Below are 101781 nucleotides of genomic sequence, written 5' to 3' on the forward strand. Positions count from 1 at the left end.
CAAGGACTGGCGACGCGTCGCAACTCGATACGACAGGTGCCCGAAGGTGTTTCTGTCAGCCATCGCACTCGCCGCCACCGTGATCTATTGGCTGTGAGTCCTGACCCTAAATATGGTCGCGGCGGTTCAAAAATAGCAAAGAAAGAACTGTTTGACGAATTTGGCGTTACTCCCAATCAAATAAAGCATTGGGTCACTTGGTCAAACGGAAGACAGAAGCGTTAGGTCCCAACAAGATTGTAATTGGGACTGAACACCTTTTGAAAGCACGCGAAATTTGGTGATGTTGATGGGCATGGCAATCGAAAGGATGCACCATGCAAACCGCAACTCAGAAGCAAACCGAATTCCTCACAGGGCCGCAGGTCCAAGCGCGCTACCAGAAATCACACGTCACGATCTGGCGGTGGGTGCGCGACGCTGAACTGAACTTTCCGCAGCCGATCCAGATCAACCGCCTGAACTACTGGCGCTTGTCCGATCTGGAAGCGTGGGAAGCAAGCCGCGAGGTGGCGGCATGAACCTCAACCTGTCTGACCTTCCCGACGAGGCCGTCGAAAAGCTGAAATCGCTTTCGCGTCGTGAATTCGAGTTTCTTTCTATCGACGCAGCGCAGATGCGCGAGAACGAGGCTAAAGCCAAGTTGCCGAGCGATCCGATGGAAGCGGCAAAGGGTGCCAATGCGTGCCTGATCCGTAGCGATACCATGATCGACGTTGACGACGCTGCGGGCTTTGTCGAATCCGTTTTGGAGATTGCCAGCACCGCGTTGGCGAACCCCGACTTTGACAATACGGACGCAACGAACCTGCACCGGATCATGCGGGCAGCGGTGGATGCGCAGCGCGCCAGTATGAGCAACACACGCGAGGCAAACGAACGCCTGCGCGCGGCGCTGCAACCCGCCAATCTGCCCGAGATCGATAACCCGTCAAAATAAAAAACCCGCCCGCAGGGGCGCGGACGGGGCAGTTACAGGATTCACAAGAAGGGTTCTTGGGTCCTTAGCTTTAGCACCGCCCGCCACCTTCGGCAATATCCCGAGGTTAAGGCATGAAGAAAACAACTAGACAGGCCCGCCGAGCATGGGCCGCAGAACGCCGCAAATTCATCAAGCGCGGACATATCTATCACGTCGAATTCCAGCATGACGACTGGTGCGCGATCTACACAGCCGAGCGACTTTGCAACTGCGACCCCGACCGCGTTCTAAAGGACGACCGAGGCCGCGTGCTGGCCCGCGTCGAGGGGGCGGGGTTTTACGACCCGCTCGAACTGGTGGAGGGCGCGCGATGAGGCAACTTCAAATCAGAATGTTGATGCGCGTTCACGGGCTGACCGAGGCCCAGGCATCCGCGCTTTGCGCCCTGATCTGGGGGTAGGCCAATGAATGTGCAAGACACCTTTCCGACTACCGCCGCCGCTGCACTGGAATGCGCCGCCGCTGCACTGGAATGCGCCGCGCGTGGCTGGCATGTGTTTCCCGCCCGGATCAAGGACGGCAGCAAGCGCTCATACGTTGCAGGCAAAGCCAACGGCGGCGCGCGCTGGGGGGCGACAACCGACCCTGAAACGATCCGCTCTTACTGGCAGCAATTTCCCGAGGCGCTGCTGGGTATCGCCACCGGCACGGATAGTAGGTTTTTCGTGATCGACGCAGACACGCCCGAAGGCCACGACAAGGATGGCGTGGGCACGCTGCGCGGCTGGATCGAGGAACATGGTGCCCTGCCGCACACAATTGAGGCCACGACGCCGAGCGGCGGCTGGCACATCTATTTCCGCTGGCCCGATGATCTGGATATCCGCAACAGCGAAAGCAAACTGGCATCCGGTATCGACGTGCGGGGCGATGGCGGAATGGTGCTGGCACCGCCAACGATCAAGCCGGGCACCGGCAAAGCCTATAGCTGGAAAAATCCCCCCGGTTTTTTCGAATTGGCCGATTGCCCGGAGTGGCTTTTGAGCCGGATACGCCAAGCCCAGATGCCGAAGTTATCAGAGCGGGCCAGTCCCGCGCGCGTTCAGATCGACACCGGCGGCGCGACCGCATGGGCCGACAAGGCACTGCAAGGAGAACTTGCAAAGCTGCTGGCAGCGCCAGAAGGCGCGCGCAATGCAGCGCTGAATCGCTGCGCCTTCAATCTGGGGCAGATCGTGGCCGGGGGCGGCTTATCCGCAGATATGGTAAAGGGACGCATGAGCGCTGCCGCAGCGGGCATCGGGCTGGAAGCGGGCGAGAGTGCCGCAACTATTGAAAGCGGCTTTCAGGCGGGCGCAGCGACGCCGCGCGGACCAAAAGAGCGAAGCACGGGCGCAGGGGCGGCGACAGCGGACCAAAAGCCGCGTCCGAACGCGCCCGACGACATCGACCTGAGCCAAGACGCATTGGCGAGCGATCTGGGCGCGCGTAGTTTCGACCGCGACGCCCGGCACGTCGCAAGCTGGGGCAAGTGGCTTTTCTGGGATGGCACCCGATGGCAGATTGACGACAAGTTGGACCACCTGACCCGAACGCGCGCCTTCCTGCGCGAGCGGGCTGTTGATCTGACAGATTGGGCCGAACGCAAGGCCGCTAAGATCGACGACACGGAAGGCGAGGACAAAGGCGACAAGCTGCGCCGATGGGCCAAGGATCAATCCCGGACCATGCGCAGTAAGAACACTGTTGCAGCCGTCGAAAGCCTAACCAGATCGAACCCGGCAAGCGTGGTGCACCCCGACGCCTTCGACGCGAACCGTCTGCTATTGGGAACGCCCGGTGGCACCGTGGATCTGCGCACGGGTAATCTGCGCCAAGCCGAACGCGGGGACATGATAACCAAGCTGACCGCTTGCCGACCTGCTGAACCCGGAACGAGCCCGGAACGGTGGCTGACCTTCCTTCACGAGATTTTTGACGGTGACGCCGAACTTGTAGAATTCATGCAGCGCGTGGCGGGCTATGCGCTGACCGGGCTGACGACGGAACACAAGCTGCTGTTTCTCTATGGCACGGGCCGCAACGGCAAGTCGGTATTCCTGAACACCCTGACCCACATATGGGCCGACTACGCCCGCAGGGCCGCTGCTGAGACGTTCCTAAACACGCAAGGCGACAAGCACGCCACCGGCTTGGCGGGGCTACAGGGCGCGCGGCTGGTGGCGGGGAGTGAATTGCCAGTTGGCAAGACTTGGGACGAATCCGTCATCAAGGACTTAACCGGCGGGGATCGCATGACCGCCCGTTTCATGCGCGGGGACTTCTTCGACTTCGACCCGCAACTGACCCTGATGATTGCAGGAAACAATCAACCGTCTTTCCGTGGCGTTGATGAGGCTATTCGCGCTCGCGTCGTGCTCGTGCCTTTCCTTGTCACCATACCGCCTGAGAAGCGAGACAGGGGCTTAGCTGACAAGTTGAAGGCGGAAGGGCCGGAAATTCTGCGATGGGCCATAGAGGGGGCACTGCATTGGCTCGAAAAGGGGCTGGATGTGCCCGCCAAGGTTGCGGCGGCATCGACCGAATACATGGATGACGAGGACACGTTGGGGCAATTCCTGATCGACGCGACGATGACCGATCCGGCTGGCTTTGTGACGACAACGGACCTGCACGAACAATTCAAATTCTGGTGCGAGAAACAAGGGCTTCACGCTTGGACGCTGCACACGTTGCGTAAGGAACTCAAATCAAGAGGTTTTCAGGACCACCGACGCCCACACGGACGGGGATTTATCGGGCTGAAAATTCGGTGAATGACACTTATGACGCTTTCGTCCTTATTGACCGTATAGGGAATTTTCAAACTTATTTCTCTATACGGTAGATATGGGGCCAAGCGTCATAAGCGTCATATGCACCGCTTGACGGGTTCGCATTGGACTTAATGGAAAATTCAGCCCAACTTCACGGTTTTTTCTACTGAACTGGGTTCGGTTCCCAATATGAACGCCGAATTAACGTGATGAATCAATGATTACAAAGCGTTGATGTGCAATACTTCTGTAAACCGCCCTACAATCTGCCCTTAAGGCGTAACAAAGGCCGCAAGTAGCATGGCAAAAGCACCACCACCGCCAGAGTTTAGAACGCGCCGGGGAACTGGTGCGGTTGTCTTGGCTGGCGTTGATGGCCGTTCGATGATGGCGCGCCGCTTTCGTGAAATCACAACCGGGATTGAAACCGACCTTGGCGGCGATCTGACCGAGGCGCAGCGGCAACTATTGGCACGGGCTGCAACGCTGGCGTGCTGGTGCGAGGAGCGCGAGACGGAACTTGCAAGCGGTGCAGAATTCGATGCAGCGGAATACGCGACCATCTCGAACGCACTGCGCCGCCTGCTGGCCGATCTGGGGCTTGATCGTCTTGCGCGGGACGTGACGCCACACCTTGCTGACTACATCAACCGAGGGGCAGGCCATGCGGATGGATGAAAAAGCGGCCAAGGAACGCCGCGCCGCACGCGTGGAAAAGCGAAAGTCTTTAGCTGAGGCGGATAAGCAGCGCGCTAAGGCAGAGCAGATTGCCAAGCTGGAAACGGCGCGCCGCATCAACGCAAGGGTCGAGGCAACCCCGCGCATAATCGAGGGCGGTCGATGACAGCCACCATTATCGACGCAATGACCGACCGGAAGCTATTTGGCGACACGTTCGGCGGTGACAGTTTCGAAGGATGGCGCGCGCTCTTGGCGGGCTTCTATGGGCTGGAACTGGACGACACCGGGGCAGACACCTTCAAGACGCTGACAGGCCGCACAGGAGCGCCCACGGGGCCGCATGATGAACTATGGCTGGCCGTAGGGCGCAGGGGCGGCAAGAGCCACGTTGCGGGGCTTCTGGCAATCTATGAGGCTTGCTTCACGGATCACCGGGACAAGTTGGCACCGGGCGAGGTTGCAACTTGCATGGTCATTGCCAGCGACCGGCGACAGGCGCGGGCCGTGATGCGCTACATCTCAGGGCTGGTGAATGAAAACCCGATGTTGCGCCGCTTGGTGTTGCGCGAGAACTCCGAAGCAATCGAATTCACCAACCGCGCGGCAATCGAGGTTCACACGGCATCGCACCGGGCGGTGCGGGGCTACACCTTGTCGGCTGCGATACTGGACGAAATCGCGTTCTGGCACATTGAAGGTGCAAACCCAGATGTTGAGATCGTCGCGGCGCTGCGCCCTGCACTGGCGACGCTTGGCGGTAAGCTGGTGGCGTTGTCATCGCCCTACGCGCGGCGGGGCGTGTTGTGGAACGCATACAAGCGGCACTTTGGGCATGACAGCCCGGTGCTGGTGGCGCAGGCACCAAGCCGAACCATGAACCCGCTCTTGCCGCAACGTGTCATCGACGACGCGATGAAAGACGACGCCGCACGGGCATCGGCGGAATACCTTGCGCAATTCCGGTCAGACATTGCGAGCCTGATCAACCCGGATTTGATCGAACAAGCCACCCGGCCCAAGCCCAAGGAGCTGCCGTTTGCGAGTGGCACCCGATACGTGGCGTTCACCGACCCGGCGGGCGGCGGTGCGGATGAATTCACCGTTGCAATAGGCCACCGGGATGGCGACGCGGTTGTTGTCGACGCGGTGCGTGGCCTGCACGGTTCACCGGCTGAGATTGCGAAGGAATACGCGGGCTTTCTGAAAAGCTACGGCATTCGGCGGGTGACAGGCGACCGATACGCGGGCCGATGGCCGCGCGATGAATTTGAAAAGCACGGGATCACCTATGTCGTGTCCGAACTGGACCGGAACGGGCTTTATATCGAATTGCTGGCCGCGATGAATTCGGGGTCATTGGAATTGCCACCCGATCAGAAGCTGGCCCGACAGTTGGCAGGGCTGGAGCGCCGCACGGGGCGCAGCGGTCGAGACATGATCGACCACCCACCCGGTGGACATGACGACTTGGCAAACGCGGTTGCGGGGCTGGTGACGGTGGCACAGTCGCGGCGCGGAACCCTCAAAGTAACCCCACTACCATTTTAGAAAGAAAGGAAAGACCATGAAGTATTCGAGGCCAATCAAAGCAATCCTGGAGCGCGAAATTGCCCGTCTTGAGGGGCGCAACTACGATGGCCCAACGCGGGTCATCGGGGAAATCGGGCGGCTGCACAGTGCCGTCCAATCGCTGGAAGGCGTGGCGTTGAACCGCAACCCTGCCGACAATGACGCATTGCACATGAAAAAGACGCATGACGCGGGGGTGAAGCTGCAAAAGGCGGTGGAAGCGACACGGCAGCGGGCCAATGACATCTTGAACGGCCATACTGCTCGACTGAGCGAAACGCTCTTGGAGCGCGCCGGCTTGAAGCCACCGGAAAGCTTGCCTGACATCATGCGGCAATCGGAGTTTCGCGCGGTAGTGCGTTCGATGGACGCTGAGGACCGGCGCGAGGTCATGCGCGTTGCAGTGAAGGAAAAGAAAAGCGAAATTCTAAGCGCGTTCTTCAACGCCGACCCGCTGGTGACGGGGATGGATCCGAAATTCATGCGCGAGATGCGGACATCTTACGAGCACGCCGTTGCACCTGACGTTGTGGGGGAGTTGGAAACGCTTATAGAGACTGACAGCGCGCTGAACGCCGTGGCACGATCTGCCGAGAAGGTAGCGAAGGATTCGCAGGACGAAAGGGCCGTTGAAGCATTCATTCGGGCGCAAGAAGCAGCCGAACAGGCTAATCAGTCTTTTTCGTCAGCGATTCAGGAGTAGGGCCGCATATTACGACAAATCAGGGAGCCACCGCTGCCAAGAGCAGCGACTGATCACCTGATTTGCCTGTAAGCCTTAACAGTTTTTCCGCACCTTCTCACGCTCGATGGATTGAATGTGACCTTTGGTGACAGCTATCTTGGTTTCATTGTCTGCGCCCGACATGCTGGAAATTGGCAGGCCTAAAAGAAACACCCCCCAAGCATCGCCACTGGCTGCCCTGTTCTGGCTAGCACTCAAGTTTGTCAGAGCTTGAGTATATCGAAGCTCTGCGTCTGAAAGTTGTGCGCAGGAATATCCCCGGTATTCATTGCTACCTACTTCGACAGCAGCGATTTGATCTGGCCGCGGTGCGCATGCCGCTACGGTGACTAAAGTAGCGGCTGCAATTGCAATTCGTATTTTCATAATTTCCCCAGTGTTCAGAGAAACATACGCTCACAAAAGGATTGCTGCGAGTCAATCAAGAGACGCCATGCGAGAGCGGCTAGCCGTCTTTTTTGTTGCTAAAATGTCTAATTCATTAAGGGCAGATTGAAGGGCAGCTTTGTTCGCAAGCGCTCAACAAAATTTATAAAAAACAGTATCTTATGAGCTTATCTGGAGCGGGTAACGGGAATCGAACCCGTAACTAAAGCTTGGGAAGCTGCCGTGATACCTTTTCACCATACCCGCCGTGCCTAAGGTGGTAGCACCTGGGCTGGCAGGTATTCAAGGTCAAAACGCGGCGACGCAAGGCACTGCGGGCCGGGGCTTATCCGCCCCAGCTGCGCACTGCGCCGCAGTCCATGTGAACGAAGTTCGAGCGCGAGTATTTGCCAACTCCGCCGGCGCGGCAGGCAATCGCCGCCTTGCCCACTTGCCCGACCGAGCGCGACCCGAGGCGCAGATCGGCGGCCTGACCTTGGAGGTGAAGCGAATTCTTGGCGACCCCGCCAGAACGGCTGCGCAGCATGGCGTTCGTCTTGGGGCTGCGGTAGCCGGACAGCAATGTGTAGGGCTCGGACGTGTTCAGCAGATTGTGCGAGGCGACCATGATGTCGACGGTGCGAATGTCGATCGCCTTGACGTCGTTGGTGCGCCAGTCCCGCATGAAGGCTGAAATCTCGTTCACGGCCTCGCGGATGTATTCGCCTTCGATCCAGTAGATCGTATCGATACGCTCGCCCGTGCGGGGCGAGACCATGCGCAAGCGGCGAATATCGCCCGCCCCGCGCAAGAACCCGAATGCGTTTGCATTGGATGGAGCCGCAACAAGTGCGGTTGCCGCGAATGCGCCCAAGAGCGCACGCCGCGACAGGCTGGTCGTCGTTGATTCAGTCATTGATTTGCCTGTCCGTCGCTTCAATTTCTACCCCCGCTTAACGCGGGCGTTCATCTTCCCCCAGATGAGAATTTAGCTATGACACATTAAGATTCGCTAACCAAGCAAAGGGTTCCCAATTTTCTTTTAGGCAATGGTTTTCGGCGCAAATCCGCGCAATTGCCAGTCATCGTGGCCCTCATGCCATGGTCTTGCCGCAAAGATGCCGTCGAGGATGTATCTGACCGTGCCGCTCCTGGGCGCCGCCGCCGGGGTGATGCGTTTTGGTCTCAGACGCAACCAGAGGCGGCATATCACGCAAAAGTTTATGGACAATCGCGCATGCAGGCTGCTGAGTGGTAAGGCTGCACACTTACGACCAAGGTTTTCGACCGCCGGGGGATATCATGACCATTGCCGCTTTTTTCCAGACCAAGCCAAAAGCGCGCGCTGCGTTCTTTACCGCTATCGCCGCGCTGATGATCCTGGGCGCGCCACACCCCGCAGTGGCGGGCGTCACCGCGTTCAAACAGGCGGTCGCAGAGGGCGCCGCGCGTGATGACGGGCTGGCGGCGCATTATCGGGCGAATGGGTTTGACGCCATCTGGACCGCACAGGACGAGGTGGGACGCGCCCGCCGCCAGGCACTGATGCAGGCGATCGACGATGCTCCGGCGCATGGTCTGCCTGCCAGCCGCTATGATGCGCCGCGCCTCATGGCGATGATGCGCGCCGCGCGCACGCCGCGGGATCTGGGCGCGGTTGAAGTCGAGATGTCGCGCATCTTTCTGCGGCTTGCCCACGACTTGCACACCGGGATGCTGACGCCCTCCCGCATCGATGCGAGCATCGTGCGCAAGGTGCCCCTGCGCAGCGATGAAGACCTGTTGACCAGCTTTGCGTCGAGCGATGGCCCGCCCGCCGGTTTCTTTCGCGCATTGACGCCAAAGTCCGGGGAATATGCCCGCCTCATGCGAGAGAAGACGCGCCTTGAAGAGGCGCTGGCGACCGGGGGCTGGGGCGCGCAAGTGCCCGCCGCTTCGTTGGCACCCGGCGAGTCGGGGCCTGCGGTGATCGCGCTGCGCGACCGTCTCATGCGCATGGGCTATCTGGAACGAACGGCATCCGGCACATACGACATCGCCATGCAGCAAGCAGTGCAACAATTTCAGTCGGCGCATGGTCTGGTCGCCGATGGCACCGCCGGGGCCTCGACCATGAACGAGATCAACGCGCCGATTTCGGCCCGCCTGCCGATGATCCATGTCGCGATGGAGCGCGAGCGCTGGCTGAACAAGCCACTGGGCGAGCGTCACATCCTCGTCAACCTCGCCGACTTCAGCGCCCGCATCATGGATGACGACAGCCTGACCTTCGAGACGCGTGCCGTTATCGGCAAGGATACTTCGGGCCAGCGCAGCCCCGAGTTTTCCGACGAGATGGAGTATATGGAGATCAATCCCGTCTGGCACGTCCCGCGCTCGATCACGGTCAAGGAATACCTGCCGCAGATGCAGCGCAATCGCGGCGCGGTCAGCCATCTGAAACTCTACAATTCACGCGGCCAGCAGGTCAGCCGGGCGAATGTGAATTTCAACGCCTACTCGGCTCGCACCTTTCCCTTTGCTCTGAAACAGCCGCCCTCGAACCGCAATGCGCTGGGTCTGGTCAAGTTCATGTTTCCCAACAAATACAACATCTATCTGCACGACACCCCGTCCAAGGACCTTTTCAACCGGAATGTGCGCGCGTTCAGCCACGGCTGCATCCGCCTTCAACGCCCCTTCGATTTCGCCTATGAGATCCTGTCCAGACAGGAAAGCGATCCCAAGACGTATTTCGACACGATCCTGAATTCAGGTCGCCAGACCCAAGTGCGCCTCGATCAGCACATCCCGGTGCATATCATTTACCGCACCGCGACCGTCCCGGCCAAGGGCCCGGCGCAATACCGCCCTGACATCTATGGTCGGGACGGCCGGATCTGGGAAGCGCTGCAACAGGCAGGGGTTTCGCTGCCTGCCGTTCAGGGATAGATATCGCCCCCGAAAGGCTGTCGCCAAGCTGAGGGGTGCGTCCATGTCCTATACGATCGCAGAAATCGCCAAGGCGCTTGGCGCAACGGCCCTGGGGGCCACGGATATTCGCGTGGACGCCTTGGCCGAGCCTGCGGATGCGGGCCCGGCCGACATGGCGCTGGCGACCAAGCCAGAGTATGCTGCGGCCCTCCCACAAGGCCGCGCGCGCGCCGCGCTGATCTGGGAGGGCGCCGATTGGCATGCGCTGGGGTTGGAAGCGGCCATCGTCGCGCCGCGCCCACGCTTTGCGATGTCGGGCCTCACGCGGATGATGGACCTCGGCGAGGGCTGGGGGGATGGCATCCACCCGTCTTCGGTCATTCATGAAAGCGCCGTATTGGGCGAGGATGTGCATGTTGGGCCGCTATGCGTGATCGGCGCCGGCGCGCAGATCGGTGCAGGCTGCCGGATCGGACCACAGGTCACGATCGGTGCGGATGCGCGCATCGGTGAGGGCGGATTGATCCGCGAGGGAGTGCGCATTGCCGCGCGGGTGCGCGTCGGCGCGCGTGTCATCATGCATCCCGGCGCGGTGTTGGGCGGCGATGGCTTCAGCTTTGTCACGCCTGAAAAATCCGGCGCCGAGGCCGTCCGCGAGACGCTGGGCGATCAAGGTGGCGCCACCGCACAGAGCTATGTGCGCATCCATAGCCTTGGCTCGGTCCGACTTGGCGATGATGTCGAAATCGGCGCAAACACCGCGATAGATCGGGGCACCGTGCGCGATACAGTCATCGGCGACCGGACCAAGATCGATACGCTGGTGATGATCGCGCATAATGTCGTCGTTGGCACCGATACCTTGCTGTGCGGGCATGTCGGTATCGCGGGATCGTCGCGCATCGGCAACAACGTGGTGCTTGCCGGGCAGGTGGGCGTCGGTGACAACCTTTTTGTCGGCGACAACGTCATTGCGGGAGGCGGGACCAAGATCCTGTCGAACGTGCCTTCAGGCCGCGTCATTCTGGGCTATCCGGCTATGAAGATGGACGCCCATATCGAGATGTACAAACAGATGCGCCGCCTCGGACGGCTCGTCTCGGACGTCGCAACCCTCAAGAAATCGGTTTTCAAGTCCGGCCAGAGTGACTAGATGAAGCGAGCCCCGAAGTCGGGCTCGGGCGTCCAAGGAGACCTTGCATGAGTATTCCTGATCGCGTGATCACCATCATCGCCGAGCAGGCCATGTTGGAGCCGTCGGATGTGGCGCTGGACAGCACGCTGGAGGATCTGGGCGTCGACAGTCTGGGTCTCGTCGAAAGTATCTTTGCCATCGAGGAAGAGTTCGACATCACCGTGCCTTTCAACGCGAACGAGCCGACGGCAGGCGATTTTGACATCTCGACCGTCGGCGCCATCGTCGCAGGGGTTCAGCGGTTGGTGGCCGAGCAGTCGTGAAGCGCGTCGTCATCACCGGCGCGGGCACCATCAATGCGCTGGGGCAGGATGTGCCGTCGACGCTGGCCGCCATGCGCGAGGGGCAATGCGGCATCAGCGATCTGGAGTTCCGCGATGTCGAGCGGCTTGCCATTCGCATCGGCGGGCAGGTCAAGGGATATGATCCCGACACTGCCTTCAGCCGCCAGCAACTGGCGCTTTATGACAGGTTCACCCAGTTTACTTTGATTGCCGCCCGCGAGGCGGTCGAGCAGTCGGGCCTTGAATTCACCGACGAGCTGGCGCTGAAAGCGGGCGTCGTTCTGGGCAATTCCGGTGGCGGCATGACGACGCTGGATGAGAATTACCGCACCGTCTATGAGGACGGCAAGAACCGGGTTCATCCCTTTGTCGTGCCCAAACTGATGAACAATGCCGCAGCAAGCCATGTGTCCATGGCCTGGGGGCTGCGCGGGCCCAGCTTTACCGTGTCGACGGCTTGCGCATCGTCCAACCATGCGATGGCGCAGGCGTTCCAGATGGTCCACGGCGGGCTGTGCCCGGTGATGCTAGCCGGGGGATCGGAGTCGATGCTGTGCTTTGGCGGGGTCAAGGCGTGGGAAGGCTTGCGCGTCATGTCCCGCGATGGCTGCCGGCCGTTTTCGGCCAATCGCAACGGCATGGTTCAGGGCGAAGGCGCGGGCATTTTCGTCTTCGAGGAATACGAACACGCGCGCGCGCGCGGCGCCGTGATACTCGCCGAGGTGGCCGGATACGCCATGACATCGGATGCATCGGACATCGTGATGCCCTCCAAGGAGGGCGCAGCGCGCGCCATTTCAGGCGCCTTGCGCNAGGTGGCCGGATACGCCATGACATCGGATGCATCGGACATCGTGATGCCCTCCAAGGAGGGCGCAGCGCGCGCCATTTCAGGCGCCTTGCGCGATGCGCGCATCGCGGCCGAAGAGGTGGGATACATCAACGCTCACGGCACCGGGACCGCTGCCAATGACAAGACCGAATGCGCCGCCGTCGCTGACGTGTTTGGCCGCCACGCGGACAAGCTGATGATATCCTCGACCAAATCAATGCATGGCCACCTTATCGGCGGCACCGGCGCGGTCGAGCTTCTTGCCTGCATCATGGCACTGCGGGACGGTGTCATCGCGCCCACCATCGGCTATGATGAGCCGGACCCCGAATGTGCGCTCGACGTCGTGCCCAATGAGGCGCGCGAGGCACATGTCGATGTCGCGCTCAGCAATGCGTTTGCCTTTGGCGGGCTGAACGCGGTGCTGGCGCTGCGCCGGGCGGGGTAGGGCGCGCAGCTGGCGCCTTAGCCTGCTGACCGCTTCAAGCGCCGGGAATGAGCACGATCTTTCCGATATGCTGCTTTAGCTGAAACGATTTCTGCGCGTCAGCAATCCGATCCAGCGGGTAGGTTTCCGCCAGAAGGGGCCGGATCTCGCCCCTTTCGATGTAGGAGATGAGGTTGGCAAAGATTGGCTCGTCCCATGCGGTGCAGCCAATCAGCGTGATGTCCTTGAGATACATGTCGCGCATATCAAGGCTGACCACGGGCCCGGCAATCGCGCCAGACGAGGCATAGCGCCCACCCCGCCGCAACAGCTTGAGCATGGTGGCAAACTCCGGCCCGGCCACGTTGTCGATTACAACGTCGACGCATTCGGCGCCCAGCACCTCCAGCGGATCATCGCCGCGCGTCAGGACGCGGTCGGCCCCGATCCGGGATATGGCATCCCGCTTGCCGGCGCTGGTGATGGCGATGACCTCGGCCCCCCGGCGTTTTGCCAATTGGACAACGGCCGATCCCACGCCGCCCGATGCGCCGGGCACCAGAACGCGCATCCCAGCCTGCACGCCCGCACGATGAACCATGTTTTCCGCTGTCCCATAGGCGCAAGGGATCGTGGCAAGCTCGGCATCGCTCCAGTCGCAATCGATCGCAAAGACCTCGCCCTGCGGAACCTTGACGTATTGCGCAAAAGCGCCGTCAAAGTCGGACCCCATCCAGAGAGTGTCCATCCGGGCAAAGCCCGCAGCGCGCATGCAGGGTCTGACAAGGACGCGCGCGCCGATCCAGCTTGCGTCGCCGCCAGCGCCGACCGCGACCACCTCTGCGCAGCAATCGGTGCCTTGGATAAAGGGAAAGGGGGTGGCGTCGTTCCAGCCGCCATCCTGTCGGTCCTGAGTGTCGCTGGTGCCCTCGGTGCCGTCGGTGACAGATGACGAATACCAGCCAAGCCGGGTGTTGATCTCGGTATTGTTCACGCCAGCGGCAAGCACCTTCAAGAGCATGTCACCGGGTTCGGGGGTGGGGATGGGCACACGCCTGAATTCAAGCTTGTCGTATCCCCCGGTTCCGGTCGTGACCACTGCATCCATGTCGCCCTGCGGCACGGCCCCTACGGCCTGCATCTTCGGCCCTCCTATCTGAACAGTCAGGCCTGAAGTCATACGCGAGGTCGCGTGTTTTGTCGCCGCTCAATCCTGTTTCGTCGCAAAGTTCTGCCTCACGCGGTCACGTGGGTGCTGCGCAATGCAAAAGGGGCGCGCCATTTGGCACGCCCCTTTTCTCATGACAGTGTGCCAGATTCACTCGGTGAATTCGCCGACCGCCTCGTAGCCTGCGGTAAAGCCGCTCAGCGACACGTCGATGCGCACCACCTGGTCGGGCGCCTGCGCCGGCACCAGCCTGAGTTGTGCAGTTGCGCCGCGCTTGAACGTGTCGACATCTTCCTGGGTCAGCCCCATCTGTGCAACGCAGCCCGCGTCGGTGCAGACACGGTAAGGATAGCTCTTGGCGGTGCCGCCATCGACCGACATCTTCAGCTCTTCGGTCAGCAGGGTGACAAGCGGCACGATCGCGGTAGCGCCCGCCACGGCAGGATCCTGGCCCTCTATGCGAAAGACGCTGAATTCGGCCACAGGATTGCCACCCGACTCGCGCAGGAGTTGATAGAGCTGGCAGGGATCCTCGCCCTCGTCATTGCGAAAGCACCGCAGGCTCCAATCGCCGAATTTTTCACGAACGTAGACGGCAGGCTCCTCGTCCTCAACCTGCGAGCCGGTCGAAAAGGCGTTGCCCGCATCCGATGCGTCCTCGGAGGTTTCCTCTGTGGTTTCTTCCGTGGACTCTTCTGCGGTGTCAGGCGCAGTGGTCTGCTCGGTGTCGGTTGCGGCGTCGGCGGAGTCAGCCTCGGACTGCGCGGTTGTATCCTGAGCCATGGCGGCGCCAGCGAGGCCGAGAACGGCAGCGAGGGACAGGACAGAGAGCGATTTGGGCATGGTTTCCCCTTCATTCATTGAATATTTCCTAGTGCGTTTATCATGGTGTTCCGGCGCTGTCAGGAGCAAATATGCGCGCCCCTCGACGGGTAGGGCGGATTCTTGCACGCGTGACAGCGCGCCAGCGAAAGCCATCCGGCAGCGCCCCTGACGAGAGAGACGCGGGGGAAAAAATCATGGGCCATAGAAAAAGGGGCCGTTGGGCCCCTCTTTCCAGTATCTCCCTGCCGGACTTGGCCGACTTAATCATTAGATCGAACGCTACGATACCTCCGAATACCCGTCAACAGTCAAAATGAGGCTGCATTTGCAGCAAGAAACAAGGCTCCGGCGCAACGATGAAAAAGGGCCGCACCCGAAGGCGCGGCCAGTCTGACAGGGAGGAAGTCATTCCTGCGCCGAGAGGACATATGCGCTGGAATGAAATTGATACTGGCACGAATAGGTTAAGATTGTATGGTCTCGCGGCACGCCGCAAAGGCGTCGGCACCACGCGGAGGATCTTGAGGCATGAGCGACGGCATATTCATCGGCGGCGGTGGGCCGGATTATTCGGACGCGCAGAAACTGAGCCTGAAATACGCCAACCGGCATGGCCTGATCGCGGGCGCGACGGGCACGGGCAAGACGGTGACGCTCCAGATCCTTGCCGAAGGTTTCTCGGCGGCGGGTGTTCCGGTGTTCCTGTCGGACGTGAAGGGCGATCTGTCCGGTCTGGCAGAGGCGGGCAGTGAGACGTTCAAGCTGCACGGCGCATTCAGCAGCCGGGCGGCCACGATCGGTCTGACAGATTACGCCTATACCGCCTTTCCCGTGACGTTCTGGGATCTCTTTGGCCAGGACGGCCATCCAGTGCGCACCACGCTGGCCGAGATGGGCCCGCTGTTGCTGAGCCGCCTGATGGAACTGAGCGAGGCGCAGGAGGGCATCATGAACATCGCCTTTCGCGTTGCGGACGAAGAGGGCATGCCGCTGCTCGATCTCAAGGATCTGCAGGCGCTGCTGGTCTGGGTCGGCGAGAACCGCGAGGCGCTGTCCTTGCGTTATGGCAATGTCGCGCCCCAATCCGTCGGGGCCATCCAGCGCCAGTTGATGGTGTTGGAAAATCAGGGCGGCGCGCAGCTGTTCGGCGAGCCTGCTCTGGACCTTGCTGATCTGATGCATGTCGGTGCGGACGGGCGCGGCCAGATCAACATTCTCGAGGCGAGCAAATTGATGGGGTCGCCGCGCCTCTATGCCACCTTCCTGCTCTGGCTGCTGAGCGAGCTTTTCGAGACGCTGCCCGAGGTCGGAGACCCCGATAGACCCAAGCTGGTGTTCTTCTTCGACGAGGCGCATCTGCTCTTTGATGACGCGCCCAAGGCGCTGGTCGACAAGGTAGAGCAGGTGGCACGCCTCATCCGATCCAAGGGGGTTGGGGTCTATTTCATCACGCAAAATCCCGATGACGTGCCCGAGGATATCCTCGGGCAGCTTGGCAATCGCTTTCAGCACGCGCTGCGTGCCTTCACTGCGCGCGATCGCAAGGCGCTGAAACGCGCGGCCGAGACATACCGCCCTAATGAGCGGTTTTTGACTGTGGACGCCATCCGCGACGTGGGCGTGGGCGAAGCCGTCACATCCATGCTTCAGGACAAGGGCGTTCCCGGCATCGTCGAGCGCACGCTGATCCGGCCGCCCTCATCCAGGCTGGGGCCGATCGACGCCGATGCGCGCCGCGCCGCGCTTGCCGCATCGCCGGTCGCAGGCAAGTACGAAACCCTCGTTGACCGCCGATCAGCCTACGAGATCCTGAAGGACCGCGCCGCGCACGCTGCTGCCGAAGCCGCCCATGCCGAAGAGGTCGCCGAAGAGCAATCGGTGGCCGAGCGAGAGTTCAATGCTGGCCGGCGGTATTCGGGCAAGCGAGTCGAGCGTTCGACTGCGCAGCGCCGGGGGGGCAGTACAGCGGGCAGCTTTGGCGAGGCGATCACGGGGGCGGTTCTGAAGGAATTGAACGGCACCACGGGGCGGCGGCTTGTGCGCGGCATCCTCGGGGGGCTTTTCAAGGGCCGCTGATAGCGCTTTGAACGGAAAGCTGGCACGAGTTCGGAATTCTAGGTATTCTGTCGCTGAGCAGGAAACAATAACATGCGCTACACGCGCAAAAAAACAAAGGGGGCAGCCCGCATGGCCAGCCGCAAATCAACAGGTAACAAAACCAGAGCCAGCCGCGCGAACGCGGTGCCGCCCAAGGCATCTGCAGCGCGCCCCGTGGCGGGCGGCGCAACGACTCTGGTGCCCAAACCGCCATTTGCGGGCGGAGCGCAGGCCAAGGCGGCGCCACCCGAGCACTTCAAGAATACCGCTTTGGGTGTTGAAAATAAAAAAGATAAGCCAACCAAGCCTGCTGTTTCAAATCGTGGAACCAGCACAGAAGTCATGGATGGCGGCGACCCTCTGAAGAAGCAGGAGTTGATTGCCCAGGTTGTCGAACGCTCGGACATCGCGAAAAAATACGCCAAACCAGTAATCGAGGCGATGCTGTCCGTTCTCGGCGACGCGCTCGCCGAGGGCCGCGAGGTGAACTTGCAACCCATGGGCAAGATCAAGCCCAAGCGGATCAAGGACGGGTCCAAAGTGCGTGTCATTATTGCCAACATCCGCCAGCCGAAGTCCGCCGGGACGGCAGGCGCCACAGCCGCGCCATTGGCCGGTAGCACGCCGGCAGCCGGATCGACCAACCTGACTGGCACTTTGCGGGGCGGTAAACCCGGCCCTGGTGGCCCGGCTTCTCCATCGGCTCCGCCGGCGCGCCACCCCCTCAAAGAAGCGGTTGCAGAGGGCGACGACTGACGCTAGAAAACCGCGCAAGGGTGATTAGCTCAGTGGTAGAGCGCTTCGTTCACATCGAAGATGTCAGGAGTTCAAATCTCTTATCACCCACCATTTCCTCCTTATGGAAGCTCATCTGCCTCACGAGGTCAGCGATACTGTCCTTTGCCGTAACGGTTTCAGCGAGGATCCTCGTAACATGATTTCGATTTGCCGAGCTTGGATCGGCTCCGGTCGGGCTTATCAGGGACAACAAGCCGCTTGTACCGGGGCGCTGAATGACCTGTGACACCCCTCCGAACTGGCCCGAAATCTGGTTTTTACGTCATGGCCAGACCGAGTGGAACTTGGCCGGGCGCATTCAAGGGCGGCTCGATTCGCCTTTGACCAATCTGGGTCGAGCGCAGGCGGCGCAGCAGGCTGCTATCATCGCGGAATTCGCGGCGCAGGTCGCGGGCGGGCGAGGGGGCATCTACGTCTCGCCCTTGGGCCGCGCGCGCCAGACTGCCGCGTTGGCACTGCCGCTGCACGATCCGGTGATTGATGCACGCCTTGCCGAAATTGACACCGGCGCATGGGAAGGACTCCAAAAATCCGAACTGCAAAAGTCCGGGCTACCGGGCGGCGATACTGATCTGGCCCTCTACGCCGCCGCGCCCGGCGGTGAGGGACTGGACGCGCTGATCGCCCGCGTTCGGGCTTTCGGCGGTGATCTGGCCGGCCCCAGCATCGTGGTGGCGCATGGTCTTCTGGGGCAGGTGCTGCGCGGCTTGGCGACCGGGATCCCGGCCAGCCAAATGGGCGCGCAGGACAATATGCAGGGCTGCGTCTATCACCTCGCGCGCGGGCGCGAGACACGGCTGGATGCCCCGCCGCTTTGAGCCGGGCCAATGCGCAGCCACCGCCGTAGTCAAGATTACCGCGCAGACCCACTTGCCAGAGCGCCCAGATGGCGCTAATCCCTGCGGCGCGGGTGGTTAGCTCAGTTGGTAGAGCGTTTCGTTTACACCGAAAATGTCGGGGGTTCGAGCCCCTCACCACCCACCATTTCCCTTTTCATATCAAACCCTTGTCCGTCAATTCTGATGCGCGAGGCAGGGCCGCGCAGACGGCGATGACGCGCCAATCGACAAAATCTTCATTTTACCCCTTTCCGGACGCGGTCCGCTGCGCTAGGCAGATGATACTTCGGTCCGGGCCTTTCAGGCCATGGATAATAGGGAACGCGGTCCGGTGCAGTGCGCCAAATCCGCGACTGCCCCCGCAACTGTAGGCGGTGAGCGAAGCCGGATTTACGTCACTGCCGCAGACCTGCGGTGGGAAGACCCGGCCAAGCGTTGACCCGCAAGTCAGGAGACCTGCCGAGGTGTTCACCCTGTCCGGACGCGGGGCGCGTCATGGGCAACGGATCCTTCCGTTGTGGTGGCATTCTCGCCGCCTGCGGGAGCGCCGGAAAACGCTTCTCCGCATGCAAACCCTGGTTCTGCATCGTCCCAAGAGGGCGCTTCCGGAGACACATCCTATGAAACACTTCCTTTCCACATCCACGATTCTGTCCTGCGCCGTCGGGGTCACCGCCGCCACCGGCGCATTCGCGCAGCAGACCTATGATCTGGGCACGATCGTCCTGTCGTCCAGCCTGACCCCGACCGAACTGGGCCGCACGGGCGCCAGTGTCGAAGTGCTGGAGGGCGAGGATATCGGCGACCGCGATGGTGCCGTGATCGACCGGCTGACACGCCTTCCCGGCGTGAATGCCACCTCGAACGGATCACTTGGCGCGCAGAGCGGCATCGCAATCCGCGGCCTGCCAGCGCGCTATGTGGGAACGCGCATCAATGGCATTGACGTTGGCGATCTATCGGGCACGCAGAGTCAATTCAACTATGGCGGGTTGACGCCTTCGGGCATCGGCCGGATCGAAGTGCTGAAGGGATCGCAGTCGGCGCTCTACGGCTCCGAGGCGATCGCGGGCGTGGTCAACATCACGACCTTTCGCCCCGAAAAGCTAGGCTTTTCCGGACGCTATGGCGTCGAGGCGGGCAGCTTTGACACCTACTCCGGCACTCTCTCGATGGGATACAAATCCGAACGCGGCGAGATTGCGCTGAGCTATGGGCGCGTCACGACGGATGGTATCTCGACACAGAGCGGCAATGTCGAGGATGACGGCTTTGACCAGAGCACGGTCGATCTGACCGGGGAGTTCGCCGCGACCGAAGCGCTGACGCTGGGCGGCGCGCTTCATTATCGCGACGGCGATGTGGACATCGACCGCAGCGCCACGGATCCCTCTGGCAACATCGCCTCCAAAGAGCGCGGCGCGCGCGTCTTTGCCGAGCTTGATGCCGGGAATTTCACCCATACGCTGAGCTACTCCTACTTCGATATCGCGCGCCGCGATCCGACCGGCTTCACCACCCGCTTCGATGGCGAACGGCAAGAGCTGGCTTACTTGGGCAGCGCCCGGTTGAGCGGCGCGGCGGTGCTGAACTTCGGGGTCGACCACACCGAGGAATCCTTCAGCACCAGCACCGATCGTGGCGATGAGGATAACACCTCGATCAAGGGCGAGCTTTTGGTGAGCCCGATCTCGACGGTCGATCTGTCGGCGGCCCTACGGTACGATGAGAACTCCGACTTCGGCGGCAAAACCACCGGGCGCGTCTCGGCGCTGTGGCGCGCGATGGATGATCTGGCCTTTCGCGCCGTCATCGGCACCGGCTTTCGCACACCATCGCTCTACGAGCGGTTCAGCGTGTATGGCGATTCTGGCCTCCAACCCGAAGAGTCGGTCAGCTATGAGTTGGGTGTCGAGCGCACTTTTGATGCGGGTTTCGTCAAGGCGACCCTATTCTACACCGATATCGACGATCTGATCCAATTCGATGGCGCATCCACGGCCTGCGCCAGTGGCTTTGGCTGCTACAATCAGGTGCCGGGCACGACAACGTCCAAGGGGATCGAACTGTCGGGCGAATATGCCGTCAGCAGCGCGGTCACTCTTTTCGGGGCCTATACCTATACGGACGCCGAAACCGATGGAGCGCGCCTGACCCGCACGCCCAAACATGATACGCTTTTCGGGGTGGACCTTGCTTTGGGCAACCGCTTCAGTGCCTATGCCGATGTGCGTCATGTGGCCGATGTCGTTCCCAGTGCTTTTGCGCCTGCGAACCACAAGGTCGGCGATTATACATTGGTCGGGGCTGGGATCAGCTATGATATCACCGACACGGCCGAGCTGTACGTGCGGGCCGAAAACATATTTGACGAAGACTATGAGACGGCCGGCGGTTTCAACCAGCCGGGCCGCGCGGCCTATGTCGGGCTTCGTGCGTCGTTCTGATCGCCTGAGAATGCTGGTCGCGTCCGCCTGTCTGGCGGGCGCGGCGCAGCTTTGCGCTGGGGGCGCGAGTGCCGAGCCGGAGCGTGAGGAGCCTGAGCGTGCCGGGCCTGAGCGTGCCGGGCCTGAACGTGTCGTCTCCATCAACCTTTGCACAGACCAACTGGCCATGCTGCTTGCGCGCGAGGATCAACTGATCTCGGTCAGCCGCATTGCGCTGGACCGGCGCGTGTCGCCCATGGCTGATGAGGCAGAGCACTACACCATCAATTCGGGCCGCGCCGAGGAGGTGCATGTCTTGCAGCCCGATCTGGTTGTCGCGGGCATCTATACGTCGCGCGAGACCGTGGCCATGCTGCGCCGCCTCGGGATCGAGGTCGTTCAATTCGATATCGTTCATTCACTTGCCGATGTGCGCGACCGGATGCGCGAGATGGGCGCGGCGCTGGGGCGGCAGGACGCGGCCGAGGCGATGGTGGCGCGTTTTGACGCCGATCTTGCCGCGCTGCGCTCGGCACCGGACGGGCAAGGCGGTCCGGAAGGGCCAGCGCCCCGCGCGGCGCTATACTACGCCAATGGCTATACGTCGGGCACCAATTCACTGGCCAATGACATCCTCGCCGCAGCCGGTCTGCGCAATGCGCCCGCCGAAGCGGGCTATGACTGGGGCAAGCTGCCGCTCGAAATGCTGGCCATGATCGACCCCGATCTGGTCATCACGGCGCGCCGGTATCCCGGCGGCAGCCGCGCCGAAGAAGTCATGGATCATCCGGTCGTCAACGGTCTGCGCGGGCAGGGCGCAGGGATGACCGATCAGGACTGGGTCTGCGGCACGCCCTTCGTGCTGCGCGCCATCGCGGATATGGCCGAGGCGCGCCGCATGGTTCGGGGCCGCGAATGAGCCGCGTGATGATCCCTCTGGTGCTGGCGGGGCTGCTGCTCTTTGCGGGATCGCTCTTGGTCGGACCTGCGGCGCTTGGAGTGGGCGACAGCCTCGTCGCGCTTTGGCGGGGCGGCGATGATCCGGCAGCGATGGTCATGCGCCAGATCCGCCTGCCGCGCGCCATCCTCGCGGCCATGATCGGGGGCAGTCTGGGCCTTGCGGGGGCGGCGATGCAGGGCTACCTGCGCAACCCGCTGGCCGAGCCGGGGCTGATCGGTGTGTCCGGCTCTGCCGCCCTCGGCGCGGTGCTGGCGATCCAGACCGGGCTGGCGGGCGCCTTTGCGCTTGGCCTGCCGCTGGCGGCGCTTGCCGGGGCGCTTGGCGGTGTCGTTCTGGTCATGGGCCTCGCGGGGCCGAGGGGCGGCGCGCTGACGCTGATCCTTGCAGGCATCGCCATTTCGGCACTTGCGGGCGCGCTTACCTCACTGGTGCTCAATCTTTCGCCCAACCCCTTTGCCGCGAATGAGATCGTGTTCTGGATGATGGGCTCGCTCTCGGATCGCTCGATGGTGCATGTCTGGCTGGCGCTGCCGTTCATGGCGGTCGGCACGCTGCTGCTTGCGACGCTGGGCCGGGGCCTGGATGCGCTGACATTGGGCGAGGATGCGGCGGGCGCGATGGGCATCAGCCTGACCTGGATGCGCCTTGTTCTGGTGATCGGCACGGCCTGTGTCGTCGGCGCTGGGACGGCGGTGGCGGGGGCCATCGGCTTTGTCGGCCTTGTGGTGCCGCACGTCTTGCGCCCGTTTGTGGGCGCACGCCCGTCGCGGCTGCTCTGGGCCTCGGCGCTTGGTGGCGCGATCATGCTCCTGGCCGCCGACATCGCGGTGCGCCTGATCCTGCCGTCCCAAGATCTCAAGCTGGGCGTTCTGACGGCCATCGTCGGTGCGCCGGTCTTCTTGCACCTTATCTTCAAGACGCGAAAGGACGGGATATGAGCCTGCTCGCGCTGGATAGCCTTGGCGTCTGCCTGCGAGGGCGCACCATCCTCGAGGACATCAGTCTGACCATCGAGCCGGGCGAATTCGTCGGTCTCATCGGGCCGAATGGCGCGGGCAAGACGACGCTGATGCGCGCGGCGCTTGGCCTGATCCCCTGCACCGGGCGCAGCAGCCTTGCGGGCATGCCCCCCCGAGCGCGCGCCAAATGCGCGGCATGGATGCCGCAGGCGCGCGAGATCGCGTGGCCCGTCAGCGTCGAGACGTTGGTGATGCTGGGGCGGGTGCCGCACCTTGGCGCAGGCCAGCGCGCCGCGCCGGAGGATATCGCGGCGACCGAGGCCGCGATCACGCAGATGGACCTCGAAGCCTTGCGTCACCGCGCCGCCACGCGCCTGTCGGGCGGCGAGGCGGCGCGCGCGCTGATCGCCCGCGCACTGGCACAGCAGACGCCACTTCTGATGGCCGATGAGCCGACCGCCGGCCTTGATCCCGCGCATCAGATCTCGACGATGGAAACCTTTGCCGGGCTGGCCGCGGCGGGCAAATCCTGCCTCGTGTCGCTGCACGATCTGGGCCTCGCGGTGCGTCACTGCACGCGGCTCGTGCTGCTGTCACCGGAGGGATGCCTCGTGGCCGACGGCGCGCCCGCAGAAGTGCTGACACCCGAGAGGCTGGACGTCGTATTCGGCATCTCGGCGGCGTTTCGGACGGGCGAGGATGGCCCGCTCTTTCAGCCGCTGCGCGTGACGCGGTGAGCCGGGTCCGCCTGGAGGCGCCATGGCTCGAGTTTGATCTGGGCGGCGAGATGCGCGTGCTGAGCTGGGCGGTCAACAGGCCCGGATTTGTCAGTGCGCGGCGCATCCTCTGGCGCGAAGTGCGCAACGCTGACCTGCCGGCTGATCTGGACGTGACTAATTGGCTGGAGCATGCGCTGAAGGCGCGTCATGCGCTCGATGCGGTCACATTCCTCACCTCTCGCGATATCAGACATCATCACGTCTCGGAGGTTCACGTTGAGGATGCCATCGCCACTGCCATGGCCACGGTAGGTTTGTCGAATGCCGAGCGCATCGGAACCCGCCTCGACCTCAGCGGGCATGACTGGGGCACGATCAATATCGCGCTGCGGCTGGATGCAGGGCAGGGGCGCGGCGTGCAGAATGGTCTGACCGACGCCGGACTTGCCGAGGCGCTCAGCATTGCGGCCTCAGCTCGCACGGCGGCGGTGATGGAGGCGGGGCTGGACCTGCCGACTGGGCGCGCGACGGGCACTGGCACCGACTGCATTGCCGTGGCGGCGGCGCCCGGCGATATCAACTACGCTGGCCTGCATACCGCCCTCGGCGAGGCGGCTGGCCGCGCTGTCCATCAAGCGGTTGCAGCAGGTGCAGACGAGTGGATGCGCACCGTTCGGCGCAAACTCTGAGGGCCTGCGCACAGCACTCCAAGATCGAAGCGTTCCCACAAAAAGCTGGCTCACAGCCCTTGGCGGTGTGCCGTCCTCAATGCCGACCGAGATGCGCCTCGCCTGAGGCGGATGCCTCAGCTTAGCGGCTTGACGATTTAGGCGAAACTGCCGCTTGACGCCTCCGGTCCCGACGACTAAAGACATCCCATCGCGACCGAGGCAACGGCCCGGGGAGCGCTTGCAGTGGGCGGTTGTAGCTCAGTTGGTTAGAGTACCGGCCTGTCACGCCGGGGGTCGCGGGTTCGAGCCCCGTCAACCGCGCCACCGCTGCTTTTCTCTTGATATTGATGGAATTAGAGGCCATCGGGCCGCGCCAGACCTCGCGCTTTGTGGTGCGGTGCCAGCGCTTGGGTCATACATCAGAAAAACATTGCGCCATTTGAAAATCCCGGCTTTTCGGCATTGACGGGCCAAGCTGCCTGGATTATCCGACACAGCACGCGCGGTTGTAGCTCAGTTGGTTAGAGTACCGGCCTGTCACGCCGGGGGTCGCGGGTTCGAGCCCCGTCAACCGCGCCATTTTTCCCTTCTGCCGCCGTTCATGGCTTGTAGCCTCGGTGAATGGCCTTGTCCGGCGTCAGTGCCTCGGGCCAGCCGTATATGCGCTCGACCGCATAAAGGGCGATACACACCCCGATGATCGCAAGGACGAATTTCACGCGCCCTGCACTGGGTGGGTTCTGCGCCCAGCGTGTCATGCGCAAAAGCCATCTGGTATTCATGAGACGTCCGTTCCTTCGATTGATGATCGACGCACAAGGGATGCAACCGCCCTTGGACGCAGCGCGTTGGGATGCTATCGGTGTTTTGGTCGCGGCCAGTTTCCCTTGCCATTTCAGCCTCAGTCTATGACATAAGGCGCCACTGTTACACGAAATTACCCCGGAGACGGCCTTGCCCACCCATTCCGAAACCCGAGAGCTGCCCTATTCCGCACAGCAGATGTATGATCTGGTCGCGGATGTCGGCAACTACCCGAAATTCCTGCCTTGGACGGCGGCTGCGCGCGTGCGCAGCACGGCCCAGCAGCCAGACGGATCGGAAGTGATGGAGGCTGATCTGGTCATCAGCTTCAAGGTTTTTCGAGAGAAATTCGCAAGCCGTGTCGTGCTCTATCCCGAGGCGAAAAAGATCGACACCAAGTATCTTGATGGTCCGTTCAAGCATATGATCTCGAATTGGGAATTCACCGACACGGAGGAGGGGTGCAAAGTCGATTTTCACGTCGATTTCGAGTTTCGCAACCGAATCCTGCAATCGGCGGCGGGCCTCTTTTTCTACGAGGCGATGCAGCGCATTGTGCGCGCGTTTGAGCGCCGGGCGCGCGAACTCTACGGCTGATCCAGCGCCTGCGCCATCAGCACTAGGGCGTGATCGCGCGCTGCGCGCCGCACCTCGGCCCGGCCGAGCGCCCCGAACTCTTGCACATCGGTCACCACTGCATGGCCCTCGCGCATAACGCCGAAACAGACTCGCCCCTCGGGCTTGTGCTCGGACCCACCAGGACCGGCGATGCCGGTGATCGAGACAGCCAATTGCGCGTCTGAGGCGGCCAGAGCGCCGCTGGCCATCTCGGCGGCCACCTCGACGCTGACCGCCCCATGTGCCTCCAGCGTTTCCCGCCTGACACCCAAAAGCTGTATTTTCGCATTATTCGAATAGGTTACAAAGCCACGCTCAACCACATCCGAGCTGCCGGGCACTTCGGTCAGCGCGGCCATGACCATGCCGCCAGTGCAGCTTTCGGCGGCGGCGATCATCACGCCCCGTGCGCGGGCCAGCGCCAGAAGATCGGCGGCGATCATGCGCCCATCAGCCCATGGGCCAACGCGGCGAGCGCGATGACGCCAATCGCGGCAAAGACCCCTGCGATCACATCGTCCAGCATGACGCCAAGGGGCGTGTGGCGCCGGTCGGCCCAGCCTATGGGGCCGGGCTTGAAAATGTCGAAGAGCCGAAAGAGCACAAAGGCCGCGATCCAGCCCGGCCAGAGATCGAAGACGGAGACACCGGCATGCCACGCGCCAAAGGACAACGGCAGAAGCGCGACCCACTGGCCGACGACCTCGTCGATCACCACATAGGAGGGATCGTGATCGTCCCCCCAACGGGTAACCGCCGTCGTCGCCCATAGCCCCTCGAAGAACGCGGCAACAATGCCGATCACCAGAAGCCATGGCCCGCCGATCAGATGCAAGAGCGCCGCCAAGGGCAGCGCCGCGGCAGAGCCCCATGTTCCGGGTGCGGGCCGCAGGTAGCCGACGCCTCCCACCGTCGCAACGATCTGCGCGATCGTCATGGTGCCACCAGAAGGACGCTGGCCATGGCCGCGATGCCTTCTTCGCGGCCGGTGAAACCAAGCCGCTCGGAGGTGGTCGCCTTGACCGATATGCGGTCTTGCGCGAGGCCGGTCATCTCGGACAAGGCGGCTTGCATGGCGCTGGCATGGGGCCCGATCTTGGGCTGCTCGCAAACAAGTGTGATGTCCATGTTGCTGATATCATACCCTTTCTCCTTTGCGAGTGCGACGGCATGGCGCAAGAAGATATGGCTCTCGGCGCCTTTCCATTCGGCCTCGCTGGGCGGAAAATGGTGTCCGATATCACCCTCGGCCAGTGCGCCGTAGATTGCATCGCAAATCGCGTGCAGGCCGACATCCGCGTCGGAATGCCCCTGAAGCGCGCGTCCATGCGGCACGGCCACGCCGCAGAGCATTGCGTGATCTCCGGGGCCAAAGCGGTGGACATCATAGCCGCTGCCGATGCGAATATCCATTCTGCCTCTCAGCCGGGCCTCTGCCCGCGCAAAATCAGGGGGGTAGGTGATCTTGAGGTTATCCTCATCGCCCGGCACGATCACCACGTCAAGCCCGGCGGCCCGCGCGACGGCCACATCATCCGCCGCATCGCCTGCATGGCTTCGATGGGCAGATAGGATGGCAGCGAAATCAAAGCCTTGCGGGGTCTGGGCGCGGAAGAGACCGGCGCGCTCCTGCGTGCCGGTCACGCAGCCGTTTGCCCCCGTCCAGAGTGCATCGGTCACCGGCAGCGCAGGCGCGGCGGCGATCGCGCCACCCTCAAGCGCCGCCAGCACGCGGCGTATCAACGCGGGCGTGGCGCAAGGCCGGGCGACATCATGGATCAGAACACGGCTGCACCCCATCCCTTCCAACGCCTCCAGCCCGGCCCGCACCGAAGCGGCGCGCGTGGCGCCGCCCTTGGTTGCATGCACGCCGGGGGGCGCAGAATAACCTTCGATATCATCAGGATGAAGCGCAATCATGATGTGATCCACCTCGCTCATCTGCTGAAACGCGCGTATGGTCCAGTCGATGACGCGCGCGCCTGCAAGCGGCTGCCACTGCTTGGGCAGATCCGTGCCCGCGCGGGTGCCGCGCCCGGCGGCGACGATGAGAATGGCCAATGTCATGCACGTTACGCTAGCGTGCCGCGTTGCAGCGTGCAATTCATTGCAGAGCCTCTTCGCGCCCGATAGAGATAGCTATGGTACACAGGGATCAACACGCATGCTGCCCAAAGACAGTCTGACCCTCGCTGACACACCTCTGGCCTCGCCGGTCCTTTTGGCGCCCCTGGCTGGTATCACGGACCTGCCGTTTCGCACGCTCGTCGCCAGCTTTGGCGCGGGACTGGTCGTCAGCGAGATGATCGCCAGTCAGGAAATGGTGCAGGCAAAACCATCGGCGCGCGGCAAGGCGGAGCTGGGGCTTGGGCAGGCGGCCACCGCTGTGCAGATCGCCGGATGCGAGGCGCACTGGATGGCCGAGGCGGCCCGCATCGCCGAGGCAGGCGGCGCGCGCGTCATCGACATCAACATGGGCTGCCCCGCAAAGAAGGTGACGCGCGCCGCCGGGGCGGGGGCCGCGGGATCGGCGCTGATGCGGGAGCCGGACCATGCGCGCGCCTTGATCGAGGCGGTAGTGCACGCGGTGGATGTGCCCGTAACGCTCAAGATGCGGCTTGGCTGGGATGATGCCACGCGCAATGCGCCGCTGCTGGCACGCATGGCCGAGGCGGCGGGCATCGCGATGGTCACCGTTCATGGCCGCACGCGGTGCCAATTCTACAAGGGCAGCGCCGATTGGGCCGCTATCCGCGCCGTACGGGATGCGGTGTCGATCCCGGTGGTGGCGAATGGCGACATCACCGATGCCGCATCGGCGCGCAGGGCGCTGGCGGCGTCGGGCGCGCAAGGCGTGATGGTGGGACGCGGGGCGCAGGGGCGCCCATGGGCCTTGGCCGAGATTGCCCATCAGATCGCCGGGCTGCCCGCGCCAAACATCCCTTCAGGTGGCGCGCTCTCTGACATGATTTCAATGCACTACGAGGCGATGCTCATGTTTTACGGATCGGAATTGGGCGGGCGCGTCGCGCGCAAGCATCTGGGCTGGTATCTGGAGAACGCAGACCCGCAGCTACGCCGCGCGCTTCTGACGGCGCAGGATCCGGAAGCGGTGCTGCGCCTGATCCCGGCGGCTGCCGCGTCGCTGCCATCCCCCACCTTGCAGGTGGCTGCGTGAGCGCGGGGGGCGATACACTCTGGGCGGCGCTGCCAGTGCCTGCCTTGTTGCTGGATGGCGCCAACCGGGCGCTTCGGGCCAATCCGGCAGCAGAGCATTTTCTGAACACCTCCACGCGCGGGATCGTGGGCCAGATGCTCTGGACGCTGATGCTGCTCGACACGCCGATCGAGGCGGCACTGGCGCGCGCGCGCAGCGACGGCGCGCCGCTTTTCGTCGCGGATGTGGCGATCAATGCGGGCGGCCACCCGCCTGTCCAATGCAGTGTGCATGTGTCTCCCTATGGCGCTCCAGAGGACACAGAGCCGCTGAACGGCGGCGATGGCACGATGTTGATGCTGATCACCCCGCGCGAGCTGTCCGGGCACATGATGCTCGACCCGCGGGCGCGGCCGGCGGCTCGCTCGGCCATCGGCATGGCCGAGATGCTGTCGCATGAGATCAAGAACCCGCTGGCCGGTATCACTGGCGCGGCGCAACTTCTGTCGATGGGTCTGAGCCCCGAGGACCGCGAGCTGACCGATCTTATCGTCAGCGAAAGCCGCCGGATCGTGGCCCTGCTGGGCCAGGTCGAAAGCTATGGCAACCTGCCTCAGCCACGCCTGGGGCGCATCAATGTCCATGATGTCCTGCGGCGTGCGCGGCGCAGCGCGCTCCTTGGGTTTGCGTCTGAAATGCGAATCAATGAGGTCTATGACCCCTCCTTACCCGATGCGCTTGCCGATCCGGACATGCTGCTTCAGGTGCTGCAAAACCTGCTCAAGAACGCCGCAGAGGCGGCAGGAGCAGAGGGCGGCACGATCACCTTGCGCAGTTACTTCGAACAAGGCACGCGGCGGCGCGGCGAAGATGGCGCCTCCGCGCCCTTGCCCCTGCAGATCGAGGTGGCAGACGATGGGCCGGGCGTGCCGCCCGACATGACGGCCAGCCTCTTTGAGCCCTTCGTATCGGGCCGCGAGAATGGTACGGGCCTTGGCCTCGCGCTGGCTGCGCGGATCATCTCGGCGCATGGGGGCTGGATCACGGCCACGTCGCGGCCCGGCCATACTGTCTTTCGCATATCGCTGCCGATGGCGGCCTCTGGCACGGAGCAGATCTGATGGATGGCACAGTCCTGATCGCGGATGACGACCGCACCATTCGCACTGTCTTGTCGCAGGCGCTCACGCGGGCCGGCTGCAAGGTGCATGCGACTTCCAGCCTTACGACGCTGATGCGGTGGATCGGCGAGGGGATGGGGGATGCGGTGATTTCGGACGTCGTCATGCCCGATGGCAACGGGCTTGAGATGCTGCCCAAGATCGCGGCCGAGCGTCCCGGTCTGCCGGTCATCATCATCTCGGCCCAGAATACCGTCATGACGGCCATTCGCGCGGCCGAGGCCGAGGCGTGGGATTATCTGCCCAAGCCTTTTGATCTGCCTGACCTCATGGCGCGCACCGCGCGCGCGCTGGACAGCCGCCGCGCCGCGCGCGCGCCGGCCCTCGAAAAGCCGCCCGAGGAATTGCCGATCGTCGGGCAAAGCGCGCCGATGCAGGCGCTCTTTCGCGTGCTGGCGCGGGTCATGAATACCGATCTGCCGGTCTGGATCGCGGGCGAATCGGGGACGGGCAAATCGCTTATCGCAAAGGTCATCCACGATGTTTCAAGCCGCCGCTCCCATCCCTTCATCACCGTCGGGCCGGGCGATCTGGGCGACGAGGGCGCGCCTGCGCGCCTTGTTGCGCGGGTCGGGGGCGGCACCCTGGTGCTGGACGGGCTGCATGATTTCGGCGCGGATGCGCAACTGCGCGCCCTCATGCTGATCGACCTTGCGGGGCGCGCCGAGGTGCCGCCGCGCCTGATCGGAACGGCGCAGGCCAGCGACAAGTTGCGCGGTGACCTTTATTACCGCCTTGCGGGTGCGGTGATCGAGGTGCCGCCGCTGCGCGCGCGGCGCGATGACATCGCTTTGCTGGCCACGCATTTTCTCTATCTGGCCGAAGAGGGCGGCGCCCCCGCGCGGCGCCTTGCCCCCGATGCGCTGGACGCGATGCGCGCGCATGACTGGCCCGGCAACCTGCGCGAGTTGGACCATGCTGCGCGGCGCCTTGCGCTGGCGGCCCGCGCGCCGGTCATTCCGCGCGCCGAGGTGGATGCGCTGCTGGCGATGGGTCCGGCTGCGCCCACGTCCGCGCCCGCCACGATTGCCGATACGCTGCCGGACGCGGTGGCGGCCCATGTGCAGCGGTACTTTGATCTGCATGGCGATGACTTGCCGCCCGCGGGGCTCTACGCGCGGGTACTGCGCGAGATCGAGGCACCGCTGCTGCGAATCGCGCTGGATGCGGTCGGGGGAAATCAGGCCAGATGCGCCGAGCTTTTGGGCATTAACCGTAATACGCTGCGCAAAAAGATGACCGAACTGGATATTGAGGTGACACGCCGCCGCAAGTTGATGTAAAAGAGCAACAGACCTGTGGCGTAAATGGAGTTTGCTCCTCGCGTGCCACAAGATATTGTAGGCACCGCCCTTGCGGTGTCGATGCGCTGGGGGGTGCGAGTGGCCGCAAGGACACGCAAGATGGGCTGGGAGCGGATTTCGCGTCTGCGCCGTGCCAAGCGTTTTCAGACGGCCGCCACTTTTGGGCTCGTGGTTCTGGGGCCTGTTCTTGCGCTGGCGACTTTCCTCGCCATGGGGCCGCTGGATCAGGACGCGCAGTCCAATGTCCTGCGCATCGTCCTCCTGGCCGATCTGGTTTACGTCATCGCCGTCGCCGCCCTCGTGATGCAGCGCGTGGTTCAGATGGTCTCGGCACGGCGCTCGCAATCGGCTGGCTCGCGGCTGCATCTGCGGCTGACCGGCGTGTTTGCCATCATGGCGCTCTTGCCGACTGTGACGGTCGCCGTTTTTGCGACCCTTTCGGTCAACATGGGGCTTGAGGCGTGGTTTTCCGACCGCGTGGGCCGTGTTGTCAGCAATTCGGTCGCCGCCGCCGAAGCCTATGAGGAAGAGCATCGCCGCGATCTGATCATCGACGCGCAGGTGGTTGCCCAATTCCTAGAAGACGTGAAGCGGCGCAGTGTCTTTCTGGATGACGGCGATATCCGTCAGATCCTGTCCGAGGGCCAGCGCGAGATCCAGCGCGGGCTGCGCGAGGCCTTTGTCATCGACGGCACCGGCGAGATCCGCGCGCGCGGCGAAAGCTCCTATCTGTTTGACTACGAAGAGCCGGGCGCGGCCGCTCTCGCAGAAGCGCGCGAAGACGGTCTGCTGATCATTCAGGACTGGGACAACAACGAATTCCGCGCGCTGATGCCGCTGGAGGGGTTTGCCGACCGGTATCTCTATGTCAGCCGGAATGTGGATGGCGACATCCTGAACCTTCTGGACGAGACCAAGGAAACCGCGAATTTCTATCAACAGCGCGAGAGTGAGCGGGGCCGCGTCCTCTTTGAATTCGGCCTGCTTTATCTTGGCTTTGCCGTCATTCTGATCCTTGCCGCGGTCTGGCTGGGCCTGTGGTTTGCCGAGCGTCTGGCGCGCCCCGTGGGCCGTCTGACCAGCGCCGCGCAGCGCATCGGGGCAGGGGATCTGGACGTGCAGGTGCGCGAGGAGGAGGGCGATGACGAGATCGCCCAGCTCAGCACGTTCTTCAACCAGATGACCCGGCAGCTCAAGGGCCAGCGCGCCGCGCTTTTGTCCAATACCGATCAGATTGAGCGGCGCCGCCGTCTGTTTGATTCGGTTTTGGGGTCGGTGTCTTCGGGCGTCGTCGGCCTTGATGCCAAGGGGCGCATCACCTTCGTCAATCGGGCTGCGGAGAAGCTTCTGGACTGGCAGGAGGACCGCCAGTCCGTGGACCTCTGCGTGGCGGTCCCCGAGTTCGCCGAGCTGTTCAAACGCCTGCGCAAAAGCACGGGCGGCTTTGTGCAGGACGAGATCCGCGTGACGCGGGGCGGCTCGCAAGAGAGCCTGCTGGTGCGCATGTCGACCCGCCGCGAGGACAGCGGCAAGCGCGAGGGCTATGTGGTTGCCTTCGACGATGTGACTGATCTGGTCAGTGCACAGCGCATGGCCGCCTGGGGCGATGTGGCGCGCCGCATCGCGCATGAGATCAAGAACCCGCTGACGCCCATCAAGCTGAGCGCCGAGCGCACCAAGCGCAAGTTCACCAAGCTGCTGAGCGAGGAGGACGCCGCGTCCTTGGGCCAGTTGACGGATGTGATTGTGCGCCAGACCGATGATCTGCGCCGAATTGTGGATGAATTCAGCAAGTTTGCCCGGATGCCCGAGCCCGACCGCAAGCCCGAGAGCCTGACGCGCCTGCTGCGCGAGGCAATCCTCTTGCAGGAGGCGGGACAGCCGGATGTGCGCATCGAGACCGATCTGGAGGATGCGCCGCTCTGGGCCGATGTGGATGCGACAATGATCAGTCAGGCGCTGACGAACCTGATAAAGAACGCAGGCGAAGCCACTGAAACCATGATTGAAAAGGGCATCGCACCAGAAGGCTATCAGCCGACGATCCGCGTGCGCAGCACCTTTGACGGCGGGCGCGCCGAGCTGAGCATATCGGACAATGGCACCGGTCTGCCCGAGGATCGGTCGCGCCTGTTCGAGCCTTATGTGACGACGCGCGCCAAGGGCACGGGCCTTGGCCTGCCGATCGTCAAGAAGATCATCGAAGAGCACGGCGGCACGCTGACATTGTTTGATGCCGCGCCCTTCGAGGAGGGCGCACATCCGGGCGCCTTGGCCGTGATCCGGCTGGATTTGACTGAAGTGATTGATGACGACAAGAACGCCGATGCGGCGGTGGGAGCATGACAAGCATGAGCGACATTCTGATCGTGGACGATGAGCGGGACATCCGCGAACTGATTTCCGATATCTTGCAAGACGAAGGGTATGCCACGCGGCTCGCCGGGAATTCCGACGACGCGATGGCCGCCATCGCCGCCGAGCAGCCGGGCCTTCTGGTGCTCGATATCTGGCTGAAAGACAGCAACATGGATGGCATCGACATCCTCAAGGCGGTCAAGCGCGACTATCCCGAGGTGCCCGTCGTCATCATTTCGGGACATGGCAACATCGAGATCGCCGTCGCCGCGATCAAACAGGGCGCCTATGATTTCATCGAGAAGCCGTTCAACATCGACCAGTTGATGGTCGTCATCCGCCGCGGTATGGAGACCAGCCGCCTGCGCCGCGAAAACTCCAGCCTCAAGCGGCGCGAGACGACACCTGCCGACATGCTGGGGGAGAGCACGGTCTTTCGGAGCCTCATCGGCCAGCTCGACAAGGTGACGCGCTCGAACGGGCGGGTGATGCTGTCGGGGCCGGCAGGATCGGGCAAGGAACTCGCCGCGCGCTATATCCATGTGAACTCGGGGCGCTCTTCCGCGCCGTTCGTCAGCGTTGGCTGCGCCTCGATCGAGGCCGAGCGCATGGAAGAGGTGCTTTTTGGCCGCGAGAGCGAGGAAAAGGGGATCGAGCCGGGTCTGCTGGAGGAAGCCAACGGCGGCGTCATCTATTTCGACGAGGTCGCCGACATGCCGCAGGGCACCCAAGGCAAGATCCTGCGCGTTCTGGTCGATCAGCAATTCCTGCGCGTCGGCGGCTCGGACAAGGTGCAGGTGGATCTGCGCGTCATCTCCTCCACCTCGCGCGATCTTGAGCACGAGATCGCCGAGGGCCGTTTTCGCCGCGAGCTGTTTCACCGGCTGAACGTGGTGCCCATCGAAGTTCCCTCGCTGGAAGAGCGGCGCGACGATATTCCCGTTCTGGCTGAGTATTTCATCGAGATGCTGAACAAGACCCAAGGCTTGCCGCTGCGTAGAATCAGCAGCGAGGCGCGCGCGCAGCTTCAGACGATGAGCTGGCCGGGCAATGTGCGCCAGCTGCGCAACATGATCGAGCGCGTGCTGATCCTGGGCGATGGCACGGACGAGATCCAGTCGCGCGAATTGCCGGGCGAGGCCGAAGCCGCACCCAGTGACGGGCGCGTCGTTCTGTCGGGGGCGCTGTCGACCATGCCGCTGCGCGAGGCGCGCGAGGCATTCGAACGCGAGTATCTGCTGACCCAGATCAACCGCTATAACGGCAATATCAGCCGCACCGCCGAATTCGTCGGGATGGAGCGCAGCGCCTTGCACCGCAAGCTGAAATCGCTGGGTGTCATGACCTCTTCCAAGGCGGGCGCGCGCACCGGCTAAGGCGGGCGCAGGCGGGTTCTGTCCGCGCCGAAACCGGGATCATTTGACCACCGGGCGATTGTCAGGCAAACCCGGCAATGCAGCTTTGAAAGGCATGGCATGAAGGTCATCATTTGCGGCGCGGGCCAGGTCGGCTGGCAAATCGCGCGCCACCTCTCGGGCGAGAACAACGACGTGACGGTCGTGGACAGCAATGCAGATCTGGTGCGCCGCGCCACGGACACGCTGGACGTGCAGGGCCTGCACGGGTTCGCCAGCTACCCGGACGTTCTGGACCGCGCGGGTGCGCGCGATGCGGATATGATCATTGCCGCAACGCATTCGGACGAGGTGAACATGGTGACCTGCCAGGTCGCCCATTCGGTTTTTGCCATCAGGCGCAAGATTGCGCGCCTGCGCAGCAAATCCTACCTCGATGCGATCTACTCGGCGCTCTACCGCCGCGATCACATGCCGATCGACGTCGTGATCAGCCCCGAAAAGGAGGTTGCCGATGCGGCGCTGCTGCGCCTTGGCGCACCCGCCGCCTTTGATACCGAGAAATTCATGGGGGACAAGGCGCAGTTGATGGGCCTGCGCCTTGATGAGGATTGCCCGGTCGTCAACACGCCCCTGCGCCAGCTCAGCGATCTGTTCTCGACCCTGCGGGTGGTGGTTCTGGCCGTGCGGCGCGACGGCAGGCTCTTTGCGCCCGAGGCGGCAGATCAGCTCTTTGTGGGCGATGAGTGCTATGTCTTTGCCCCGAACGAGGATATTCCCCGCACGCTTGAAGTGTTTGGCAAGAAGGCCCACAAGCAGGAGCGCGTGGTCATTCTGGGCGGCGGCAACGTGGGCCTTGCGGTGGCAAGCGCACTCGAGGCCAAGGGCCGCGGCATCCGGGCCAAGATGGTCGAGCGCGACCGCCGCAACGCCGAGCGCGCGGCTGACGCGTTGGAGCGAACCATTGTGCTGAACGGCGACGCGCTTGATCGCTCGATTCTGGTTGAGGCGGGCATCGGCAAGGCCGACGCGGTCCTTTGCGTCACCGACGATGACAAGACGAACCTCTTGGCCGCCGTGCGCGCCAAGTCAGAAGGGTGTCCCTTTGCCATCGCTCTCATCAACGATCCGACACTGATCCCGCTTCTGGAGCCGATCGGCGTCGACGCCTATATCAACCCGCGTGCCACGACCGTCAGCAGCATCCTGCGCCACATCCGGCATGGCCGCGTGCGCGGCGTCTATTCCATCGGTGATGCCGAGGCCGAGGTGATCGAGGCGCAGGTGATGTCGACATCCTCCATCGCGGGCAGCATGATCCGCGACATTGATTTCCCCGAAGGCGTGCTGGTCGGCGCGGTCAAGAAGGGCGAGAAGATCCTCAAGCCGACCGGCGCGATGCGGATCGACGAGGGCGATGTGATCGTGATCTTTGCCATGGCGGCGGATGTCGAGCGGGTGGAGCAGCTGCTTCAGGTCTCGATCGACTTTTTCTGACCGATGGACGCGCGCGCACGCTTCTTGCGGCAATCGCCGCTGACCCGGATGCCGCTGATCCTGCTGTTTGCGGCGATTGCGTCTGCGGCGATGTTCGTGCCCGCGCTCCATGCGCTTTTTCAGGGCGAGCATACGGTATCGCGCAGCTTCGGATACTCGGGGGCGCTGGGGCTGGTGGTCATCGGGCTGATTGCGTTGGCGATGGGCGGCAATCCGCGGCGCGAGGTCAGCGATCTGGACAATCTGATGTCGCTCAGCCTTGCCTTCATCGCGCTGCCGGTCTTTCTGGCCATCCCCTTTTACGAGGGGCTGCGCACGACCACCTTTCTCAACGCCTATTTCGAAATGGTGTCGTCGATCACGACCACCGGTGCGACACTTTTCGACAAACCGGGGCGGCTGGTCGACACTCTGCACCTGTGGCGCGGCATGGTCGGCTGGATGGGCGGCCTTCTGATGTGGATCGCGGCGTCCGCCATCCTTGCGCCGCTCAACCTCGGGGGCTTCGAGTTGACGGCGACGGCCGAGCCGGGGCAGGGAGATGACCAACAGGGGCGCTTTCAGCGTGCAAGCTCAGGTCGGCGCGTGTGGCAGGTGACATCGGCTTTGGCGCCCATCTACATTGGCCTGACCGGCGCGCTCTGGCTCTTTCTTGCGATCGGGGGCGACCGGCCATTGGTGGCGCTGATCCATGCGATGTCGACCATGGCAACCAGTGGCATCTCGCCCATCGGCGGGGTCGAGCGCGCAGGGTCAGGGATCGGCGGCGAGCTGGTGATCTTCTTTTTCATGATGTTCGGCTTGTCACGCATGACGTTCTCGTCGGACACGATCACCTCCGCGCGCCCCGGACTGCACAATGATCCCGAGTTCCGTCTGGGCATGGTGATCGTGCTTGGCGTGCCTCTTCTGCTGTTTTCGCGCCATTGGATCGCGGCAGTGGGCGTCGATCAGGTCGAGGATATGCCATCAGCGATGAGCGCGCTGTGGGGCGGATTGTTCAGCGTGGCGTCTTTCCTGTCCACCACCGGCTTTGAAAGCGCGCATTGGGACATCGCGCGCCAGTGGTCGGGCCTAGGCACGCCCGGTCTCATCCTGATGGGCGCCGCCCTTGTGGGGGGCGGCGTCGCTACGACAGCGGGGGGGGTCAAGCTGCTGCGCGTCTATGCGCTCTACCTCAATGGACAGCGCGAGATGGAGCGTCTGGTCCATCCCAATTCCGTGGGCCGTGCCGGCGCGCGCAGCCGCCGGATGCGCAGGCAGGGCGCGTTCGTGGCTTGGATTTTCTTCATGCTTTTCGCCATGACACTGGCGCTTGTGACCGTGGTTCTGGCGGCATTCGGTGTGGAGTTCGAACAGGCGATCATCCTTGCCATCGCCGCGCTTTCGACCACCGGGCCGCTGACACAGGTCGCAGGCGAGGTGCCCATCGCGCTGAACCTGATGGCACCGGGGGCCAAGCTGGTGGTCTGCGCCGCGATGGTTCTCGGGCGGCTCGAGACGTTGGCGATCATCGCCCTGATCAGCCCCAGCCTCTGGCGCGATTGACACGCAGGGCACGGCTGCGCCCAAGGCGCAGGTTACGTTGCGGAAGGCGATGCCTTGGGGTGAATTGCAGCAACACTGGCAAACCATCGCAGTCATTTGATTTTAGGGCTGGAAACTCCTACACTCGCGCTTCATATTGGGCGCGACAATTTAACGACACCCGAATGCCGATCCGCGGCATATAGCAAGAATAATGGATCTGGGGACCAACATGGCATCTGACCGTCAAAACCTGCAGGACGCATTTCTCAATCAGGTGCGCAAGACCAAGACACCCGTGACGGTGTTCCTCATTAACGGGGTCAAGTTGCAGGGTGTCATCACGTGGTTCGACAATTTCTGCATCCTCTTGCGTCGGGACGGCCAGTCGCAACTGGTCTACAAACACGCCGTGTCGACGATCATGCCGTCGCAGCCCATCAGTCTTTATGACGGTGATGATGCGGCCTGATCGGCGCGGCCCGAAAGCCAATACATGACTGAAGAAGACGATTTCGACTTCGATGCCCTGCGCGGCGGCGCGCAGGACACAAGAGTGCGCGACACGCGCGCCTGGGTTCTGCATCCCGACATCTGGAAATCTGGTGGCAACGCCCGCAAGCCCGATCTCGCGCTCGAGGAGGCCGAGGCGTTGGGTCATGCACTTCCGGGGCTGGAGGTGCTGGGCGGCACCGTGGTGCGCCTGCCCAAGGTTCATCCCGGCAAGCTTTTCGGCAAGGGCAAGATTGCCGAGTTGAAGGCACAGTTTGCCGGCAGCGATATCGAACTGGTGCTCATCGACGGCCCGGTCAGCCCAGTGCAGCAGCGCAATCTGGAGAAGGAATGGGGGGTCAAGATCCTTGACCGGACCGGCTTGATCCTTGAGATTTTCAGCGATCGCGCCGCGACCCGTGAGGGTGTGTTGCAGGTCGAAATGGCCGCGCTCAGCTATCAGCGCACCCGCCTTGTGCGCGCCTGGACCCACCTTGAGCGTCAAAGGGGCGGTCTTGGGTTTGTCGGCGGACCGGGCGAGACGCAGATCGAGGCGGACCGCCGCGCCATCGACACGCAGCTGGTGCGCCTGCGCCGGCAGCTGGAGAAGGTGGCCAAGACGCGCACCCTGCACCGCGCCGCGCGCGCCAAGGTGCCTTTTCCCATTGTGGCGCTGGTCGGCTATACCAACGCCGGGAAATCAACGCTTTTCAATACGCTCACCGGGGCTGAGGTGATGGCCAAGGACATGCTCTTTGCCACGCTCGATCCGACGATGCGGCGCATCGCGCTGCCCGGCGGCGGGCCCGAGGTCATTCTGAGTGATACGGTCGGGTTCATATCCGATCTGCCGACCGAGCTTGTCGCCGCCTTTCGCGCAACGCTGGAAGAGGTGCTGAGCGCCGATGTGATCTGCCATGTCCGCGACATCTCGCATCCCGAGACCGAGGCGCAGAAGGCCGATGTCGAGGCCATTCTCGACAGTCTCAAGGTCGGCGCGGATGTGCCGCGTATCGAGATCTGGAACAAGATCGACCTGATGGACCCCGAAGAGCGTGCGGCGCTGATCACCCGCGCCGAGCGCACCGAAGATGTTTATGCCCTGTCGGCCATCACGGGCGAGGGGATGCAGGCGCTGGTGGACAGGCTTGGCGAGATGCTGACCGGAGATGCCCGCGTCGAGCAGATCGATCTGCCCTATGCCGAGGGGCGCAAGCGCGCATGGCTGCACGAGCACGGGCTGATCGAGAACGAGGACAAGGGCGAGGAAGGCTATCGCCTGACATTGCGCTGGACGGCCCGCCAGCGCGCCGAGTTCGACGCGCTGACATAATTGCCGCTACCGAAAGCCTACTCTGCCCCCGGCGTCAGCACCGTGACGCCGACTGCTCCTGCGCGTGCAAGGTCAGGGTCCAGTGACATCGGGATATACTCACCCCGGCGCCACAGTTGCGCCAGATCGTCATAGTGACGACTGAGGAAATGGCCCGACTGCCCGGTCGAGACGATAAAGACACTGCTGCCGGGATCGGCAAAATCATAGACGCCGCGATAGCCTGCCGCATGCACATTGGCGAAGGGGTTTTCGCCCGTCCCCGACGTGCGCCCACGTTGCAGCGTATGATCGCCGCCGCCGGTGGATTGGCGGATGTTCACGAAATAGCCGAGGCCCGGAATATCGCCCAGCACAGGATGATCATGCGCCGCCTGATGTGCATCGCCCCAGCGCAGGGATTCCAGCGCAGTGCCATAGCGCTCCGTGATCCAGACCAGCGCATCGTCCAGCGCGAGGCGCGCGATATCCGTGCAGGTCTCGATCGGCCCTGACTGTTTGACATCGCACCAGGCCGATGCGCCATCCACATCGCGAAAGACCCGCTCGACAAAGACGGGATCGGTATGGGTGAACTCATCGGCGAGCGGCCCCAAATCGTCACGCACCAAACGCTCTCCAAGGGCGCGCAGCCAGGCGGCGTAGATCAGCGGCTCGGGGCGATGCTCGTTCATCTCGCCATTCCACTCGGCCAGAAGCTCCAGCGCGCGCTGGCGCAGCCGCTGCGGCGTGCCCTCGGGCGCGCTTTCGCCCGTAAACCACAGATCGGCACCGATGAGCGGCAAGAGTGAGCGCGCAGTAAAGCTGACCGTGTCGAGCTGCGCCTCTACAAAGCTGTCGCGGGTATGCACCTCGCGCCCCTGCATCAGACGCTGCCAGCGGTGGATGCGCTGCGTATCGCCCCAAAGGTGGCTGACATGCGAGGGAAAGGGGCGATCGACGATCTTGTTGTTGGTATTGCCAAGGATCCCGCCGGGCGGGTCGATGAATTCGGGGTTGGCGGAATAACGATAGCGCCCCTGCCAACGGTTCTGGGGTAGCCAGCCCCGGCTGGGCAAACGCCCCTCGGTATCGTGGTCTGCGCTGCGCCGCGGCATGGCGCCGACCAGCTTCATCGCGATTTTCTGCTCATCCGCGACGGTCAGAATCTGCGCGGGCGCGACAAAATCCTCGCCCGCCGCCAGCGCCTCGTCGATGGTGGCGGCGCGCATCAGGGCGATGCCCGCGCTCATCGTGGTGTCGCGCGGGCTGAGCGCGGTCCAGGAGATGCTGGCGACATGGCCGGGTGGCGTGATCGCGCCAAGGCCAAATTGCGAGCCGGGCAGAACCGGGCCGTTCTCGGTCTCTCGCAGGGTCAGTGTGACGGGCGCCTCATCCTTGATGCGGATGATGGTGCGGCGCGTCGTGAACTCGGCAAAGCCGTCCGGTGTGCGGTATTCGTTGGGCCTCTCAGGATTCAGCTCTTCGATATGCACGTCGAGATCGTCCAGATAGGCCGAAGTGATTCCCCATCCCAGCTTGTCGCTGCGCCCCGACAGGACCAGCGGCACACCGGGAATAGTTGCGCCGATGACGCCGCCCGAGGCCAGCTCGAGCCGGGCCAGATACCAGATCGAGGGGGCCGTCAGGCCCAGATGCGGATCATTGGCCAAGAGCGTGCCACCCGACGCCGAGCGCGCAGGCGCTGCGGCAAAAGCGTTCGAGGCACCCGCGAGATTGGCTGGCGCGATGGGCGACAGAGGATCTTGGGGCGTCTGCACCGCTTCGGCAAAGCGCGGCAATGCGCCGGGCTCGAAAAACGAGGCGTATTTCGGCAGGGCGGCGATCCCGCCGCCCGGCGCATCGGGCATGATGTCCTGCAACCGGGCCGGATCCTCCAGGGCCAGTGACGTGCGCGCGCGCAAAACCTCGTTTTGCAGATGCGGCGAGAGTTGCACGGCCATCAGCTTGATGATGGCGATGGAATCGGCGGGCACCCACGGCGCCATGGGCGCGTTGAAGAGAAACATTTCGGGTGCGCCGCGCCCGAGGGCGCTGTCGTTGATTTCGGTCATGCGGGCGTTGACGCCGCGCGCATAGGCATCGAGCGCCGCGCGCGTCGCGCGGTCCTGCCATTGGAGCGACCGGCGCGCGGCGCCGTAGATGTCAAAGCGTCGCATCAGACGGTCCGTGGCCAGGCTGCGCGCGCCAAAGACCTCGGACAGTCGCCCCTGCGCCGTGCGCCGGAGGATCGTCATCTGCCAGAGGCGATCCTGCGCGTGGGCATATCCCAACGCCTCGAACACATCTTCTTCGGACTGACCAAAGATGTGCGGCACATTGGCATTGTCGCGCACGACCTCGACCGGCGCCGAGAGCGAAGGCACGACCAGCGTCTTGTCATATTCGGGCAAGGACCGCGACAGCAGGAAATAGAGGCCGAGCGCCGCCAGCAGCGCCAGCGCGATCAGCCCGCCTGCGATCCGCATCAGCCATTTGAACACCAGTGCCATGCCGCGCTGCCCTGCCTTCCCAGTCTTGCCCTTTCACGAGGGGATAGTCAGAAAGGGAATGAAGGACAATGGCCGCAAGCGGCAATGTGATCAGAGGAGAGACGAATGGCGAAGCTGGCATTTCTGGGTCTGGGGGTCATGGGATATCCTATGGCCGGGCATCTGGCCAAGACTGGTCACGAGGTGTGCGTCTATAACCGCACCGCCGCCAAGGCGGACGCCTGGGTGGCCGAGCATGGCGGCACATCGGTGCCGACCCCGCGCGGCGCAGCCGAGGGCGCCGATTTCGTGATGGCCTGCGTCGGCAACGACGACGACCTGCGCAGCGTTTGCCTGGGCGATGACGGTGCTTTTGCGGGAATGACCGCAGGCGCGACCTTTGTCGATCACACCACGGTGTCGGCGGCGGTGACTGCCGAGCTTTTTGCCATCGCAGCCGAGCGGGGCATTGCCCTTGTCGATGCGCCCGTCTCGGGCGGGCAGGCAGGGGCCGAGAATGGACAGCTGTCGATCATGTGCGGCGGCGACGCAGAGCCCTATGCCGCCGCTGAGCCGATCTTGCAGGTCTACTCCAAGCTTTGCCGCCGCATCGGCGGATCAGGCGCGGGCCAGATGACCAAGATGTGCAATCAGATTGCCATCGCCGGCCTTGTTCAGGGGCTGAGCGAGGCGCTGCATTTTGCCGAAAAGGCTGGGCTGGACGGCGCATCCGTCGTCGAGGTCATCAGTCAGGGCGCGGCAGGCAGTTGGCAGATGGCCAACCGCTCGACCACGATGCTGGAGGGGCATTTCGAGCACGGCTTTGCGGTCGATTGGATGCGCAAGGATCTGGGCATCTGCCTTGAGGCCGCGGACGAGAACGGCGCCTCGCTTCCGGTCACGGCGCTGGTCGATCAGTTTTACAAGGATGTGCAAAAGCAGGGTGGCGGCCGCTGGGACACGTCGAGCTTGATCGAGCGGCTGCGCAAGATGGGCTGACGGCGCGCATGGGCGGCCACGCCGGGCAATGAGTATTTTTGGAACAATGAAAATGGGGCGCGCGGCAACGAACCGCGCGCCTTTCTATTCTACTCGGTCAGATACGGGACCGGATCGAGGCTGTCGAAGCCATTGCGCACCTCGAAATGGACCGCCGCCGCGCCGGTCGAGGGGATCTTGGCCAAGGTCTGCCCGCGGCTGACGCTGTCGCCTGTGGCGACTGCCACGTTGTCGACGTTGGAATAGACGGTAAGCAGATTGTTCGCGTGCTTGACCACGATGATCGGCGTGCCCTTGGTATCCTTCGTGATCGCCGCGACCGTGCCGCTATCGGCGGCCTTGACCGCAGTGCCGGGGCTGGCGGCAATGTCGATGCCGTCGTTCTTTCCCTTTGAAAAGGGACGCACGATATCGCCGCGCACCGGATAGCTCATCCGGGCCTTGGGCGCGGAAGCGGTTGTCTGCTCGGCGCTCAGATCCGGTGCTTCCTTGGGGGCGGCCTGCGCCTCGGCGGCCGGAACGGTGTCTTCCTCGGGCAGGGGGCGCGCCGCGCTCGGCGGCTCGGGGGTGGGCGATCCTGTTCCCGGTGCCTCGGTCTCGGGCCGGTCATCGGCATCGAATGGGGCCGTCTGCTCGCCCGGCAGGGCAACGGGAATGATCAGATACTGCCCCTCGCGAACCGCGAAATCCGAGCCGAGGCCGTTCCATTCTGCCAGGCTACGGATCGACACATTGTAGAGCCGCGCGATGGTATAGGCTGTCTCGCCGCGCGTCACCTGGTGGCGCACCGGCTCGGCCCCGCTTGGCTGGGCACCGCTGGACCGGTTTGCAGGCTCCAGGCTGCTGGTCTGGATCTCGCTGGCTGACGCGCTGTCGATGGCCGCGCCGGCGATCTGCGTGATGTCGCTGCCGCCGGGCTGGATCGGGCCGCCCGCAGGCTCGGCCACGCGGCCGGGCAGGGCGATCACCTCGCCCGCGCGCAAGGGATCATCGGTCTGGATGCCGTTATATCGCGCCAAGGCATTCGGATCGGTGCCGACGCGTTCTGCAAGGCTGGCCAGCGTGTCACCGCGCTCTGCCACAGCGACCTGATAGCCAGGATAGGAAATGATGCCGCGGGAGTCCGGTTCTGGCCTGTCTGCGGTGGCGGTCCGCGCCGCAGCCGCAGTGTCGAGCCCGCCGATGGGGCCACGCAGGTCGAAATCCATCGTGACGCCGCAAGCCGAGAGCGCCAGCGCGCATGTGCCTGCCATCAGGGACATCAGACGGGGGCGCCGAAGGGGGCGGAAATGCTGGCGCGAAGTGCTGCTCATGTCGGTCTCGTCCTCATGTTCTGCCCCGTTTGATCGAGGCATTTGCGTGTCATTGGGCCCCCAGTTTCAGGCCCAGCGTCAGGCCGTATCGCGCCCCAGACCCTCGATCAGTGGGACAAAGCGCACCGGGCGCAACTCGTCATAGTCAAAACCTGACTGGTGCCGCGTCACGCGGATCAGGCGCTGCACGGTGTCGGACTGCCCGACCGGTACCACCATGATACCGCCGATTTTAAGCTGGGCCAAGAGCGGTCCGGGCGGATCCTCGGCCGCAGCCGTGACGAGAATGCGGTCGAACGGGGCCTGCTCGGGCAGGCCGAAACTGCCATCGGCCGTCAGAGCGGTGATATTCGTCAGATCGAGCGCGCGAAAGATCTCACTGGCCTCCTGCACGAGGCGGCGATGACGGTCGACCGTATAGACACGGCGCGACAGCAGGCTGAGGATCGCCGCCTGATAACCGCTGCCGGTGCCCACCTCGAGCACCTTGTCGCGCGCGCTGAGCTTCAGTGCCTGCGTCATCAGTCCGACGACCGAGGGCTGGCTGATCGTCTGGCCGCAGGCGATGGGCAGGGGCATGTCCTCGTAGGCGCGATCGGCAAAGTAGCCGCGAATGAACGGCCCGCGATCGATCCGCTCCATTGCCGTCAGCACGCGGCTATCGGTGATCCCCTTCGATCGCAGGGCGAAGAGGAACTGCATCTTGCGTTCTGCCTGATCGTCCTCTGGCTCGGTCATTCGATGGCTCTCAACGGCTCCAGAATATCATGGGCCGTGAGATCGGCGCGCATGGGCGTGACCGAGATATAACCCTCGAGGTTGACGGCCGCGTCCGAGCCGGGCGAGGTCGGCTCTTGCTGCGGGGCGCCGGTGACCCACAAGAAGCGGCGACCCGAGGGCGCGATATGGGGCTGAACGCCAAAGCCGATGTCACGGCGAAAGCCCTGCGGCGCAGCGCGCAGACCCTTGACGTCGCGGGCCGGGATCGGCGGGAAATTCACGTTGTAGAAGATACCGTAGTCGTCATTCGTCCAGACGCCCTTGTCCAGCAGGCGCTGGACGGTGGACAGCCCATGCTGGCGCGCGGCCTCGAAGGTGTCGTCCAGATCCTTGTTGGCAGGCCCGTAGAATTGGCTGAGCGCGATGGCGCGCACGCCTTGCAAGGCGGCCTCCATCGCGGCGCCGAGCGTGCCGGAATAGACCGCGTTCTCGGCGGCGTTGTTGCCCCGGTTCACGCCCGAGAGGACCAGATCGGGGGGTGATCCATTGAGGATGTCATGCAGGCCCGCGAGAACGCAATCGGCTGGGCTGCCCTGAACGGCATAACGGCGCGGGGCCATTTCACTGACCATCATGGGCTGCGTATAGGAGATGGCATGTCCGACGCCCGATTGCTCAAAGGCGGGCGCCACGCACCAGACCTCGCCCGAGGGGCCGGCCAGCTCATGCGCGATCTCGGTCAGCACGGCAAGGCCGGGCGCGTTGATACCGTCGTCATTGGTGATGAGTATGCGCATTATCGCCTCGTGCCTGTGCCTCGTTGCACCCTCTCTACCGGGCGCGCCCGAGACGGGCAAGCGCCGTAGCCGGATCAGGCAGGCAGTGTTGAGCCAGCGCCACTGTGGGAAGGAGGCGCGAGGGCAATCTGCAAGGTTAGGAAGTGTGCGGCTGGCGCGAGAATGGTCCCGCGACCGGCCGCTATCCCAGCAGCGCGAGGAGGCGGCGCGCCTCGGTCTGCGGATCGCTGAGGGCCGCGCGGTCCTCACCGGGGTAGAAGCGCGCGCGCGTCGCGGTGGCCATTGGTCCGGGGCTGACGATATGCACTTTGGGGCCGTGTTTGGCACTCTCGGCTTGCCACGAGCGGGCAAGGGCGATCTGTGCGGCCTTGGTTGCGCCATAGGCGCCGGCGAATTTCTCGCCCGCCTTGAAGTCTTCAAAGAACATGGCTTGGCCGTCCGCGCCCAGAAGCGGCGCGATGAAGGGAATGAGATGCCCCGTGGCCGCCGCATTCGTCGCAACCGATTTGTCCCAGTCGCGCATATCGAGGTGATCGGCCGGCGTCAGGGGCGCGGCATGGATCGCGGTATGCGCCCAGATATCAATCCCCCCCCAGCGATCATGGATGCTGCGGCAAAGCTGGCGCATTGCATCGATATTGGTGATGTCCATGGGCGCCAGCGTGGCCGAATGGCCCGCCGCCTGAATGCGGTCATCAAGCTCTTCGAGCGCGCCGGTGGTGCGCGCGACGGCCACGACATGATGTGTGGCGGCCAATTCAAGGGCGATGGCCGCGCCAAGGCCGCGCGAGGCGCCGGTGATGAGTGCGATCTGGGTCATGCGCGCGGTGTGCACCCCGGACACGGCGCCGTCAAGAGGATCCGCCCCAACGGGTATCTCCAAGCTCCAGTAAGTTGGGCGATGGGGAGTGGCCCGATGCGGGTGCGCAAACCTGATTTGCACCAAGATGATCCGTCCGGCGTCGATAAAATCAAATGAGCGCTTGTGTTATGCCGCAGATGGGATCATACGGAGGGCGCGGCTCTACGTTTTTCGACATCACTGCTCCTACCGGACTAGTTATGCGATCTTGCGCTGACTTGCCCGATCTGCTGCACCCTGCAGGCAGTTATTTTATAGGAGTACGGACGATGGCTACTGGTACCGTCAAATGGTTCAACACAACTAAAGGCTTCGGCTTTATCGCGCCCGATGGCGGCTCTAAGGACGTGTTCGTGCACATCTCTGCCGTCGAGCAGGCTGGCCTGACCGGTCTGAACGACGATCAGAAAGTGACTTTCGACATCGAATCCGGCCGTGATGGCCGCGAGTCGGCATCGAACCTCGCACTGGCGTGAAACCATCTCGCTAGCGAGGTGGTGTTTTAGATAGTTGGAAAGGCGCACCTTGATGGTGCGCCTTTTTTTATGCGCGCCGCGCGGCATGCTCCGGCGGTTTTTCCAAGTTTTACAGCCTGCATCCGTCGTTCTGGCAGAGGGCTGGAACGCCGCAAGGCAAAATGCGCGCCATCAAAGATGACGCGCATGCACAGACGCAACCGTTTTCAGGTTTTCGCCCTTACTCCGCCGCCTTCAGCTCGAATCCTTGCTCGATCTGGTCAGTCGGGCGCACCGGATACTCGCCCGAGAAGCACGCATCGCAGTATTGCGGGCAGGATGCATCGCGCCCGTTTTCCTCGCCTACGGCGCGATACAGACCATCGAGCGAGATGAAGTTGAGGCTGTCCACCGCCAGATGCTGGCGCATTTCTTCCGCGCTCATCGTCGCGGCCAGCAGCTTGTCGCGCTGGGGCGTATCGACACCGTAAAAGCACGGCCAAGCCGTGGGCGGGGACGCAATGCGGAAGTGCACCTCGGCGGCGCCCGCATCCAGGATCATCTCGCGAATCTTGCGGCTGGTGGTACCGCGCACGAGGCTGTCATCGACGAGAATCACGCGTTTGCCTGCGATCAGCGCGCGGTTGACGTTCAGCTTGAGGCGCACACCCATGTTGCGGATCTGCTCGGTCGGCTCGATGAAGGTGCGGCCCATGTATTGATTGCGGATGATTCCCATCGCGTATGGAATGCCCGATTCCTGACTGTATCCGATCGCCGCAGGCACGCCGGAGTCCGGCACAGGGCAGACCAGATCGGCCTCGACAGGGCTTTCCTTGGCCAGTTCGACCCCGATCTGGCGACGCGTTTCGTAAACGCTGCGGTCGCCAATGATGCTGTCGGGACGGCTGAAGTAGACATGCTCAAAGATACAGAAACGCGATTTCTGCTTGCGGAACGGATAGTGACTCTCGACACCGCTGTTGGTGATGACGACCAGCTCGCCCGGGGCGATTTCGCGGATATACTTGGCGCCGATGATGTCCAGCGCGCAGGTTTCGCTGCTAAGCACCCAGCCATCCGCGACTTGGCCCAGAACCAGCGGGCGCACGCCCAAGGGGTCGCGCACGCCGATCAGCTTGGTCCGGGTCATGGCAACGATGGAAAACGCCCCCTCGACGCGGCGCAACGCATCTTCCATCCGCTCGGGGATGGTGCGTTGAAGGCTGCGCGCCATCAGGTGGATGATGCATTCGCTGTCGGAATTGGACTGAAAGATGCTGCCACGCTCGATCAGTTCCTTGCGCAGGGCGATGGCGTTGGTGATGTTGCCGTTGTGGGCAATCGCTGCCCCGCCCATGGAAAACTCGCCAAAGAAGGGCTGCACATCGCGGATCACCGGCATCTTGCCGCCCGACGTCGAATAGCGCACATGGCCGATGGCCAGATCACCGGGCAGCGTCTCCATCAGGCTCTGTTTGGTGAAATTGTCGCGCACATAGCCGAAGCGGCGCGCGCTATTGAAGCCTGCGCTGGCGTCGTAGCTGACTATACCGCCAGCCTCCTGGCCGCGATGTTGCAGGGCATGGAGGCCGAGGGCGGTGAAATTGGCCGCATCGGGAACCCCGATCACGCCAAAGACGCCGCATTCTTCCTTGAGCTTGTCGCCGTCATCCGCGTCGTTGAGGTAAGATGTATCGAAGGGATGGGCGGGAGGCATGATTTTGGTCAATGGGGCGCTCCGAATCCGGTTTTCACAGATGTGTCACACATAGGGGCTGTCGGCGCCGGTGTCACTGCATGATCTCGGGGAAGTGACTTACCACCGCGACAGGATCACACTAGCCGCCACCAGCGCCGCCGATAGGACGCGCGTGATATTGATGCTGTGCTGCGCTACGCCGAAGGCGCCGTAGTGATCCAAAAGCAGCGCCGCGCCCATCTGGCCAAAGATCATCAGCGAGGCAGTGGTGACCACGCCGAGCAGCGGAACACTCCAGAGCGAGGCAAAGACAAACACCGCACCCATCGCGCCGCCGACCAGTAAAAGGGGCGGGGCACTGGCCGCGCGCAGCAGGCTGGCGCCGTCGCCAATGGCAATGGTCGCGATCAGCAGCACCGCAAATCCGACGGCAAAGGACACGGTGGCTGCGCCCACAGGGCTGCCGATGGTGCGGCCAAGCGCAGCGTTGATCGGTGCCTGGCTGGCGATCAACGCACCCGTGATCGCCATGAGGATGGTCGCGATGAGGATCTGGTTGGTCACTCAGATATCACTCGGCGGGTGCGGCAGGCTCTTCTGCCGGGGCTGGTGGGTTGATTGCATCGTCGGCTGGCGTGCTCGGCCCGTCACAGGCCCCGACCAGCGCCTCATATTGTGCGGTGATCCATCCCAGCGCCTGTTCGGGGTTTCCATCCTCGATCTTGCTCGTCATCTGCCCGAACACGCGGGCCGAGCGGCTATCGTCGATCATCTGGATATCCTGAGCGGTGACGATGGTGTCATAGACGAAATAGGCAATCGCGACGAGCAGAACACCGCGCGCCACACCAAAGACAAAGCCGAGACCCTGGTCGAGACCGCCAAGTGCAGAGCGTTGGACCAGCGACGAAAAGAGCGGTGTAATGAACGACGCAACGATCAACGCCACCGCAAAGACGACCGCAAAAGCACCGATCATGCTCAGCTCGCAGCTGTCGGCGATGAAATCACCGACCATGGGGATTTCCTTGACCAGCGGCTCGACCTGCGGCGCAAAGAGAAAGGCGAGCATGCCCGCCACGACCCAGCCCGCAATCGCAAGCGCTTCGCGGACGAAGCCGCGACTATAGGCCAAGAGCGCCGACAGAACGATAATCAGCGCCACCGCGCCGTCGATAATGGTAAATCCGTCCATGTCGCCCCGATCCTGAAGCGCGGGTTATCCCGCGCCGAAAATATCACCTACGAAACCGGTCAAGTCCGCCGCACGCGTCAGTCTCAGACCACTCTTCCCGCCAGACTTGCCGCCCTCGGGAAGTATTGCCGCCGTGAAACCAAGTTTTTCGGCTTCTTTCAACCTGTTTTCGGTCTGGCCCACCGGCCTTAGCGCACCAGAGAGGCTTATTTCCCCGAAAACAACCGTATCGCCGGGCAGGGCGGCATCTTCTCGCGCAGACATCAGCGCGGCGGCGACGGCCAGATCGGCGGCAGGTTCGGTGATCTTCATGCCTCCCGCGACGTTCAGATAGACGTCGAGTCCGGCAAACGGGATGCCGACGCGCGATTCGAGCACGGCGAGGATCATGGACAGGCGCGCCCCGTCCCAGCCGACGACGGCGCGGCGCGGCTGGCTGTGCGGCGAGGGCGCGACAAGGGCCTGAAGCTCGCACAGGACGGGCCGCGTGCCTTCGATCCCGGAAAAGACAACCGATCCGGGCGAGGGGGAGCCGCGCTCGGACAAGAACAGTGCCGAGGGGTTGCTGACCTGCGAAAGGCCTGCGCCCGTCATCTCGAAAACGCCGATCTCGTCGGCGGGGCCAAAGCGATTCTTGACGGCGCGCAGAATCCGGAACTGGTGCCCGCGCTCGCCCTCGAAATAGAGCACGGTATCGACCATATGCTCGACCACGCGGGGGCCTGCGATCTGCCCGTCCTTGGTGACATGGCCGACAAGAACGACGCTGACGCCGCGCCGCTTGGCGAAACTGGTCAATTCATGGGCGGCGGCGCGCACCTGGCTGACGCTGCCGGGCGCACTGCCGATGGTATCGAGCCACATGGTCTGTATCGAATCGATGATGACCAACTGAGGCTTCTCGGCTTCGATCGTGGTGAGAATGTCGCGCAGGTTCGTCTCGGCCGCCAGTTGCACGTTGGCACCCGAAAGGCCCAGCCGGTCGGCCCGCATGCGGACCTGCGCACTGGCCTCCTCGCCCGAGACGTAGATCGTCTTGAGGCCCTGGGCCGCGAAACTCGCAGCCGCCTGCAGCAAAAGCGTTGATTTGCCGATGCCAGGATCGCCGCCAACCAGGATGGCAGAGGCGGGCACCAGACCGCCGCCCAGCACGCGGTCAAGCTCATCGAGGCCAGAGGAAGTGCGCGGCGGCGGCGCCTCCTTGGCCGAAAGATCGCTAAGGACCATGCCGGAGCCGCGCCTTGTGCCGAGCGAATTCGCGGCAGGGCCAGAGCTGAGGCCCTCATCCTCCTGGATGGTGTTCCACGCGCCGCAGGCGTCGCAACGCCCTGACCATTTGGTGTGGACCGCGCCGCAAGCCGTGCAAGTGAATGTCTGTTGCTTTTTCGCCATCCACTGCTCATGCCCCATGCGGGCAGGGCAGTCAAACGCCTCTGCCTGCCATCGTCCCTATTCCGCAGCCGTCTTGGTCACGTCCACGAGGCCGCGTGGCCCGCGCGGGGCGCCCGCGTCGAGTTCGGGCAGGATGGTCTTGAGGTCATCCTTGAGCCGGCCCAGCTGGCTTCGCGCGACACTTTCGTCCATGTCCACGCGGGTGGACCAATGCTTGAGCTCCTGGCAGACCAGCTTGGCCTTTTCCAGACGCGTCTCAAAACTTTCGATTTCCTGCTGGCGCTGGATCAGAAAGGCGCGGGCGCGTTCGATCTTTTCATCGGAATAGGTCTCGGCCAACTCGCGGCTGAGGTAGGACATCTGGGCCGCAACTTCCAGCATTGCAGGCTCTAGCGTGCCAAGGTCGGGATGCTCATTCAGATGGGCCAGCCGCGCGCGAACGGCGTCGAACTCGGAATGGACGCCAAAAGTGCCCGCGCGGTCGGCGGCATGGGCGGCGGCATAGGCCCGCGCCACATCTTCCATGTTGATCGAAAAACGCCGGTGCGAATTTTCCAGCCGCATGATGCGCGCATTGGACGGCAGGAAAAAGCAGAGCATCACGAAGAGCGCAGTAAGGCCGATCTGAAATATCTGACCCGCATTGGCATACTCCGCGCCATTGAAACGCGCGGTAAACTCCAGCCAGGGCAGCGCGCCGATGGATGCCATCAGCGTCGCGGCAAGTAATGAAATCGTGGCGGCGACAATCGCGGCGAACGCGACCCGCTGCATCATTGCCTGCGCCAATGTGAGCGCGGCTTTAGTATGACCTTGCATCATAACCCCCAGACAGAGCGCCCCCTCCGACTATCGGCAATTATACGCCGATACTGGCCCTATCGAGAAGATAATTATTAAAATGGGCACAGAAGAGCGTCAGGGCGTGGCCCATTTACCCAAGCTTCCATGCAACTGTTTCCCGCAGCTCAACAATTCACCAAGGCGTAACGGATTTAAATCGCGATCAGCGCACAGCCTCGATCGGGCCGGTTGCGCGGCCGTGGATGAACTGGTCCAGATAAGGATCGCCCGATGTCTCAAGCTCGCCGACCGGGCCAGTCCACTGAATCACGCCATCATGCAGCATCGCGACGGTGTCGGCGATGGCGCGAACGGAGGTCATGTCATGGGTGATGGTCATCGCGGTTGCGCCCATTTCGGTCACGATCTCGCGGATAAGATCGTTGATGACGCCCGACATGATGGGGTCGAGGCCCGTGGTCGGCTCGTCGAAAAAGATGATCTCGGGCTCGGCTGCGATGGCGCGGGCAAGGCCCACGCGCTTTTGCATGCCGCCCGACAGCTCGGCGGGGTATTTATCGGCCTGCTCGGGGGTCAGCCCAACGCGCCGCAGCTTCTCGATCGCGATTTCGCGCGCCTCAGCGGCAGGTCGCTTGGCCTTGCCGCGCTGAAGGCGAAAGGCCACGTTTTGCCAGACGGGCAGCGAATCAAATAGGGCACCGCCCTGAAAGAGCATGCCGAAACGCGCCAGAAACGCGTCCCGGTCGCCCCGCGTCACATCCTTTCCGTCCAGCGTGATCGTCCCGCTATCGGGCCGCACGAGGCCCAGCACCGATTTGAGGAGCACGGATTTTCCGGTGCCCGACCCGCCGATAATGACCATTGACGTGCCGCTCTCGATGGTCAGATCGACGCCCTGCAGAACAGGGGTGGTGCCAAAGCTCTTGTGAACGTCCGAAAGCGTGATCATGCCGAGAAAAACACCTCTGTCAGGACATAATTGCTGGCGAGGATCAGCACCGAGGAGGCAACGACAGCCGATTTGGTCGCCCGGCCCACACCTTGTGCGCCGCGGCCCGAGTTGATGCCGTAGTAGCATCCCATCAGCGCGACGATAAAGCCGAAGGCCGCGCCCTTGATCATCCCGCTCAGCACATCCCAGACCTCAAGGAAGTTGAGCGTGTTGTGCAGGTAGGTCGCGGCGTTGAAATCCAGCCGCCCGATGGCGACCAGAAATCCCCCCATGATGCCGATCACATCGCCCACGCCCACCAGCAGCGGCACCGCGAGGGTCGCGGCCAGAACGCGGGGCAGGGTGAGGTATTTCATCGGATTGGTGCTGAGCGTGGTCAGCGCGTCGATCTGCTCGGTCACCTTCATGGTGCCGATTTCGGCAGCGATCGAGGAGGCGACGCGCGCGGCCACCATGAGGCCGCCCAGAACGGGACCAAGCTCGCGCGTCAGTCCGATGGCCACGATCGAGGGCACGATCGTCTCGGCGTTGAAGCGCGCGCCGCCGGCGTAGATCTGAAGCGCCAAGGCGCCCCCGGTAAAGAGCGCCGTAAGGCCCACGACCGGCAGCGACAGCCAGCCGATCTGCATCAAGGCATGGGCGAACTCGCGCCCGTAAAAGGGTGGCCGCACGAGGTGCGACACAGTCTGTCCAGTAAAGATCGCGACGCGCCCGGCCCCTGCAAGCGCACCAAGTGCGCTGCGCCCAAGCGCCGCCAGAAGCCGCAAGATCATGTTCATCCGCCCAAATACCGCCTTGTATAGCGCGCACCCAGCGCGGTGAGGATCTCGTAGCCGATGGTGCCGGCGGCGTCCGCCACATCGTCGATGCCCTGATCCGGGCCAAGCAGCGAGACCGTCTTGGGATCGCCCGGCGCATCGGTAATGTCCACCCCGACCAGATCCATCGAGACGCGCCCGGCAAGCGGGCAGCGCACCTCGTCCACCCAGACCGCCGCGTGTCCGGACAGGGCCCGAAATATCCCGTCGGCATAGCCTGCGCCGATCGTGGCGATCCGGCTGGGCCGCTGCGCCGTCCATGTGCCGTTGTAGCCGACCGTCTCGCCCGGTGCCACGTCGCGGCATTGGATGACCGGGATATCCAGCGACGCAACCGGGCGCGCATCGGCAAAGGGGCGCCCGCCATAAAGGCCGATACCGGGCCGCGTCACGTCGAAATGATACGCCTTGTCCAGCAGGACACCTCCCGTATTCGCAAGGCTCAGCGGACAGTCCAGACCCGCCGTCATCTGCCGAAAGAGCGTAAGCTGGTGCCTGTTCATCTCGTCGTCCGGAACCTCGGCGGCGACCAGATGGCTCATGATCAGCTGCGGACCTTGCGCCACGGCAATGTCGCGCACCGCCGACCACTCGCTCGGCTCCATGCCCAGCCGGTTCATTCCAGTATCGAGTTGCAGGCCAAAGGGATGGCCCGGCAACGCCTCGAGGTGGCGGATCATCTGATCGAGCGAATTGAGGATCGGCGTCAGGTCCATATCGCCCAGCATGTCCGCGTCACCCGGCATGTGGCCCGACAGAACGTAAATCATCGGACCGGGGCCAAGGGCGGTGCGCAGTGCCGCACCCTCTTCGGCGACGGCGACAAAGAATGTGCGCGCGCCCGCACGGGCCAGAGCACGGCCCACGCGCGCAGCCCCAAGGCCGTAGGCGTCAGCCTTGATGACCGCGCCGGTTTCGGCACGGCTCATCGCGGCAAGGACCTGCCAGTTGGCAACGAGGGCGTTCAGATCGACTGTAAGGGTAGGTGTGCTCATGATGGGCGTTTTGACATGGGCGCGGGCCGCGTCAAGACCAAAGCGCGCCGCCGCGCAGACGTGGCCGCCACGTCAAAACTCCTGATCGCCGCCGCCGCCGCCATTTTGCCAAGGCTGCACGAGGTTGCCAAAGCGGGTGAACCGGCCCTCGAAGCTGAGCTCGATCGTGCCGATGGGGCCGTGACGCTGCTTGCCGATGATGACCTCGGCCTTGCCGTGCAAACGCTCCATACGCTCTTGCCAGGCGGCCATTTCTTCCAGCTTCTCGTCGGACGGCTTTTCGCGCTCGGCGTAATACTCTTCGCGGAAGACGAACATGACGACGTCGGCGTCCTGCTCGATCGAGCCCGACTCGCGCAAGTCGGACAACTGCGGGCGCTTGTCTTCGCGGCTTTCGACCTGGCGGGAAAGCTGGCTGAGAGCGATGACGGGGATGTCGAGCTCCTTGGCGATCGCCTTGAGGCCCATGGTGATTTCGGAAATCTCGTTGACGCGGTTCTCGCTGCGCCCGGTGCCGCGCACCAGCTGAAGGTAGTCGACGATCAGCACGTCAAGGCCATGGGTCCGCTTGAGCCGCCGCGCGCGGGCCGCCAACTGGCTGATCGGCAGGGCGGGCGTGTCGTCGATGTAAAGCGGGCAGGACTCCAGCTGCTTGGCCGCATCGACAAAGCGGCGGAACTCGCCCTCGGTCATGTCGCCGCGCCGGATCTGCTCGCTCGGCACTTCGGACGCCTCCGACAGGACACGCGCGGCCAGCTGCTCGGCGCTCATCTCCAGCGAGTAAAATCCCACAACACCGCCCTCGATGGACCCTTCGGTGCCATCAGGGCGCGTGCCGCGCCGATACGCCTTGGCAATGTTGAACGCGAGGTTCGTCGCCAGCGACGTCTTGCCCATCGAGGGACGCCCGGCAAGGATCAAAAGGTCGGACTTGTGCAGACCGCCCAGTTTCTTGTCCATGTCGATGAGGCCGGTCGAGACGCCGGCAAGGCCACCCTCGCGCTGATAAGCGGCATTAGCAACATTAACAGCATCCGATACAGCCTTGAGAAAGCTTTGGAAACCGCTTTCGGTCTGACCCTGCTCGCTGAGCTTGTAGAGCATCTGCTCGGCTTCGACGATCTGGTCCTTCGGCTCGCTGTCGACATTCATGCGCGCGGCCTTGCCGGCGATGTCGTGGCCAAGGCTGATCAATTCGCGCCGGATCGCCAGATCATAGATCATCTGGGCGTAATCGCGCACCGCGTAGGTGCTGATCGCGGCACCGGCGAGATTGACCAGATAGGCGGGGCCGCCAAGCTCCTTGAGGCCCTCATCCTCTTCCATGAACGCCTTGAGCGTCACCGGCGAGGCAAGATTGTTCTTGGCGATGCGCGCCGATGCGGTCTCGAAGATGCGGGCATGGACCGGATCATAGAAATGCTGCGGGCCGATGATGCTTGCGATGCGGTCGAAGACATCGTTGTTGGTCAGAATCGCGCCGAGGAGCTGCTGCTCGGCCTCGATCGAATGGGGCATCGTGTCGGCGGCCTGAACTTCTGCGCCTGCGGCGCCTCCGGTGGCATTGAAAGTTGCGATTTCGTTCATCTTTGATCCCCGGCTGCTCGGCCTTGCTCTTACAGGCAGGGCGGGCTACGGGGCAAATTGTATATCTTTGTGGATAAATCGCGCCCCGCCTTGACTGGCCTCATGTTGCGGCGACGACGCCATGTATGTCAATATATGGTGTGATGCTGCGCCATGTGCCGCGAAAAAACGCGCAATGACCTGTCTGCTATGCCCGATCTGCGGCGCTCAGGCGCGCGCGTCCTGCCATGCCCGCGGGGCCTTCAGGAACGCCTCGACCTCGCGCAGAGTGGCCTCGTTGAAGGTGCCTTGCTCGCGCGCCTCGGCCAGAACGTCCCACCACGTGCAAAGATGGTGAAGCGCGACGCCGTGATCGCCCAGCGTTTTGACCGTATCCGGAAATATCCCGTAATAGAAGATGACAGCCGTATGCGCGCATGTGGCCCCGGTCTCGCGGATGGCATCGACAAAACCGATCTTGGAGCCGCCATCTGTCGTCAGATCCTCGACCAGAAGCACGCGCTGGCCCTCGGTCATCGTACCCTCGATACGCGCCCCGCGCCCGTGGCCCTTGGGTTTCTTGCGCACATAGGTCATCGGCAGGGCCATACGCTCGGCCATCAGCGCGGCAAAGGGAATGCCCGCCGTCTCGCCGCCCGCGACGTTGTCGAACGCCTCAAAGCCCGCATTGCGCATCACGGTAATGGCCAGAAAATCCATCAACGTGCTGCGGATCCGAGGGTAGGAGATCAACTTGCGGCAATCGATGTAGGTCGGGCCGGGCAGGCCGGATGAATAGATATAGGGCTTGTCCGCGTTGAAATGGACAGCGCCGATTTCCAGCAGCATGCGCGCTGTCAGGCGAGCGATCTCATCGGCGGGGGGGTAAGTGCTGGGGATCATGGGTGCGGTCCTTGTATCGGCGTTCAGATTTCGCCTGCGGCGAGGATATTTTCAGCAAGAAGAACGGGAAGAGATGTGCCAGCCGGGTGCGAAGCCTGGATCGAAGACTGTGACGGGGCCGTCCTCGGTCTCGATCTGGGCGGGCAGGTCGGGCGCGCCACGGCTGAGCGTGACCGTGCCCTCGTTCGGCGGCAGGCCGTAGAAGGCGGGGCCGTTCAGCGAGGTAAAGGCCTCGAGCCGGGCCAGCGCACCTTCCTCTTCGAATACATGAGCGAGGATGGGCAGAGTATTGGGTGCGGTAAAGCAGCCCGCGCAGCCGCAAGGCTGAAGTTTTGCGGAGTCCGTATGCGGCGCGCTGTCGGTGCCCAGAAAAAAGCGCGCATCCCCAGATGTCGCGGCGGCGCGCAGGGCAAGGCGATGCTCCTCGCGCTTGGCGACGGGCAGGCAGTAGTAATGCGGCCGGATGCCACCAGCCAGAATGTGGTTGCGGTTGATGACCAGATGGTGCGTCGTGATCGTCGCGCAGAGGCCTGCGTCATGTGATTTGACGTAGTCGACCCCTTGCGATGTTGTGATATGCTCCATCACCAATTTCAGGCTGGGCACGCGGCGGCGCAGCGGATCGAGGACGCGGTCGATAAAGACCGCCTCGCGGTCAAAGATGTCCACCGCCGGATCCGTCACCTCGCCATGCACGCACAGCGGCAGGCCGATCTCGGCCATCCGCTCCAGCACGCCCTGCACACGGCTGAAATCCGCAACACCGCTGGCCGAATTCGTCGTGGCGCCGGCCGGATAAAGTTTGACCGCCGTGATGAGGCCCGAGGCATGGGCCGCAGCGACGTCATCCGCGTCAGTATCCTCGGTCAGATAAAGCGTCATCAGGGGCGTGAAATCCATGCCCTCCGGCCGTGCGGCAAGGATACGCGCCCGGTAGGCGGCGGCATCTGCGGAGGTTACCACGGGGGGCACCAGATTGGGCATGATGATGGCGCGGGCGAAATGCGCGGCGGTCCACGGCAGGACGGCGCGCATCATCGCACCGTCACGCAAGTGCAGGTGCCAGTCGTCAGGTGTGCGCAGGATCAGCTGTTCGGTCATATCTGTCATGGCGCTGGCAATACACGGGCCGCCCGCGCCGCACCAGACCCAGCTGCGACAAAGATCGCCTTCAGGTGCCGTCTGCCTCGGCCGGCGCGGGCGGAGGGAGGCGCGTGCCATCCTCTTCGGCGGATTTCATCGCCGCCTCCAGCGCCTTGCGGAAGGGGCGGGCATTGCGCTGCTCCAGCACCTTGCGGGCAAGCAGCACGATCAGATAGCGCCGCTGGCCGGACTTGAGCCGTTCCAGCAGGCTGAACTGATAACCGCCATCATGGCGGCGGGCGCGAAACAGCCTCGCCAGCGCCGTGCGGTCCAGCTTGCCCGCGCTGACCTGTGCGAGGATGCGAAACAGGATCTGAAGGCGCATCAACGCTTTCTCAAGCTCGGGCCCCATGAAGCGCATGCGAAAAAGCGTCACGTTCTTGCGCGCGAAAAGCGCGGCATGCATCGCGTCCAGATGATCTTCGGGGTCATAGATCACGAAGGCCTCGGCGGCGGCATCCAGCATGTCGGGTGCATACCCATAACGGTCAGTGAAGGAGGTGCGCCGCATCCCGCGATAGCGGTCGTCCCATTCGGCCATGCGCGGATCCAGCGTCGCCTGCGGTGACAAGGCGACCACCTGCGCGCCCGGCGCCGCCACCGAAAAGGCAGCCGCCGCATACCCGCAAGGGCCCGCGCCGTAAAAGATCACCTGATCGAAATCCTCGAAAAAGCCGTCGTCGACCAATCGGTCGAAGTAGCCATAAACCGCCTTGTCCCGAAACCATGTGTCGCCGTCCGAGACGAGGCACAGATGCGACCAGCCCAGCGCCTTGACCATGTCCCAGCCCAGGGGTTGCAGGTCGCGCGACAGATCGGCGATGCCTTGATGGGTCTCGAACGTCACTAGAAGCGTCTTCTTGTCCTCAATGAATATGGCGGCGTGGCGCGCGCCCAGACGCTCGACATAGCCGTCCTCGGATGCGATCTCGGCAACCTTGTCCAGCCACGCCTCGCGCCCGCCCAGCCCGGAGAGTGGCATATGAAACGTATTGGGCGCGTCTTGCATTGGGGGAAACCTCGTCTTTCGGGCACTCGCGGGACAGCGGGCGCATTTTTCGGACCTATCCTGCAATTCAGGCAAAATTTTGAAAAATCCGTGTGGTTTGCTGGACACCGTGCCCGGCGCGCGCCACCATAAGCGGGGCGGCGCAGATCGCCAGCGCAGATGAGGGGCAGGGCAGAATGCAGAATGTAAAGTCGATCGAGGACGTGCAGGCTTTGCTCGCCGATGAGGGCTACGTCTGCGGGCGTGCCCTTGCCACCGCCCTGTTCTTGTCCCTGAAGCTTGGGCGCCCGCTCTTTCTTGAGGGCGAGCCAGGCACCGGCAAGACCGAGATCGCCAAGACCATCGCCGCCGCGCTTGGCCGGCGCCTGATTCGCCTGCAATGCTACGAGGGGCTCGATGCGTCCAGCGCCGTGGCAGAGTGGAATTTTGCCGCGCAGATGATTGCCCTGCGCGCGGCCGAGGCGGGCAAGGAGGCAAGCGGCGCCGCACTCAAGGATCAGCTCTTCACCGAAGAGTTCCTGATCGAGCGGCCCCTCCTGCAAGCGATGCGCCCCCAGCCGGGCGGCGCGCCTGTGCTTTTGATCGACGAAATGGACCGCACCGATGCGCCCTTCGAGGCATTTCTTCTGGAGGCGCTCAGCGACTATCAGGTCACTATCCCCGAACTCGGCACGATCAAGGCGCCCGAGCCGCCCATCGTCATCCTGACGTCCAACCGCACGCGCGAGGTGCATGACGCGCTCAAGCGCCGCTGCCTCTATGCGTGGGTGGATTACCCCGATTTCGAGCGAGAGGCCCAGATCCTTGCCGCGCGCGCCCCCGAGTTGCCGGACCAGCTCAGCCGCGAAGTCGTCGCCTTCGTGCAAGCCCTGCGCACCGAGGATCTCTTCAAGAAACCCGGCGTTGCGGAAACCATCGACTGGGCCAAATGCCTTCTGGCGCTCGATGCTGTGGCGCTCAGCCCGCAGGTCATCGCCGATACGCTCGGCGCGCTTCTGAAATACCAGGACGACATCGCCAAGCTGAGCAACAGCGAGGCCACTCGCATCCTGGAAGAGGCGCGCGCCGCGATCGCGCCCACATGATACCATCCCCCTGCATCTTTCATTGTTCCGCAAATACTCCGGGGGTTCGGGGGTAGACCCCCGGTTCGCGCCCATGCCCGAATATCCCGACCTCGATCTCCCCGAAAACCCCAAGCTGGCGCTCAATATCGTGCATTTCGCACGCGCGCTGCGCCGTGCCGGGATGCCGGTGGGCACCGGGCGCATCCTGGATGCCGTGCGCGCGGTGGCGGCGGCCGGCTTTACCTCGCGGCGCGATTTCTACTGGACCCTCCATGCGGTCTGCGTGACCCGGCCCGAGCACCGCGCGGTCTTTGGCCAGATATTCCGGCTTTACTGGCGCGATCCGCGCTTTCTGGAGCATATGATGGGTCTGCTCATCCCCACGATGCGCGGGCTCAGCGAGGATCGCGCCGCCGAGGCAGCCGAGAAGCGCGCGGCCGAGGCGCTCCTGGATGGCGCAGAGGCGCCCGAGCGCGACATCCCCGAGCCCAAGGAAGAGGACGCGCTGCTCGAGATCGACGCGAGCGCGACGCAATCTGAGCAGGAGCGGCTGCGTACTCTTGACTTCGAGCAGATGGGCGCCGCCGAGATTGCCGAGGCGCAGCGCATGCTGGCCGCGCTGCGCCTGCCGGTGCCGCCGCTACCCTCGCGCCGGATGGGCGCGGATGCGCGGGGCCGCGTGCTGGACGCCGGGCGCACGATGCGGCTGGCCATGCGCCAGGGCGGCGAAATCACCCAGATCGCCCGCCGCACCCCCCGGCCAAAGCCCCCCGATCTTGTGGTGCTTTGCGATATCTCGGGCTCGATGAGCCAATATAGCCGGATGGTGCTGCATTTCGTGCATGCCGTCGCCAATATGCGCAGCGCGGGCGCAGCGGGCTCTGGCGGTTGGGGCCGCGTTCATGCCTTTACCTTCGGCACAAGGCTCAGCAACGTCACCCGCCATCTGGCGACGCGCGACGTAGATGCGGCGCTGGCGGCGGCGGGGCGCGAGGTGCAGGATTGGGAGGGCGGCACGCGCATTGGCGACTGCCTCACGAGCTTCAATCGCGACTGGTCGCGCCGGGTGCTGGGGCAGGGCGCGCTGGTCTTGCTCATCACCGATGGGCTGGACCGGGGCGCGCCGGATGCGCTGGCCGCGCAAGTTCAAAGGCTCCGCCTGACGGCGCGGCGGCTGGTCTGGCTGAATCCGCTGCTGCGGTGGGACGGTTTCGCGCCCAAGGCCCAAGGCATTGCCGCGATGCTGCCGCATGTCGATGCGGTGCTGCCGTGCCATTCGGTCGCGACGCTGGGTGATCTGGCGTTGACGCTATCGCATCCGGCGGCGGATGGCGAAAAGGCGCGGCTGATGCGCCTGCGCTGAGCCCGAGGCTTGCTGCGGAACGATTGTGCGACAACGTGCGTTACACTCATCGAATGCCCGTCCGGCGCAATGCGCCGTGTGAGCCACCGTAATCATTTACAGGAGTGCCAACATGCAACGCCACTGGCTGACATCGACCACCGCCCTCGCACTGGTTCTCAACGCCGCAGCACCTCTTCCGTCCTCGGCATTTCAAGTTTCGGAGCCAAGCGTGACAGAGCCGCGGATCGCTACCGGCACGCGCGTTGCCGAAAACGAAGCAAGTACTGCTTCGCAAGACCTGATGGAGAGCGTTATCGGTGATGCTGACGCCACAGGCTCCACCGAGAATGATAGTACCGCCGAACAGGTCGCTGCCGAGGTAGAGGCAGCAGAAGAGGCAGCAGAAGCGGAAGCCGAAGCCGCCGCGGAGGCCGAGGCCGAAGCACAGGCCGCCGCCGAGGCAGAGGAAGCTGCCGAAGCCGAAGCGCAGGCTGCACAGGCCGCAGAGGATCAGGCCGCAGAACAAGAAGCTGCGGAGGCTCAGGCTGCTGAAGAAGAAGCCGCTGAAGCCGCAGAAGCGGAGGCAACCGCAGAACAGGAAGCTGAGGCAACTGCCGAAGCTGAGGCCGAGGCCGAGGCAGCACGCGCGGCCAAAGCCGCCGAAACAGATGCCGCCGAGCAGCACGCAGAAGAAGAGGCCGCCGCTGCAGAAGCCGAAGCGCAGGCCGACGCCGAGCTTCAGGCCGCAGAGGACTCAGCAGCCGAACAAGACGATCAAACGCAGTCGATGGAATCCGGAGAAAACGCAACGCCGAATATTGCCGAGACTGAGCAAAGAGAGTCGGGCGAGAACGACACGACCGACCTGCTTCCCGAAGTCAGCGCCGAAGACCAGGCCCGCGCCGCAGAGGCAGCGGATGAAAGTTCCGCCGCTGCAGCCGCCGCATCCGAAGAAAGTGAGGTCGTCGGGACCGAGGACGTGACCGTTACCGAAGAGGGCTCGCGCGCTTCGAACGAGGAGTTCACGACATCAGCCAGCGGGCAGGAGGCCCCGGAAGCGCAGGCCGACGAAACGCAGGCCCCGGCAGCCCAGGCACCCGCGGTCGATGCGGATGATGACGACAACGAACTGCTAAAGAACCTCGGTATCGCCGCGGCAGCCGGTCTTGGCGCCTATGCCATCGGCCGTATGCTGGATGGTGGGGGACAGGTCGTCTCCAACACCGGCGACCGCGTTGTGGTCCAAGAGCCGTCGGGCAGCTACCGTGTCATCAAGGATGACGACACGCTTCTGCGCCGCCCAGGCAGTGATGTGCAGACGCAAACCTACTCCGATGGCTCGACCCGCAGCGTTGTGGTCGGGGCCGACGGCAGCGAGACCGTGACCATCCGCGCCGCAGATGGCCGCGTCCTGCGCCGCACGCGGATCCTGCCCGATGGGCGGGAAATCATGCTCTTTGATGACACGCAAACCTATGAGCGCGTCGATGTGACCGAGTTGGAACGCGCCCAATCAAACCGCACCTTCACCGACTACGATTACAGCACACGCAATGCGGACGAGTTGCGCATGGCGCTCAACAGCGCCAACGGAGCGCTGACGGACCGCACCTATTCGCTCAACCAGATCCGCAGCATTGATGCGGTGCGTCATCTGGTGCCGGTGATTGCCCTTGATGGAATCACTTTCAGGACCGGTTCGGCGGTGATCGACTCCGCCGAAGCGCAGGATCTGGCAGAGCTGGGCAATGCCATGGTTGCCGCGATCAACGAGGATCCCAGTCAGGTGTTCCTGATCGAGGGGCATACCGATACCGTGGGTGATGCCAGCTATAATCTGGCACTGTCGGACCGCCGCGCCGAATCTGTTGCGCTGGCCCTGACCGAATATTTCGACGTGCCGCCCTCCAACATGATCGTCCAAGGATATGGCGAATCGGATCTGCGCGTGCGCCAGCAGGGCGACATCCGTGCCAACCGGCGCGGCGCGGTGCGCAACATCACGCCGCTTCTGAGGGGCGGGCGCTAAGCCGCACCATCATGCCTTAGGGACGCGAGTTCCGATTGAGTGTCATGGCCCTTCGCCCCATATTGGGGGCGGAGGGTTTTTTTTCATGAATGATCTGGGTGACATTCCGCGCATCGCGCTCGATTGGCACAGGGCCGGCACCGGCGCCGCGCTGGCCACAGTGGTGCAGACTTGGGGCAGCGCGCCGCGCCGCATTGGCGCGATGCTGGCCGTATCCGGCGCAGGGGATATGGCGGGCTCTGTCTCGGGTGGCTGCGTCGAGGGCGCCGTGGTGGCCGAGGCCATCGAGGCCATCGCCGAGGGTACCGCACGCATGCTGGAATACGGCGTGGCCGATGGCGATGCCTTTGCGGTCGGTCTTGCCTGCGGCGGCACGATCCGCGTGCTGGTGCAGCCTGTAGGGTCGGCACTGCCCGAGGAGATCCTGGCCGATCTGGTCGACGCGCGCGCCGCGCGGCAGCCCGCCGCGCTGGTCAGCCGCATGGACGACGCGCCGCGCCTCGTGACGGAAGGCCATGCCGAGCGTTTTCGCATGGATCGCTCGGGCTTTGAGGAGGATGGCGAGACGTTTGTGGCCATCCACAACCCGCCCCTGCGCCTGATCGTCGTCGGCGCGGTGCATATCGCGCAGGCCCTCGTGCCCATGGCCAAGACCATCGGCTATGATGCGATCGTGATAGATCCGCGCACCGCCTTTGCCAGCGACGCGCGGTTTCCGGGCGTTACGCTCATGGACGAATGGCCTGATGACGGCGTGCGCAGCCTCGGCCTTGATGCGCGCACGGCCTTGGTGCTGCTCACCCATGATCCCAAGCTGGATGATCCGGCCCTGACCGAGGCCCTGCGATCGGATGTCTTCTATATCGGCGCGCTGGGATCGAAACGCACCCATGCCGCGCGGCAGGAGCGGATGCAGATCGCGGGCTTTTCAATCGGCGAGCTGGGGCGCATCCATGGCCCTGTCGGCCTTGATATCGGGGCGGCAGGCCCGGCCGAAATCGCGCTCAGCATCCTTGCCGAAATGACGCGCGTGTTGAGGCGCGGAGCGTGAAATTCGGGGATCTGCCGCTCGAGGATGCGTTGGGCGCAATCCTTGCCCACTCCGAGGTGGTGCCGGGCGGGCGCCTGCGAAAGGGGCTGCTGCTGGAGCCGGAGCACATCGACCAGCTGCGCGCGGCGGGCCTTGCCAGCGTCACGGCGGCAGAGCTGGAGCCAGGTGACATGGGCGAGGATGTGGCCGCGCAGACCCTTGCCGAAGCGCTGGCCAAGGACGCACCCGGCATCCGGCTGAGCGCGCCGGGCACGGGCCGCGTCAATCTGATCGCCGAGGGGCCGGGGGTTGTCCAGCTGGACGTCGCCGCCATCCACGCGGCCAATGCGGTGAACCCGATGATCACCATCGCGACCATGCCGGACCTCGCGCAGATGCGCCGTGGCGCGATGATCGCCACGGTCAAGATCATCTCCTATGCTGTTCCCAGCGCTGACGTGGCGCGGGCCTGCGACATATCGCGCGCCGCCGTGCGCCTTTCTGCACCGCAGCTAGGCACAGCCGCGCTCATCGTGACCGAAACGGCGGCGGGCGCAGGCGACAAGGGCAGGGACGCCATCGCCGCGCGCCTCACGGCGCTGGACATGTCGCTGAGCGAAGTGGTCAGCGTGCCGCACGAGACGGCGCCGCTGGCGGCGGCGCTGGGGCAGGTTTCCTCCGATCTCATCTTGATCCTCACCGCTTCGGCCACGTCCGACAGCCACGACACTGGCCCCGCAGCGCTAAGGGCGGCGGGCGGGCGAATCACGCGCTTTGGCATGCCCGTCGATCCGGGCAATCTGCTTTTTCTCGGCTGGCTGGGCACCCGGCCGGTGATCGGCCTGCCGGGCTGCGCCCGCTCGCCCGCTCTTAACGGGGCCGACTGGGTGCTGAGCCGGATTGCCTGCGGGATCGAGGTCACGCCGCAGGACATCGCCGCGATGGGCGTGGGCGGCCTGCTGAAGGAAATTCCGAGCCGTCCGATGCCGCGCCGCGGCAAGAAATCGGTGTAGAAACAGTCTTCTCAAGTGTCATGGGCCGTGCTTAACTCCTCCCAATAACAAAGATAGCTCAAAGGGAGGGCGCCCATGTCACAGGTCACAATGACCGTGAATGGCAAGACGGCGAACGGCACAATCGAGGGCCGCACGCTTCTTGTCGATTTTCTGCGCGAAACGCTGGGATTGACCGGCACACATGTGGGCTGCGACACCAGCCAATGTGGTGCCTGCGTCGTTCATGTGGACGGCAAGGCGGTCAAGGCCTGCACGATGTTTGCCGCCGAGGCGGAGGGTGCCGAGGTCGATACCATCGAGGGGCAGGCGGCGCCCGACGGCACGCTCAACGTGATCCAGCAGGCGTTTCAGGACTATCATGGCCTGCAATGCGGGTTCTGCACCCCCGGTATGGTGATGAGCGCGGCGGCCCTGCTCAAGGAAAACCCCAAGCCGACCGAGGCCGAGGTGCGCAGCTATCTGACCGGCAACATCTGCCGCTGCACTGGATATCACAACATCGTCAAATCCATTCTCGCCGCAAGCGGTCAGGATGTGAGCGATATCGCGGGCGGCATTGCCGCCGAGTGATGCGCCAAAGGACAACCCAGGGAGAGATTTATGCCCAAGGACAATGCACACGATCACGGCGGAATCGGCGCCAGCCCAAAGCGGCGCGAGGACGTCAGGTTTCTCTCGGGGACCGGCAACTACACGGATGACATCAACCTGCGCGGTCAGGCCTATGTGCATTTCCTGCGCTCGGACGTGGCCCACGGCAAGCTGAACGGGCTGGACCTGAGCGAGGCGGAAAAGATGCCGGGCGTTCTGCGCATCTTTACCGGCGAGGATTTCAAGACGGCGGGCAGCATCCCCTGCGGCTGGCAGGTCACCGACCGGTTCGGCAATCCGATGCAGGAGCCGCGCCATCCGGTTCTGGCCGAAACCCATGTGCGCCATGTCGGCGATCCCATCGCCGCCATCGTGGCCGAAACGCGCGATCAGGCGCGCGACGCCGCCGAGGCCATCATCCCCGATATCGAAGAGCTTCCAGCGGTGATCGACATGGTCAAGGCGCTTGAGGATGGCGCGCCGAAAGTGCATGAAGATCTGACCAGTAACCTTTGTTTTGATTGGGGTTTTGTCGAAGACAACAAGCAGGCCGTCGATGACGCCATCAAGAATGCCGCGCATGTCACAACGGTCGAGCTGATCAACAACCGTCTTGTTCCCAACGCGATGGAGCCGCGCGTTGCCATTGGCGATTTCAATCGGGGCACCGGCGAATCCACCCTCTACACCACCAGCCAGAATCCCCATGTGATCCGCCTGCTGATGGGCGCCTTTGTCCTCAATATCCCGGAGCACAAGCTGCGCGTCGTGGCGCCCGATGTAGGGGGCGGTTTCGGGTCGAAGATCTACCACTACGCCGAGGAAGCGTTTTGCACATTTGCCGCCAAGGCATTGAACAGGCCGGTGAAATGGACCTGCACCCGGTCCGAGGCCTTCCTGAGCGACGCGCAGGCGCGCGACCATGTGACCAAGATCGAACTCGCGCTGGACAAGGACAACAACTTCACCGCTGTGCGCACCGATACGTTGGCCAACATGGGCGCGTATCTGTCGACCTTCGCGCCGTCGATCCCGACGTGGCTGCACGGCACACTGATGGCGGGCAACTACAAGACGCCGCTGGTCTATGTGAACGTGCGCGCGGTCTTTACCAACACTGTTCCGGTGGATGCCTACCGCGGCGCGGGCCGCCCCGAGGCGACCTATCAGCTGGAGCGTGTCATCGACAAGGCGGCACGGGAGTTGGGTGTCGATCCCATCGCGCTGCGCAAGCAGAATTTCATCACCGAATTTCCCTATCAAACACCGGTGGCGGTTGAGTACGACTCGGGCGATTTCAACAGGTTGGTAAGCAAACTTGAAGCGCAGGCCGATCTGGACGGGTTCGAGGCGCGCCGCAAGGAAAGCGAAAAGAACGGCAAACTGCGCGGCCTTGGCGTCAACTGCTTTATCGAGGCGTGCGGCATCGCGCCCTCGAACCTCGTCGGGCAACTCGGCGCACGTGCGGGCCTTTACGAGAGCGCGACCGTGCGCGTGAATGCCACCGGCGGCATCACCGTGATGACCGGCAGCCACAGCCACGGGCAGGGACATGAGACAGTGTTTCCGCAGGTGGTGGCCGACATGATCGGCATCGATGCCAGCATGATCGAGATCGAGCATGGCGACACCGCCAACACGCCGATGGGCATGGGCACCTATGGCTCGCGCTCGATCGCCGTGGGCGGCAGCGCCATGGTGCGCGCCACCGAAAAGATCATCGCCAAGGCCAAGAAGATCGCGGCCCATATCATGGAAGCCTCTGACGGCGACATCGAACTCAAGGACGGCATGTTCACCGTCGCGGGCACCGACAAGTCGCTGGCGTGGGGGGATGTGACGCTGGCAGCTTACGTGCCCCATAACTACCCCCTCGACGAGGTGGAGCCGGGGCTGGAGGAGACGGCCTTTTATGATCCCAACAACTTCACCTATCCAGCGGGCGCCTATGCTTGCGAGGTGGAGGTCGACCCTGAAACCGGCAAGGTCACGATCGAGATGTTCACCACGGCGGATGACTTCGGCAACGTCGTAAACCCGATGATCGTGGACGGGCAGGTACACGGCGGCCTGACGCAAGGGATCGGCCAGGCGCTGATGGAAAATTGCACCTATGACGCGGACGGACAGCTCTTGTCGGCGAGTTACATGGATTATTGCATGCCGCGCGCCGATGACGTGCCTTTCTTCAAGATCGACCATTCGAATGGCACGCCCTGCACCCACAATCCCTTGGGGGTGAAAGGCTGCGGCGAGGCGGGGGCCATCGGATCAACGCCGACAGTGGTCAACGCGGTTGTCGATGCGCTGCAGTCGGGCGGATACAAGGTGGACCATGTCGATATGCCCGTGACGCCGAGCCGCGTTTGGGCAGCGATGCAACAAGGCTGATACAGCGGGGGTTTTCGGGGCTCTGCCCCGGACCCCGGGATATTTCGGGCAAGAAGAAGCCCATGCGGGAGTAAGACGATGTATGCATTCGAGATTGAACGGCCCAGCAATATCGCAGAGGCGGTCAAGGCACTTGGCACGGAGGAGGCGCAGCCGCTGGGCGGGGGGCAGACCCTGATCCCGACCCTCAAGCAGCGCCTGGCGATGCCATCCGTTCTGGTCAGCCTGTCGGGTATCCCCGAAATGAAGGGCATCTGCCTCGACGATATGGGACGTTTGTGCGTGGGGGCGAGCACCGTTCACGCGGATGTCGCGGCGGGCGCGGGCGATTTTGCGGGCTTGAGCGCGCTGGCCGCGCTTATCGGTGATCCTGCGGTGCGCAATCGCGGCACCATCGGCGGGAGCCTTGCGAACAATGACCCGTCAGCGTGCTATCCCGCAGCAGCCCTTGCCGCGGGTGCAACGATCAAGACCGACAAGCGCGAGATCCCGGCAGATGATTATTTTCAAGGGATGTTCGACACGGCGCTCGACGAAGGTGAGATCATCACGGAGGTGAGGTTCCCGATCCCCGAGGCGTCAGCCTATGCCAAGTTCGAGCAGCCCGCCTCGCGCTTTGCTCTGGTCGGTGTCTTTGTGGCCAAATTCGCGGAGGGTGTGCGCGTCGCTGTTACGGGCGCCTCCGAGGGCGGTGTCTTTCGCTGGTCCGAGGCGGAAGAGGCGCTATCCAAATCATTTGCGCCCGAGGCGATCGAGGGGTTGAGCGTCTCTGCGGAGGGGATGATGGGCGATATGCATGGAACGCCTGAATATCGCGCGCATCTGGTTGGGGTTATGACCCGACGGGCGGTCAAGGCGGCCCGCTGAGGCGTTTCGCGAAAAAAACTGAGTTACAGAGTTTCGCGAAACGCTTTAAGCTGCATGGAAAATGGCCCGGATTGCAGTCCGGGCCACATCTTTCAAAGCGGCAATGTCTTTGGTGGCAGAAACTCTTAGCGTGAAATCGGCCCGATGATCATGATCATCTGGCGGCCTTCCATCTTGGGCATATTCTCAACCTTTCCGGTGCCTTCGACATCAGCTGCCACCCGTTGGAGAAGCTCGCGGCCCAGATCCTGGTGCGCCATCTCGCGGCCACGAAACCGCAGCGTGATCTTGACCTTGTCGCCATTTTCCAAGAACTTGAAGACGTTGCGCATCTTGACATCATAGTCGTGCACATCGGTGTTGGGCCGGAATTTGACCTCTTTCACCTCAATGATCTTCTGCTTTTTCCGCGCTTCGGCTTCGCGTTTCTGCGTCTCGTACTTGTATTTGCCAAAATCCATGATCTTGCAGACAGGTGGATTGGCATTTGGCGAAATCTCGACCAGGTCCAGTCCCGCTTCTTCGGCCATTTCGAGGGCGCGTGCGCCCGAAACGACACCGACATTGTCACCATCGGCCCCGATCAATCTGATTTCTGCGTCACGGATACGTTCGTTGACACGGGGGCCTGTGTCGCGCGTTGGCGGCGCGTTATGCGGTCTGCGGGCTATGGCTTTGATCCTTCGATGGTTGGTAGGGTATTTGGACTGGCAAGTTAGCTATCGCATAGCCGGGTTTCAAGCCGCTAAATAGGCTGCTGCGCTCCAAATGCGCGCGAAACACACTTGCGTATTGCCGATACGGCGGGCATCACATGAGGTGTCAAGGCGTGGCCTGCTTGAATTTTACCAGACGTGCGCGCCTATTTCGAGATAGGGGATGTTGAAATGAAGAACCTTCTTTGGATCGTGCTTGCCGCGGTCGTGCTGGTAGGGGGATATGTGCTGGTCACCGGCAAGTCACCCACCGAAGCCATCGAGACGACGCGCGAAGAGATTGACCCGCCCACCGAGTTGGAAGAAACGGCAGATGAAGCGTCGACCGCGGCAGGCGAGACCGCAGCCGAGATCGAGGCCACGACTGAAGAGGCTGCGACCGACGTCGACGAAACGATGGATGAAGCGGGTGAAAACCTGGACGAGACCGCCGATGGCGCGATGAATGCTGTCGAAAATGCCGCCGAGGATGCCGCCGCCACCGCAAGCGATGCCGCAGACGCCGCCGTCGAGGGGGTGCAGGACGCCGTGGATACCATGTCGGAAGAAGGCAGCGATGCGGTCGACGCCGCAGATAGCGCCGTCGATGAAGGCAGCGATGCAGCCGACGAGGCCGCAGATGCAGCGGCAGATACCGCGGATGAAGCTGCTGACGCAGCCGCAGATACGGCAAGTGAGGCCGTCGATGCCGCGGCGGATACGGCCGACGAGGCGACGGAGGAGGCATCGGAAGCAACTAATGCGGCAGACGAGGGCACGGATGTAACCACGGAGGCAGGTGAAGGCGCTGCGGATGCGGCGACCGAGGAGGCAAGCGATGTTGCCACCGAAGGCAGCGACGCGGCGACGGATTCAGCCGAGGGCGCAGACCCACTGAGCTCAGAGAATTTCGACATGGAGGCCGCAGCGCAGATGATCGAAGAGTCGGACATCTCGGAGACACAGAAATCGCTGCTGACAACGACCCTGAGAGAGGCGCAGGACAACCCTGAATTGCTGGAAGCTGCGCTCGAGCAAGCGCGCGCCGCATTGGGTATGTAGCATGCCGGCCTGAACCAAAGAAAAAGCCCGCGCCAGAGATCCTGGCGCGGGCTTTTTCATGTCTGGTGTCCGACTCGTTTGGCTTTCGGCTGGATTGGCTTCCAGCCCTCCTCGGCGCCGGAGATCAGTCCAGGAACGCCTTTTCCACCACGTATTCGCGCGGCGCTGAGTTGGCACCCTCGCTCAGGCCGTATTCCTCGAAGAGCGCCTTGAGTTCGAGGTTGAAGGCCATGTTGCCGCAGATCATCGCGCGGTCCGTCTCGGGGCTGAGGGGCGGCACGCCCAGATCGGCGTAGACCTCGCCCGAGCGCATGAGATCGGTGATGCGGCCCATCTTGGGGCTCTCTTCGCGCGTGGTGGTGGGATAGTAGCGCAGCTTGGCGGCGAAATCCGTTCCGATCAGCTCTTCGAGCATCTCGTTTCCGCGAATATCCTCGATCAGCTGTGCGCCATACGTCAGCTCGCCCACCGTGCGGCAGGTATGGGTGACGATGACCTCCTCGTAGTCCTCGTAGGTTTGCGGATCGCGCAAGAGCGAGGCAAAGGGCGCAAACCCGGTGCCTGTGGCAAAGAGCCAGAGGCGCTTGCCTGGCAACAGCGCATCATGCACCAGCGTGCCGACGGGCTTGGGGCGCAGGATGATCTCGTCGCCGGGCTGGATATGTTGCAGCCGCGAGGTCAACGGGCCGTCCTCGACCTTGATCGAGTAAAACTCCAGTTCGTCATCCCACGACGGCGAAGCGATGGAATAGGCCCGCAACAGGGGCTTTTGCTTGCCCGTCACGGGATCGGGATCGCCCATCAGGCCGATCATCACGAACTCACCCGAGCGAAAGCGCAAGGAGACGGGCCGCGTGACACGGAAGGAAAACAGCCGGTCCGTCCAATGGGTGACCTGCGTGACGGTCTGCGCATCGGGCAGGGTGGGCGCGGCGCGCTGCGGGGTCTCTTGGGCGGTATCAGGCACGTGGGACATCTCGTTCATTATGCATTCTTCATCGGTGATTTGTACCGATGCCTTTCCTATAGTCCTTGAGGCGGATCAATTAAAGGCGGCGTTCAGCCGCGCAACCTGGCCTGGTAATCATGCGCACGCCAATCGGCGCGGAACATCCATTGGTCCTCGGGTTGGCGGGCGGCCAGCGCGTCGTCGATCTCGACCTCGTCAAAACCGCAGCGGCGCGCCATCGCATATTGATCGGCCAAGACATGCCCGCGCGCGCGCAGACGCCCGGTGTAGCCCATGAGGCGCAATTGACGCGCGATGGAAAAGCCACGCCCATCAGCCGAGCTGGGAAAATCGACGCGGATCAGCGCGATCTCGGGCAGGCGTCCGGCCAGTTCTGCCGGATCGAAGGAGGAGGCCAGATCAATGCCATATCCTGCCCTTGCATCCTCGAGCGCCGAGATGGGCAGGGTCCAGTCGTCGGGGCCAAAGCCCGCGTCGGTCACGATAACGCTCATGCGTTTTCTCCTTGTCTCACGATTTTTCCGTCCACGATGTGGATGCCGCATTCCGTCTTGTCCTGGCCCTTCCAGCGGCCCGCGCGCTCGTCCTCGCCTGCGGCGACGGGCGAGGTGCAGGGCATGCAGCCGATGGACGGGTATCCTTGCGCCACCAGCGGATGGCGCGGCAGGCGGTTTTCCTCGATGTAGGTGCGCGCATCGCCGGGCTGCCAATGGGCCAGCGGATTGACCTTGAGGCGGCCCTGATGCGTGCTGTTGGCCTCCTCGACCTCGAAGAACTCCAGATCCGCGCGCGCCGCGCCCTGATAGCGCTTGCGCCCGGTGATCCACCCGTCAAATCCGCTGAGCGCCCGGGCCAGAGGCACGGTCTTGCGCAGGGCGCAGCAGGCATCGGGATTGCTTTGGTGCAGCATCGCGGCCGGATCCTCGGCCTTGAGCTCGGCGGCGTCGGGGCGAATGACGCGCATGTCCTTCAGGCCCAGACGCTCGGCCAGCTCTTGCTGATAGACCAGCGTTTCGGGAAAAAGCATGCCGGTTTCGAGAAAGATCACCGGCGTCTCGCGGCGCGCCAGAGCGACCATATGCAAAAGCACGACCGATTCCGCGCCAAAGGACGACACCAGCGCCAGTTGCCCCACATCCGGGTCATGCAGCGCGCGCGCCAGCACGGCAATCGCCGAATGGTGGCGATAGGCCGCGTTCAGCGCATCCGCCCGCGCCTGCAGGTCGCTCATGGGCGTCTCATGCCGTGACATCGGCCTCGGCCTTTCTGCGGGGGCGGGCGGCCTCTGCCTCGCCGTAGAGCGCGGCTTTGAAGGGCGCCATGCCAAGGCGGCGATACGTGGCAAGGAACGTCTCGGAGGCATCATTGCGGTGCTCCAGATAGGCCAGCATGATCGTCTCGATCGCAGGCACGATGTCATCTGCCGAAAAACCCGGCCCGGTGCGGTCGCCCAACTGCGCATCCGTGCCGCCGTCGCCGCCGATGGTGATCTGGTAATTCTCGACGCCCGCCCGGTCGAGGCCGAGGATGCCGATATGTCCCACATGGTGATGCCCGCAAGCATTGATGCAGCCCGAGATCTTGATCTTCATCTCGCCAATTTCATGCTCGAGCTTGAGCGCGTCAAAGCGCGTGGCAATCTCCTGCGCGATGGGGATTGAACGGGCCGTCGCCAGCGCGCAGTAATCCATGCCGGGGCAGGCGATGATGTCGCTGATGAGGCCGATGTTGGCCGTCGCCAGCCGCGCCTCGCGCAGCGCCGCATGAAGGGCGGGCAGGTCCGACTGGTGAACATGCGGCAGGATCACGTTCTGCTCGTGGCTGATGCGCAGCTCGTCATGGCCATAGCGCTCGGCGAGGTCCGCCATGACGCGCATCTGGTCCGCACTGGCATCGCCCGGCGTCTCGCCATGCGCCTTGAGGCTGATGGACACGATGGCATAGCCGGGCGCGTGGTGCGCGGCCAGATTGGTGTCGGCCCAAGCGCGAAAGACGGGATCTTCTTCGCGCGCGGACGTATAGCCGTCGACCGGCGCATCGCGGAACTGTGGCGGCGCAAAATCGTCGCGGATGCTGCCCAAAAGCTGCTGATCGACGCCCGTGAACTGCGGGCGAATAAGCGCATAACGCGCGTCCACGCGGGCGCGAATGTCCTCGATCCCGTGCTCGTGCACGGTGATCTTGATGCGGGCCTTGTATTTGTTGTCGCGCCTCCCGATCGTGTTCCAGACGCTGACGATGGCCTCGATATAAGGCAGCAGGTCTTCTTCGGGCAGAAACTCGTGCAGCACCTTGCCGATCATCGGCGTGCGGCCAAGACCGCCACCGACCAGCACCTGATAGCCGATTTCCTCGCCGCGCCGGACGATGCGCAGGCCAATGTCATGGGCCAGCGTCACGGCGCGGTCCATCGGGCTGCCGGTGACGGCGACCTTGAACTTGCGTGGCAGGAACTGAAACTCGGGATGGTCGGTCGACCATTGGCGGATCAGCTCGGCGATGGGGCGCGGATCGGCGACCTCATCAGCGGCGGCGCCGGCAAAATGGTCGGCCGTCACGTTGCGGATCGTGTTGCCGCTGGTCTGGATCGCGTGCATCTGCACCTCGCCAAGCGCGTCGAGGATATCGGGCACATCGGCCAGCTTGGGCCAGTTGAACTGGATGTTCTGGCGCGTGGTGAAATGGCCATAGCCCTTGTCCCAACGCTCGGCGATCATGGCGAGCTGGCGCATTTGCGCACTGCTCAGCGTGCCGTAAGGGATCGCGACGCGCAGCATGTAGGCGTGCAGCTGAAGGTAGAGTCCGTTCATCAGGCGCAGCGGCTTGAACTCGTCCTCGGTCAGCGAGCCGTCGATACGCCGCGCGACCTGCGCGCGGAACTGGCGGTTGCGCTCGGCCACGAAGGCGGCGTCGAATTCTGAATAGGTATACATCTAGTGGGTCTCTGCCTGCTTGCCGTGGAAATAGTTCGAGGGGCCCGTGCGGCGAAACTCTTCGCGAAAGTGCGTGGGCTCCGGGCCGGTCTCGCCGGGGGCGACATCGGCCAGATAGACCCCGACGACCTCATCGACGCGGCCTTGGGCGGCGCGCAGGCGCAGATCTGCGCCCGCCTCATCGGTCAGCACCTCGGCCTCGGACAGGTGGCGCGTCCATGCGTCCGTTTCGGTCAGATAGACCACATCGCCCTCCATGAGGGCATTGGCGGTAACGACCTTGGGGGTGAATTCGCGGGGCATCAGGCGGTCTCCTCAAGCGGGAAAAGGGATGGTGCGGGCGCAATGCCCGGAATGATCTGGGGCGCGGTGCCTGCGGTATGGCAGTCCTTGATAAGGCGCGCATCGGGCGCCGCCTCGGTCAGGCAGATGGCATGCGTGCCTTGCGCGGCGGCCTCGGCCAGCGGCGCGGCGGTCTCGGGCAGGGGGCCAAAGATGGCCTCTCGGCGGGCCAGCTCCAGAATTTCGGGGGCGATGGACGCACCATGCAGCACCAGATCGGCCTCATGCAGGACGCGGCGCGTCTTCATCGGCAAAAGCTCAGGGTCGGCGCTGTTGATGATGGCGAAGGTGATGCGCCCCGCGCCAGCCTGCTGTGCCAGATGCTGAGCCAGCTGGGCCTCAAGCACCGCACCCAGATCAGCCTCGCCGCGCTCCAGCGCCTCGGGGCCGCTGCGAAAGAAGAACGCGCTCCAGAAGGCGCGGCGCGCACGGCCCATGGGCAGCACCTCGGCCATGCCGCGAAAGGCGCGCGCGGCCCGCGCAAGCGGCCCGAGCGTGGCAGGCAGCATCGCCTCGATATCGGCCTTGATGGCGCGCGCCAGCACGGGTGCGGTGCCTTCGGTGCCGATGGCGATGGTCACGGGATCGCGGTCGACCATGGCGGGCGTGATGAATTGACTGCCCTCCAGATTGTCCACGATATTGGTCAGCGCACCGTCGCGGCGCGCCAGCGCGGTGGTGCGCGCATCCTCTGCCGCATCCTCGTCCGCCGCGTAGAACAGCGCAGCGCACAGCGCGTCACCCGGCGCCATGCGGCGGCGGATCAAGGCAAGGCGGCCTTGGGCGGCCCACTCCACGATCTCGGGCGCGGGGACCGCAGCAAAGACCGTCAGGTGGGCCTGCGTCTTCATCAGCAGGCGCAACTTGGACAGCGCGGCGTCGCCGCCGCCCGACAACACGATGCGGCGCCCCTCTACGGCGATGAAGATCGGAAAATGTCGCAAGCTTTGTCCATTCCGTTTGACTTACCCTGATATATAGAAAATATTCCCACTATTGCGCCATGGGGGCGGACCAATAAGGACGTTTGTTCCATATCGGGTTCGGGTCCACGGCAATATTCCAAGGAACGGAGAAAACCGGAATGGCTGTTCGTCTCGATGAACTGGATCGGAAGATCCTTGGCGAGTTGCAGGCCGATGGCGGCCAATCGCTCGACGATATTGCCAAGTCGGTTGGCAGTTCCAAGACGCCGGTCTGGAACCGAATCCGCAAGATGCGCGAGGCGGGCGTGATCCGCCATCAGACCTATCTGCTGGATGCTGAGGCGCTGGGTTTCGAGGCCTGCTTTTTCGTTCTCATCCGCACGTCCGAACATGACGCTGAATGGCAGAAACTGTTTCTCAAAACCCTTCAGGGCCGGCCCGAGGTGCAGGAGGCGCACAGGCTGGCGGGCGACATCGACTACATTCTCAAGGTGCGCGTCGCCAACGCCCGCGCCTACGACACGTTCTATCAGGCGCTGATTTCAGAGGTGAAGGTGCATAACGTCACGGCGCTCTTGTCGATGGAAGAAATCAAATCGACCACCATCCTGCCACTATGACGCTTTAGCTTCGTCCGCCAAGGCGTTGATGATCGGAGAGAAATCATCAGCCTTGAGGCTGGCGCCGCCGACCAGCGCGCCATCCACGTTGGACACGGCAAAGATCTCGGCCGCGTTCGCGCCCTTGACCGAACCGCCGTAAAGCAGCCGGATCGAGCGGCCCCCCCCCGCGCCAAAGCGCCGCTCCAGCCGGGCACGGATGAAATCATGCACGTCGCCGATCTGCTCACTCGTGGGCGTGAGGCCGGTGCCGATGGCCCAGCACGGCTCGTAGGCGACGACGGTGTTCTCGCCGGTCGCCGTGTCGGGGATCGAGGCGGACAGCTGCCCGCCGATGATATCGAGCGTGTTCTGTGCCTCGCGCTGCTCCAGGCTTTCGCCGACGCATATGATGGCAACAAGGCCCGCCGCATGGGCGGCCTGAGCCTTGGCACGAACCAGATCCGACGTCTCGCCATGGTCTGCGCGCCGCTCGGAATGGCCCAGAATGACTGCGCTGGCGCCCGCATCGGCCAGCATGGGGGCCGAGGTGTCGCCGGTATGTGCGCCTGCATCCTCCGGGTGGCAATCCTGGGCGCCGATGGCCACGGCGCTGCCCGCGCAGGCCTCGGCCGCAGCGGCGACAAGGGGCAGGGGCGGACAGATCAACAGATCGACGGCGCACCCCTCATGGGCGGCCCGCAGCGTCTCCAGCATTGCCAGATCGGCGCGCAGCCCGTTCATCTTCCAATTGCCTGCCGCCAGTTTCCGCCGCATCTCACAGTCCTTCTAAAGCGCTTTACCGTTAACCTGAGGCATCAGCCAAAGGCGAAACGCGCGCAACGCCTATATATGGCTCTGCATTTCGCGAAACTCTGTGACTCAGGTTTTTCGCGAAACGCTTTAACGATGCCCATTCAGAGCATACCGCGCCCAATCGCAAGCGGTATCCGACTCGTCAAGGGTGTGTTCGGGTGGGGTATTGTCCGGATATCATGGGAAAAGTGCAAACCTAGCGCATCAGAGCGCGATTTATGACCTGCGGTATTAGGCGCAATCCCCATGCATAAGAGAGCGCGGGCAAGGACTCTGCTTGACTGTGAGAGTTTCACCCGTTCTGGCTGAGTGCGTCGTCGAACTTGATCGACTCGCCGCAGCCGCATGCCTCGGTCACATTGGGGTTATTGAACCGAAAGCCCGCTTCGAGCAAGTTGATCTCATAGTCGATTTCGGTGCCGAAGAGGAACATCTGCGCCATCGGCGCGATCATCACGCGCGCGCCGTTTTCCTCGACCACCTCGTCGTGGGGATCAACCTCGGTCACGTAGTCCATGGTGTATTCCATGCCTGCACAGCCGCCTTTCTTGACGCCGATGCGCAGGCCCTGATGGCCGTCCTTGGCCATGAGCCGGGCGATTTGCGTCGCCGCGCGGTCTGTAATCGTGACGGCCTGCTTGCCGGGAATTCCGAACATGGGTGACATCCTTTGCCTTGCAGCTTCAATCTAGGGGTTAAGGGCGAAAATCTCAAGCGGTGGCAAATAGGCGAGGGCGCGGCGCGTCGCCTCGGCGGTCAGAATGGCCCAGCCAAAGGAGGCGAGCGTGCCGATGATGACATATTCCGCCGTGCGCTGATCCCGCGTCGCGGTGCCAAAGCGCAGGATTGACTTGGCCGCGATCAGAAATCCCACGCCCAGCGGCTGACCCATAAGGATGAGCGCAAAGATCAAGCCCCGCTCCAGCAGGCCGATCTGGCGGCCCCCATCGCTCAAGCCGTTGTTTCGTATACGGTTGCCGTGCGGGCGCATCAGCAGTGCCACGGCATATTGGCCCGCGTTCAGCACAACGACAAGGCCCGACGCCAGCGCCATCAGCGGCAAGAGACCGGGCAGATCGGCCCATGCGCCAGTCGCCCAAAGGCCGGGTGCCAAGGCAGCGACGACAATCAGGGTCACCATATGCGCGGCCTGATCGGCGAGAAATCCGCGCAGATGATGAAACCCGCCCCGGATCTTGGCCATGTCGATCAGAACATGCGCCGCCGTAAGGCCAAGGAGCCAAGGGCTGGCCCATTGCCCCGTTGCGACCTGCGCCGCGAGCAGAACCAGCGCCCCATGCAGGAGCATCGCCCCAGCGCGGTGCTTTTGCGCGTTGATCCATGCGGTCTGCAAGACGAAATCCGCAAGAACATGGGCAAAGAAGAGCGCGGTGAAGGTCTCGATCATTCCGCATCCTCTATCAGACGCAGCGCCGCGTCCAGCGCCGGATATCCCGCCGCCCAAAGCGCTTGATTGACGGCTTGCCGGGTGATGCCAAGGCGCTTGGCCGCGTCGGCCCGGATCGGAGCGTCACGGGGCAGCATCACGGCCATCGTGCGGGCCTGTGCCGGGGTCCAGGCCGCGCTGACATGATCGGCCAGCCGCGTGACCGCATCCAGCGCGCCACCGGCTGCATGGGCCATGCCAGCGCCGCTTGGGAGCGCCTCGAGAAGGCGGCCGGACGCTGTGAAGGCCGGACCGTGAGCGGCGTTGGGATCACCCTCTGCGGGCAGCGTGCCCGGGCCGTTGGCTATGGCGATGCGGGTGGCATAAGCCTTGCCCAATGTGCGCAGGGCAGCGCGCAGCGTCAGCGCGTGGCGCAGCTCGTGGCCGTTATGACCCTCGCGCGCTTCGCCGATGGAGAGTGTGGGGATCGCGACCTGCCATCCGTCGCCCCCGCGCCGGGCAAACGCAGCCCCGCCGATGGTATCCGCAGAGGATGCGAGGGCCGATATGGCGGCGTCAAGCGCATCCGGCGCCAAGTCATCAGAGCCGATCAGATCGCCCGTCAGGACGGCATAGTTTTGCGCCATAGGTCACCTGCATCCAAATGACGCAAGCATATTAGCTTTCTATACGGAAAAGCAAGCTAATTCGCTTGCCTACATGAAGCCGAGTTCCAGCCGTGCCTCATCGCTCATCATGTCCATGCCCCAAGGCGGCTCCCAGACGAGCGAGACGTCGACTTGCTTGATCCCATCGAGCGGTTCGACCGCATCGGCGACCCATCCGGGCATCTCGCCCGCGACAGGGCATCCGGGGGCGGTCAGCGTCATGGTGATCTTGACCGCGTTCTCATCGTCGATGTCGATGGTGTAAATCAGGCCAAGGTCATAGATATTCACCGGAATTTCCGGGTCGAACACACTGCGGCACGCCTCGACGACGGCCTCATACTGCGGGTGCCCGGTAGAGGAGGGCGCGATCAGCGGGATGCCCTCGAAGGGCTGGGGATTCTCGGTCATGTCATATCCTGCAGCTTTGCCTGAGTGAATATATAGGGATTAGGCCGGGCCGCGTAAAGTGGCGCCTTGCCTCGCGGTGTCCAACGCGGCTCAGCTTCCCTTGCGCTTGCGAATGGGCGTCGGGCGCACACGCGCCTCGATCGTCTCGTAGAGTTTGCCGACGATATTCTTGGCTGTGGAGTTCTCGATGCCCTCGAAACCGGGGGAGGAGTTGACCTCAAGCACCTTGGGGCCTTTTTCGGCGCGCAGAAGATCAACTCCTGCCAGGTTGAGATCGAAGGCCCGCGCGGCGCGCAGGGCGGTGTCGCGCTCTTCCTTGGTGATCCGTACTGATTGGGCGCTGCCGCCCCGATGAAGGTTCGAGCGGAAATCACCATCGGCGCCCGTGCGCTTCATCGAGGCGACAACCTTGCCGCCGATCACGAGACAACGGATATCCTCGCCCGCGGCCTCCTTGACGAAATCCTGCACGAGGAAATTGGCCTTGAGCCCGCGAAAGGCGTCGATGACGCTCTCGGCAGCCTTTTTCGTCTCGGCCAGCACGACGCCCTTGCCTTGGGTCGACTCCAGAAGCTTGACGATCAGGGGCGCGGTGCCGACGAGGCCGATGATGTTGTCCGTGTCGCGCGGGCTGGCAGCGAAGGCGGTGTTGGGCATTCCGATCTTGGCGCGGGCCATGATCTGATGCGCGTGCAGCTTGTCACGGCTGGCGACGATGCCGGCGCTGCCATTGACGCAATAGGTGCCAATCGTCTCGAACTGGCGCAGGATGGCGGCGCCATAGGGCGTGATCGAGGCGCCGATGCGCGGAATCACGGCATCGAAACGGGGCAGGCGCTTGCCATCGTAGTGCACCTCGGGGGCCATCGCATTGATGGCCATGTAGCAGCGCGTGGTATCGACGACCTCGACGGTATGGCCACGCTTTTCGCCTTCTTCGACCAGGCGGCGGGTGCTGTAATTGTCCTCGCGGCTCAGCACGGCGATGCGCAGGGCGCGTTCGGGGGCCTCGCTGCGCATCTTGGCAGTCGTGTAGACGTCGTAGCTCAGCTCGGGTTGCAGAAAACGGTCGGTCGCCACGATCGAGATGTGATCCTTGAGCGCTTGGCGCCCCAGGAGCATGCGGCTCGCCATGCCGCCCCGATTGGTCAGGGTGATCTCTATGGGCCAGTCGTCGCCGCCAACGGCCAGCGGCGTCTCGATCACGAAGCGCGATTCGCTTTCTCCGTTGGAGGACGTCACCTCGCGGCGATCCACGATGACCGCCGAGCATGGGATGACCAGATCGTCACGTCCCGGAATCGGGTGCAGGGTAAAGCGCACCTTGGGCCGCGCGGCGGGGCCGAACGTCTCGATGTCGAAGGCATGAAGCGCTGAGGTGCGTGCGCCGGTGTCCACCTTGGCCCGCAGCGCGGGCACCCCCAGCTTGGGCAATCCGACCCATTCCTCCCATCCGAATTGCAGCGGTTCTGGCGGCTCGGAAGGGGACATACAGGGGAATCCTTTGATGGCTCAGCGTTATGCTGGCTCTAGATATCGCGATTCGCCGGAAGGTAAACCGTTTGCCGCAGACCCGTAACCCTTGGGCCCGCGATCGTGCATTTCCGCACCGCACCTTGGAACCCAATGCATCGGTGTCCCATTGCAGTCAGGGAATGGCGTTATCGGCCCTGATGACCTTTCCAAAGGCGCACGCCAATGGCTTTTGCAAAGCCGCTTGATGCGGTTTATGCAGCGCAAAACTTGCAGAGAGGCCACAGCCGATGACACAGCGGATCGCATTTCAGTTGGCGGCCACCGAGGGGCGCGCACGCACAGGCGTCATCCGCACACCGCGGGGGGACATCCGCACGCCTGCCTTCATGCCGGTGGGCACGGCGGCGACCGTCAAGGCGATGATGCCCGAAAGCGTGGCTGCGACGGGCGCGGATGTTCTGCTTGGCAACACCTATCATCTCATGCTGCGTCCCACGGCCGAGCGGATCGCGCGCCTCGGCGGGCTTCACGATTTCATGAACTGGCAGGGGCCGATCCTGACCGACAGTGGCGGCTTTCAGGTGATGAGCCTTGCGGACCTGCGCAAGCTGACCGAGGAGGGCGTCGCCTTTCGCAGCCACATTGACGGGTCGAAACACATGCTCAGCCCCGAGCGGTCGATGGAGATACAGGCGCTCTTGGGGAGCGATATCGTGATGTGCTTTGACGAATGTCCCGCGCTGCCCGCGACCGACAAGGCCGTGGCCCAGAGCATGGAGTTGTCGATGCGGTGGGCCAAACGCTCCAAGGAGGCGTTCGGCGACCGCCCCGGCCATGCGCTGTTCGGCATCCAGCAAGGCGGCGTGACCGAGGAGCTTCGCGGTATAAGCGCCGAGAAACTCGTGGAAATCGGATTTGACGGCTATGCCATTGGCGGCCTTGCCGTGGGCGAGGGGCAGGAGGCGATGTTCGGAGTGCTGGATTACGCGCCGGACATGCTGCCCAAGGACAAGCCGCGCTACCTGATGGGGGTGGGCAAGCCAGACGACATCGTCGGCGCGGTCGCGCGCGGCGTCGACATGATGGACTGCGTGCTGCCCTCGCGCTCTGGCCGGACCGGGCAGGCGTGGACGCGGCGCGGGCAGGTCAACATCAAGAACGCCCGCCACGCGGACGACCCGCGCCCCCTGGACGAGGCGTGCGGCTGCCCCGCCTGCCGCAACTACTCCCGCGCCTACCTGCACCATGTGTTTCGCGCGCAGGAGATGATTAGTGGGATGCTTCTGACATGGCACAATCTGCACTATTACCAGCAGATCATGGCCGGGATGCGCGAGGCCATCGCGGAAGGCACCTTTGGCGCATGGCAAGCCGAGTTCCACGCACTCCGCGCCGAGGGCGACATCGAGCCGCTTTAGCACCTCCAGTTGACGGCTAGATCAGCAGCCAAACACGGCAGCGCCTGACAATTCAGCTCAATTATCCACAATCACTGCGTAAACCGACCTGCGCCTGCCCAATTTTAGCACAAATTATCACGCCGAAGTCCTTGCCGACCGGGCGGCGCAGCGTCATTCTTGCGCGCAAGGTTGAAAGCAGCAGCAGACTGCCCCAAGTTAATTTAACAGACGGAGAGGGCATGGTCGCCGCCGGGCGGGGCCGGACCCTCTTGCCAAGAAAGGGCCGAATAGAAATTCGGACCGATGCATAAGGAAAGAGCATGAAAGAGCCCCTCAACTCCTCCTACCCGGTGCTGCCGCTGCGCGACATCGTCGTGTTTCCACACATGATCGTGCCGCTGTTCGTGGGTCGCGATAAATCCGTGCGCGCGTTGGAAGAGGTCATGTCGGACGACAAGCAGATCCTGCTGTCGAGCCAGATCGACCCCAGCGTCGATGACCCGGACGCCAAGGGAATTTACAAGGCGGGCGTTCTCGCGAATGTCCTGCAACTGCTGAAACTGCCCGATGGCACCGTCAAGGTGCTGGTCGAGGGCGTCGCGCGGGTGCGGATCACCGAATACATCGACAACGAAGATTTCTTCGAGGCGCGCGCCGAGTATCTGACCGAGATGCCGGGCGATGCCACGACGATCGAAGCGTTGCTGCGCAGTGTCACCACGGAATTCGAGCGCTACGCCAAGGTCAAGAAGAACGTCCCCGAAGAGGCCGTAACCGCCGTATCCGAGGCGGGCGACGCCGCCCGGCTGGCCGATCTGGTCTCTGGGCACCTGGGCATCGAAGTCGAGCAGAAGCAGGAGCTTCTGGAGACGCTCAGCGTCAGCGAGCGGCTGGAGAAGGTCTATGGCCTGATGCAGGGCGAAATGAGCGTCTTGCAGGTCGAGAAAAAGATCAAGACCCGCGTCAAATCCCAGATGGAGCGCACCCAGCGCGAATATTACCTGAATGAGCAGATGAAGGCTATTCAGAAGGAGCTGGGCGACGGCGAGGACGGCGAAGGCGAAGTCGCCGAACTGGAAAAACGCATCGAAGAGACCAAGCTGAGCAAGGAGGCCCGCGACAAGGCGGATGCCGAGTTGAAGAAGCTGAAGAACATGAGCCCGATGAGCGCCGAGGCGACCGTCGTGCGCAATTATCTCGACTGGATGCTGTCGATCCCGTGGGGCGTGAAAAGCCGCGTCAAAAAGGATCTGAGCCGGGCCGAAAAGGTACTGGACGACGATCACTATGGCCTCGAGAAGGTCAAGGAACGCATCGTCGAATATCTGGCAGTGCAACAACGCTCGAAAAAGCTGAAGGGGCCGATCATGTGCCTCGTCGGCCCTCCGGGCGTGGGCAAGACGTCGCTGGGTAAATCCGTGGCGCGGGCAACGGGACGCGAGTTCATCCGCATCTCGCTTGGCGGCGTGCGTGACGAAAGCGAGATTCGCGGTCACCGCCGGACCTACATCGGCTCCATGCCAGGCAAGATCATCCAGGCGCTGAAAAAGGCCAAGACGACCAACCCGCTGATCCTGCTTGATGAAATCGACAAGATGGGTCAGGATTTCCGGGGTGATCCCGCGTCGGCGATGCTTGAGGTGCTCGACCCGGAACAGAACGGCACGTTTGTCGATCACTATCTGGAGGTCGAATATGACCTTTCGAACGTGATGTTTCTGACCACGTCGAACAGCTACAACATGCCCGGCCCGCTCATGGACCGGATGGAGATCATCCCGCTGGCCGGCTATACCGAGGACGAAAAGCGCGAGATCGCCAAGCAGCATCTGCTGTCGAAACAGGTCAAGAACCATGGCCTGAAAAAGGGCGAGTTCGAGCTGACCGATGCGGCGCTGACCGACATCATCCGCTACTACACCCGCGAAGCGGGCGTGCGGAACCTTGAGCGCGAGATTGCCAAGGTGGCGCGCAAGGCGGTGACGCGGATCATCAAGAAGGAGTTCACATCGGTCACGGTGACGCCGGAAAATCTCAGTGAGTATCTGGGCGTGCGCAAGCACAAGTTCGGCCTTGCCGAAGATGCCGATCAGGTGGGTGTCGTCACAGGGCTGGCCTATACTTCGGTCGGTGGCGAGCTGTTGAACATCGAGGCGCTCCGCCTGCCGGGCAAGGGCCGGATGAAGACCACCGGCACGCTGGGCGATGTGATGAAGGAGTCGATCGACGCCGCGAATTCTTATGTTCGCTCGGTCGCACCCGCCATTGGCATCAAGCCGCCGCGGCTTGAGAAATGGGACATCCACGTCCACGTCCCCGAGGGCGCAACGCCCAAGGACGGGCCAAGTGCGGGCCTTGCGATGGTGACATCCATCGTGTCGGTTCTGACGGGCATTCCGGTGCGCAAGGACATCGCCATGACCGGCGAGGTGACGCTGCGCGGCAACGCGCTGCCGATCGGCGGGCTCAAGGAGAAACTGCTGGCGGCACTGCGCGGCGGGATAAAGACCGTGCTGATCCCGGCCGAGAACGAAAAGGATCTGACCGAGATCCCCGACAACGTCAAGGAAGGGCTGGAGATCGTGCCCGTGACCCATGTGCGTGACGTTCTGCGCCTTGCCCTGACACGCGCGCCTGAGCCCATCGAATGGGACGAGGCCGCCGAAGAGGCCGCAGCCGCCGAGGCCGCGCTCAAATCGGGGCCGGACGGGACCGGCGCGACCGCGCATTAGAGCGCAGGACGGCCGTAAAATCGAATTGGGGCGCCCGATCAGGGCGCCCCTTTTTCATTTATATCAATATATTAACAGTGCATCTCGCAGCACCAACCCTATCAGTTGGCGCTGATGAGAGCGGTGATGAAGACCAAAGCGGTCAAGCTGAGCGCTATGATTTCGGCCTGATTTTTGGATGAACTGGCCGTCTCGGCCTCGATCACCGCAGGCTCCATAACCGGCTCGCTGATGTTTCCGGCCGCAGCAGGCGCGGCCGCCATGGCCGCAATCAGAAAGGCCGCAAGGTGGATCTTTTTCATTTTTGTTCCCCCAAGTAATAATTATGCGCCGCGTGCCGTGACGCTTTGATATCCCGCGCGGGCCTCTGCTAAAGGGCCGCAAAAGCACAAGATTAATTTTCGCAGCATCCTGCCCCTGCGTCAAGTGCGGGGTTCAATGCGCTGATCCGGCTTCGACCAATGCCGCATCAGCCCGCCTTCTTGGCAGCGAGCCGTTCAATCAGACGCGCGTCCAGCGCCAGTCTTCTTCAGGTCTTGCAGGAGGGCGTGATAGGTCTTCTCGGCGCGCCGGATGCGAGCGGGGGGCAGCGCCGTGGTCTCGACCCGGATCAATGCCTCAAAGGCGAGGAAGAAGGGCAGGGCGCAGGTGCGCTCTGTAGTGTCCATCTCGAACGCGCGGGCAAAGGCGGCAAGGCACCCCGCATCGACGCCATACTGCGTGCGCCCCGATAGGCGCAGACGGCGGCGCCCCATATGCATGGCAAAGCGCGCGATATCCTTGGCCACGGGCATGCGCCGCGAGCCGCCGAGGTCAATTCCCGTCAGGCGCGCGCCATCTGCGATCAGATTGTTGGGATGATAATCGCCATGGCAAATCGCCGTGCGCCAGGGCGCGGCCTCGATTTCCGGGGCCAGACGCTCCATCTGCGTCAATATCTGACTTTCCAGTCGCTGCAATTGCTCAAAGGGTTGCTGGGCCGAGGCGCTGGCCGCGCGGGCGATCCACCGCTGCGGCCGCGCAGGCTCCCAAGCCTCGCTCAGCTTGGTTGTGGTGCGCAGCCATGCCGCCGCCGGGGGCAGGTAGGCGGCCCTTTCGGTCTCTTTCAGCTCATAGAGCAGCGTCATCAGCGGCGTGCCCCGCACCTCTTCCTGCACGATCACGCCGGATGCAGGTGCGGCGCAAATCGGCTCGGGGATGCGCAGATCGCCTTGCGACATATGCGGCCAAAGGCGCTGCATCTCGTCCCATTCGCGCTGCGCATCGCCTCTTTCGGCGTCCAGATGAACGCGAAAGATGGCGCTGCGCCCGTCGATCTGGCCCCGCAAAATGGCGCGCTTGCCTTTGACGTGGCGGATGAGGTCGCTTGGCACAGCGCCTGCAAGGCGCGGCTCTTCGCGCGCGGCCGTGGCCAAACGGGCCATGATCTGCTGCATGACGTCGAGATCGGGAAGGAGGGGCTGGCGGGCGCTCATCGCATCACTCAATCGCAGGGGCCGCCTGCGGTCAATCCGTCAATCACGCGCCTGCCGATTGAACCCCCCCGGCGGCGCGTCTATGGTGCAAAGACGCATCCCATGTGCACCCAAGTCCAGATCGAAAGGCCCCCTTATGAGCGATACACCCGTTGCCGACATGACGTTCGAACAGGCCATGGCCGAGCTGGAGCAGGTGGTGGGCCGCCTTGAGCGCGGCGATGTAGCGCTGGACGAATCCATTACCCTTTACGAGCGTGGGGCCGCGTTGAAAAAACGCTGCGATTCCAAGCTGAAAGAAGCCGAAGAGAAGGTTGCGGCAATCACCCTCGATGCCGAGGGCGAGCCGTCGGGGCTCAAGCCGGTCGAGGGGCTCTGATCCAGGTGGAGGCCGAAATCCGCCGCGCGCAAGAGCTTGTCGAAGCGCATCTGGAGCAGGTGCTGGCGCCCTTTGGCACGGGCGATGTTGCCGAGGCGATGCGCCATGCCACGCGCGGTGGCAAACGGCTGCGCGCCTGTCTTGTGCTGGCGTCCGCACGTCTTCACGGCATTGCCGAGACGGCGGCGATCTGGCCTGCGACGGCGATCGAGGCGATGCACGCCTACAGCCTCGTGCATGACGATCTGCCCTGCATGGATGACGATGACGCGCGCCGGGGCCAGCCCACAGTGCATGTCAAATGGGATGAGATGACCGCCGTTCTGACCGGCGACGCGCTGCAGGCGCTCGCGTTTGAACTGGCGGCGCATCCCAGTGTGGGCAGCGCCACTGTGCGCGCGGATCTGGCGCTGAGCCTTGCGCGCGCGGCAGGTGCGCAAGGCATGGTGCTGGGCCAGGCGCTCGACATGGCGGCCGAGCGTCCGGGCGCGGCGCTGGATCTTGCGCAGATCGGCGCGCTACAGGCCGGCAAGACCGGCGCGCTCTTCGAGTGGAGCGCGGCAGCAGGCGCGCGCATGGCAGGCGCGGACCCCGCGCCGCTGATCCGCTATGCCGCGGCAATGGGGCAGGCGTTTCAGATCCATGACGACGTGATCGACGTGACGGGCGACGCCGCTGCCGCAGGCAAGGCGGTGGGCAAGGATGCCGCCGCGGGCAAGGCGACCTTCGTATCGCTACTGGGTCTTCCCGGCGCGCGTGCGCGCGCGGCGGCGCTGGTTGACGATGCCGAGGACGCGCTATCTGTATATGCAGACGCGGCCGATCCCTTGCGGCGGATCGCCCGCTTCGCTATCTCGCGTGAAAGCTGACCTGAGGCCCCGGGGAGGGGCAGTGCCATGACGACCGATCCCGCCACCAATGCACCCAAGACGCCGCTTCTGGACGGCGTCAGCAGCCCATCCGACATGAAGCGGATGAGCAACGCAGAGCTTGGGCAGCTGGCGGATGAGCTGCGCGCCGAGACTATCCACTCGGTCTCGCAAACGGGCGGACACTTGGGCGCCGGGCTGGGCGTGGTGGAACTGACCGTTGCGCTCCATGCGGTGTTTGACGCGCCGCGAGACAAGATCATCTGGGATGTCAGCCACCAAAGCTATCCGCACAAGATCCTGACAGGGCGCCGCGACCGGATGAAGACGCTGCGCCAGAAGGATGGCATCAGCGGCTTTACCAAGCGCAGCGAGTCGCCCTATGATCCCTTTGGCGCGGCCCATTCCAGCACGTCGATCAGTGCCGCGCTCGGCTTTGCCGTGGCGCGCGATCTGGGCGGCGCCTGCGACACCGGGCATGGCGACGCGGTCGCCATCATCGGCGACGGCGCGATGAGTGCGGGCATGGCCTTTGAGGCGATGAACAACGCGGGCGCCCTGGGCAAGCGGATGTTCGTCATCCTCAACGACAACGAGATGTCCATTGCGCCGCCCGTTGGTGCGCTGTCGTCCTATCTGTCGCGCCTCTATGCCGAGCAGCCCTTTCAGGAGCTGAAGGCAGCCGCCAAGGGTGCCGTCTCGCTCTTGCCCGGCCCGTTTCAGCAGGGCGCGCGGCGAGCCAAGGAAATGCTCAAGGGGCTGGCCGTGGGCGGCACCCTCTTTGAAGAGCTTGGGTTCTCCTACCTTGGCCCGATCGACGGGCATGACATGGAGCAGCTCTTGCCGATCCTGCGCACCGTGCGACAGCGCGCAACGGGGCCGATGCTGATCCATGTGCTTACGAAAAAGGGCAAGGGCTATGCCCCCGCCGAAGGCGCAGACGATGGCGGGCACGCCACGGCGAAATTCGATGTGACCACCGGCAAGCAATCCAAGGCGCCCAGCAACGCACCCAGCTATACGGATGTTTTCGGGCGCGCCCTTGTCGATAACGCCAGCCGCGATGACCGCATCGTCGCGGTGACAGCCGCGATGCCGGGTGGCACGGGCCTTGGCCTGATGGCCGAGCGATATCCGTCGCGCACATTCGACGTCGGCATTGCCGAGCAACACGCCGTGACCTTTGCCGCCGCAATGGCCGCAGGCGGCCTGCGCCCCTTCTGCGCACTTTATTCGACGTTCTTGCAGCGCGGATACGATCAGGTCGTCCATGATGTGGCGATCCAGCGCCTGCCCGTGCGCTTTGCCATCGACCGTGCGGGATTGGTCGGTGCCGATGGCGCAACGCATGCGGGCAGCTACGATGTCGCCTTTCTCGCCAATCTTCCGGGTTTCGTCGTGATGGCCGCTGCCGATGAGGCGGAGCTGGTGCATATGGTTGCCACCGCCGCCGCGCATGACACCGGGCCGATCGCCTTCCGCTATCCGCGCGGCGAAGGTGAGGGCGTGACCATGCCTGAACGCGGCGAGGTTCTGGAGATCGGCAAGGGACGCATCATCGAGCAAGGCAGCCGCGCCGCAATCCTCAGCTTTGGCACCCGTCTGGGCGAGGTGCGCAAGGCGGCCGAGGCGCTGAGTGCGCGCGGCATCACGCCCACGGTGGCCGATGCGCGTTTTGCCAAGCCGCTGGACCGGGACATGATCCTGAGGCTGGCCGAGGATCACGAGGCGCTCATCACGGTCGAAGAGGGCGCTGTGGGCGGTTTTGGCAGCCATGTTGCGCAACTTCTGGCTGACGAGGGCGTGTTTGACCACGGGCTCAAGTTCCGCTCTATGGTGCTGCCTGACATCTTTATCGATCAGGCGAGCCCTCAGGATATGTACGAGGTCGCCGGCATGGACGCGCGCCAGATCGAGGCCAAGGTCCTGGATCTGCTGGGCGTTGCGCAGATCGCCGACAAGCGGGCCTGACTCACGCAGGTAAATTCCCTTTTCTTGCCGGCATTTGATCCTATGTTGCTAGGTATGACATTTTTTCGGATCCTCATCACCTGCCTGCTGATGGCACCTGCTGCAACTGCCCAGACGCTCGAAGGGCCGAACGGGCCGGTGCCTGTAACGCGCATGGCGGACGGGCTGACCGGCCCTTGGTCGTTTGGCTTTCTGCCTGACAGCACGGTGATCATCACTGAAAAACAGGGGCGGCTGTGGCATGTCACCGACGGCCAAAAGGTCGAGATCGGCGGCGTCGGGCCGATTGCCGAGGTCGGGCAGGGCGGCCTTCTGGACGTGCTCGTGCCGCGCGATTTTGCGCAATCGCGGCAGCTTTATTTCAGCCACGCGGTCACGCAAGGGGGCAGCGCCGGGACGGCGCTGGCGGTGGCGACACTGCCCGAGGGTGCCGATACGCTCGAGGATTGGCGCGTCATCTTCCAGATTACCGAGGGCTCTCAGGGCGGGCGGCATTTCGGCTCGCGCCTTGTAGAGGGCAGTGATGGCCTGATCTACATGACGGTGGGCGACCGGGGCGATCGCCCGTCTGCGCAGGATTTGGGCCGCGAGAATGGCAGCGTTCTGCGCCTCACGCGGGACGGCGCGCCTGCACCCGGTAATCCCTTCGCCGGGGACGCCGATGCGCAAGAGGCCATCTGGTCTTACGGGCATCGCAATCCCCAAGGCGCGGCGCTGGACCTGCAAGGCAATCTCTGGGTCAGCGAGCACGGCGCCAAGGGCGGCGATGAGGTGAACCGCGTCCAGAAAGCCGCGAATTTCGGCTGGCCTGAGATTTCATACGGCACGCATTACTCGGGCGAACCTTTCGAGGCGACTTCGAAGCCGGGGATGGAACAGCCCGAATTCTACTGGGATCCCAGCATCGCGCCCTCTGGGCTGATGATCTATTCTGGCGCGCTTTGGCCCGAATGGGAGGGCGATTTTTTCACCGGATCGCTCAAATTCGGCTTCATCTCGCGCCTTTCGGGCGATCCGATCGAAGAGGTGGAACGGCTGGAGGGGCCCGAGACGGAGCGCCTGCGCGATATTCGTGAAGGGCCGGACGGCGCCATCTGGTTTCTCAGCGAAGGGCAGGGCGCGCTCTATCGCATGGCGCCGTAACTGCCCACGCCTTGGCCTAGAGCACGTGGCGTGACGCATGCGAGCCGCGCTCGCGGTAGGGCGTCGTGTTGTAATGAGCGCGGTAGCACTTCGAGAAATGCGACGGCGAGGAAAAGCCGCAGGCCAGCGCCACGTTGATGACCGTCATGTCGGTCTGCATCAGCAGGTTGCGCGCCTTTTGCAGGCGCAGCTCCATATAATACCGCTTGGGCGAGCGGCTCAGATACCGCCGGAAGAGCCGCTCGAGCTGGCGGGTGGACATGCCCGCATCGCGCGCAAGCGTCGCGGGGCTGATTGGCTCTTCGATGTTGCCCTCCATCATCTGGATGACCTGGCTCAGCTTGGGGTGGCGCACACCGATGCGGGTGGGGACCGACAGGCGCTGCGTGTCCTGATCGGTGCGGATCGAGGAATAGATCAGCTGATCGGCGACGGCATTGGCCAGTTTTTCGTCATGGTCCTGCGCGATGAGGTTCAGCATGAGATCGATCGAGGATGTCCCCCCCGCCGTTGTCATGCGCGTGCCATCCACGGTGAAAACCGATTTCGTCAGGTTCACTTCGGGAAATTCTTCGGCGAAACTATCGTGGTTCTCCCAGTGGATCGTTGCGCGTTTGCCATCCAGAAGACCTGCGCGCGCCAGCAGATACGACGCAGTGCACAGCCCGCCCATCTTCAGCCCGCGCCGTGCCTCCCGGCGCAACCAGCTCAGCATCTTCTTGGTGGCAGCCTGCTGAATTTCGATCCCGCCGCAGAGCAGCACGGTGTCGTCTCGCCCAAGTTCGCTGAGCGGGCCATCAAGCTGAAACCGTGAGCCCGCAGAGCAGGCAATTACGTCTTCGCTGTCCCCGATCACCGACCATTCATAGAGCGCCCCACCAGCCATCCGATTGGCAATCCGCAAGCACTCGATGGCCGCAGAAAAGCTGAGCAGCGTGAAGTTGTCGACAAGGACAAAGACGTAGCGCCGGGGACCGGGGGGCGAACCCCGCGAATTTACGGAACCGCTTCTGCTTGGATCACTATGCATGGGCCGCCCTCTGATGGCGTTTCAGGTAAGCCGGGTTTTCACGAAAATGATACATTTGACAAGGGATAGGGCGCGAAATTGAGACGTTCGCGGCATTATTCGTGTGGCGCTGCGGTGTCGGCTTTGGTATGCAGCCGTTTCAGAATTGCCCTAGGCGGAGTGGATGTCATGGCTGAATGGACAAAATCCGACTGGCGCGCAAAACCGCGCGTTCAGATGCCCGAGTATACCGATGCGGAGGCGCTGGCAGGCGTCGAGGCAAAACTATCGCAGTTTCCGCCACTGGTCTTTGCGGGTGAGGCGCGCCGCCTCAAGGCACAGCTGGGCGCGGCCTCGCGTGGCGAGGCGTTCCTGTTGCAGGGCGGCGATTGCGCCGAGGCGTTCGAGCAGTTCAGCGCCGATGCGATCCGCGACACATTCAAGGTGATGCTGCAAATGGCAATGGTGCTGACCTTTGCCGCCAAGGTGCCCGTGGTCAAGGTGGGCCGCATGGCGGGCCAGTTCGCCAAGCCGCGCAGCGCCCCGACCGAGACGATCGACGGTGTCGAGCTGCCCAGCTACCGGGGTGACATCATCAATGAGCTGCCGTTCTCGGAAGGTGCGCGCATCCCTGACCCGGCCAAGATGCTTCAGGCCTACACGCAGTCGGCGGCCACGCTGAACCTGCTGCGTGCCTTCTCGAAGGGGGGCTATGCCGACATGAACAAGGTCCATAGCTGGACCTTGAGCTTTACCGAGGGCGAAAAGGCTGCGCGCTATCGCGAGATGGCGGCGCGGATCACAGATGCGCTTGATTTCATGCGTGCCGCCGGGATCAACAATGGCTCGACCGAAGCGTTGCAGACCGTGGATTTCTACACCAGCCACGAGTCGCTCTTGCTGGAATACGAGGAGGCGCTGACGCGTCTGGACAGCACGTCGGGCAACTGGCTGGCCGGATCGGGCCATATGATCTGGATCGGTGACCGCACACGCCAGCCGGATGGCGCGCATGTGAATTTCGCCAGCGGTGTGCAGAATCCCATCGGGCTGAAATGCGGTCCCAGCATGACCGAGGACGACCTAAAGGCGCTGCTGGCCAAGCTGAACCCTGCCAATGAGGCGGGCCGACTGACGCTGATCGCGCGTTTTGGCGCGGGCAAGGTGGCCGAGCATCTGCCGCGCCTCATCCGCACCGTGCGCGAGGCGGACGCGAATGTCGTCTGGGTTTGCGATCCGATGCACGGCAATACGGTCAAATCCGCGTCCGGTTACAAGACACGGCCCTTTGATGCGGTTCTGCGCGAGGTGCGCGAATTCTTTGCGGTGCACAAGGCTGAGGGGACCATCCCCGGCGGCGTGCATTTCGAAATGACCGGCCAGGACGTGACCGAGTGTATCGGCGGTGTTCAGGCCGTGACGGACGAGGATCTGAGCGATCGCTATCACACGGCCTGCGATCCGCGCCTCAATGCGTCGCAATCGCTCGAGCTTGCCTTCCTCGTCGCGGAAGAATTGTCGTCGCTGCACGCGGAGCGCCACGTCGAAGCGGTCTGAGCGCAAGTTCGATAAGATACCTGGAAAGAGGCGCGCAGTTTGATACTGCGCGCCTTTTTTCGTGAATCGCCTCACGACACCGAGATAGCCCCCTTTGACCTCCGTTGGCGTCTAGCTTGGGCATACCGCGCACAATATTTAAGCAGGCACGAGTGAGCCGTCCTGAATATGCGGCAACGCAGCGAAAAATTTGCATATGCAGCAAAAATGGATTACTGCAATGCGGCGGGGCATGGTTACTTTGAGAGGTAGCCAGTTCAGACGCGATACCTCCTCCCATCGCGAACCGGCTGCACCATCCGCGCGGGGCGGCTCCTCCCTCCTCGCCCGGTTAAAAAAGATAGGCTGCGCCCGATATCCTCCTCCCATCGGTGCGCAGCCGCTAAAAAAATAGTTCAACAGGGCAAGGCCGGGCGGTTTTACCGCTCGGCCTGTTCTGTTTCACAGCGTTTTGTCTGCTGGGGCCGTCTGGGGAAGCAGCATGAGATGCGCTTGCAGTCGCAAATGACCGCCAAGGCCGGCAGATCAGCTCTTGATAAGGCGCAGGTAGGGTCGCTCGGACGCGCGGCCCGGGCTGGGCGTATCAACGCCCTCGGTTTGCGGCGACGAGGCAGGCGCGTCGTCCGGCACCAGTCGCGGGGTGGCATCCGGCACCGTCCCGCTGTCGAGCGGCGTCAGCACCGAATGGGTGATTTCAAACCGGCGCGGTCCGCGCCCGATTTTCCCCGTGCTGACAAGACATCCAAGTGCGCGCGAGATATCGCCCAGATCGCTGCGCAGCGGCATCATCAGGAGCGTGCCTTGCAACGCCGGTGCGCCGGGCCGCGCGGGGCTGCTTAGGGTCAGGCGCAGCGTCGCGGGCTGATCGAAGAGATACACGAGATGATTGGCAAGCGCATCGCGCGATCCCGGCTCGATAAAGGCGCTGATCGGCATTCCGCGCACTTCCATCCCCATCAGATCCGTCAGGTGCCCGCCGGCAATGCGGAGCCTCGCAAGGCCGGGCGCGATTCGCTCGGTGATGAAGGCATTGGCAAGCAAAGGCTCGATCCCGCGAGGGTCAATGTCCGAGCGGCGCGGCACAAGCGCGCCCTTGCGCATGTCACCCCAGTAGCGCTCGAACTCCGAGAGTGCAGCATCATGTGCCTGCGGATGCGGGGGCTGGCCAGGTGTTCCATTATCTGAGTCGTAGGTCATGTCCTGCGTCTTCCTTGTGGGGCGGTCTGGCGTGTCGGGTCTGGCGTGTCGGTCGGTCTGGCTTGTGACGTGGTTGGTCTTTTCGCGACTGCGATGGCTACCGAGGTTTTACTTAAACCGCTTCCATCCGGCGCGGTTCCACCGAAGTCGATCATTCGGGCGCAGCGACGCTGCTCTCAATTGCAACGCCTCTCGGCTGAGGAACTGACCGCCAGGCGCTTGGTTCAAACAGTATGCCACGGGGAGCACCGCATTTGTTTAAAATCCTATCCAGTTGGTTAATCTTTGCCGATGCTGGCGCGCGCGCCGCTCAGACGTCTGGCCTCACACGGTTGCGACCGTGGCGGGCGCGGCTTGCCTCAGCCGCAGCAGGGCCTTAGGACAGGGGGATCGCGTCGCCGCACGAGGAGGGCCGTCATGTCAGCCAATCATCAGCTTCATTCCATGACCGCCTTCGCCACCGGCCGCGGCGCGTCACCCGGCCACACATGGACGTGGGAGCTGCGCAGCGTCAATGGCAAGGGCCTTGATCTGCGGCTGCGCGTGCCCGACTGGATCGCGGGGCTGGAGGCTGGCCTGCGCGCGCGTCTGTCCGAGCTTGTGAGCCGCGGCAACGTCACGCTGGGCCTGCGGGTGCAATCGGCAGAGGCGGGCGGGCGCATGTCCGTCAACGCGGCGCAGCTGGAGGCGGCGCTGGATGCGATGGCCGAGGTTGAGGCGCAGGCGATGGCGCGCGGCCTGTCGCTGGCCCCCGCGCGCCCCGGCGATATTCTGGCGGTGCGCGGCGTGCTCGAAACGGTCACCCCCGAGGCGGATACCACCACGCTCGCCAGCGATATTCTGGCGGATTTCGACGCGATCCTGGCGGATTTCCTTGAGATGCGCGCGCAGGAGGGCGCGGCACTGGCCGCGCTCTTGGCGGCGCATCTGGACGAAATCGCGCGCCTGACCACTGCCGCCGAGGCCGCAGCCGAGGCACGCCGACCCGAAGCCGAAGCAGTGCTGAGCGCCGCGCTGAGCCGCGTGATGCAGGGCGCCGAGGGCGCCGATCCGGGCCGCGTCGCGCAGGAACTGGCGATGATCGCGGTCAAATCGGACATCACCGAGGAAATCGGGCGCCTGCATGCCCATGTGGAGGCGGCCCGCGCTTTGCTGGCATCGCGCGGCCCTGTGGGCCGCAAGCTGGACTTTCTGAGCCAAGAGTTCAACCGCGAGGCAAACACCCTTTGCGCCAAGGCAGGATCGACCCCGCTGACGGCAATCGGCCTTGATTTGAAGGCGGCTGTCGACCAGCTGCGCGAACAGGTACAAAATGTGGAGTAAGCGCTAGAATGGCACAAAGACGCGGCCTATTGATCATCCTGTCATCCCCCTCGGGTGCCGGCAAATCGACGCTGTCGCGCCGCCTGCGCGACTGGGACGAAAACGTACTCTTCTCGGTTTCCGCCACGACGCGCCCGCCGCGCGCCGGTGAGACGGATGGGCAGGACTATCATTTTCTGACCGACGAGCGATTCCGGCAGGACGTCACCAACGGCGAGATGCTGGAGCATGCGTATGTCTTTGGCCATTTCTACGGCTCGCCCAAGGGCCCGGTCGAAGAGGCGATCAACCGGGGGCGCGATGTGCTTTTCGATATCGACTGGCAGGGCGCGCAGCAGATCCAGAACTCGGACCTGGGCAAGCACACGCTGTCGATCTTTATTCTGCCACCCTCCATCGCCGAGTTGCGGCGCCGGCTAGAATCGCGCGGTCAGGACAGCCCAGAGGTGATCGCCAAACGCATGCAGAAAAGCTGGGATGAAATCAGCCATTGGGCCGAATACGATTACGTGCTGACCAACGACAACCTGGAGGCGACGGAGGCCGCCCTGAAACAGATCATCGCCGCCGCCCGTCTGCGCCGCATCCAGCAACCGGCCTTGACCGAGCAGGTGCGCAGCCTGCAAATGGAATTCGAGGAGCGTTCATGACCCTTTATGCATTGGACGGGCAAGAGCCCGAGCTGCCCGAGGATGACGATTACTGGATTGCGCCCGGCGCGCATGTGATCGGCCGCGTCGTGCTGGAGGCGGCGACCTCGGTCTGGTTCGGTGCCACCTTGCGCGGCGACAATGAGATCATCCGCGTTGGCGCGGGCAGCAACATTCAGGAAAACAGCGTCTTGCACACTGATGCCGGATTTCCGCTGACCATCGGCGCGGGCTGCACGATCGGGCACAAGGCGATGCTGCATGGTTGCACGATTGGCGACAACTCCCTGATCGGGATGAGCGCCACGGTGCTGAATGGCGCGCGGATCGGGCGCGACTGCCTGATCGGGGCAGGGGCGTTGATTACCGAGGGCAAGGAAATACCGGACGGCAGCCTTGTGATGGGCGCCCCCGGCAAGGTCATTCGCCAGTTGGACAGTGCGGCCATCGAGGGCCTGCGCGAGAGCGCGCGACACTACCAGCAAAACATGCGCCGCTATCGCACGGGCCTCACCGGGCTGGACGCGCAGGGCGATTGAATTTTCTGGGAGAGTTTGATCGCATTTCGCTATCGCGGTAGCAGGTCATCCTCGCCGATCTGAATGGCCAGCCAGTCTCGAAACTTGGTCAATGCGCCATTTTCGGCCTTTGCGTCGGGCCATATCAGGTAGTAGCTGCCCGGACTGGGCGTCGGGCCACCCCAGGCCGAAACCAGCCGCCCTGATGCCAGATCGCCCACCGCAAGATATTCGGGCAACAACGCGACCCCAAGACCGTGCAGAGCCGCCTGTGTAATGGTCGCGAATTGATCATAGATCGTTCCGGGCACGCGCGCTGATTGCACACCTTGGGCGGCAAACCAAGCGCGCCAGGCGTCAGGGCGCGTTTCGATATGCATCAAGGGCAGATCCAGAAGGTCGCGCGCCTGTGCTGGCTTGCGCGCCGCTATCACCTCAGGCGCGCAAACGGCGATCACCGCCTCGCCGCGCAGCCGCATCGCAGAGGTACCCGGCCATCCGGCAGAGCCAAAATGTATGGCTGCATCAAAGGGTTCAACGTCGAAGTTGAACGGCTTGACACGCGTTGACAGGTTCAGTGTCACCTCAGGGTGCTGGCGCGCGAAATCCGGCAGCCGAGGCACCAGCCAGCGCATCCCGAACGTCGGCAGGATGGCAAGGCTCAGCGCGCCACCCGTGGGGTTGACCGTCACCTTCATCGAGGCTTGCGCGATCTGCCCCAGCGCTGCGCGCACCTCGGCGGCGTATTGCACCGCATCGGGCGTCAGCCCCATGCGCCGCCCGGTCTTGACCACGAGCGGCACGCCCAATTGATCCTCCAGCGCCTGAATTTGTCGGCTGACCGCGCTTTGCGTCAACGCGAGGGCCTCGGCGGCGGCGGTCGCGCTGCCCAAGCGGTCCAGTGCCTCGAGCGCGCGCAAACTGGCAATAGACGGCAGAAATCGGCGGGGCAGGGTCATTTATTCCAAAACCTCATGCGTTTCACCCAAAGACTTGGTGTTCTTCTGGGGGGATTGCCCTTATATTGCAAGCAGAACACATGAAAACTCATGAAAGGAAATGCCATGAGCCTCGATGCGCCCGCAAAATCCGCAGATCGCCCTTCCATCAAGGCCAAGGACGCGCCTGATCTTGCCAACTTTGACTGGCAGGATCCCTTTCGCCTCGACGATCAGCTTGAGGAAGACGAGCGGATGATCGCGCAGAGCGCGCGCACCTTTGCGCAGGAAAACCTGCAACCGCGCGTCATCAAGGATTACGCCTCCGAGGCCGTGTCGCCCGAGCTTTTCACCGAAATGGGCGCCATGGGCCTGCTGGGCACGACCATCCCCGAAGAGTATGGCGGCCTCGGCGCGGGATATGTCAGCTATGGCCTCGTTGCGCGCGAGATCGAGCGTGTCGACAGTGGCTATCGCTCGATGATGAGCGTGCAATCCTCGCTGGTGATGTATCCGATCTACGCCTACGGCAGCGAAGAACAGCGCCAGAAATATCTGCCCAAGCTCTCCACCGGCGAGCTGATCGGCTGCTTTGGTCTGACCGAACCTGACGCGGGCAGCGACCCCTCGGGCATGAAAACGCGGGCGGAAAAGATCGACGGCGGCTACCGCTTGACCGGATCCAAGATGTGGATCTCGAACAGCCCGATCGCCGATGTCTTTGTGGTCTGGGCGAAATCCGACGCCCATGACGGCAAGATCCGCGGTTTCGTGCTGGAAAAAGGCATGAACGGCCTCTCGGCACCCAAGATCGAGGGCAAGCAGAGCCTGCGCGCCTCGGTGACGGGCGAAATCGTGATGAAAGGCGTCGAGGTCGGCGAGGACGCTCTCTTGCCGCATGTCGAAGGGCTGAAAGGTCCGTTCGGCTGCCTCAACCGCGCACGCTATGGCATTGCCTGGGGCGTGATGGGCGCGGCCGAGTTCTGCTGGCACGGGGCGCGCCAATACGGCCTTGACCGCCACCAGTTCCGCAAGCCATTGGCGCAGACACAGCTCTTTCAGCTGAAGTTGGCGAACATGCAGACCGAGATCGCCTTGGGTCTGCAAGCCGCGCTGCAAGTCGGCCGCCTGATGGACAACGCGAATGCTGCGCCCGAGATGATCAGCCTCATCAAGCGTAACAACTGCGGCAAAGCCCTTGATATCGCACGCATGTCGCGTGACATGCACGGCGGCAACGGCATCTCGGAAGAGTATCAGGTCATCCGCCACATGATGAACCTCGAAACGGTCAACACCTACGAGGGCACGCATGATGTCCATGCCCTGATTCTCGGACGTGCGCAGACCGGTTTGCAGGCGTTCTTTTAAAGGCTGATCGCTGGCGGCTTGGGGGCAGGGCGGGAGACCGTCCTGCCCCCATGTCGTTGCAGTGTCGTTGCAGCGCCGGGATTGACAGTTTGGGCTTCGGCGGGACTATGGCGTGCAGACGGCATGTGCCTGCCGCATCGGCGAGACATTTTTCAACCCTTCCGAGGAGATACACCAATGAGCACCATCACCCGAAGCCATACCGGCCCGCGCATGAGCCAGATCGTCACGCACAATGGCACGATTTACCTCGCGGGCCAGGTCGGCAATGCCGGCGACAGCGTGACGGACCAGACCAAGACATGTCTGGCGAATATCGACGCACTGCTGGCCGAGGCCGGATCGGACAAGACGCGTATCCTGCAAACGGTGATCTGGATGGCAGACATGAAGGATTTCGCCGAAATGAATGCCGTCTGGGATGCATGGGTGCCCGAGGGGCATACCCCGGCGCGGGCCGCTGGAGAGTCCAAGCTGGCGACCCCGGATTACCTGGTCGAGTTCATCGTGACAGCCGCGCAGAATTAAAGCGCGTCAGGCCCTCGGCGGGGCATTCCGCCGGGGGCCAAGCCAGCGGCGTCAACTGTGGGTTCCATTCCGATTGCATCGGTTTACGAGGGCAGGGTAGCTCATCGCCGTTCCAGTTTCATCAGTTCGTCCCTGAAAGCTTCCGCTGGGGTTCTGTAGCCCAGG

General features: G+C 63.4%; 97 protein-coding genes, 5 tRNA genes, 1 pseudogene and 1 riboswitch. Of the genes and pseudogenes, 59 read left to right on the forward strand and 44 right to left on the reverse strand.

The window, feature by feature from the left end; genetic code table 11:
- From V8352_RS11230 to V8352_RS11270, 9 genes and pseudogenes are all read left to right on the forward strand, one after another.
- Window positions 1–97 (forward strand): annotated as a pseudogene (locus tag V8352_RS11230) (IS5/IS1182 family transposase); the annotation flags it as partial.
- 220 nt (window positions 98–317) lie between these two features.
- On the forward strand, window positions 318–521 hold the full coding sequence (locus V8352_RS11235) for a helix-turn-helix transcriptional regulator (RefSeq protein ID WP_336424387.1): 204 nt from the start codon (window positions 318–320) through the stop codon (window positions 519–521).
- The gene (locus tag V8352_RS11240; protein WP_336424388.1) at window positions 518–940 is read left to right on the forward strand and encodes a hypothetical protein; all 423 of its coding nucleotides are present in this window, start codon (window positions 518–520) and stop codon (window positions 938–940) included. The genes V8352_RS11235 and V8352_RS11240 overlap by 4 nt, the downstream gene beginning before the upstream one ends.
- 113 nt (window positions 941–1053) lie before the next feature.
- Window positions 1054–1296 carry a hypothetical protein gene (locus V8352_RS11245; protein WP_336424389.1) on the forward strand — a complete coding sequence of 81 codons (243 nt, stop codon included), beginning with the start codon at window positions 1054–1056 and terminating at the stop codon, window positions 1294–1296.
- Between the two features lie 90 nt (window positions 1297–1386).
- On the forward strand, window positions 1387–3738 hold the full coding sequence (locus tag V8352_RS11250; RefSeq protein WP_336424390.1) for a phage/plasmid primase, P4 family: 2352 nt from the start codon (window positions 1387–1389) through the stop codon (window positions 3736–3738).
- A 300-nt stretch (window positions 3739–4038) separates the two neighbouring features.
- On the forward strand, window positions 4039–4416 hold the full coding sequence (locus V8352_RS11255) for a hypothetical protein (protein WP_336424391.1): 378 nt from the start codon (window positions 4039–4041) through the stop codon (window positions 4414–4416).
- The gene (locus V8352_RS11260) at window positions 4409–4582 is read left to right on the forward strand and encodes a hypothetical protein (RefSeq protein WP_336424392.1); all 174 of its coding nucleotides are present in this window, start codon (window positions 4409–4411) and stop codon (window positions 4580–4582) included. Before V8352_RS11255 ends, V8352_RS11260 begins: the two co-directional genes overlap by 8 nt.
- Window positions 4579–5967 (forward strand): hypothetical protein, encoded by a 1389-nt coding sequence (locus V8352_RS11265; protein WP_336424393.1) that lies wholly within the window; start codon window positions 4579–4581, stop codon window positions 5965–5967. Before V8352_RS11260 ends, V8352_RS11265 begins: the two co-directional genes overlap by 4 nt.
- Before the next feature lie 16 nt (window positions 5968–5983).
- Window positions 5984–6691 (forward strand): hypothetical protein, encoded by a 708-nt coding sequence (locus V8352_RS11270; RefSeq protein WP_336424394.1) that lies wholly within the window; start codon window positions 5984–5986, stop codon window positions 6689–6691.
- Window positions 6692–6766: 75 nt separating this feature from the next.
- Here V8352_RS11270 and V8352_RS11275 read toward each other — a convergent pair whose 3' ends face one another.
- From V8352_RS11275 to V8352_RS11285, 3 genes are all read right to left on the reverse strand, one after another.
- Window positions 6767–7099: a hypothetical protein gene (locus V8352_RS11275; protein ID WP_336424395.1), complete on the reverse strand. Its 333-nt coding sequence runs from the start codon at window positions 7097–7099 to the stop codon at window positions 6767–6769.
- A 193-nt stretch (window positions 7100–7292) separates the two neighbouring features.
- Window positions 7293–7366, reverse strand: a tRNA-Gly gene (locus tag V8352_RS11280).
- Between the two features lie 79 nt (window positions 7367–7445).
- The gene (locus V8352_RS11285) at window positions 7446–8015 is read right to left on the reverse strand and encodes a YcbK family protein (protein WP_336424396.1); all 570 of its coding nucleotides are present in this window, start codon (window positions 8013–8015) and stop codon (window positions 7446–7448) included.
- 386 nt (window positions 8016–8401) lie between these two features.
- Between V8352_RS11285 and V8352_RS11290 the strand changes: the two genes are divergently transcribed.
- The 4 genes from V8352_RS11290 to V8352_RS11305 are packed head-to-tail and all read left to right on the forward strand — an operon-like array spanning window position 8402 to window position 12771.
- Window positions 8402–10030 (forward strand): L,D-transpeptidase family protein, encoded by a 1629-nt coding sequence (locus tag V8352_RS11290; RefSeq protein ID WP_336424397.1) that lies wholly within the window; start codon window positions 8402–8404, stop codon window positions 10028–10030.
- Window positions 10031–10073: 43 nt separating this feature from the next.
- Window positions 10074–11165 (forward strand): UDP-3-O-(3-hydroxymyristoyl)glucosamine N-acyltransferase, encoded by a 1092-nt coding sequence (gene lpxD, locus V8352_RS11295; RefSeq protein WP_336424398.1) that lies wholly within the window; start codon window positions 10074–10076, stop codon window positions 11163–11165.
- A 47-nt stretch (window positions 11166–11212) separates the two neighbouring features.
- A complete protein-coding gene (locus V8352_RS11300) occupies window positions 11213–11470 on the forward strand; it encodes an acyl carrier protein (protein ID WP_336424399.1) in 258 nt (85 codons plus the stop codon).
- Window positions 11467–12771 carry a beta-ketoacyl-[acyl-carrier-protein] synthase family protein gene (locus V8352_RS11305; RefSeq protein WP_336424400.1) on the forward strand — a complete coding sequence of 435 codons (1305 nt, stop codon included), beginning with the start codon at window positions 11467–11469 and terminating at the stop codon, window positions 12769–12771. The genes V8352_RS11300 and V8352_RS11305 overlap by 4 nt, the downstream gene beginning before the upstream one ends.
- Window positions 12772–12805: 34 nt before the next feature.
- Here the strand turns inward: V8352_RS11305 and V8352_RS11310 are convergent, their stop codons facing one another.
- Both V8352_RS11310 and V8352_RS11315 read right to left on the reverse strand, forming a co-directional pair.
- On the reverse strand, window positions 12806–13891 hold the full coding sequence (locus V8352_RS11310) for an alcohol dehydrogenase family protein (RefSeq protein ID WP_336424401.1): 1086 nt from the start codon (window positions 13889–13891) through the stop codon (window positions 12806–12808).
- Between the two features lie 177 nt (window positions 13892–14068).
- On the reverse strand, window positions 14069–14761 hold the full coding sequence (locus V8352_RS11315; protein ID WP_336424402.1) for an invasion associated locus B family protein: 693 nt from the start codon (window positions 14759–14761) through the stop codon (window positions 14069–14071).
- 510 nt (window positions 14762–15271) lie between these two features.
- Between V8352_RS11315 and V8352_RS11320 the strand changes: the two genes are divergently transcribed.
- From V8352_RS11320 to V8352_RS11375, 12 genes are all read left to right on the forward strand, one after another.
- Window positions 15272–16819, forward strand: a complete 1548-nt coding sequence (locus V8352_RS11320; protein WP_336424403.1) for a helicase HerA-like domain-containing protein — start codon at window positions 15272–15274, stop codon at window positions 16817–16819.
- A 72-nt stretch (window positions 16820–16891) separates the two neighbouring features.
- Window positions 16892–17596, forward strand: coding sequence for an HU family DNA-binding protein (locus V8352_RS11325; RefSeq protein WP_336424404.1), 705 nt, complete (start codon window positions 16892–16894; stop codon window positions 17594–17596).
- An 18-nt stretch (window positions 17597–17614) separates the two neighbouring features.
- Window positions 17615–17689 (forward strand) — tRNA-Val (locus V8352_RS11330).
- 164 nt (window positions 17690–17853) lie between these two features.
- Window positions 17854–18456, forward strand: a complete 603-nt coding sequence (locus V8352_RS11335; protein ID WP_336424405.1) for a histidine phosphatase family protein — start codon at window positions 17854–17856, stop codon at window positions 18454–18456.
- A 90-nt stretch (window positions 18457–18546) separates the two neighbouring features.
- Window positions 18547–18622: transfer RNA gene (locus tag V8352_RS11340), tRNA-Val, on the forward strand.
- A gap of 125 nt (window positions 18623–18747) precedes the next feature.
- A riboswitch (cobalamin riboswitch) is annotated at window positions 18748–18955 on the forward strand.
- Between the two features lie 142 nt (window positions 18956–19097).
- Complete coding sequence (locus V8352_RS11345; RefSeq protein ID WP_336424406.1) at window positions 19098–20924, forward strand: TonB-dependent receptor plug domain-containing protein; 1827 nt, start codon at window positions 19098–19100, stop codon at window positions 20922–20924.
- A 10-nt stretch (window positions 20925–20934) separates the two neighbouring features.
- A complete protein-coding gene (locus tag V8352_RS11350; RefSeq protein ID WP_336424407.1) occupies window positions 20935–21822 on the forward strand; it encodes an ABC transporter substrate-binding protein in 888 nt (295 codons plus the stop codon).
- Window positions 21819–22802: a FecCD family ABC transporter permease gene (locus V8352_RS11355; protein WP_336424408.1), complete on the forward strand. Its 984-nt coding sequence runs from the start codon at window positions 21819–21821 to the stop codon at window positions 22800–22802. Before V8352_RS11350 ends, V8352_RS11355 begins: the two co-directional genes overlap by 4 nt.
- Window positions 22799–23560: an ABC transporter ATP-binding protein gene (locus tag V8352_RS11360; protein WP_336424409.1), complete on the forward strand. Its 762-nt coding sequence runs from the start codon at window positions 22799–22801 to the stop codon at window positions 23558–23560. Before V8352_RS11355 ends, V8352_RS11360 begins: the two co-directional genes overlap by 4 nt.
- Entirely contained in the window at window positions 23557–24231 is a 675-nt protein-coding gene (locus V8352_RS11365) for an adenosylcobinamide amidohydrolase (RefSeq protein WP_336424410.1), read from the forward strand. Before V8352_RS11360 ends, V8352_RS11365 begins: the two co-directional genes overlap by 4 nt.
- Before the next feature lie 229 nt (window positions 24232–24460).
- Window positions 24461–24537 (forward strand) — tRNA-Asp (locus V8352_RS11370).
- Between the two features lie 178 nt (window positions 24538–24715).
- Window positions 24716–24792, forward strand: a tRNA-Asp gene (locus V8352_RS11375).
- A gap of 20 nt (window positions 24793–24812) precedes the next feature.
- Here V8352_RS11375 and V8352_RS11380 read toward each other — a convergent pair.
- Window positions 24813–24995, reverse strand: coding sequence for a hypothetical protein (locus tag V8352_RS11380; RefSeq protein ID WP_336424411.1), 183 nt, complete (start codon window positions 24993–24995; stop codon window positions 24813–24815).
- Window positions 24996–25167: 172 nt separating this feature from the next.
- Between V8352_RS11380 and V8352_RS11385 the strand changes: the two genes are divergently transcribed.
- Window positions 25168–25614: a type II toxin-antitoxin system RatA family toxin gene (locus tag V8352_RS11385; RefSeq protein WP_336424412.1), complete on the forward strand. Its 447-nt coding sequence runs from the start codon at window positions 25168–25170 to the stop codon at window positions 25612–25614.
- Here the strand turns inward: V8352_RS11385 and V8352_RS11390 are convergent.
- Genes V8352_RS11390 through V8352_RS11400 form a run of 3 tightly spaced genes read right to left on the reverse strand, consistent with a single transcriptional unit; the run spans window position 25605 to window position 27702 of the window.
- A complete protein-coding gene (locus V8352_RS11390; RefSeq protein ID WP_336424413.1) occupies window positions 25605–26078 on the reverse strand; it encodes a CinA family protein in 474 nt (157 codons plus the stop codon). The genes V8352_RS11385 and V8352_RS11390 overlap by 10 nt on opposite strands.
- Complete coding sequence (locus V8352_RS11395) at window positions 26075–26572, reverse strand: phosphatidylglycerophosphatase A family protein (RefSeq protein WP_336424414.1); 498 nt, start codon at window positions 26570–26572, stop codon at window positions 26075–26077. The genes V8352_RS11390 and V8352_RS11395 overlap by 4 nt, the downstream gene beginning before the upstream one ends.
- On the reverse strand, window positions 26569–27702 hold the full coding sequence (locus V8352_RS11400; RefSeq protein WP_336424415.1) for a bifunctional 2-C-methyl-D-erythritol 4-phosphate cytidylyltransferase/2-C-methyl-D-erythritol 2,4-cyclodiphosphate synthase: 1134 nt from the start codon (window positions 27700–27702) through the stop codon (window positions 26569–26571). The genes V8352_RS11395 and V8352_RS11400 overlap by 4 nt, the downstream gene beginning before the upstream one ends.
- Before the next feature lie 97 nt (window positions 27703–27799).
- Here V8352_RS11400 and dusB point away from each other — a divergent pair, with 97 nt between their 5' ends.
- The 9 genes from dusB to hflX all read left to right on the forward strand — a co-directional run bounded on the left by dusB (window position 27800) and on the right by hflX (window position 39839).
- Window positions 27800–28813, forward strand: coding sequence for a tRNA dihydrouridine synthase DusB (gene dusB / locus V8352_RS11405; protein WP_336424416.1), 1014 nt, complete (start codon window positions 27800–27802; stop codon window positions 28811–28813).
- On the forward strand, window positions 28810–29913 hold the full coding sequence (locus tag V8352_RS11410; RefSeq protein WP_336424417.1) for a two-component system sensor histidine kinase NtrB: 1104 nt from the start codon (window positions 28810–28812) through the stop codon (window positions 29911–29913). The genes dusB and V8352_RS11410 overlap by 4 nt, the downstream gene beginning before the upstream one ends.
- Window positions 29913–31256 (forward strand): response regulator, encoded by a 1344-nt coding sequence (locus V8352_RS11415; RefSeq protein WP_336424418.1) that lies wholly within the window; start codon window positions 29913–29915, stop codon window positions 31254–31256. The genes V8352_RS11410 and V8352_RS11415 overlap by 1 nt, the downstream gene beginning before the upstream one ends.
- 120 nt (window positions 31257–31376) lie before the next feature.
- Window positions 31377–33623, forward strand: coding sequence for a sensor histidine kinase NtrY-like (locus V8352_RS11420; RefSeq protein WP_336424478.1), 2247 nt, complete (start codon window positions 31377–31379; stop codon window positions 33621–33623).
- Window positions 33624–33628: 5 nt separating this feature from the next.
- Window positions 33629–35011 carry a nitrogen assimilation response regulator NtrX gene (gene ntrX / locus V8352_RS11425; RefSeq protein ID WP_336424419.1) on the forward strand — a complete coding sequence of 461 codons (1383 nt, stop codon included), beginning with the start codon at window positions 33629–33631 and terminating at the stop codon, window positions 35009–35011.
- Between the two features lie 99 nt (window positions 35012–35110).
- Window positions 35111–36487: a Trk system potassium transporter TrkA gene (gene trkA, locus V8352_RS11430; protein ID WP_336424420.1), complete on the forward strand. Its 1377-nt coding sequence runs from the start codon at window positions 35111–35113 to the stop codon at window positions 36485–36487.
- Window positions 36488–36490: 3 nt separating this feature from the next.
- Entirely contained in the window at window positions 36491–38035 is a 1545-nt protein-coding gene (locus V8352_RS11435; RefSeq protein ID WP_336424421.1) for a TrkH family potassium uptake protein, read from the forward strand.
- A gap of 211 nt (window positions 38036–38246) precedes the next feature.
- A complete protein-coding gene (hfq, locus tag V8352_RS11440) occupies window positions 38247–38486 on the forward strand; it encodes an RNA chaperone Hfq (protein WP_336424422.1) in 240 nt (79 codons plus the stop codon).
- Window positions 38487–38510: 24 nt separating this feature from the next.
- Window positions 38511–39839 carry a GTPase HflX gene (hflX, locus tag V8352_RS11445; RefSeq protein ID WP_336424423.1) on the forward strand — a complete coding sequence of 443 codons (1329 nt, stop codon included), beginning with the start codon at window positions 38511–38513 and terminating at the stop codon, window positions 39837–39839.
- A 17-nt stretch (window positions 39840–39856) separates the two neighbouring features.
- On the opposite strand, the gene V8352_RS11450 is transcribed toward hflX, so the two are convergent.
- Complete coding sequence (locus V8352_RS11450; protein ID WP_336424424.1) at window positions 39857–42331, reverse strand: penicillin acylase family protein; 2475 nt, start codon at window positions 42329–42331, stop codon at window positions 39857–39859.
- Window positions 42332–42436: 105 nt separating this feature from the next.
- Between V8352_RS11450 and V8352_RS11455 the strand changes: the two genes are divergently transcribed.
- Window positions 42437–43309, forward strand: coding sequence for an NAD(P)-dependent oxidoreductase (locus V8352_RS11455; protein ID WP_336424425.1), 873 nt, complete (start codon window positions 42437–42439; stop codon window positions 43307–43309).
- Window positions 43310–43398: 89 nt separating this feature from the next.
- Here the strand turns inward: V8352_RS11455 and V8352_RS11460 are convergent, their stop codons facing one another.
- The 4 genes from V8352_RS11460 to V8352_RS11475 all read right to left on the reverse strand — a co-directional run bounded on the left by V8352_RS11460 (window position 43399) and on the right by V8352_RS11475 (window position 46959).
- Complete coding sequence (locus V8352_RS11460) at window positions 43399–44571, reverse strand: LysM peptidoglycan-binding domain-containing M23 family metallopeptidase (protein ID WP_336424479.1); 1173 nt, start codon at window positions 44569–44571, stop codon at window positions 43399–43401.
- 129 nt (window positions 44572–44700) lie between these two features.
- Window positions 44701–45360 carry a protein-L-isoaspartate(D-aspartate) O-methyltransferase gene (locus V8352_RS11465; RefSeq protein ID WP_336424426.1) on the reverse strand — a complete coding sequence of 220 codons (660 nt, stop codon included), beginning with the start codon at window positions 45358–45360 and terminating at the stop codon, window positions 44701–44703.
- On the reverse strand, window positions 45357–46139 hold the full coding sequence (gene surE / locus V8352_RS11470; protein ID WP_336424427.1) for a 5'/3'-nucleotidase SurE: 783 nt from the start codon (window positions 46137–46139) through the stop codon (window positions 45357–45359). Before surE ends, V8352_RS11465 begins: the two co-directional genes overlap by 4 nt.
- 181 nt (window positions 46140–46320) lie before the next feature.
- Entirely contained in the window at window positions 46321–46959 is a 639-nt protein-coding gene (locus V8352_RS11475; protein ID WP_336424428.1) for an SDR family NAD(P)-dependent oxidoreductase, read from the reverse strand.
- Window positions 46960–47270: 311 nt separating this feature from the next.
- On the opposite strand from V8352_RS11475, the gene V8352_RS11480 reads away from it, so the two are divergent.
- Window positions 47271–47477, forward strand: coding sequence for a cold-shock protein (locus V8352_RS11480; protein WP_336424429.1), 207 nt, complete (start codon window positions 47271–47273; stop codon window positions 47475–47477).
- Window positions 47478–47697: 220 nt separating this feature from the next.
- Here V8352_RS11480 and purF read toward each other — a convergent pair whose 3' ends face one another.
- From purF to V8352_RS11540, 12 genes are all read right to left on the reverse strand, one after another.
- Window positions 47698–49176, reverse strand: coding sequence for an amidophosphoribosyltransferase (purF, locus tag V8352_RS11485; RefSeq protein WP_336424430.1), 1479 nt, complete (start codon window positions 49174–49176; stop codon window positions 47698–47700).
- 99 nt (window positions 49177–49275) lie between these two features.
- Window positions 49276–49722 (reverse strand): DMT family transporter, encoded by a 447-nt coding sequence (locus V8352_RS11490; protein ID WP_336424431.1) that lies wholly within the window; start codon window positions 49720–49722, stop codon window positions 49276–49278.
- A gap of 7 nt (window positions 49723–49729) precedes the next feature.
- The gene (locus V8352_RS11495; protein ID WP_336424432.1) at window positions 49730–50353 is read right to left on the reverse strand and encodes a CvpA family protein; all 624 of its coding nucleotides are present in this window, start codon (window positions 50351–50353) and stop codon (window positions 49730–49732) included.
- A 24-nt stretch (window positions 50354–50377) separates the two neighbouring features.
- Complete coding sequence (gene radA, locus V8352_RS11500; protein ID WP_336424433.1) at window positions 50378–51745, reverse strand: DNA repair protein RadA; 1368 nt, start codon at window positions 51743–51745, stop codon at window positions 50378–50380.
- Window positions 51746–51802: 57 nt separating this feature from the next.
- Window positions 51803–52522 carry a DNA repair protein gene (locus V8352_RS11505; RefSeq protein ID WP_336424434.1) on the reverse strand — a complete coding sequence of 240 codons (720 nt, stop codon included), beginning with the start codon at window positions 52520–52522 and terminating at the stop codon, window positions 51803–51805.
- A gap of 229 nt (window positions 52523–52751) precedes the next feature.
- Entirely contained in the window at window positions 52752–53498 is a 747-nt protein-coding gene (locus tag V8352_RS11510) for an ABC transporter ATP-binding protein (RefSeq protein ID WP_336424435.1), read from the reverse strand.
- On the reverse strand, window positions 53495–54280 hold the full coding sequence (locus V8352_RS11515; protein ID WP_336424436.1) for an MlaE family ABC transporter permease: 786 nt from the start codon (window positions 54278–54280) through the stop codon (window positions 53495–53497). The genes V8352_RS11510 and V8352_RS11515 overlap by 4 nt, the downstream gene beginning before the upstream one ends.
- Window positions 54277–55314, reverse strand: a complete 1038-nt coding sequence (gene alr, locus V8352_RS11520) for an alanine racemase (protein ID WP_336424437.1) — start codon at window positions 55312–55314, stop codon at window positions 54277–54279. The genes V8352_RS11515 and alr overlap by 4 nt, the downstream gene beginning before the upstream one ends.
- 72 nt (window positions 55315–55386) lie before the next feature.
- Window positions 55387–56901, reverse strand: coding sequence for a replicative DNA helicase (locus V8352_RS11525; RefSeq protein ID WP_336424438.1), 1515 nt, complete (start codon window positions 56899–56901; stop codon window positions 55387–55389).
- A 207-nt stretch (window positions 56902–57108) separates the two neighbouring features.
- Window positions 57109–57783 (reverse strand): orotate phosphoribosyltransferase, encoded by a 675-nt coding sequence (locus V8352_RS11530; RefSeq protein ID WP_336424439.1) that lies wholly within the window; start codon window positions 57781–57783, stop codon window positions 57109–57111.
- Window positions 57784–57834: 51 nt separating this feature from the next.
- Window positions 57835–58884 (reverse strand): dihydroorotase, encoded by a 1050-nt coding sequence (pyrC, locus tag V8352_RS11535; protein WP_336424480.1) that lies wholly within the window; start codon window positions 58882–58884, stop codon window positions 57835–57837.
- 70 nt (window positions 58885–58954) lie between these two features.
- Window positions 58955–59935: a phosphoadenosine phosphosulfate reductase gene (locus V8352_RS11540; RefSeq protein WP_442971018.1), complete on the reverse strand. Its 981-nt coding sequence runs from the start codon at window positions 59933–59935 to the stop codon at window positions 58955–58957.
- A gap of 176 nt (window positions 59936–60111) precedes the next feature.
- Between V8352_RS11540 and V8352_RS11545 the strand changes: the two genes are divergently transcribed.
- From V8352_RS11545 to V8352_RS11580, 8 genes are all read left to right on the forward strand, one after another.
- Window positions 60112–61020 (forward strand): AAA family ATPase, encoded by a 909-nt coding sequence (locus tag V8352_RS11545; RefSeq protein ID WP_336424441.1) that lies wholly within the window; start codon window positions 60112–60114, stop codon window positions 61018–61020.
- Window positions 61021–61093: 73 nt separating this feature from the next.
- Window positions 61094–62365: a vWA domain-containing protein gene (locus V8352_RS11550; protein WP_336424442.1), complete on the forward strand. Its 1272-nt coding sequence runs from the start codon at window positions 61094–61096 to the stop codon at window positions 62363–62365.
- A gap of 112 nt (window positions 62366–62477) precedes the next feature.
- On the forward strand, window positions 62478–64376 hold the full coding sequence (locus V8352_RS11555; protein WP_336424443.1) for an OmpA family protein: 1899 nt from the start codon (window positions 62478–62480) through the stop codon (window positions 64374–64376).
- Window positions 64377–64461: 85 nt separating this feature from the next.
- A complete protein-coding gene (locus V8352_RS11560; protein ID WP_336424444.1) occupies window positions 64462–65427 on the forward strand; it encodes an XdhC family protein in 966 nt (321 codons plus the stop codon).
- On the forward strand, window positions 65424–66419 hold the full coding sequence (locus V8352_RS11565) for a molybdopterin-binding protein (RefSeq protein ID WP_336424445.1): 996 nt from the start codon (window positions 65424–65426) through the stop codon (window positions 66417–66419). The genes V8352_RS11560 and V8352_RS11565 overlap by 4 nt, the downstream gene beginning before the upstream one ends.
- Before the next feature lie 75 nt (window positions 66420–66494).
- A complete protein-coding gene (locus tag V8352_RS11570; RefSeq protein WP_336424446.1) occupies window positions 66495–66992 on the forward strand; it encodes a (2Fe-2S)-binding protein in 498 nt (165 codons plus the stop codon).
- A gap of 30 nt (window positions 66993–67022) precedes the next feature.
- Window positions 67023–69404, forward strand: coding sequence for a xanthine dehydrogenase family protein molybdopterin-binding subunit (locus V8352_RS11575; RefSeq protein WP_336424447.1), 2382 nt, complete (start codon window positions 67023–67025; stop codon window positions 69402–69404).
- Window positions 69405–69482: 78 nt separating this feature from the next.
- Complete coding sequence (locus V8352_RS11580) at window positions 69483–70271, forward strand: FAD binding domain-containing protein (RefSeq protein WP_336424448.1); 789 nt, start codon at window positions 69483–69485, stop codon at window positions 70269–70271.
- Between the two features lie 125 nt (window positions 70272–70396).
- On the opposite strand, the gene infC is transcribed toward V8352_RS11580, so the two are convergent.
- A complete protein-coding gene (gene infC, locus V8352_RS11585) occupies window positions 70397–70951 on the reverse strand; it encodes a translation initiation factor IF-3 (RefSeq protein WP_336424481.1) in 555 nt (184 codons plus the stop codon).
- Between the two features lie 207 nt (window positions 70952–71158).
- Between infC and V8352_RS11590 the strand changes: the two genes are divergently transcribed.
- Window positions 71159–72028 carry a translation initiation factor 3 gene (locus tag V8352_RS11590; RefSeq protein WP_336424449.1) on the forward strand — a complete coding sequence of 290 codons (870 nt, stop codon included), beginning with the start codon at window positions 71159–71161 and terminating at the stop codon, window positions 72026–72028.
- A gap of 124 nt (window positions 72029–72152) precedes the next feature.
- On the opposite strand, the gene V8352_RS11595 is transcribed toward V8352_RS11590, so the two are convergent.
- The 6 genes from V8352_RS11595 to V8352_RS11620 form a co-directional block, all read right to left on the reverse strand.
- Window positions 72153–73013, reverse strand: coding sequence for a ferredoxin--NADP reductase (locus V8352_RS11595; RefSeq protein WP_336424450.1), 861 nt, complete (start codon window positions 73011–73013; stop codon window positions 72153–72155).
- Window positions 73014–73087: 74 nt separating this feature from the next.
- On the reverse strand, window positions 73088–73492 hold the full coding sequence (locus V8352_RS11600) for a DUF934 domain-containing protein (RefSeq protein ID WP_336424451.1): 405 nt from the start codon (window positions 73490–73492) through the stop codon (window positions 73088–73090).
- The gene (locus V8352_RS11605) at window positions 73489–74229 is read right to left on the reverse strand and encodes a phosphoadenylyl-sulfate reductase (RefSeq protein ID WP_336424452.1); all 741 of its coding nucleotides are present in this window, start codon (window positions 74227–74229) and stop codon (window positions 73489–73491) included. Before V8352_RS11605 ends, V8352_RS11600 begins: the two co-directional genes overlap by 4 nt.
- A gap of 7 nt (window positions 74230–74236) precedes the next feature.
- Window positions 74237–75931 (reverse strand): nitrite/sulfite reductase, encoded by a 1695-nt coding sequence (locus V8352_RS11610; RefSeq protein WP_336424453.1) that lies wholly within the window; start codon window positions 75929–75931, stop codon window positions 74237–74239.
- Complete coding sequence (locus V8352_RS11615) at window positions 75932–76234, reverse strand: DUF2849 domain-containing protein (protein ID WP_336424454.1); 303 nt, start codon at window positions 76232–76234, stop codon at window positions 75932–75934.
- Window positions 76234–77217 carry an NAD(P)-dependent oxidoreductase gene (locus V8352_RS11620; protein WP_442971019.1) on the reverse strand — a complete coding sequence of 328 codons (984 nt, stop codon included), beginning with the start codon at window positions 77215–77217 and terminating at the stop codon, window positions 76234–76236. The genes V8352_RS11615 and V8352_RS11620 overlap by 1 nt, the downstream gene beginning before the upstream one ends.
- 140 nt (window positions 77218–77357) lie before the next feature.
- On the opposite strand from V8352_RS11620, the gene V8352_RS11625 reads away from it, so the two are divergent.
- Window positions 77358–77819 carry an Lrp/AsnC family transcriptional regulator gene (locus tag V8352_RS11625; protein ID WP_336424455.1) on the forward strand — a complete coding sequence of 154 codons (462 nt, stop codon included), beginning with the start codon at window positions 77358–77360 and terminating at the stop codon, window positions 77817–77819.
- On the opposite strand, the gene tpiA is transcribed toward V8352_RS11625, so the two are convergent.
- The 6 genes from tpiA to rimK all read right to left on the reverse strand — a co-directional run bounded on the left by tpiA (window position 77814) and on the right by rimK (window position 82571).
- Entirely contained in the window at window positions 77814–78575 is a 762-nt protein-coding gene (tpiA, locus tag V8352_RS11630; RefSeq protein WP_336424456.1) for a triose-phosphate isomerase, read from the reverse strand. The two genes, V8352_RS11625 and tpiA, sit on opposite strands and share 6 nt — an antisense overlap.
- Before the next feature lie 331 nt (window positions 78576–78906).
- Window positions 78907–79272, reverse strand: coding sequence for a HesB/IscA family protein (locus tag V8352_RS11635; RefSeq protein ID WP_336424457.1), 366 nt, complete (start codon window positions 79270–79272; stop codon window positions 78907–78909).
- Between the two features lie 30 nt (window positions 79273–79302).
- Window positions 79303–80022 (reverse strand): DUF3307 domain-containing protein, encoded by a 720-nt coding sequence (locus V8352_RS11640; RefSeq protein ID WP_336424458.1) that lies wholly within the window; start codon window positions 80020–80022, stop codon window positions 79303–79305.
- Entirely contained in the window at window positions 80019–80648 is a 630-nt protein-coding gene (locus tag V8352_RS11645) for a MarR family transcriptional regulator (RefSeq protein WP_336424459.1), read from the reverse strand. Before V8352_RS11645 ends, V8352_RS11640 begins: the two co-directional genes overlap by 4 nt.
- Before the next feature lie 69 nt (window positions 80649–80717).
- Window positions 80718–81080: an SUF system Fe-S cluster assembly protein gene (locus V8352_RS11650; protein ID WP_336424460.1), complete on the reverse strand. Its 363-nt coding sequence runs from the start codon at window positions 81078–81080 to the stop codon at window positions 80718–80720.
- Between the two features lie 90 nt (window positions 81081–81170).
- Complete coding sequence (gene rimK, locus V8352_RS11655) at window positions 81171–82571, reverse strand: 30S ribosomal protein S6--L-glutamate ligase (RefSeq protein ID WP_336424461.1); 1401 nt, start codon at window positions 82569–82571, stop codon at window positions 81171–81173.
- Window positions 82572–82843: 272 nt separating this feature from the next.
- Here rimK and tgt point away from each other — a divergent pair, with 272 nt between their 5' ends.
- Window positions 82844–83974, forward strand: a complete 1131-nt coding sequence (gene tgt, locus V8352_RS11660; protein WP_336424462.1) for a tRNA guanosine(34) transglycosylase Tgt — start codon at window positions 82844–82846, stop codon at window positions 83972–83974.
- Between the two features lie 302 nt (window positions 83975–84276).
- On the forward strand, window positions 84277–86688 hold the full coding sequence (lon, locus tag V8352_RS11665; RefSeq protein ID WP_336424463.1) for an endopeptidase La: 2412 nt from the start codon (window positions 84277–84279) through the stop codon (window positions 86686–86688).
- 101 nt (window positions 86689–86789) lie between these two features.
- Here lon and V8352_RS11670 read toward each other — a convergent pair whose 3' ends face one another.
- Both V8352_RS11670 and V8352_RS11675 read right to left on the reverse strand, forming a co-directional pair.
- Complete coding sequence (locus V8352_RS11670; protein ID WP_336424464.1) at window positions 86790–86990, reverse strand: hypothetical protein; 201 nt, start codon at window positions 86988–86990, stop codon at window positions 86790–86792.
- Between the two features lie 195 nt (window positions 86991–87185).
- Entirely contained in the window at window positions 87186–88163 is a 978-nt protein-coding gene (locus tag V8352_RS11675) for a phosphotransferase (RefSeq protein ID WP_336424465.1), read from the reverse strand.
- Window positions 88164–88299: 136 nt separating this feature from the next.
- On the opposite strand from V8352_RS11675, the gene V8352_RS11680 reads away from it, so the two are divergent.
- Genes V8352_RS11680 through V8352_RS11695 form a run of 4 tightly spaced genes read left to right on the forward strand, consistent with a single transcriptional unit; the run spans window position 88300 to window position 92525 of the window.
- Entirely contained in the window at window positions 88300–88542 is a 243-nt protein-coding gene (locus tag V8352_RS11680; RefSeq protein ID WP_336424466.1) for an exodeoxyribonuclease VII small subunit, read from the forward strand.
- Between the two features lie 5 nt (window positions 88543–88547).
- Window positions 88548–89411 (forward strand): polyprenyl synthetase family protein, encoded by an 864-nt coding sequence (locus V8352_RS11685; RefSeq protein ID WP_442971020.1) that lies wholly within the window; start codon window positions 88548–88550, stop codon window positions 89409–89411.
- A 27-nt stretch (window positions 89412–89438) separates the two neighbouring features.
- The gene (gene dxs / locus V8352_RS11690) at window positions 89439–91382 is read left to right on the forward strand and encodes a 1-deoxy-D-xylulose-5-phosphate synthase (RefSeq protein WP_336424467.1); all 1944 of its coding nucleotides are present in this window, start codon (window positions 89439–89441) and stop codon (window positions 91380–91382) included.
- Between the two features lie 54 nt (window positions 91383–91436).
- Window positions 91437–92525, forward strand: a complete 1089-nt coding sequence (locus V8352_RS11695) for a PQQ-dependent sugar dehydrogenase (protein ID WP_336424468.1) — start codon at window positions 91437–91439, stop codon at window positions 92523–92525.
- 16 nt (window positions 92526–92541) lie between these two features.
- Here the strand turns inward: V8352_RS11695 and V8352_RS11700 are convergent, their stop codons facing one another.
- Window positions 92542–93555, reverse strand: coding sequence for a GlxA family transcriptional regulator (locus V8352_RS11700; protein WP_336424469.1), 1014 nt, complete (start codon window positions 93553–93555; stop codon window positions 92542–92544).
- A gap of 168 nt (window positions 93556–93723) precedes the next feature.
- Here V8352_RS11700 and V8352_RS11705 point away from each other — a divergent pair, with 168 nt between their 5' ends.
- A complete protein-coding gene (locus V8352_RS11705) occupies window positions 93724–95091 on the forward strand; it encodes a class II 3-deoxy-7-phosphoheptulonate synthase (RefSeq protein ID WP_336424470.1) in 1368 nt (455 codons plus the stop codon).
- Window positions 95092–95616: 525 nt separating this feature from the next.
- On the opposite strand, the gene V8352_RS11710 is transcribed toward V8352_RS11705, so the two are convergent.
- Window positions 95617–96288: a PAS domain-containing protein gene (locus V8352_RS11710; protein ID WP_336424471.1), complete on the reverse strand. Its 672-nt coding sequence runs from the start codon at window positions 96286–96288 to the stop codon at window positions 95617–95619.
- A gap of 417 nt (window positions 96289–96705) precedes the next feature.
- Between V8352_RS11710 and V8352_RS11715 the strand changes: the two genes are divergently transcribed.
- Genes V8352_RS11715 through V8352_RS11725 form a run of 3 tightly spaced genes read left to right on the forward strand, consistent with a single transcriptional unit; the run spans window position 96706 to window position 98800 of the window.
- Complete coding sequence (locus V8352_RS11715; RefSeq protein WP_336424472.1) at window positions 96706–97611, forward strand: YicC/YloC family endoribonuclease; 906 nt, start codon at window positions 96706–96708, stop codon at window positions 97609–97611.
- Window positions 97612–97619: 8 nt separating this feature from the next.
- Complete coding sequence (gene gmk, locus V8352_RS11720) at window positions 97620–98261, forward strand: guanylate kinase (RefSeq protein WP_336424473.1); 642 nt, start codon at window positions 97620–97622, stop codon at window positions 98259–98261.
- Complete coding sequence (locus V8352_RS11725; protein WP_336424474.1) at window positions 98258–98800, forward strand: gamma carbonic anhydrase family protein; 543 nt, start codon at window positions 98258–98260, stop codon at window positions 98798–98800. Before gmk ends, V8352_RS11725 begins: the two co-directional genes overlap by 4 nt.
- Before the next feature lie 29 nt (window positions 98801–98829).
- Here the strand turns inward: V8352_RS11725 and V8352_RS11730 are convergent, their stop codons facing one another.
- Window positions 98830–99738: a LysR family transcriptional regulator gene (locus V8352_RS11730; RefSeq protein WP_336424475.1), complete on the reverse strand. Its 909-nt coding sequence runs from the start codon at window positions 99736–99738 to the stop codon at window positions 98830–98832.
- Between the two features lie 105 nt (window positions 99739–99843).
- Here V8352_RS11730 and V8352_RS11735 point away from each other — a divergent pair, with 105 nt between their 5' ends.
- Window positions 99844–101088: an acyl-CoA dehydrogenase gene (locus V8352_RS11735; protein ID WP_336424476.1), complete on the forward strand. Its 1245-nt coding sequence runs from the start codon at window positions 99844–99846 to the stop codon at window positions 101086–101088.
- A gap of 177 nt (window positions 101089–101265) precedes the next feature.
- Window positions 101266–101616 carry a RidA family protein gene (locus V8352_RS11740; RefSeq protein WP_336424477.1) on the forward strand — a complete coding sequence of 117 codons (351 nt, stop codon included), beginning with the start codon at window positions 101266–101268 and terminating at the stop codon, window positions 101614–101616.
- Window positions 101617–101781 lie beyond the last annotated feature (165 nt).

The organism is Roseovarius sp. D0-M9, assembly GCF_037083805.1.
GTDB lineage: Bacteria > Pseudomonadota > Alphaproteobacteria > Rhodobacterales > Rhodobacteraceae > Roseovarius.

Coding starts and splice junctions, on each gene's coding strand:
- V8352_RS11235 (WP_336424387.1), top strand. CDS start 318: ATGCAAACCGCAACTCAGAAGCAAACCGAATTCCTCACAGGGCCGCAG.
- V8352_RS11240 (WP_336424388.1), top strand. CDS start 518: ATGAACCTCAACCTGTCTGACCTTCCCGACGAGGCCGTCGAAAAGCTG.
- V8352_RS11245 (WP_336424389.1), top strand. CDS start 1,054: ATGAAGAAAACAACTAGACAGGCCCGCCGAGCATGGGCCGCAGAACGC.
- V8352_RS11250 (WP_336424390.1), top strand. CDS start 1,387: ATGAATGTGCAAGACACCTTTCCGACTACCGCCGCCGCTGCACTGGAA.
- V8352_RS11255 (WP_336424391.1), top strand. CDS start 4,039: ATGGCAAAAGCACCACCACCGCCAGAGTTTAGAACGCGCCGGGGAACT.
- V8352_RS11260 (WP_336424392.1), top strand. CDS start 4,409: ATGGATGAAAAAGCGGCCAAGGAACGCCGCGCCGCACGCGTGGAAAAG.
- V8352_RS11265 (WP_336424393.1), top strand. CDS start 4,579: ATGACAGCCACCATTATCGACGCAATGACCGACCGGAAGCTATTTGGC.
- V8352_RS11270 (WP_336424394.1), top strand. CDS start 5,984: ATGAAGTATTCGAGGCCAATCAAAGCAATCCTGGAGCGCGAAATTGCC.
- V8352_RS11275 (WP_336424395.1), bottom strand. CDS start 7,099: ATGAAAATACGAATTGCAATTGCAGCCGCTACTTTAGTCACCGTAGCG.
- V8352_RS11285 (WP_336424396.1), bottom strand. CDS start 8,015: ATGACTGAATCAACGACGACCAGCCTGTCGCGGCGTGCGCTCTTGGGC.
- V8352_RS11290 (WP_336424397.1), top strand. CDS start 8,402: ATGACCATTGCCGCTTTTTTCCAGACCAAGCCAAAAGCGCGCGCTGCG.
- lpxD (WP_336424398.1), top strand. CDS start 10,074: ATGTCCTATACGATCGCAGAAATCGCCAAGGCGCTTGGCGCAACGGCC.
- V8352_RS11300 (WP_336424399.1), top strand. CDS start 11,213: ATGAGTATTCCTGATCGCGTGATCACCATCATCGCCGAGCAGGCCATG.
- V8352_RS11310 (WP_336424401.1), bottom strand. CDS start 13,891: ATGCAGGCCGTAGGGGCCGTGCCGCAGGGCGACATGGATGCAGTGGTC.
- V8352_RS11315 (WP_336424402.1), bottom strand. CDS start 14,761: ATGCCCAAATCGCTCTCTGTCCTGTCCCTCGCTGCCGTTCTCGGCCTC.
- V8352_RS11320 (WP_336424403.1), top strand. CDS start 15,272: ATGAGCGACGGCATATTCATCGGCGGCGGTGGGCCGGATTATTCGGAC.
- V8352_RS11325 (WP_336424404.1), top strand. CDS start 16,892: ATGCGCTACACGCGCAAAAAAACAAAGGGGGCAGCCCGCATGGCCAGC.
- V8352_RS11335 (WP_336424405.1), top strand. CDS start 17,854: ATGACCTGTGACACCCCTCCGAACTGGCCCGAAATCTGGTTTTTACGT.
- V8352_RS11345 (WP_336424406.1), top strand. CDS start 19,098: ATGAAACACTTCCTTTCCACATCCACGATTCTGTCCTGCGCCGTCGGG.
- V8352_RS11350 (WP_336424407.1), top strand. CDS start 20,935: ATGCTGGTCGCGTCCGCCTGTCTGGCGGGCGCGGCGCAGCTTTGCGCT.
- V8352_RS11355 (WP_336424408.1), top strand. CDS start 21,819: ATGAGCCGCGTGATGATCCCTCTGGTGCTGGCGGGGCTGCTGCTCTTT.
- V8352_RS11360 (WP_336424409.1), top strand. CDS start 22,799: ATGAGCCTGCTCGCGCTGGATAGCCTTGGCGTCTGCCTGCGAGGGCGC.
- V8352_RS11380 (WP_336424411.1), bottom strand. CDS start 24,995: ATGAATACCAGATGGCTTTTGCGCATGACACGCTGGGCGCAGAACCCA.
- V8352_RS11390 (WP_336424413.1), bottom strand. CDS start 26,078: ATGATCGCCGCCGATCTTCTGGCGCTGGCCCGCGCACGGGGCGTGATG.
- V8352_RS11395 (WP_336424414.1), bottom strand. CDS start 26,572: ATGACGATCGCGCAGATCGTTGCGACGGTGGGAGGCGTCGGCTACCTG.
- V8352_RS11400 (WP_336424415.1), bottom strand. CDS start 27,702: ATGACATTGGCCATTCTCATCGTCGCCGCCGGGCGCGGCACCCGCGCG.
- dusB (WP_336424416.1), top strand. CDS start 27,800: ATGCTGCCCAAAGACAGTCTGACCCTCGCTGACACACCTCTGGCCTCG.
- V8352_RS11415 (WP_336424418.1), top strand. CDS start 29,913: ATGGATGGCACAGTCCTGATCGCGGATGACGACCGCACCATTCGCACT.
- V8352_RS11420 (WP_336424478.1), top strand. CDS start 31,377: ATGGGCTGGGAGCGGATTTCGCGTCTGCGCCGTGCCAAGCGTTTTCAG.
- ntrX (WP_336424419.1), top strand. CDS start 33,629: ATGAGCGACATTCTGATCGTGGACGATGAGCGGGACATCCGCGAACTG.
- trkA (WP_336424420.1), top strand. CDS start 35,111: ATGAAGGTCATCATTTGCGGCGCGGGCCAGGTCGGCTGGCAAATCGCG.
- V8352_RS11435 (WP_336424421.1), top strand. CDS start 36,491: ATGGACGCGCGCGCACGCTTCTTGCGGCAATCGCCGCTGACCCGGATG.
- hfq (WP_336424422.1), top strand. CDS start 38,247: ATGGCATCTGACCGTCAAAACCTGCAGGACGCATTTCTCAATCAGGTG.
- hflX (WP_336424423.1), top strand. CDS start 38,511: ATGACTGAAGAAGACGATTTCGACTTCGATGCCCTGCGCGGCGGCGCG.
- V8352_RS11450 (WP_336424424.1), bottom strand. CDS start 42,331: ATGGCACTGGTGTTCAAATGGCTGATGCGGATCGCAGGCGGGCTGATC.
- V8352_RS11455 (WP_336424425.1), top strand. CDS start 42,437: ATGGCGAAGCTGGCATTTCTGGGTCTGGGGGTCATGGGATATCCTATG.
- V8352_RS11460 (WP_336424479.1), bottom strand. CDS start 44,571: ATGTCCCTGATGGCAGGCACATGCGCGCTGGCGCTCTCGGCTTGCGGC.
- V8352_RS11465 (WP_336424426.1), bottom strand. CDS start 45,360: ATGACCGAGCCAGAGGACGATCAGGCAGAACGCAAGATGCAGTTCCTC.
- surE (WP_336424427.1), bottom strand. CDS start 46,139: ATGCGCATACTCATCACCAATGACGACGGTATCAACGCGCCCGGCCTT.
- V8352_RS11475 (WP_336424428.1), bottom strand. CDS start 46,959: ATGACCCAGATCGCACTCATCACCGGCGCCTCGCGCGGCCTTGGCGCG.
- V8352_RS11480 (WP_336424429.1), top strand. CDS start 47,271: ATGGCTACTGGTACCGTCAAATGGTTCAACACAACTAAAGGCTTCGGC.
- purF (WP_336424430.1), bottom strand. CDS start 49,176: ATGCCTCCCGCCCATCCCTTCGATACATCTTACCTCAACGACGCGGAT.
- V8352_RS11495 (WP_336424432.1), bottom strand. CDS start 50,353: ATGGACGGATTTACCATTATCGACGGCGCGGTGGCGCTGATTATCGTT.
- radA (WP_336424433.1), bottom strand. CDS start 51,745: ATGGCGAAAAAGCAACAGACATTCACTTGCACGGCTTGCGGCGCGGTC.
- V8352_RS11505 (WP_336424434.1), bottom strand. CDS start 52,522: ATGATGCAGCGGGTCGCGTTCGCCGCGATTGTCGCCGCCACGATTTCA.
- V8352_RS11510 (WP_336424435.1), bottom strand. CDS start 53,498: ATGATCACGCTTTCGGACGTTCACAAGAGCTTTGGCACCACCCCTGTT.
- V8352_RS11515 (WP_336424436.1), bottom strand. CDS start 54,280: ATGAACATGATCTTGCGGCTTCTGGCGGCGCTTGGGCGCAGCGCACTT.
- alr (WP_336424437.1), bottom strand. CDS start 55,314: ATGAGCACACCTACCCTTACAGTCGATCTGAACGCCCTCGTTGCCAAC.
- V8352_RS11525 (WP_336424438.1), bottom strand. CDS start 56,901: ATGAACGAAATCGCAACTTTCAATGCCACCGGAGGCGCCGCAGGCGCA.
- V8352_RS11530 (WP_336424439.1), bottom strand. CDS start 57,783: ATGATCCCCAGCACTTACCCCCCCGCCGATGAGATCGCTCGCCTGACA.
- pyrC (WP_336424480.1), bottom strand. CDS start 58,884: ATGACCGAACAGCTGATCCTGCGCACACCTGACGACTGGCACCTGCAC.
- V8352_RS11540 (WP_442971018.1), bottom strand. CDS start 59,935: ATGCAAGACGCGCCCAATACGTTTCATATGCCACTCTCCGGGCTGGGC.
- V8352_RS11545 (WP_336424441.1), top strand. CDS start 60,112: ATGCAGAATGTAAAGTCGATCGAGGACGTGCAGGCTTTGCTCGCCGAT.
- V8352_RS11550 (WP_336424442.1), top strand. CDS start 61,094: ATGCCCGAATATCCCGACCTCGATCTCCCCGAAAACCCCAAGCTGGCG.
- V8352_RS11555 (WP_336424443.1), top strand. CDS start 62,478: ATGCAACGCCACTGGCTGACATCGACCACCGCCCTCGCACTGGTTCTC.
- V8352_RS11560 (WP_336424444.1), top strand. CDS start 64,462: ATGAATGATCTGGGTGACATTCCGCGCATCGCGCTCGATTGGCACAGG.
- V8352_RS11570 (WP_336424446.1), top strand. CDS start 66,495: ATGTCACAGGTCACAATGACCGTGAATGGCAAGACGGCGAACGGCACA.
- V8352_RS11575 (WP_336424447.1), top strand. CDS start 67,023: ATGCCCAAGGACAATGCACACGATCACGGCGGAATCGGCGCCAGCCCA.
- V8352_RS11580 (WP_336424448.1), top strand. CDS start 69,483: ATGTATGCATTCGAGATTGAACGGCCCAGCAATATCGCAGAGGCGGTC.
- V8352_RS11590 (WP_336424449.1), top strand. CDS start 71,159: ATGAAGAACCTTCTTTGGATCGTGCTTGCCGCGGTCGTGCTGGTAGGG.
- V8352_RS11595 (WP_336424450.1), bottom strand. CDS start 73,013: ATGAACGAGATGTCCCACGTGCCTGATACCGCCCAAGAGACCCCGCAG.
- V8352_RS11600 (WP_336424451.1), bottom strand. CDS start 73,492: ATGAGCGTTATCGTGACCGACGCGGGCTTTGGCCCCGACGACTGGACC.
- V8352_RS11605 (WP_336424452.1), bottom strand. CDS start 74,229: ATGAGCGACCTGCAGGCGCGGGCGGATGCGCTGAACGCGGCCTATCGC.
- V8352_RS11610 (WP_336424453.1), bottom strand. CDS start 75,931: ATGTATACCTATTCAGAATTCGACGCCGCCTTCGTGGCCGAGCGCAAC.
- V8352_RS11615 (WP_336424454.1), bottom strand. CDS start 76,234: ATGCCCCGCGAATTCACCCCCAAGGTCGTTACCGCCAATGCCCTCATG.
- V8352_RS11625 (WP_336424455.1), top strand. CDS start 77,358: ATGGCTGTTCGTCTCGATGAACTGGATCGGAAGATCCTTGGCGAGTTG.
- tpiA (WP_336424456.1), bottom strand. CDS start 78,575: ATGCGGCGGAAACTGGCGGCAGGCAATTGGAAGATGAACGGGCTGCGC.
- V8352_RS11635 (WP_336424457.1), bottom strand. CDS start 79,272: ATGTTCGGAATTCCCGGCAAGCAGGCCGTCACGATTACAGACCGCGCG.
- V8352_RS11640 (WP_336424458.1), bottom strand. CDS start 80,022: ATGATCGAGACCTTCACCGCGCTCTTCTTTGCCCATGTTCTTGCGGAT.
- V8352_RS11645 (WP_336424459.1), bottom strand. CDS start 80,648: ATGGCGCAAAACTATGCCGTCCTGACGGGCGATCTGATCGGCTCTGAT.
- V8352_RS11650 (WP_336424460.1), bottom strand. CDS start 81,080: ATGACCGAGAATCCCCAGCCCTTCGAGGGCATCCCGCTGATCGCGCCC.
- rimK (WP_336424461.1), bottom strand. CDS start 82,571: ATGTCCCCTTCCGAGCCGCCAGAACCGCTGCAATTCGGATGGGAGGAA.
- tgt (WP_336424462.1), top strand. CDS start 82,844: ATGACACAGCGGATCGCATTTCAGTTGGCGGCCACCGAGGGGCGCGCA.
- lon (WP_336424463.1), top strand. CDS start 84,277: ATGAAAGAGCCCCTCAACTCCTCCTACCCGGTGCTGCCGCTGCGCGAC.
- V8352_RS11670 (WP_336424464.1), bottom strand. CDS start 86,990: ATGAAAAAGATCCACCTTGCGGCCTTTCTGATTGCGGCCATGGCGGCC.
- V8352_RS11675 (WP_336424465.1), bottom strand. CDS start 88,163: ATGAGCGCCCGCCAGCCCCTCCTTCCCGATCTCGACGTCATGCAGCAG.
- V8352_RS11680 (WP_336424466.1), top strand. CDS start 88,300: ATGAGCGATACACCCGTTGCCGACATGACGTTCGAACAGGCCATGGCC.
- dxs (WP_336424467.1), top strand. CDS start 89,439: ATGACGACCGATCCCGCCACCAATGCACCCAAGACGCCGCTTCTGGAC.
- V8352_RS11695 (WP_336424468.1), top strand. CDS start 91,437: ATGACATTTTTTCGGATCCTCATCACCTGCCTGCTGATGGCACCTGCT.
- V8352_RS11700 (WP_336424469.1), bottom strand. CDS start 93,555: ATGCATAGTGATCCAAGCAGAAGCGGTTCCGTAAATTCGCGGGGTTCG.
- V8352_RS11705 (WP_336424470.1), top strand. CDS start 93,724: ATGGCTGAATGGACAAAATCCGACTGGCGCGCAAAACCGCGCGTTCAG.
- V8352_RS11710 (WP_336424471.1), bottom strand. CDS start 96,288: ATGACCTACGACTCAGATAATGGAACACCTGGCCAGCCCCCGCATCCG.
- V8352_RS11715 (WP_336424472.1), top strand. CDS start 96,706: ATGTCAGCCAATCATCAGCTTCATTCCATGACCGCCTTCGCCACCGGC.
- gmk (WP_336424473.1), top strand. CDS start 97,620: ATGGCACAAAGACGCGGCCTATTGATCATCCTGTCATCCCCCTCGGGT.
- V8352_RS11725 (WP_336424474.1), top strand. CDS start 98,258: ATGACCCTTTATGCATTGGACGGGCAAGAGCCCGAGCTGCCCGAGGAT.
- V8352_RS11730 (WP_336424475.1), bottom strand. CDS start 99,738: ATGACCCTGCCCCGCCGATTTCTGCCGTCTATTGCCAGTTTGCGCGCG.
- V8352_RS11735 (WP_336424476.1), top strand. CDS start 99,844: ATGAGCCTCGATGCGCCCGCAAAATCCGCAGATCGCCCTTCCATCAAG.
- V8352_RS11740 (WP_336424477.1), top strand. CDS start 101,266: ATGAGCACCATCACCCGAAGCCATACCGGCCCGCGCATGAGCCAGATC.